At 72.1% G+C, this 115343-nt stretch carries 100 protein-coding genes, 1 tRNA gene, 3 pseudogenes and 1 riboswitch (2 of these 105 cut by a window edge); of the genes and pseudogenes, 57 read left to right on the forward strand and 47 right to left on the reverse strand.

Annotation, left to right across the window (positions count from 1 at the left end; all coding sequences use genetic code 11):
* A protein-coding gene (locus tag V6U90_RS01035) for a DUF1800 family protein (RefSeq protein WP_334430590.1) crosses the window boundary here: on the reverse strand, positions 1 to 449 show its beginning. It extends 1717 nt beyond the left edge of the window; 449 of the gene's 2166 nt are visible here — the first part of the coding sequence; the start codon lies at positions 447 to 449; its stop codon lies beyond the left edge, outside the window.
* A gap of 465 nt (positions 450 to 914) precedes the next feature.
* Here V6U90_RS01035 and V6U90_RS01040 point away from each other — a divergent pair, with 465 nt between their 5' ends.
* Complete coding sequence (locus V6U90_RS01040; RefSeq protein WP_334430592.1) at positions 915 to 1172, forward strand: DUF3040 domain-containing protein; 258 nt, start codon at positions 915 to 917, stop codon at positions 1170 to 1172.
* 61 nt (positions 1173 to 1233) lie between these two features.
* On the opposite strand, the gene V6U90_RS01045 is transcribed toward V6U90_RS01040, so the two are convergent.
* Together V6U90_RS01045 and V6U90_RS01050 are read right to left on the reverse strand one after the other, a co-directional pair.
* Entirely contained in the window at positions 1234 to 2169 is a 936-nt protein-coding gene (locus V6U90_RS01045; RefSeq protein ID WP_334430593.1) for an SWIM zinc finger family protein, read from the reverse strand.
* A complete protein-coding gene (locus V6U90_RS01050) occupies positions 2166 to 5393 on the reverse strand; it encodes a DEAD/DEAH box helicase (protein ID WP_334430595.1) in 3228 nt (1075 codons plus the stop codon). Before V6U90_RS01050 ends, V6U90_RS01045 begins: the two co-directional genes overlap by 4 nt.
* A gap of 163 nt (positions 5394 to 5556) precedes the next feature.
* On the opposite strand from V6U90_RS01050, the gene V6U90_RS01055 reads away from it, so the two are divergent.
* Positions 5557 to 5763 (forward strand): hypothetical protein, encoded by a 207-nt coding sequence (locus V6U90_RS01055; RefSeq protein WP_334430597.1) that lies wholly within the window; start codon positions 5557 to 5559, stop codon positions 5761 to 5763.
* Between the two features lie 77 nt (positions 5764 to 5840).
* On the opposite strand, the gene V6U90_RS01060 is transcribed toward V6U90_RS01055, so the two are convergent.
* Positions 5841 to 6992, reverse strand: a complete 1152-nt coding sequence (locus V6U90_RS01060) for a polysaccharide pyruvyl transferase family protein (RefSeq protein WP_334430599.1) — start codon at positions 6990 to 6992, stop codon at positions 5841 to 5843.
* 88 nt (positions 6993 to 7080) lie between these two features.
* Here V6U90_RS01060 and V6U90_RS01065 point away from each other — a divergent pair, with 88 nt between their 5' ends.
* Complete coding sequence (locus V6U90_RS01065; protein ID WP_334430601.1) at positions 7081 to 7605, forward strand: hypothetical protein; 525 nt, start codon at positions 7081 to 7083, stop codon at positions 7603 to 7605.
* A 103-nt stretch (positions 7606 to 7708) separates the two neighbouring features.
* On the opposite strand, the gene V6U90_RS01070 is transcribed toward V6U90_RS01065, so the two are convergent.
* The 3 genes from V6U90_RS01070 to V6U90_RS01080 all read right to left on the reverse strand — a co-directional run bounded on the left by V6U90_RS01070 (position 7709) and on the right by V6U90_RS01080 (position 10081).
* A complete protein-coding gene (locus V6U90_RS01070) occupies positions 7709 to 8224 on the reverse strand; it encodes a 2'-5' RNA ligase family protein (protein ID WP_334430602.1) in 516 nt (171 codons plus the stop codon).
* 85 nt (positions 8225 to 8309) lie between these two features.
* Positions 8310 to 8909, reverse strand: a complete 600-nt coding sequence (locus V6U90_RS01075) for an ATP-binding protein (protein ID WP_334430603.1) — start codon at positions 8907 to 8909, stop codon at positions 8310 to 8312.
* A 71-nt stretch (positions 8910 to 8980) separates the two neighbouring features.
* The gene (locus V6U90_RS01080; protein ID WP_334430604.1) at positions 8981 to 10081 is read right to left on the reverse strand and encodes a calcium:proton antiporter; all 1101 of its coding nucleotides are present in this window, start codon (positions 10079 to 10081) and stop codon (positions 8981 to 8983) included.
* Between the two features lie 1703 nt (positions 10082 to 11784).
* On the opposite strand from V6U90_RS01080, the gene V6U90_RS01085 reads away from it, so the two are divergent.
* Complete coding sequence (locus V6U90_RS01085) at positions 11785 to 12351, forward strand: HD domain-containing protein (protein ID WP_334430605.1); 567 nt, start codon at positions 11785 to 11787, stop codon at positions 12349 to 12351.
* Here V6U90_RS01085 and V6U90_RS01090 read toward each other — a convergent pair.
* Together V6U90_RS01090 and V6U90_RS01095 are read right to left on the reverse strand one after the other, a co-directional pair.
* The gene (locus tag V6U90_RS01090; protein WP_334430606.1) at positions 12339 to 12809 is read right to left on the reverse strand and encodes an NUDIX domain-containing protein; all 471 of its coding nucleotides are present in this window, start codon (positions 12807 to 12809) and stop codon (positions 12339 to 12341) included. The two genes, V6U90_RS01085 and V6U90_RS01090, sit on opposite strands and share 13 nt — an antisense overlap.
* Before the next feature lie 4 nt (positions 12810 to 12813).
* Positions 12814 to 13569, reverse strand: a complete 756-nt coding sequence (locus tag V6U90_RS01095; RefSeq protein WP_334430608.1) for an XRE family transcriptional regulator — start codon at positions 13567 to 13569, stop codon at positions 12814 to 12816.
* A 172-nt stretch (positions 13570 to 13741) separates the two neighbouring features.
* Here V6U90_RS01095 and V6U90_RS01100 point away from each other — a divergent pair, with 172 nt between their 5' ends.
* The 14 genes from V6U90_RS01100 to V6U90_RS01165 all read left to right on the forward strand — a co-directional run bounded on the left by V6U90_RS01100 (position 13742) and on the right by V6U90_RS01165 (position 22345).
* A complete protein-coding gene (locus V6U90_RS01100; protein WP_334430610.1) occupies positions 13742 to 14062 on the forward strand; it encodes a hypothetical protein in 321 nt (106 codons plus the stop codon).
* Positions 14063 to 14360: 298 nt separating this feature from the next.
* The gene (locus tag V6U90_RS01105) at positions 14361 to 15233 is read left to right on the forward strand and encodes a hypothetical protein (RefSeq protein WP_334430863.1); all 873 of its coding nucleotides are present in this window, start codon (positions 14361 to 14363) and stop codon (positions 15231 to 15233) included.
* A gap of 80 nt (positions 15234 to 15313) precedes the next feature.
* Positions 15314 to 16183, forward strand: coding sequence for an FtsK/SpoIIIE domain-containing protein (locus V6U90_RS01110; RefSeq protein WP_334430612.1), 870 nt, complete (start codon positions 15314 to 15316; stop codon positions 16181 to 16183).
* Positions 16180 to 16374 carry a hypothetical protein gene (locus tag V6U90_RS01115; RefSeq protein ID WP_334430613.1) on the forward strand — a complete coding sequence of 65 codons (195 nt, stop codon included), beginning with the start codon at positions 16180 to 16182 and terminating at the stop codon, positions 16372 to 16374. Before V6U90_RS01110 ends, V6U90_RS01115 begins: the two co-directional genes overlap by 4 nt.
* Positions 16375 to 16461: 87 nt before the next feature.
* Positions 16462 to 16887: a DUF6197 family protein gene (locus V6U90_RS01120; protein WP_334430614.1), complete on the forward strand. Its 426-nt coding sequence runs from the start codon at positions 16462 to 16464 to the stop codon at positions 16885 to 16887.
* On the forward strand, positions 16884 to 17075 hold the full coding sequence (locus tag V6U90_RS01125) for a hypothetical protein (protein ID WP_334430615.1): 192 nt from the start codon (positions 16884 to 16886) through the stop codon (positions 17073 to 17075). Before V6U90_RS01120 ends, V6U90_RS01125 begins: the two co-directional genes overlap by 4 nt.
* A complete protein-coding gene (locus tag V6U90_RS01130; protein ID WP_334430616.1) occupies positions 17072 to 17380 on the forward strand; it encodes a hypothetical protein in 309 nt (102 codons plus the stop codon). Before V6U90_RS01125 ends, V6U90_RS01130 begins: the two co-directional genes overlap by 4 nt.
* Positions 17377 to 17766 (forward strand): RRQRL motif-containing zinc-binding protein, encoded by a 390-nt coding sequence (locus V6U90_RS01135; RefSeq protein WP_334430617.1) that lies wholly within the window; start codon positions 17377 to 17379, stop codon positions 17764 to 17766. Before V6U90_RS01130 ends, V6U90_RS01135 begins: the two co-directional genes overlap by 4 nt.
* Entirely contained in the window at positions 17763 to 17945 is a 183-nt protein-coding gene (locus tag V6U90_RS01140) for a hypothetical protein (protein WP_334430619.1), read from the forward strand. Before V6U90_RS01135 ends, V6U90_RS01140 begins: the two co-directional genes overlap by 4 nt.
* Entirely contained in the window at positions 17942 to 18790 is an 849-nt protein-coding gene (locus V6U90_RS01145) for a hypothetical protein (RefSeq protein ID WP_334430621.1), read from the forward strand. Before V6U90_RS01140 ends, V6U90_RS01145 begins: the two co-directional genes overlap by 4 nt.
* Complete coding sequence (locus V6U90_RS01150; protein WP_334430623.1) at positions 18787 to 19056, forward strand: hypothetical protein; 270 nt, start codon at positions 18787 to 18789, stop codon at positions 19054 to 19056. Before V6U90_RS01145 ends, V6U90_RS01150 begins: the two co-directional genes overlap by 4 nt.
* Positions 19056 to 20864, forward strand: a complete 1809-nt coding sequence (locus tag V6U90_RS01155) for a replication initiator (protein ID WP_334430625.1) — start codon at positions 19056 to 19058, stop codon at positions 20862 to 20864. The genes V6U90_RS01150 and V6U90_RS01155 overlap by 1 nt, the downstream gene beginning before the upstream one ends.
* Before the next feature lie 39 nt (positions 20865 to 20903).
* Positions 20904 to 21101, forward strand: a complete 198-nt coding sequence (locus V6U90_RS01160) for a helix-turn-helix domain-containing protein (RefSeq protein ID WP_334430627.1) — start codon at positions 20904 to 20906, stop codon at positions 21099 to 21101.
* A complete protein-coding gene (locus tag V6U90_RS01165; protein ID WP_334430629.1) occupies positions 21101 to 22345 on the forward strand; it encodes a tyrosine-type recombinase/integrase in 1245 nt (414 codons plus the stop codon). Before V6U90_RS01160 ends, V6U90_RS01165 begins: the two co-directional genes overlap by 1 nt.
* Before the next feature lie 74 nt (positions 22346 to 22419).
* Here V6U90_RS01165 and V6U90_RS01170 read toward each other — a convergent pair.
* The 5 genes from V6U90_RS01170 to V6U90_RS01190 form a co-directional block, all read right to left on the reverse strand.
* Positions 22420 to 22494 (reverse strand) — tRNA-Val (locus tag V6U90_RS01170).
* An 81-nt stretch (positions 22495 to 22575) separates the two neighbouring features.
* Positions 22576 to 23043, reverse strand: coding sequence for a peroxiredoxin (locus tag V6U90_RS01175; protein ID WP_334430631.1), 468 nt, complete (start codon positions 23041 to 23043; stop codon positions 22576 to 22578).
* 94 nt (positions 23044 to 23137) lie between these two features.
* Positions 23138 to 23575, reverse strand: coding sequence for a DUF3052 domain-containing protein (locus tag V6U90_RS01180; protein ID WP_208814425.1), 438 nt, complete (start codon positions 23573 to 23575; stop codon positions 23138 to 23140).
* Positions 23576 to 23689: 114 nt separating this feature from the next.
* The gene (locus V6U90_RS01185) at positions 23690 to 25939 is read right to left on the reverse strand and encodes a transketolase C-terminal domain-containing protein (protein WP_442933503.1); all 2250 of its coding nucleotides are present in this window, start codon (positions 25937 to 25939) and stop codon (positions 23690 to 23692) included.
* Between the two features lie 515 nt (positions 25940 to 26454).
* Complete coding sequence (locus tag V6U90_RS01190; RefSeq protein ID WP_334430864.1) at positions 26455 to 26859, reverse strand: MarR family winged helix-turn-helix transcriptional regulator; 405 nt, start codon at positions 26857 to 26859, stop codon at positions 26455 to 26457.
* Between the two features lie 469 nt (positions 26860 to 27328).
* Here V6U90_RS01190 and V6U90_RS01195 point away from each other — a divergent pair.
* Positions 27329 to 28300 (forward strand): annotated as a pseudogene (locus V6U90_RS01195) (alkaline phosphatase D family protein).
* Between the two features lie 149 nt (positions 28301 to 28449).
* Here the strand turns inward: V6U90_RS01195 and V6U90_RS01200 are convergent.
* From V6U90_RS01200 to V6U90_RS01210, 3 genes are all read right to left on the reverse strand, one after another.
* Entirely contained in the window at positions 28450 to 30036 is a 1587-nt protein-coding gene (locus V6U90_RS01200; protein WP_442933504.1) for a mucoidy inhibitor MuiA family protein, read from the reverse strand.
* Between the two features lie 112 nt (positions 30037 to 30148).
* Positions 30149 to 30547 carry a secondary thiamine-phosphate synthase enzyme YjbQ gene (locus V6U90_RS01205; RefSeq protein WP_334430637.1) on the reverse strand — a complete coding sequence of 133 codons (399 nt, stop codon included), beginning with the start codon at positions 30545 to 30547 and terminating at the stop codon, positions 30149 to 30151.
* A 56-nt stretch (positions 30548 to 30603) separates the two neighbouring features.
* Positions 30604 to 31131, reverse strand: coding sequence for a YgaP family membrane protein (locus tag V6U90_RS01210; protein ID WP_334430639.1), 528 nt, complete (start codon positions 31129 to 31131; stop codon positions 30604 to 30606).
* Between the two features lie 187 nt (positions 31132 to 31318).
* Between V6U90_RS01210 and aceE the strand changes: the two genes are divergently transcribed.
* A complete protein-coding gene (aceE, locus tag V6U90_RS01215) occupies positions 31319 to 34063 on the forward strand; it encodes a pyruvate dehydrogenase (acetyl-transferring), homodimeric type (RefSeq protein ID WP_334430641.1) in 2745 nt (914 codons plus the stop codon).
* Positions 34064 to 34201: 138 nt separating this feature from the next.
* Here the strand turns inward: aceE and V6U90_RS01220 are convergent, their stop codons facing one another.
* Positions 34202 to 34648 (reverse strand): SRPBCC family protein, encoded by a 447-nt coding sequence (locus V6U90_RS01220; RefSeq protein WP_334430643.1) that lies wholly within the window; start codon positions 34646 to 34648, stop codon positions 34202 to 34204.
* Between the two features lie 190 nt (positions 34649 to 34838).
* Here V6U90_RS01220 and V6U90_RS01225 point away from each other — a divergent pair, with 190 nt between their 5' ends.
* From V6U90_RS01225 to gltX, 3 genes are all read left to right on the forward strand, one after another.
* Positions 34839 to 36173: a GH1 family beta-glucosidase gene (locus V6U90_RS01225; RefSeq protein WP_334430645.1), complete on the forward strand. Its 1335-nt coding sequence runs from the start codon at positions 34839 to 34841 to the stop codon at positions 36171 to 36173.
* On the forward strand, positions 36170 to 37489 hold the full coding sequence (locus tag V6U90_RS01230; protein WP_334430647.1) for an MFS transporter: 1320 nt from the start codon (positions 36170 to 36172) through the stop codon (positions 37487 to 37489). The genes V6U90_RS01225 and V6U90_RS01230 overlap by 4 nt, the downstream gene beginning before the upstream one ends.
* Positions 37490 to 37597: 108 nt before the next feature.
* Positions 37598 to 39007 carry a glutamate--tRNA ligase gene (gltX, locus tag V6U90_RS01235; protein WP_334430649.1) on the forward strand — a complete coding sequence of 470 codons (1410 nt, stop codon included), beginning with the start codon at positions 37598 to 37600 and terminating at the stop codon, positions 39005 to 39007.
* 70 nt (positions 39008 to 39077) lie between these two features.
* On the opposite strand, the gene V6U90_RS01240 is transcribed toward gltX, so the two are convergent.
* Positions 39078 to 39710, reverse strand: a complete 633-nt coding sequence (locus V6U90_RS01240) for a copper resistance CopC family protein (RefSeq protein WP_334430651.1) — start codon at positions 39708 to 39710, stop codon at positions 39078 to 39080.
* Between the two features lie 227 nt (positions 39711 to 39937).
* Here V6U90_RS01240 and V6U90_RS01245 point away from each other — a divergent pair, with 227 nt between their 5' ends.
* On the forward strand, positions 39938 to 40585 hold the full coding sequence (locus V6U90_RS01245; protein WP_334430652.1) for a hypothetical protein: 648 nt from the start codon (positions 39938 to 39940) through the stop codon (positions 40583 to 40585).
* A gap of 118 nt (positions 40586 to 40703) precedes the next feature.
* Here the strand turns inward: V6U90_RS01245 and V6U90_RS01250 are convergent, their stop codons facing one another.
* Positions 40704 to 41099: a hypothetical protein gene (locus V6U90_RS01250; protein ID WP_334430653.1), complete on the reverse strand. Its 396-nt coding sequence runs from the start codon at positions 41097 to 41099 to the stop codon at positions 40704 to 40706.
* Positions 41100 to 41305: 206 nt separating this feature from the next.
* Positions 41306 to 41845 (reverse strand): hypothetical protein, encoded by a 540-nt coding sequence (locus V6U90_RS01255; protein WP_334430654.1) that lies wholly within the window; start codon positions 41843 to 41845, stop codon positions 41306 to 41308.
* 835 nt (positions 41846 to 42680) lie between these two features.
* Here V6U90_RS01255 and V6U90_RS01260 point away from each other — a divergent pair.
* The 3 genes and pseudogenes from V6U90_RS01260 to V6U90_RS01265 all read left to right on the forward strand — a co-directional run.
* A pseudogene (locus tag V6U90_RS01260) lies at positions 42681 to 42854 on the forward strand (histidine kinase dimerization/phosphoacceptor domain-containing protein); the annotation flags it as partial.
* A 130-nt stretch (positions 42855 to 42984) separates the two neighbouring features.
* The gene (locus tag V6U90_RS33885) at positions 42985 to 43359 is read left to right on the forward strand and encodes a sensor histidine kinase (protein ID WP_442933505.1); all 375 of its coding nucleotides are present in this window, start codon (positions 42985 to 42987) and stop codon (positions 43357 to 43359) included.
* Positions 43356 to 44003 (forward strand): annotated as a pseudogene (locus V6U90_RS01265) (response regulator); the annotation flags it as partial. The gene V6U90_RS33885 and the pseudogene V6U90_RS01265, both read left to right, overlap by 4 nt.
* A 107-nt stretch (positions 44004 to 44110) precedes the next feature.
* Here V6U90_RS01265 and V6U90_RS01270 read toward each other — a convergent pair.
* The gene (locus V6U90_RS01270) at positions 44111 to 44746 is read right to left on the reverse strand and encodes a phosphatase PAP2 family protein (protein WP_334430655.1); all 636 of its coding nucleotides are present in this window, start codon (positions 44744 to 44746) and stop codon (positions 44111 to 44113) included.
* A gap of 2 nt (positions 44747 to 44748) precedes the next feature.
* Here V6U90_RS01270 and V6U90_RS01275 point away from each other — a divergent pair, with 2 nt between their 5' ends.
* From V6U90_RS01275 to V6U90_RS01305, 7 genes are all read left to right on the forward strand, one after another.
* Positions 44749 to 46080: a PucR family transcriptional regulator gene (locus V6U90_RS01275; protein ID WP_442933496.1), complete on the forward strand. Its 1332-nt coding sequence runs from the start codon at positions 44749 to 44751 to the stop codon at positions 46078 to 46080.
* 135 nt (positions 46081 to 46215) lie between these two features.
* Positions 46216 to 47388, forward strand: a complete 1173-nt coding sequence (locus tag V6U90_RS01280; protein WP_334430657.1) for an acyltransferase domain-containing protein — start codon at positions 46216 to 46218, stop codon at positions 47386 to 47388.
* Positions 47385 to 48332, forward strand: a complete 948-nt coding sequence (locus V6U90_RS01285; RefSeq protein ID WP_334430658.1) for a beta-ketoacyl-ACP synthase III — start codon at positions 47385 to 47387, stop codon at positions 48330 to 48332. Before V6U90_RS01280 ends, V6U90_RS01285 begins: the two co-directional genes overlap by 4 nt.
* A gap of 80 nt (positions 48333 to 48412) precedes the next feature.
* Positions 48413 to 48652 (forward strand): acyl carrier protein, encoded by a 240-nt coding sequence (locus tag V6U90_RS01290; protein WP_208812821.1) that lies wholly within the window; start codon positions 48413 to 48415, stop codon positions 48650 to 48652.
* Positions 48653 to 48654: 2 nt separating this feature from the next.
* The gene (gene fabF / locus V6U90_RS01295) at positions 48655 to 49881 is read left to right on the forward strand and encodes a beta-ketoacyl-ACP synthase II (protein ID WP_334430659.1); all 1227 of its coding nucleotides are present in this window, start codon (positions 48655 to 48657) and stop codon (positions 49879 to 49881) included.
* 407 nt (positions 49882 to 50288) lie between these two features.
* Positions 50289 to 50513 carry a winged helix-turn-helix domain-containing protein gene (locus tag V6U90_RS01300; protein WP_334430660.1) on the forward strand — a complete coding sequence of 75 codons (225 nt, stop codon included), beginning with the start codon at positions 50289 to 50291 and terminating at the stop codon, positions 50511 to 50513.
* A gap of 97 nt (positions 50514 to 50610) precedes the next feature.
* Positions 50611 to 51327 carry a class I SAM-dependent methyltransferase gene (locus V6U90_RS01305; protein ID WP_334430661.1) on the forward strand — a complete coding sequence of 239 codons (717 nt, stop codon included), beginning with the start codon at positions 50611 to 50613 and terminating at the stop codon, positions 51325 to 51327.
* A gap of 87 nt (positions 51328 to 51414) precedes the next feature.
* Here the strand turns inward: V6U90_RS01305 and V6U90_RS01310 are convergent, their stop codons facing one another.
* The 8 genes from V6U90_RS01310 to V6U90_RS01345 form a co-directional block, all read right to left on the reverse strand.
* Positions 51415 to 52332 carry an ROK family protein gene (locus V6U90_RS01310; protein ID WP_334430662.1) on the reverse strand — a complete coding sequence of 306 codons (918 nt, stop codon included), beginning with the start codon at positions 52330 to 52332 and terminating at the stop codon, positions 51415 to 51417.
* A gap of 17 nt (positions 52333 to 52349) precedes the next feature.
* Positions 52350 to 53810 carry an argininosuccinate lyase gene (locus tag V6U90_RS01315; RefSeq protein ID WP_334430663.1) on the reverse strand — a complete coding sequence of 487 codons (1461 nt, stop codon included), beginning with the start codon at positions 53808 to 53810 and terminating at the stop codon, positions 52350 to 52352.
* A complete protein-coding gene (locus tag V6U90_RS01320; RefSeq protein WP_334430664.1) occupies positions 53807 to 54772 on the reverse strand; it encodes an amidohydrolase family protein in 966 nt (321 codons plus the stop codon). The genes V6U90_RS01315 and V6U90_RS01320 overlap by 4 nt, the downstream gene beginning before the upstream one ends.
* Entirely contained in the window at positions 54769 to 55713 is a 945-nt protein-coding gene (locus V6U90_RS01325) for a creatininase family protein (RefSeq protein WP_334430665.1), read from the reverse strand. Before V6U90_RS01325 ends, V6U90_RS01320 begins: the two co-directional genes overlap by 4 nt.
* Positions 55701 to 57488, reverse strand: a complete 1788-nt coding sequence (locus V6U90_RS01330) for an ABC transporter permease (protein WP_334430666.1) — start codon at positions 57486 to 57488, stop codon at positions 55701 to 55703. Before V6U90_RS01330 ends, V6U90_RS01325 begins: the two co-directional genes overlap by 13 nt.
* Positions 57485 to 58558: an ABC transporter ATP-binding protein gene (locus V6U90_RS01335; protein WP_334430667.1), complete on the reverse strand. Its 1074-nt coding sequence runs from the start codon at positions 58556 to 58558 to the stop codon at positions 57485 to 57487. Before V6U90_RS01335 ends, V6U90_RS01330 begins: the two co-directional genes overlap by 4 nt.
* A gap of 180 nt (positions 58559 to 58738) precedes the next feature.
* The gene (locus tag V6U90_RS01340) at positions 58739 to 59791 is read right to left on the reverse strand and encodes an extracellular solute-binding protein (RefSeq protein WP_334430668.1); all 1053 of its coding nucleotides are present in this window, start codon (positions 59789 to 59791) and stop codon (positions 58739 to 58741) included.
* 46 nt (positions 59792 to 59837) lie between these two features.
* On the reverse strand, positions 59838 to 61001 hold the full coding sequence (locus V6U90_RS01345; RefSeq protein WP_334430669.1) for an ROK family protein: 1164 nt from the start codon (positions 60999 to 61001) through the stop codon (positions 59838 to 59840).
* A 596-nt stretch (positions 61002 to 61597) separates the two neighbouring features.
* Here V6U90_RS01345 and V6U90_RS01350 point away from each other — a divergent pair.
* Entirely contained in the window at positions 61598 to 64285 is a 2688-nt protein-coding gene (locus V6U90_RS01350) for a sugar-binding protein (RefSeq protein ID WP_334430670.1), read from the forward strand.
* 126 nt (positions 64286 to 64411) lie between these two features.
* On the opposite strand, the gene V6U90_RS01355 is transcribed toward V6U90_RS01350, so the two are convergent.
* The 4 genes from V6U90_RS01355 to V6U90_RS01370 all read right to left on the reverse strand — a co-directional run bounded on the left by V6U90_RS01355 (position 64412) and on the right by V6U90_RS01370 (position 70241).
* Entirely contained in the window at positions 64412 to 66730 is a 2319-nt protein-coding gene (locus V6U90_RS01355; protein WP_334430671.1) for a hypothetical protein, read from the reverse strand.
* Complete coding sequence (locus V6U90_RS01360; RefSeq protein ID WP_334430672.1) at positions 66727 to 67779, reverse strand: glycosyltransferase family 2 protein; 1053 nt, start codon at positions 67777 to 67779, stop codon at positions 66727 to 66729. Before V6U90_RS01360 ends, V6U90_RS01355 begins: the two co-directional genes overlap by 4 nt.
* Before the next feature lie 167 nt (positions 67780 to 67946).
* On the reverse strand, positions 67947 to 69677 hold the full coding sequence (locus tag V6U90_RS01365) for a glycoside hydrolase family 3 protein (protein ID WP_334430673.1): 1731 nt from the start codon (positions 69675 to 69677) through the stop codon (positions 67947 to 67949).
* A gap of 72 nt (positions 69678 to 69749) precedes the next feature.
* On the reverse strand, positions 69750 to 70241 hold the full coding sequence (locus V6U90_RS01370; RefSeq protein WP_208816491.1) for a DUF3145 domain-containing protein: 492 nt from the start codon (positions 70239 to 70241) through the stop codon (positions 69750 to 69752).
* 378 nt (positions 70242 to 70619) lie between these two features.
* Here V6U90_RS01370 and V6U90_RS01375 point away from each other — a divergent pair, with 378 nt between their 5' ends.
* Positions 70620 to 70949 carry a hypothetical protein gene (locus V6U90_RS01375; protein WP_334430674.1) on the forward strand — a complete coding sequence of 110 codons (330 nt, stop codon included), beginning with the start codon at positions 70620 to 70622 and terminating at the stop codon, positions 70947 to 70949.
* A 234-nt stretch (positions 70950 to 71183) separates the two neighbouring features.
* Here V6U90_RS01375 and V6U90_RS01380 read toward each other — a convergent pair whose 3' ends face one another.
* Entirely contained in the window at positions 71184 to 71816 is a 633-nt protein-coding gene (locus tag V6U90_RS01380; RefSeq protein WP_334430675.1) for a carbonic anhydrase, read from the reverse strand.
* 148 nt (positions 71817 to 71964) lie between these two features.
* Here V6U90_RS01380 and V6U90_RS01385 point away from each other — a divergent pair, with 148 nt between their 5' ends.
* The 4 genes from V6U90_RS01385 (at position 71965) to V6U90_RS01400 (ending at position 77671) form a co-directional block, all read left to right on the forward strand.
* Positions 71965 to 72915 carry an alpha/beta fold hydrolase gene (locus V6U90_RS01385; protein WP_334430676.1) on the forward strand — a complete coding sequence of 317 codons (951 nt, stop codon included), beginning with the start codon at positions 71965 to 71967 and terminating at the stop codon, positions 72913 to 72915.
* Positions 72916 to 73063: 148 nt separating this feature from the next.
* Positions 73064 to 75205 carry a HelD family protein gene (locus V6U90_RS01390; RefSeq protein WP_334430677.1) on the forward strand — a complete coding sequence of 714 codons (2142 nt, stop codon included), beginning with the start codon at positions 73064 to 73066 and terminating at the stop codon, positions 75203 to 75205.
* Between the two features lie 87 nt (positions 75206 to 75292).
* The gene (locus tag V6U90_RS01395; RefSeq protein WP_334430678.1) at positions 75293 to 76207 is read left to right on the forward strand and encodes a cation diffusion facilitator family transporter; all 915 of its coding nucleotides are present in this window, start codon (positions 75293 to 75295) and stop codon (positions 76205 to 76207) included.
* A gap of 266 nt (positions 76208 to 76473) precedes the next feature.
* Positions 76474 to 76602, forward strand: a riboswitch (cyclic di-AMP (ydaO/yuaA leader).
* Positions 76603 to 76606: 4 nt separating this feature from the next.
* The gene (locus tag V6U90_RS01400) at positions 76607 to 77671 is read left to right on the forward strand and encodes a coiled-coil domain-containing protein (protein ID WP_334430679.1); all 1065 of its coding nucleotides are present in this window, start codon (positions 76607 to 76609) and stop codon (positions 77669 to 77671) included.
* Between the two features lie 91 nt (positions 77672 to 77762).
* Here V6U90_RS01400 and V6U90_RS01405 read toward each other — a convergent pair whose 3' ends face one another.
* Together V6U90_RS01405 and V6U90_RS01410 are read right to left on the reverse strand one after the other, a co-directional pair.
* The gene (locus V6U90_RS01405; RefSeq protein WP_334430680.1) at positions 77763 to 78209 is read right to left on the reverse strand and encodes an SRPBCC family protein; all 447 of its coding nucleotides are present in this window, start codon (positions 78207 to 78209) and stop codon (positions 77763 to 77765) included.
* Positions 78210 to 78402: 193 nt separating this feature from the next.
* Entirely contained in the window at positions 78403 to 78768 is a 366-nt protein-coding gene (locus tag V6U90_RS01410; RefSeq protein WP_334430681.1) for an STAS domain-containing protein, read from the reverse strand.
* Positions 78769 to 79205: 437 nt separating this feature from the next.
* Between V6U90_RS01410 and V6U90_RS01415 the strand changes: the two genes are divergently transcribed.
* Together V6U90_RS01415 and V6U90_RS01420 are read left to right on the forward strand one after the other, a co-directional pair.
* Complete coding sequence (locus V6U90_RS01415; protein WP_334430682.1) at positions 79206 to 79352, forward strand: hypothetical protein; 147 nt, start codon at positions 79206 to 79208, stop codon at positions 79350 to 79352.
* Positions 79353 to 79502: 150 nt separating this feature from the next.
* Positions 79503 to 79940, forward strand: coding sequence for a hypothetical protein (locus V6U90_RS01420; protein ID WP_334430683.1), 438 nt, complete (start codon positions 79503 to 79505; stop codon positions 79938 to 79940).
* Positions 79941 to 80108: 168 nt separating this feature from the next.
* On the opposite strand, the gene V6U90_RS01425 is transcribed toward V6U90_RS01420, so the two are convergent.
* Entirely contained in the window at positions 80109 to 82841 is a 2733-nt protein-coding gene (locus V6U90_RS01425) for a cellulose binding domain-containing protein (protein WP_334430684.1), read from the reverse strand.
* Positions 82842 to 83205: 364 nt separating this feature from the next.
* On the opposite strand from V6U90_RS01425, the gene V6U90_RS01430 reads away from it, so the two are divergent.
* Together V6U90_RS01430 and V6U90_RS01435 are read left to right on the forward strand one after the other, a co-directional pair.
* Complete coding sequence (locus tag V6U90_RS01430) at positions 83206 to 83883, forward strand: BON domain-containing protein (RefSeq protein WP_334430685.1); 678 nt, start codon at positions 83206 to 83208, stop codon at positions 83881 to 83883.
* Positions 83884 to 83890: 7 nt separating this feature from the next.
* Positions 83891 to 84442 carry a DsbA family protein gene (locus tag V6U90_RS01435; RefSeq protein WP_334430686.1) on the forward strand — a complete coding sequence of 184 codons (552 nt, stop codon included), beginning with the start codon at positions 83891 to 83893 and terminating at the stop codon, positions 84440 to 84442.
* Between the two features lie 113 nt (positions 84443 to 84555).
* Here the strand turns inward: V6U90_RS01435 and V6U90_RS01440 are convergent, their stop codons facing one another.
* Positions 84556 to 87312, reverse strand: a complete 2757-nt coding sequence (locus tag V6U90_RS01440; RefSeq protein ID WP_334430687.1) for a LuxR C-terminal-related transcriptional regulator — start codon at positions 87310 to 87312, stop codon at positions 84556 to 84558.
* Between the two features lie 199 nt (positions 87313 to 87511).
* Here V6U90_RS01440 and V6U90_RS01445 point away from each other — a divergent pair, with 199 nt between their 5' ends.
* The 11 genes from V6U90_RS01445 to V6U90_RS01495 all read left to right on the forward strand — a co-directional run bounded on the left by V6U90_RS01445 (position 87512) and on the right by V6U90_RS01495 (position 100129).
* The gene (locus V6U90_RS01445; RefSeq protein ID WP_442933506.1) at positions 87512 to 87994 is read left to right on the forward strand and encodes a hypothetical protein; all 483 of its coding nucleotides are present in this window, start codon (positions 87512 to 87514) and stop codon (positions 87992 to 87994) included.
* Entirely contained in the window at positions 87991 to 89172 is a 1182-nt protein-coding gene (locus V6U90_RS01450; RefSeq protein WP_334430689.1) for a zinc-dependent alcohol dehydrogenase, read from the forward strand. Before V6U90_RS01445 ends, V6U90_RS01450 begins: the two co-directional genes overlap by 4 nt.
* 28 nt (positions 89173 to 89200) lie before the next feature.
* Positions 89201 to 90373 (forward strand): saccharopine dehydrogenase family protein, encoded by a 1173-nt coding sequence (locus V6U90_RS01455; RefSeq protein ID WP_334430690.1) that lies wholly within the window; start codon positions 89201 to 89203, stop codon positions 90371 to 90373.
* A gap of 79 nt (positions 90374 to 90452) precedes the next feature.
* The gene (locus V6U90_RS01460; RefSeq protein ID WP_334430691.1) at positions 90453 to 91238 is read left to right on the forward strand and encodes a hypothetical protein; all 786 of its coding nucleotides are present in this window, start codon (positions 90453 to 90455) and stop codon (positions 91236 to 91238) included.
* Between the two features lie 87 nt (positions 91239 to 91325).
* Complete coding sequence (locus V6U90_RS01465; RefSeq protein WP_334430865.1) at positions 91326 to 92411, forward strand: DNA polymerase III subunit beta family protein; 1086 nt, start codon at positions 91326 to 91328, stop codon at positions 92409 to 92411.
* Positions 92412 to 92592: 181 nt separating this feature from the next.
* A complete protein-coding gene (serS, locus tag V6U90_RS01470) occupies positions 92593 to 93885 on the forward strand; it encodes a serine--tRNA ligase (protein ID WP_334430692.1) in 1293 nt (430 codons plus the stop codon).
* 362 nt (positions 93886 to 94247) lie between these two features.
* The gene (locus tag V6U90_RS01475; RefSeq protein WP_334430693.1) at positions 94248 to 95696 is read left to right on the forward strand and encodes an alpha-amylase; all 1449 of its coding nucleotides are present in this window, start codon (positions 94248 to 94250) and stop codon (positions 95694 to 95696) included.
* Between the two features lie 187 nt (positions 95697 to 95883).
* The gene (locus tag V6U90_RS01480; RefSeq protein ID WP_334430694.1) at positions 95884 to 96594 is read left to right on the forward strand and encodes a tryptophan 2,3-dioxygenase family protein; all 711 of its coding nucleotides are present in this window, start codon (positions 95884 to 95886) and stop codon (positions 96592 to 96594) included.
* 78 nt (positions 96595 to 96672) lie between these two features.
* Positions 96673 to 97974 (forward strand): tryptophan 2,3-dioxygenase family protein, encoded by a 1302-nt coding sequence (locus V6U90_RS01485; protein ID WP_334430695.1) that lies wholly within the window; start codon positions 96673 to 96675, stop codon positions 97972 to 97974.
* Positions 97971 to 99101: an aminotransferase class V-fold PLP-dependent enzyme gene (locus V6U90_RS01490; RefSeq protein ID WP_334430696.1), complete on the forward strand. Its 1131-nt coding sequence runs from the start codon at positions 97971 to 97973 to the stop codon at positions 99099 to 99101. Before V6U90_RS01485 ends, V6U90_RS01490 begins: the two co-directional genes overlap by 4 nt.
* Positions 99098 to 100129: a methyltransferase gene (locus tag V6U90_RS01495; RefSeq protein ID WP_334430697.1), complete on the forward strand. Its 1032-nt coding sequence runs from the start codon at positions 99098 to 99100 to the stop codon at positions 100127 to 100129. Before V6U90_RS01490 ends, V6U90_RS01495 begins: the two co-directional genes overlap by 4 nt.
* A 127-nt stretch (positions 100130 to 100256) precedes the next feature.
* Here V6U90_RS01495 and V6U90_RS01500 read toward each other — a convergent pair whose 3' ends face one another.
* On the reverse strand, positions 100257 to 102284 hold the full coding sequence (locus V6U90_RS01500) for a prolyl oligopeptidase family serine peptidase (RefSeq protein WP_334430698.1): 2028 nt from the start codon (positions 102282 to 102284) through the stop codon (positions 100257 to 100259).
* 171 nt (positions 102285 to 102455) lie between these two features.
* On the opposite strand from V6U90_RS01500, the gene V6U90_RS01505 reads away from it, so the two are divergent.
* Positions 102456 to 103424, forward strand: a complete 969-nt coding sequence (locus tag V6U90_RS01505; protein WP_334430699.1) for a peptidoglycan-binding protein — start codon at positions 102456 to 102458, stop codon at positions 103422 to 103424.
* A gap of 45 nt (positions 103425 to 103469) precedes the next feature.
* On the opposite strand, the gene V6U90_RS01510 is transcribed toward V6U90_RS01505, so the two are convergent.
* On the reverse strand, positions 103470 to 104210 hold the full coding sequence (locus V6U90_RS01510; protein WP_334430700.1) for an SDR family NAD(P)-dependent oxidoreductase: 741 nt from the start codon (positions 104208 to 104210) through the stop codon (positions 103470 to 103472).
* Positions 104211 to 104304: 94 nt separating this feature from the next.
* Positions 104305 to 106515, reverse strand: coding sequence for a transglycosylase domain-containing protein (locus V6U90_RS01515; RefSeq protein WP_334430701.1), 2211 nt, complete (start codon positions 106513 to 106515; stop codon positions 104305 to 104307).
* Positions 106516 to 106657: 142 nt separating this feature from the next.
* On the opposite strand from V6U90_RS01515, the gene V6U90_RS01520 reads away from it, so the two are divergent.
* Positions 106658 to 107791 carry a site-2 protease family protein gene (locus V6U90_RS01520; RefSeq protein WP_334430702.1) on the forward strand — a complete coding sequence of 378 codons (1134 nt, stop codon included), beginning with the start codon at positions 106658 to 106660 and terminating at the stop codon, positions 107789 to 107791.
* A gap of 55 nt (positions 107792 to 107846) precedes the next feature.
* Here V6U90_RS01520 and V6U90_RS01525 read toward each other — a convergent pair whose 3' ends face one another.
* From V6U90_RS01525 to V6U90_RS01545, 5 genes are all read right to left on the reverse strand, one after another.
* The gene (locus tag V6U90_RS01525) at positions 107847 to 108653 is read right to left on the reverse strand and encodes a DUF2306 domain-containing protein (RefSeq protein WP_334430703.1); all 807 of its coding nucleotides are present in this window, start codon (positions 108651 to 108653) and stop codon (positions 107847 to 107849) included.
* Positions 108654 to 108665: 12 nt separating this feature from the next.
* Positions 108666 to 112277: an AfsR/SARP family transcriptional regulator gene (locus V6U90_RS01530; RefSeq protein ID WP_334430704.1), complete on the reverse strand. Its 3612-nt coding sequence runs from the start codon at positions 112275 to 112277 to the stop codon at positions 108666 to 108668.
* A gap of 156 nt (positions 112278 to 112433) precedes the next feature.
* Positions 112434 to 113807, reverse strand: coding sequence for a DUF2786 domain-containing protein (locus tag V6U90_RS01535; protein WP_334430705.1), 1374 nt, complete (start codon positions 113805 to 113807; stop codon positions 112434 to 112436).
* 137 nt (positions 113808 to 113944) lie between these two features.
* Positions 113945 to 114481 carry an SRPBCC family protein gene (locus tag V6U90_RS01540; protein ID WP_334430706.1) on the reverse strand — a complete coding sequence of 179 codons (537 nt, stop codon included), beginning with the start codon at positions 114479 to 114481 and terminating at the stop codon, positions 113945 to 113947.
* Between the two features lie 137 nt (positions 114482 to 114618).
* Positions 114619 to 115343 carry the 3' portion of an LLM class F420-dependent oxidoreductase gene (locus tag V6U90_RS01545; RefSeq protein WP_334430707.1) on the reverse strand. It continues 208 nt past the right edge of the window, so the window shows 725 of its 933 coding nt (coding positions 209–933); its start codon lies off the right edge, out of view — the gene reads right to left on this strand; it ends in the stop codon at positions 114619 to 114621.

The raw sequence follows: 115343 nt of genomic DNA on the forward strand, positions 1-115343 counted from the left end.
ACGGCGGCGGTACCGCCGAGCGCGGCCAGGGCCCGGCGCCGGCCGGTACGCCGCCGGTCGTCGTCGGGGTCGTCCAGGTCGGGCAGTCCGGCCGCCGGCGCGTGGCCGGAGCCCCGGGTGGGGGGCAGTCCGGCCGGACCGACCCACTGTGGACCGCGACGGGTCGGGGTGGGACCGGTGGGCTGTGGCGCCCGGTGGTCGACCGGCGGCCGGCGGGCATGGTCGGCGGACTCCGGCGCCCAGTGGTCGGCCGGTGGTCGGTGGTCGGCGGGAGCGTACCCACCCGGGTGCGGGTGGTGGGCGTACGGCTGCTCGTGGCCGGACCGGGCGGGCGCCCCGGGCTCCGTTGGGCGGTGCAGGTCGCGGTATCCGTCCGAGGTGGGGTGCTGCGGTCCGGTCCAGCGGTCGTCAGGTGACCGGCGTGGCGGTGGCACATTCTGGTCGGCCATGTACCAATCCCGTTTTCTGCTGGCGCGCCGGCACGGCCGCAGATTCACGGCGCAGAGGTACGGCGACGGGGGGCGTGAAGGGTGCGGGGGTTACGTGCGCTACGGCAAGGTAACCAACCCCTCCAGGGCCTTCAAGACGGCCGAAATCGCATCAGGCGCCACACTTAAGGCAGCCCTCAGACGGATTGGAATTCCGCCCCTTACCGGTCGATCGGCGGCACCGACCGCGAGCAGGTCGGATACCGGTCGGAGCGGATCCGGTGTGACATTTTCCGGCCGCTCGACGCTGCCCGGACGGCGGAGCAGCAAAGCAAAACTTAAGGATCCGCTAAGCCACCACTGCGGCAGCACGCGCGGTGCCCGGGATCGTCCGGGCAGGGGAAGTAGCAGTGCCCGGCAGCGCGTGATTCACCGCCGCAGCGGGTATGCCGCCGAACCGCTGAACCGCGAGGGGGAGGCAGCGCCATGCTGAGCAAAGAGGATCAGCGCAGGTTCGAACAGATCACCCGCCAGTTGCGGGAGAGCGATCCGCAGTTCTTCGCCCGCCTCGATCGGCGGGCCCGGGCCCGCCGGGGCAGGCTTCTCATCCTGTTGACCATCGTGTTGTGGGCCGCGTTGCCTGCGACGACGGTGCTGGCCGGTCGGGTGGCCGGCGTCGGCTGTGGCCTGTTGCTGCTGGTGAACGCCGGGCTGATGTGGCGGTTCCGGCGCCGCTGGTGCTGAGACCGGCCGGCGACCGCACCACCGGCGGGTCACGGCCGGCCCGGACCGGCGTGGCCACACGTCACGGCCCGTCGGGGGCTTCCCCGTCGGCACCGAATTCCCGGTACGCCCGGCGCAGCTGCTGCGCCAGGCCCGGCCCACCGATGGCACTACCCGGCGGGCCGAGCTGGCGCAGCAGCAGCTCCGGTTCCGTGGCCAGAGTCGGCGGCCGACGGTCCGGCAGCGGTACCGGCGACAGCCAGTACCGGTCCACCGTCCCGGCGAGGGCCAGCTCGGACAGTCCGGTCAGCGCCGCCGCCGCGCCGACGGCCGGTGCCCGCTCCGGCCCGGACTCCCGGGCGACCGTGGTGCCGGGCCGGTCCGGTGGGACCGTCCGGGTGGGACCGGTACGCCCGGCGGGCGGGCCGGCCCGTCGGGCCCGCAGCCCGTGCAGCAGCTCGTCCCGACCCCGCCCGCGCCAGTGCAGCAACTGGAACGGGTCGGCGTCGAACGCCTCCGCGAGCAGGTAGAAGGTGGCGGCCAGGTGCTTGCAGGGCACCGCGAAGTCGGGACAGTCGCACCGCTGGTCCAGCTCGCCGACCCCGCCGGGGAACAGCGGCGCACCGAGGCCGGCGAAGACCTGCTCCAACTCGGCCGGCAGGTCACCGGCGAGCAACCGGGCACTGAACAACGCCTGGGCGGCCAGGGTGGCCTCGACCTGGTCCCAGAGCCGTCCGGGGAACGCGGCGAGTCCGATCCGGACCCGGTAGGGCCGGGCCCGGGAACCCTGCACGGTGGCGGTCACCGCGCCGGGGGCCACGGTCAGGTCGAGTACCTGACCGGCGCGGGCGTACGCGCGGCCCCGGGTGAGCCGGGTACCGAGGGCGAAGGACTCCAGCACGTCGAGGAAGCGCCGCGCCCACCAGGACTCGCCGATCGCGCCCCGGGTGCTGCGGGCCCGTAGGCCCCCGTCGACCCGTCTGGGCCGGCCGTACTCGGCGAACCGTCCGGTGCTCATCCGACCACCGTTCCGGGGCGCAGGCTCAGCACCTCGCGCAACTCACTGGTGGAGAGTTCGGTCAGCCACTGCTCACCGGTACCGACCACCTTGGCGGCCAGGCCGCGCTTCGTGCCGATCAGCTCGGCGATCCGCTCCTCGACGGTGCCGGCACAGACGAACTTGCGTACCTGCACCCGTCGCCGCTGGCCGATCCGGAACGCCCGGTCGGTGGCCTGGTCCTCGACCGCCGGGTTCCACCACCGGTCCACGTGCACCACATGGTTGGCGGCGGTCAGGGTGAGTCCGGTACCGCCGGCCTTCAACGAGAGGACGAACAGGGGCGGCCCACCGTCGGTCTGGAACCGGGCCACCAGTGCGTCCCGTTCGGCCTTGCCCACCCCGCCGTGCAGGTACAGCACCTCCCGGCCGGTACGCGCCGACAGGTGGCCGCGCAGCATCTGCCCGAACTCGGCGTACTGGGTGAACAGCAGCGCCTTCTCCCCGGCGGCGAGCACCTCGTCGAGGATCTCCTCCAGTCGGATCAGCTTGCCGGAGCGACCGGGCAGGGCCGAGCCGTCGCGGAGCAGTTGGGCGGGGTGGTTGCAGACCTGCTTGAGCTTGGTCATGGTGGCGAGCACCAGCCCCCGCCGCTCGATGCCGTCACTGGACTCGATCCGGGCCAGCATGTCGTCGACGACCGCCTGGTAGAGCGCGGCCTGTTCGGTGGTGAGGTTGCAGAGCACCTCCATCTCCAGTTTCTCCGGCAGGTCGGTGATGATCGAGTCGTCGGTCTTCAGCCGGCGGAGCACGAACGGGCCGGTGAGGCGACGGAGCCGCTCGGCGGCCTCGTCGTCACCGTGCCGTTCGATGGGCTCGGCGTACCGCTTCCGGAAACCCGTCGCGCCGCCGAGCAGCCCCGGGTTGGTGAACTCCATGATGGACCACAGGTCGGCGAGCCGGTTCTCCACCGGGGTCCCGGTCACCGCGACCCGGTGCCGGGCGGGGATTGCGCGCACCGCCTCGGCCTGCCGGGTCGCCGCGTTCCTGATCGCCTGCGCCTCGTCGATCACGATTCGGTGCCAGCCGATCCCGGCCAGCTCGACGGCGTCCCGGGCCGCCACCGCGTAGGTCGTCAGCACCAGATCCACGGCGCGGGCCGCCTCGGCGAACCGGTCGCCGCGCGCCCGCTCCGTGCCGTGGTGCACGTGCACCCGCAGGTTCGGGGTGAACCGGGCGGCCTCCCGCTGCCAGTTGCCGACCAGCGACACCGGGCAGACCAGCAGGGTGGGGCCGGTGTCCGGCGGATCGGCGGCGAACAGGGCGAGCAGTTGGACGGTCTTGCCCAGCCCCATGTCGTCGGCGAGTACGCCGCCGAGACCGAGGGAGGCCAGGAAGGCCAGCCAGGCGTACCCCCGGCGCTGGTAGGGCCGGAGCGTGCCGGTGAACCCGGGCGGTTCGTCGAGCGCGGTGAGCCGCTGCTCCGCCCGGCCGGCGAGCAGGTCGCCGAGGGCACCGTCGGCGGTCACCTCCAGCACCGGCGGCGCCTGTGGGTCGTCCTGAACGGACCGGGCCAGTTGCAGCAGTTCCGCGACGGTCGACCGGCCCCCGGAGCGGAGCAGCCGCAGACCGGCGCGCAGCCGCCGGGGATCCAGTTCCACCCACTGGCCCCGCAGCCGGACCAGCGGGGTTTTCAGCTCCGCGAGGGCGGCCAACTCCTCCGCGGTCAGCGGGTGGTCGCCGAGCGCCAACTCCCACCGGTAGTCGACCAGCGTCGCCTCACCGAGCCGGCTGGCCGCCGCCACCGTGCCCGGCGCGGTCCGGCTGCGGGCCTGCAACCGCGCGCCCAGCCGGGCGGCGGGCCGCCCCCACCAGCCCGGTAGCAGGACGCCGAAACCGGCCGCGTGCAGCAGTGGTGCCCCCTCGCGCAGGAACCGGTGGGCGCCCTCGGTGTCCAGTTCCAGCGCCTCCGGCGTGGCGGTACGCAGTGCCGTGTCGAGTTCCGGCCAGAGCCGGCTGGCCCGGCCGAGTTCGGTCAGCAGGGTCTCCTGCGGCGCGGCGAGCCGCCCGGCCAGTCCGGACGGCAGTTCCGCCTCCCCCCAGATGTCGCCGGCGGCGGCCATCAGGCCCGGCTCGTCGGCAGCCTGGAGCCCGAAGGTCACCTGCCAGGAGTCCGCACCGGCCGACGTCCCGCCGGTTCCCTGGTCGAACAGGTCCGGTTCGCCGGACGGTTCAATGAGCCGGAAACAGCCCCGGACCGCGCTCCCGGCGGCGTCCCGCTGCCAGTCGGCCAGTTCGGCGGCGAGGGTGGCCAGCCCGGCGGCCGGTGCGGTGAAGGTGCGCTGCCGGCCGGTGAGTGCTCCCAGCCAGCCGGTGACCGCAGCACCGGCCCGGGTGACGCCGGCCCGGGTGGCACCCGCCCGGCGCTCCGGCTCGGTGAGGCGTACCCCGTCGAGGGCGGTCCGGACGGCGGCGTCGGTGAGCTGGTCCAGGAGGCCGGCGAGCAGCGCCCCGGCCGGTAGTTCCGGTGCGGCGGCGCGGACCGCCGGGGGCAGGGCCATCGCGAGTGCCCGGGTCCACTCGGCGTCGGCACCGGTGAGCAGTGGCCGCCACACCGCCCGGGCCTGCGCCCGTCCGGCATCCGACCGCCCGCCACCGACGGATCCGGTGCCGGATGCCCGGCTGCCCGGCTGCCCGGTGTCCGACAGCTCGACGCCGGGCAGCACCCGGCCCCGGTACACCAGGTCGACGGCCAGGCCGGCGGTCGCGGCCAGATGCCGCAGGCCGGCGCCGGCCGGAAGCGCGGAACCGGACACACCACACAGCAACGCCAGCGCATCGTCGACGTCGTACTCCAGGGTGGCGACCCGCCAGGCGGCGAGGGTGACCGGACCGCGCTGCGGGTCAGGGTCGGCGGTGCGCACCAGTTCCGGGGAGTCCACCGGCGCGCCGCCCCGGGTGGGCAGGGTGAGAGCGAGCGAGCCGGACACCGCCTTACCCGCGACGTCCCGGGCGTCACCGGCACCGCCGGTCGGCCCGACAGTCCCTGCCGGGCCGGTCAACTGCTCGGCGGGACCGTCCGTGAGCGCAGCGAGCAGCTCGGCATGACCGGCGGCGAACGGGTGGGGACGGTCCCGGGGCGGCCGGCCGGGGCGGCGCGGCGGTCGGGCCGGTAACCCCGGGTCCTCGGCCCAGAGCGCAAGGCGGGCACCACCCGGAAGCCACACCCCATGAAAGATCAGCACACCCGCTCCCCTGGACGACGTCGCTGCCCAGGATAGGACGTAAGGAAGGGCCCCCTCTTAGCGCATTCGGTAGAGGAAGGGCCCCTTGTTAACAGGTCACGGCGGTACGCATGGAGCCACGTGATCCGCTGCGAGCCGGCCCGCCACGGGGCAGGATGGCAGCATGGGATCCACCGTAGAGATCAGCCTGGTGGGCGGAAGCGCTGACGGCGAGATCGTCACCGTCGAACTGGACAGCAACGACCGGCCCCCGCTCACCCACCACCACCTCGGCCCGACAGGTCTCGCCGGGGCGGAGATCTACGAGTTGGAGTCGGTGGCCGGGCAGGGTTCATCCTGGATCTACCGGTGGCGCGGATCGGCGGTCTGACCGCCCGCGACGCGGCAGCGTGCCGGGCCGACGCCACGAGCCAGGCCCGTGCAAGGGTCAGTTGCCGCCGTCTGCGGTCAGACCAGCACGCCGACCGAGGTACGCATCCGCAGACCGTGCAGCAGCGGCCGCATCACCCCCGCCGTGCCCTGGGCCTGCTCACAGACCTTCCGCACCCGCGGTAGAACCAGCTCCGCGCGCCCGTCCCGCTCGTCCCACAGCCGGTCGACCTCCGCGAGCAACGGACCCTCCACCTCCCGGGCCACCCCCTTGAGCGCGGGTACGCCGAGCCGCTGGGCGAGGTCGAAGACCTTTCCGGCGTACGGCAACGGCAGGAACGGGATGGCGGAGAGCGCCGCGAAGATCAGGAAGTGCAGCCGCATGCCCACCGCGATGTCGAAGTGCGGCATCAGCCCGTACACCTGCTGGGGCGAGTAGTCGCCGTGCAGGATCCGACCCCGCTCGGCGGCGGTCATGTGCGACAGCACCCCGTGTGAGTGCCGGATGTCGTCACGTTCCATCGGTACGAACAGCACGTACGCGTCGAGCCGGTGCACCAGGAAGTCACCGACCTGGGCGAGCAACCGGTGGTACCCGTCGACGTCCAGTCGCTCGGCGGCCCGCCCTGGCTCGCGTACGCTCATCCCGACCAGGCGGCGGCCGGCCGGTACCCCCTCCTCACGGAGCAGGGCCGCGTCGAACGGCACCGGTTCCAGCAGGAAGGCCGGATCGCCGGTGACCGTGATCGGGGCACGGACCCCGGCCTCTTCGAGCACCTGCCGGGACTCCTCGTCCCGGACCGTCACCTGGGCCGCCTCGGCCAGGGTCTCCCGGACCATCGCGCAGTCGAGCGCCTCGTTGAGCGGGCCGACGCCGACCGCCCAGGTCACCACTGGCAGCCCCCGCTCCTGGGCCGCCAGCACCACCCGCAGGTAGCGCCGGGCCTCCCGGTCGTAGAGGATCCCACCGCCGCCGAGGATCAGCAGGTCCAACCGGTCGAGTACGGTCCCGGAGTCGGCCCGGCTGACGCCCTCCCAGGGCACCGCCTCCACGGACGGATGGGTCCGGCGGGTATGTTCCGGGTACCGGGAGAACACCACGATCCGGGCATCCGGCCGGATCTGCCGGAGATCGGCCAGCAGACCGGTCAGGATCGCCTCGTCACCCAGGTTTCGCCCGCCGTACGAGCCGAGCACCCCGATCCTCGGGCCGCCGCCGCCATCCGTCATCGTCGCTCCTCCCCAGGTGCGCCCGACCGTGGCTACCCGCTCTCCGGCGGCCCATGCCTGCCGGTGTCGACCATCGGAAGGAGGGATCGTGAAGCCTGACCTGCCCGTCTGGCTGCTCGACGTGGACGGGGTGGTCAACGCGGCCCGCCCGGGTTGGGACGGGCCGCCCCGTAGCGGTGTGGCCTGGTCGGATACTGACCGCTACGAGTACCGCTTGCGGTGGGCGCCCGCCCTGGTCGAGCGGATCCGGGCCCTGCACCGCAGTGGCCTGCTGGAGGTCCGCTGGTGCAGCACCTGGTGTCCAGACGCGACGGCGTTGGAACGGCTGTGGCAGTTGCCGCCGCTGGACCGGGCGCTCACCGCCAGCCCGGTGCCGCCCGGCGCCCACTCATGGCCGTTGAAACTGGCGGCGGCACATCAGGTGCTGGCCACCGGTCGGCGACTGGTCTGGACCGATGACGACGCGATTCCGACCGCCGAGCCTGTCCTGGACGCGGCGGTCAACGCCGGCCGCGCCCTGTTGATCCGGCCGTCTCCGCGGCGGGGTCTGCAACCGGAGGACCTGGCCGCAGTCGAGACGTTCGCGCGCGGTGGGCCGGTGGCTCAGCCCTGACGAACACCGGTCGTCGATTCGTTCCCGATCTCCGGGCAACGGCCGGCATGGTCCGCCGTACCTACCATCGGCACCGCCGGCAGCAGCGGGCCCGGCGGCCCGGTCAGGGCAGCGGGTTGGCGATCCCCCGGGCGTGGTCGGTGATGGCGGCACCGACCACGGTCGCCTCGATCGGTAGGAACTCCAGACACCGGCGTACCGCCGTGGCCATCAGCGGGTTCGGTACCCGCATGGACAGCGTGCAGTGCGGTACCCAGTGGCCGGGCTGGTAGTGCGCGACGAGGTCGACCCCGGCGCGGGCCAGCCGGGCGTGCACCTCGGCGTGGTGGGCCAGCAGCTCGGCGGTCGGGGTGGGGCCGAGCCAGAGCACCCGACCGACGAACTGGCCGGCGTGCTGGAACGACAGTCGCAGCGGCGCGGCCACCACCAGCCCGGTGAGCGCGTCGGCGACCTGCTCCGGATCGAACCGGGGCGCGACGGCCAGCGACACGTGCGGCCGGTGCCGCTGGTCCAGCAACGAGCGCATGCTCTGCACCCCCTCGGACTCCAGCGCGTCCCAGAGCACCCGGATCCGTCGGGTGGCGACGGTGTCGAGATACAGCTCCAGTGCCGCTACCACATGATCATCTTAACCGGTGGTCACGCACCGTCCCGGGCGCCGCGAGCGCCGTGAGTCGCGTCTCGAACGGGTCGGCCTGCACGCCTCAGTCCCCCTCGTCCACCCGGACCGTCCCGTCGGGCCGGAACCCCGCTGCCCGGCGATCATCCACCATCAACCGGTCCGCCGGCGCCGGGCGATCATCCGTCGCCGGGCAATCATCCGTCGCCGGTTGACCCTCCGCCGCCGGGCGATCATCCGTTGGCATCGGCTCGACGGTGAACCCGCCCCGGCCGTCGATCCGGACCTCGTACAACCGGTCGAACCCGTCCACGTGCCGGGGACGGCGCAGCCGCCCGAGGGTGGCGAAGATGCCGACCTCGGGTACCCGGGCCCGCCCCTGGCGCGCCGCGTTGCGGGCGAGGGCCGCCGGCACGTCGGGCGGGAACCAGTACCCGACGGTCGCCGCACCGTGCTGCCGGGCGGCCCCGATCAGCGGTTGCCACTCCTCCGGGGACGGGTTGGTGTTGTCCACCGCGACCGACCGTCCCCCGGCCAGGGCCTCCTCGACCAGGCGCATCTGCCGACGCTGCCGGTGCCGGGCCTTCGGGAAGGCGTCCTTGCTGACCACCACGTGGGTGGCGGCCAGGTTCCGGCGGCAGAAGGTCGACTTGCCCGACCCCTGCAACCCGATCAGGACCGCCACCTCCGGGCGGTCACCGGGGCAGGTCACGGGCTGACGGCCAGGAGTCGTCACGGACTGGTGGCCGGGACGCGTCACGGACTGGCGGCGAGGAAGAGGAAGGCGGCGAGCAGGGACAGGTGCACGCCACCCTGGAGCAGGGTCGCCCGGCCGGGTACGACGGTGAGGACCCCGGTGACCACGGTGAGCGCCAGCAGCACCATCTGGGTACCGCCCAGGCCCAGCAGCAGCGGCCCGTCGAGCCACACCGACGCGAGCGCGATGGCCGGAATGGTCAGTCCGATGCTCGCCATCGCGGAGCCCAACGCGAGGTTCAGACTGATCTGCACCCGGTCGCGCCGGGCGGCCCGGGCGGCGGCAAGAGTCTCGGGCAGCAGCACCAGCAGCGCGATGACCACCCCCACGACGCTCTGCGGCAGGTTCGCCGCAGCAACCGCGGACTCAATGGCCGGGGAGACCGACTTGGCGTGCCCGACGACAGCGATCAGGGCGATGACCAGCAGGACCAGGCTCGCCACGGCGGCCCGCCCGGACGGCGGGTCGGCGTGCTGCGCCGTGTCGAGCACCCGACCTTCGCTGTTGACCGGGAGGAAGTAGTCCCGGTGCCGCCCGGTCTGCACCATGACGAAGAGACCGTAGAGCCCGAGGGAGGCCACGGCGGCGAAGGCGAGTTGGGCCGGGGAGAACTCCGGACCGGGCCGGCTGGTGGTGAACGTCGGCACCACCAGGCTGAGCGTGGCGAGGGTGGTCACCGTGGCCAGGGCACCGCCGGTGCCCTCCGGGTTGAACGTCGCCACCCGCCGACGCAGGGCACCGAGCAGCAGGGACAGGCCGAGAATCCCGTTACAGGTGATCATGACGGCGGCGAAGACGGTGTCCCGGGCGAGCGCCTGGGTCTTGTCCCCGCCGCTGATCATGAGGGTCACGATCAGCGCCACCTCGATCACCGTGACCGCCACCGCGAGCACCAGTGAGCCGAACGGCTCCCCCACCCGGTGGGCCACCACCTCGGCGTGGTGCACCGCCGCCAGCACCGCGCCGGCCAGGAACACGGCCACCAGCAGCACCAGGATCGCGGGTAACTCACGCCCCCAGGTCAGGACCAGGACCAGAACCGCGAGCAGGGGTACGACGACGGTCCAGTCGGTAAGGCGGGAGCGAATGGTGGCGACCATGCGATCAACATTGCCAGATCCACCGGCCGGGTACCGGACAACCGACGATCATGATCGATGGAATGGGGCGGCCTGACTGGCCCCGGCCGGCACGATGTCGGTCGGGAACACGGCGGCGACCCTGCCCATCGCCGAACAGTTCGCCGGACTGCTCCGGACAAGGAACTGAGACGACACAGGGCGCCGGTGCTCCGGCGCCCTGTGTGGTGGTGCTGGTGGTACGTGGTGGGCGCGGCAGGTTTCGAACCTGCGACCCCTCGCTTGTAAGTTCTGAGCGCTCCGTCCGGGCGCGTCCGCGTACGTCTCTGACGTCGGGCGCTGATCCGTAGCCTTCCGTACCCGACCCTCCGCGTCTGGCCCGGTTGCTGTCACTGTTGCTGTCGACAGCAACCGGGCTTACGGCGTGCGCCCTAGGCAATCAGCCTGGGATTCGCGCCGATCTACACGAGTAGCCGCGCTCCCGACGGCGGTGCACCAAGAGCGGCGGGAAACGGTAGTCAAATGCCAGTGCTGACCACCCCTTCAGGCCCGGATCAGCACGTCGGCTTCCTGGTTCGCCTACTACGGCTGGCCCGCTCGGGCCTGATGGCTGAAGACCGAGCGGACCAGCCCTTTGCCTAGCTCTTGAACGCCTGAAGGAACGTGGCAGCGGCGGTCAGTAGGCCACCTGCCGTACCGACCAGCAGGGAGACCTCCTGGACGGTAAGCCGAATTTTCCGTCGGCCTGGCCCGCCAGCTTTCCGCTTGTCAGATCTCCGATGCATCATGTAGAGGTACCTCCTCTAGCGAGTGGGGTTAGGTGAGCGGCACCCATGGCTTGGACCCCGGGGGTGCCGCTTGCTGTTTCAAGATCCGATCCTTACCAGCCGCTTTTTCTGTTTTCCCTGTTCAGTGACTCCTTCAGCCGCAACCCGGATTGACAAAGTAGTAGAATCACGATAGGATGGGGTTGGGAACCGCGACAAGCCTATACTCCAACGCGCGCATTCTCAAGTTGGCGGGGCTATCGTCCGCCCGTTCGGTCCCTTGTGTCCCCACCAGCAGCCCAAACGCCTCGGACTCAACACCTCCCGCAGCGGCGACCGGCGGATCTGCCATCCCGTTCGCCGTCGGCCCGCCCTCCGGGGAGCGGGCCGCAGTCCGGCCCGCCACGTCAAGACGGCCTTGACGGCTCGTACGGACGCTGGCGGGTCGGGCGGTGGTCTGCTCGGCTCGCCCGGGTCGACGGCGGGCGGGATGGCTCCCCATCTCAACCACCCACGGACCGCGAGCCGCCGACGGTGCCCCGGCCATCCTGGAGCCGGAGCGCCCCCGCCGGAGGCGCGGTAACCGCAACCCCGCGACCACCGCCAGCTTGCCGACGCGGCCGGCGTGCGCTTCCCTGCGCCGCACGGGCTCGTGGCCGCGCGGCCCGGCCGGCTGCCGGCCCACCGTCACCCGGTCAACGCTGCTGTCGTGCTGCGGCGGCCCACCGGGCTCCCCGCTCTCCGCGCCAGCCGCCGGGCGTGTTGCGTGGCCGGAGTCGGAGCGCCAGCGGAGCGACGGGCGCGCGCCCTGGCGGCGGCGCGTGCGGCCCGTCAAGGGCCGCCTTGAAGACGTACAGAAAGTTTGAACCACATCGCCGGCAGCCGGCCGGCCAGCCGATCCGGTCGCCCACCTGACACGGGATGGTGCGGACCGTGTGCGCTCCGTACAGTGACGATATGGCCGCCCTCGTCGATATCGCGCGGGAGATCGCGCGACAGAAGCTAGAGACCTTGTTGCCTCGTCGGTGGAGTCACGTCCAGGCGGTCGCGGCCAAAGCGCGGAACGTCAGCGAGGCTGTCTCTGCCGAGGATCGGGATGTTCTCGTGGCGTCCGCGTGGCTGCATGACATCGGCTACAGTCCGGGCCTCGTCGACACGGGCTTCCACTCCCTTGATGGCGGTCGGTGGCTGAGGCGAGAGCAGTTCGACGAGCGGATTGCCGCCCTAGTGGCGCATCACTCCTGCGCCTGGTTGGAAGCGGAGGAGCGCGGGATCGGTGACGTCCTGGCGGCAGAGTTCCCCCGGGAAGAGTCGGCGGTCGCTGACGCGCTCTGCTTCTCGGACATGACAACAGGGCCGGACGGTCAAGACTTCGCAGTGCTGGAACGCCTGGCCGAGATTCGGTCACGGTACGGGCCGGATCACCTGGTGACCCGGTTCATCATCCGGGCAGAGCCGGAGATGGTCGCGGCTGTGCAACGGACTGAGGGCCGTCTCCCTGGGCGAGTACGTCAACCGATGTAGGGATCGCTGCGCTCTTCGTAGCCGTGGTTGATGCGGAGCAGGGTCGACGGATGGACGTCGACGTTCCCCAGTTCGTCGCGGGCCACCCACCGGACGGCAGTCGACTCGTCGCTCGGCGTCGGCTCGCCGCTGACCGGTACGGCACGGAAGCAGAGAGAGAACTGCTGGCGCACCTCGCCGTCGGAGTACTCGACGACATGGTTGGGGTCGGAGTAGACGCCGACCATTCCGACCACCTCCACGTCGATGCCGGTTTCCTCCCGCGTCTCTCTGACTGCCGTCTGCGCGACGGACTCCCCGATCTCCTGCCCACCGCCCGGTAGTGACCACAGTCCGTTGTCGGTGCGCTGGATGAGCAACACCCGTCCCTGCGCGTCCCGCACGAAGACGGAAACGGCTACGACGATGCTGTTGGCCTGCGGTGCGTCCGGGTCGTGGTAGTGCTCGATCCTCGCCATGGGTCTAGGCTGCCACCTCGTCACCGCAGAGCAGGTGCGAGGCTGCCCGGACGCGGTCGAGAGTGCCGGTGTAGGTGTCAAAGAGGTCGCCGCCGGACAGCTTCCGCAGATGCATCACGGGTGCGTGTGGCGCGGGGAGCCCGAGAACGTGCATGTTGACAAGCATCTCGTCGTCGAAGCGGTAGATCGAGTTGTACAGCGTCGTCTCGTGGTAGCGGACCTCGACGCGGGATCCCTGAAGGCGGTCGTAGTACTGCTTGACCTGCCGGATCTTGGCCGCCATTACACCTGGCATACCTTCTTCGATGCTGCGGCGCTCGATCGCTGGATTGTCGGGATCACCGAGGAAAACGGTCACGTTGACCCCGGCATCGGCCTTTGCGCGAAGCGTGTCGATCAGCTTCGGATCCTGCTCGACAAGGAAAAGCCCTGCGTAAGCGAGAATGTCGATGTTGCGTTCGGAACGGCTGATAAGCCTACGCCATAGGTCGTACGGCACGGATGACCGGCGGGAGTAGAGCTGCACCACTTCGCTCTGTCCGATCCGTGATGCCGTCTCCGGAGTAACCGCGTTCGGCCACAGGTACGACTCACTTTCACCGACCAGAACACCGATGGCGTGCCGGTGACGCTGGTACGGTGTCCGGTCCTGCGTGATCCACCGTTCCACGGTCTTGGGGTCGACCCCGATCTTCTCGGCAAGCACTGCCGGTGTCATGCCATTGCGGAGCATGGCGTCACGCAGCCGATGGTTCGGCATCCAAACCTCCTCGGGGACGACTAGGACGCATCCAAGATAGCTAAGACGTCCCTAGATGTCCACCCTGCCAGTCGGCTTGTCCCTCGATTTCGGGCAGTCTTATCGGCACAGGCCACGAGCGAGAGTCCACAGGGGACAAGCTCTAGAAAGGCCAAGACACAGGAGGTTTGTTGTGAAGCTGTACGTGGACACCCAGGGCAAGCAGGTGACGGTGTCGAGGGACCCGGAGCCGAAGAACGACCAGAACGGCAATCAGCGGTCGGAGAAGGGAACCGGCCGGCTCATGTGGTCCACCCAGGTCTTCGTTCTCGACGAGACCGGCGGTGAGGTCCTCACCATCACCACGGCGGGTGAGAAGCCGAGCGTGACGGTGGGACAGATCATCGCTGTCGAGCAGTTGGAGGCCATCCCGTGGGCGACCAACGGGCGTAACGGCGTGGCGTTTCGTGCGATCTCGCTGAAGCCGAAGGCTGGTACGTCGGCGGCTAAGTAGTTCCTCGTCCATCGAGCTGTGTCTGCCACCGGTGTCCGTGGCAACCGCGAAGCGGCCTGATGGTCCGCTGATCTGATCCACCGTTATGCGGTCCGGGAATGGCTCCGACTCCTACATTCCCGGGCTGGTCGTCACCTGTGGTGATGACATCCCCGCATGAGTGGCGCGGGGTCGGTCCGACTCCTACATCTGCCGACCCCGTGCCCTCCAACCCATCCAACCCAACTCGTACTTGGGAGGACGTGTCGTGTCCAAGTCTACCCGTACCCGCCCGTTCGGGCGGAAGTCGAACGCGACGGTGACGGTCATCGAGGCCAAGGTTCACCGTTCCTCTGCCCGTAACGCCCGGTTGGCGTTCATCGTGGCCGCCATCGTGGTCGGCCTGTTGTCGGCGGTGGTTGCCGCCTCGTATGTGCACCCGATCGTTGCCCTGTTCTTCGGGTTCGCCGTCGGTGTCCCGACCGGCGCTGTGGTGTGGGCCCTGGTGCGGGTCTGGCCGGTCATCCGGGTCCTGTGGTGGTGGCTGCCGGAAATCCTGCTCGCTGTCGGCCTGCTGGCCGGCTGGGTGCAACTGGCTGCCCACACCTCGTCGGTGGTCACCCTCGTGGTGGTCGCTGTCGTCGTCGGCGTCCCCGCCGGCGTCCCGGTGCTGCGCCGCCTGGTCGTGGCGTGGGCCTGGTGCCTGATCGTGCGTCACCGGCTGCGGGTGTGCTTCGCGCAGTTCATCGTCGCCAACCAGTCCGGTTCCCTGCCGCTGATCCTGTGGGCCCGTCCTACCCCCGTGGGTGAGCGGGTCTGGATCTACCTGCGTCCGGGCCTGTCTCTGGCGAACCTGGAAGGCCGCCTCGACAAGATCGCGGTCGCCTGCCACGCCTCCACCGCCCTGGTGGAGCGTGCCTCGGAGGGCAATGCCGCGTTCCTGCGGTTCGACATCAAGCGGCGGGAAGTCCTGACCGCCACGGTCGGCTCACCCCTGGTCGACGTGATCGACCCGAACAGCCCGACCAGCATCCGGCCGGCGTCGTCGGTGCCGACCGCTCTGGACCTGCCGGATGTGCAGGCTCCCACGATCACTGTGCCGGTGCAGAAGCCGGCCACCACCGTCAACGGCGTCAAACCCGCCGCCGCTGGCACGTCGTCGCCTGGTGACGACGTCTCCGACTGGATCTGACCCCTCTCTCTGTTTCGCGGGGAGCCGTGCGGGCTTCTTCGTGTGGCTTCCCGCGCCCTACTGCCCAAGGAGGGCATCTGATGACCAGCACTGTTTCGGCCCCTGCCGCCGGGGTTCCGGTGGGGCCTGGCCTGTCGATGTTCGACCCGATCTTCCTCGGCATCGACGAGTTCAGCCAGCCCGTCTACATCACCCTCGCCTACCGCAACCTCCTCGCCGGAGGTGAACCCGGTGGCGGCAAGTCCGGTCTGTTGAACACCATCGCCGCGCACGCGGCACTGTCCGTCGACTCGCGGCTTGTCCTGCTCGACGGCAAGCTCGTCGAACTCGGCCAGTGGGAAGACGTCGCCGACGCCTTCATCGGCCCTGACATCACCGCCGCCCTGACCGTCCTTCGACGGCTTCAGCAGGTGATGAACAACCGGTACGCGTGGCTGCGTGCGCACGGCCTGCGTAAGGTCACCGCCGCCGACCGGCTCAGCGTGATCACCGTCCTCGTCGACGAGATCGCCTTCTACTCCGCCACCGTCGGCACCAAACAGGAACAGGAAGAGTTCGTCGCGCTGCTGCGGGACCTGGTCGCCCGTGGCCGGGCCGCCGGTATCCCCGTCGTGGCCGCCACCCAGCGGCCCAGCTTCGACATCATTCCGACCAGCCTGCGGGACCTGTTCGGCTACCGGGCCGCGTTCCGCTGCACCACCCCCAACTCATCGAACATTGTGCTCGGTCACGGATGGGCCGAGCAGGGCTACACCGCCACCGACATCGCCCCCACCAACCAGGGCGCCGCGTATCTGATCGCCGAGGGCGGTACGCCTCGCCGGATCAAGGTCGCCTACCTGTCTGACGCCCAGATCGCCGGCATTGCCGACTACGCGGCCTGGATCCGCCGCCCCGGCACCCGCACCCCGGCCGACAACTCCCCTACCGAGTGGGGGATGGCCGCGTGAACACCCACACCGCACCCGGTTCGCAGAGCCGGTTCACCGACCTGGTTGTCACCGGCAGCCGGGAGGACATCACCGCCCTACAGGACCTCGCCCGCCGCTGCGGGCGGCTGGTCTACATGTCCGCACCCGCACCGGTCAGCGCCGCTGACCCGCGTATCCGCCTGGTCATCCGACTCACCGCGACCGATTGAAAGCCGACAGCACCGGCCACAAGCCCTGCAAAAGCCGTCCGGTGCTGCCGACCCCGACCACAGCCCTACCGAAAGGACGTGGCTGCCATGAAGGCTACCCAAAACCCGCCCGCCGAGGTCCACGTGACCCCGGCGGACACCCTGCGTTTCGCCGCGCTCTACATCGAGCGCCACGGCTGGCACCAGGGCGACTACCACCCCACCACCGGGAACCCGTTCCCGCCGGCCTGCGCCGCCGCCGCCATCGGCATCGCTGTCGCCGGCCACCGCGTCACCCACGTCCGCGACCTCGACCCGGACACCTGCCGCGACTACCTGGCCGCGTTCAACGCCCTCGTCGACTACCTCGACGACATCAACCCGTCGATCGTGTGGGACGACCCCGGCATCAGCGAACACGTCTCCCCGTACTCGTGGAACGACGCGCCCGACCGCACCGCCGCACAGGTCACCGCCACGTTGCGGGCCGCTGCCGACACCTGGGACCACACGAACCCGGGCGGTGCCCGGTGAGCGTCTTCCTCGACTGGACCCGCACCGGCAGCGCCGGTGACCCCGCCCCCTGCGTCATCTGCGGCCACCCGGCCATCTGCCGCAGTCCCAAAGGCGTGCCCTGCCACAAGGTGTGCGCCGAACAGTGGATCGCACAGCACGGCTCCACCGACACCGATGGTGTCGACACCCTTCGGGGTGCGGCATGACCGCCCCGACCGTCAAGCCGTCCTTGACGCCCAACCGCCCCCGGCCGAAGCGTCGGGAGGTCGTCGAGAACGACCAGTTCGCCGCGTTCCACCGGCGCATCATCCGGGCCCACGGCCGCCGGGTCGCCTCCGGTGACGTGGAAGCCCTCCGCGACCTCGTCGGCCTCTCCGAGGTCATCGACCAGGCGCTCACCGACGCCGTCCAGGGTCTACGGGCCTTCGGCTACTCCTGGGCCGAAATCGGCGCCCGCCTCAACATCTCCCGCCAGGCGGCCCAACAGCGCTGGGGCGGTGACAAGCCATGACCGCACCCGACTTCACCACCGTCAACGGCCTTGCCGTCGAGTTCTACGACCCGCTCGGCACCCGCTACGGGTTCCCCACCTTCCCCTACCAGCAGGCACCCACCGGACTGGCCACCGTCCGGCAACTACGCGCCGCCGGCCTACGCCCCGGCGGACACGACCCCGTTGCCCAGATCCTCTGGCGCCACCGCCGCGAACAGCGCGTCGCCTACCTCTACCGGGTCGACCTCGCCAAACCCAAACGCACCGCCACCCCCGCCCAACGGGCCGCCATCACCAAGGCACTACGGGCCCGCCGGACCTGTCCCACCTGCGAGCAGGTCAGGCCCTACTACATCCCCCGCCGCTACGGCTGCTGCCTCGACTGCCACGGAGATATCCGATGACCACACCTTCCCGCCTCTGCCCGTGCGGTGACTCCTACTGCACCGACCACCAGCCACTGACCACCGTCGACCGCACCGACTGCTGCCAGTACTGCGGATTCACCGACTGCGACGTATGCGGCTGGCAGGCACCCACCACCACCGAGCCGACCACCACCGCTGGTGGTGACCCCCGATGACCCCCAAGCCGGCCACCGGCACCCGCGTTGAGGGTGTCGTCCTGGTCCTCATCCTGCTCACCGTCGCCGGCTTCGCCGGTGCCGCCTCCTTCACCCACGTCAAGGACTGGACCCTCGCCAACTCCCCCACCGGCACCGGCGAATGGTTCGGCTGGGCCAACGCCGTCATCTCCGAACTCGTCCCGATCGCCTGCCTACTGACCATCCGACGCCGCAAGCGCACCGGCGCACCCATCGGCTACCCGATCTTCCTGCTCCTCGCCGCCGCCGGCCTCTCCCTCGCCGCACAACTCGCCGTCGCCAAACCCGGCATCTCCGGCTGGCTCCTGTCCGCCGTACCCGCCCTGGCCTTCATGGCCCTGGTCAAACTCGTCCTCGCCCCCGCCACCCCAGCGGCATCAACCGACCACAAACCCACCACCGAACCGGCCATCGTCCCCGTCGACCAGGTCGACGACAACCACGACCAGGCCGTCGACGACCACACCCCGACCTCGGACCCGGTCGACATCAGCCCGGCCACCGTGCCGGCCACCGTCGACACCACCCCGGCCCCCGTCGACACCATGCCGGCCCCGGTGCCGGTCGTCGACGAACCCGACACCACCCCGGCCGACGTGCCGGTTGTCGACCTCGTCCCGGCCGTCGAGCCGGAACCGGCCCCCGCGTACCTGCTCCCCACCGCCCGGTTCGCCGTCGTCCAACACGAACAGGCCACCGGACAGCCCATCACCCCGACCGAACTGGCCACCCGACTGTCCATCACGCCCGGCATGGCCCGGCAGCTCCTGGACCGCCTCACCGCACCCGCCCTCAACGGCACCCCGGCCGGTGGTGCCCGATGACCATCTACCTCGTCGACATCGAGCACGTCACCCACACGTGCCCCGCCCAACCCGACCCGCACCCGTACGACACCCGCCGTACCGTCATCGACGTCACCCCCGGCGGGCCCTGCCGTACCCCGGTCACCATCCGGTGCGGCAACACCACGGTGCAGATCCCCTGCCACCGGCACGAACCGGCTGAGCGCCAGTGCGGCGCGTGCCGGACCATCGTCATCGAACGCACCATCACCAACCGGACCCTCGACACCGAGGTTGCCGGCTGATGGCCTCGACGCTGGACCTCACACCCCGTGCCGCCCTGGCCCGGGGTGTGGGCTCGAACGCCGACACCATCGCCCCCGCCCCCGGCTACACCGCCGCCGGACAAGCCTTCACCCGCGCCCAGCAACCCGACTACTTCGGCTGGCTCGACCACATCCGCGCCGCCGCCGGCTGCACCCGACCGATCCGCCTCGCCGGAACCCTCTACACCGTCGACACCGGCACCGGCCGGCTACTCGACCAGCGGCACACCGACACCATGCCCGACGCCACCATCTACAAGGCGTGCGGCAACCGACGCGCCACCGTCTGCCCCGCCTGCGCCACCGTCTACCAACGCGACGCCTACCAGCTCCTCCGCGCGGGCCTCGTCGGCGGCAAAGGCATCCCCGCAACCGTCACCCGACACCCGGCGGTGTTCGCCACCTTCACCGCCCCGTCCTTCGGCCCCGTCCACACCCGCGTCATCCGCCGCCACACCTGCACCGACCGGCGCCGCTGCGACTGCCGCCCCGAACCATGCCACCCCCGCCGCGCCGACCACCCCGACGCCGGAAACTGCCCCCACGGTCGCCCTGTAGCGTGCTGGGCCCGCCACGACCAGGCTGACGCCGTCCTCGGCCAACCGCTCTGTCTCGACTGCTACGACCACGGCCACCAGGTCGTCTGGAACCTCTACTCCGGCGAGCTGTGGCACCGCACCAAACAAGCCGCAGAACGCCATCTGACCAAGCTCGCCCGCCGCCGTGGTATCCCCCGCGTCCAGGTCACCAGCCCGTCCGGCAAGGCCCGGTTGGTTTCCCCGGTCCGGCTCTCGCACGGCAAGGCCGCCGAGTTCCAGGCACGCGGCGCGGTCCACTTCCACGCCCTCATCCGCCTCGACGGCGTCGACCCCGACGACCCCGCCGCCATCGTGCCCCCACCGGCCGGGTTCACGCCCGCCGACCTCGACGACGCCATCCGGTACGCCGCCGCACACGTCGACTTCACCACCCCGGCGCACCCCGACCAACCGGAAGGCTGGCACATCGTCTGGGGCACCCAGCTCGACATCCGACCCATCAGCCTCAATGGTGACGGTGAGGTCACCGACGACATGGCCGCCGGATACCTTGCCAAGTACGCCACCAAGAGCACCGAGGTAACCGGGCACCGGTCCACCCGCCTCGCCCCCGACAGCATCGGCGACTACGCCGACCCCGACGGCGACCACACCGCCCGCCTCATCGACGCCTGCTGGCGACTCGGCCGACCCACCGGCACCCCCGTCCCGCTCTCCCAGCGGCCCCGCGACCACCGACCCCGGCCCGGCTTCGTCGAGCGCTGGGAATGCCCCGACTGCGGCACCCACACCCGCTACGCCGCCTGCCCCGTCTGCGTCGCCGAACGTCAAGCCGCCCTTGACACCAAACCGACCCGCACGAGCAACCCCAACCCGTACGCCCGGCTACGCCGCTGGGCCCACATGCTCGGCTTCGGCGGCCACTTCCTCACCAAAGCCCGCCGCTACTCGGTGACCTTCCAACTCCTGCGCGACACCCGAGCGGCCTTCCGCCGCCACACCGACCACCACCACGACCAGGGCGACGCGCAACCCACCGGTATCCGCACCGCCGTCGACCACCACGACGAGGAAACCACCCTCATCGTCGGCACCCTCACCTTCGCCGGCGCCGGCTGGCACACCACCGGAGACGCCCTCCTCGCCAACACCGCCGCCGCCCTCGCCCGCGAACGACACACCGCCGGCCGCGAAGAACTCGCCCACGAACTCGGCACCCTGCCCGAGGCTGCGCCCGTCGCCGCCTGACCACTACGCCCGCCCACGTCTCACGAGGAAGGCCACCCGTTGGATACCACCCCTCCGATCGTTCCTCGCGTTCTGCGTGTCGAGGAAGCCGCCCGGGCGCTCGGCATCGGCCGGTCGCTCGTCTATGACCTGATCCGTTCCGGCCGGCTGCGCTCCTTCAAGGTCGGTAGCCGCCGACTCATCCCCGCCTCGGCCATCGACGAGGCGATCACCACCCTGACCGAGGAGGCCGCCTGATGCCCGCCAAGGAACGCAAGCCGCGTCAGCCCGTCGCGCGCAAGAACCCGAACGGAGAAGGCTCGATCTACCAGCGGGCCAGTGACGGCCGGTGGGTCGGGCAGGCATACGTACTCGCCACCGACGGCACCCGCAAACGCAAGTTCGTCTACGGGGCCACCTGGGAGGAGGCACACGGCAAGCTCGTCGAGCTGAAGGCGCGGTCACAGCGGGGCATCCCGATCCCCGATCGGACCTGGAAGATCGCGGACTACCTGCCGTACTGGTTGGCCGCGTACGTCACCGAACTCAAGCCGACCACGGCACGCGGCTACGAGAGCGCCGTACGGCTGCACCTGGTCCCCGCACTCGGTACCAAGCGTCTCGACACCTTGCAGGTCCAGCACGTCAAGGCGTTCCTGGACGAGTTCCGCCGAAAGTGTCTCTGCTGCACCGCCGGGCTCGACAAGACCCGGCGGCCCGACCGGCAGTGCTGCTCGGCTGGCCGGTGCTGCAAGAAGTACCCGAGCGCCCGTCAGATCCAGTTCGTGCACGCGGTGCTGCGCAACGCGCTCCAACACGCGATGCGGGAGGAGTTGGTGTCGCGCAACGTCGCCAAACTGGTCCGGGTCCCCTCGCCCCGCTACCGGGTCGGCAAGGGCCTCGCCGTCGAGCAGGTCCGCAAGCTCCTGGCCGCCGCCGAGGGCCACCGGCTGCACACCCTGTACGTCGTCGCCGCGACCATGGGCCTGCGCCGGGGCGAGCTGCTCGGGCTGCGCTGGTCGGACCTGGATCTCGACGAGGGCACCATGACGATCGCTCAGACCGTCCAGCGGGCCGGCGGGAAACTGCACCTGCAAGACACCAAGACCGAGGACTCGGAGAGCGTCCTACCGCTGCCGGACTGGACCTGGGTGGCGCTGCTCGACCACCAGGAGCGCCAGCGGCGGGAACGTGAACGGCTCGCCGAGGTCTGGCGAGATCACGGCCTGGTCTTCCCCTCCGAGGTGGGCACCCCGATGGAGCCGCGCAACCTGAACCGGCACTTCGCCGCCCTGCGGGAGACTGCCGACTGCCCCGATGTCCGACTGCACGACCTGCGGCACACCGTCGTGTCCCTGCTGATGGAGATGGGCGTACCGCCGCACGTGGTGCAGGCCATCGCCCGACACGCGGATGTGAAGATCACTCTCAAGATCTACGCTCACGCCAACCTCGACGTGATGCGTCAGGCGCTCGGCAAGCTCGACGGGCGGCTGTCGTGAGCCCCGTTGCTGTCACCGTAGCTGTCAGCGGCCGGAGTGCTGACCTTCGGAACCTCGATGGTGCTGGTGGTACGTGGTGGGCGCGGCAGGTTTCGAACCTGCGACCCCTCGCTTGTAAGGCGAGTGCTCTCCCACTGAGCTACGCGCCCCGGATCGCCCCGTGCGGCGGGCCGGTGGCTGGCAAGCTTACCCTGCCGGCTCCCGGACCGCCGCACGGGCGGTACGGCGGATCAGGCTGCGGCGGCGTCAGCCAGCGCCTTGCGCCAGCCCTGCTGGTCACGGGCCTCGCCCGGCATGTTCATCTCGGCGAACCGGACGATGCCGGCCCGGTCGATGACGAAGGTGCCCCGGTTCGCGATACCGGCGGTCTCGTTGAAGACCCCGTACGCCTGGGCGACCGCACCGTGCGGCCAGAAGTCGGCCAGCAGCGGGAACTGGTAGCCCTCCTTGTCGGCCCAGATCTTGTGGGTGTAGACCGAGTCGACGCTGACGGTGAGCACCTGGACATCGTCGTTGACGTACTCGTTGAGGTTGTCGCGCACCTCGCACAGCTCACCCTGGCAGATCCCGGTGAAGGCCAGCGGGTAGAAGACCAGCAGCACGTTGCGCTTACCCCGGAAATCCGAGAGCCGGACCTCCTGGTTGTTCTGGTCCTTGAGTACGAAGTCCGGCGCCTCGGCGCCAACCTCGATCGGCATGCAAGCTCCTTGGATAGTCGCAGTGGCACCTAGCGTGCCACGGGTGTCCAGCCCGACGGCCGGCACCCGTCCCCCTCTGTGGCGTGTGGAACGCCTACTTCTTGGCCTTCGCGCCACGCCGCAGGACGAGGCGGGCGCCGCTCCAGTCCCGGCCGGCGTTGACGGTGGACGTCTGCTGCAGGCCGGCCGTGGGTGCCGACTCGGAGATCTCGCTCGGCTCGACGTGGCCCTCGCGCCCCGCCTTCGGGGTCAGCAGCCACACCACCCCGTTGTCGGCCAGGGGCCCCAGGGCATCGACGAGAAGTTCGAAGAGGTCACCGTCCCCGTCGCGGTACCAGACCAGCACCGCGTCGACCACCTCGTCGGTGTCCTCGTCGACCAGCTCTCCACAGCGGTCGGTCAGGGCGTCCCGGAGATCCTGGTCGACGTCGTCGTCGTACCCCATCTCCATGACGACCATGCCCGGCTCGATCCCGAACCGGTCCGCCAGGCTGCGTACCCCGTCGGCGGCCTGACCAGCGGTCGCGCTCACTGTCGCGTGCCTCCTCATCTCATCCCTGCTCCCGGCATCCGTCCGACACCGTTAATGCAGAGTCCACACAAGTTGTGCCCCTGCGCGCAAGTGGCGCACCGAGTGGAACGGAATTTACCGCGCCAGCAGCGTACGGGCACCCTGGGTAATGGCATCCTCGGAGACCAGCACTTCGCGGGCAGCCGGACCTAAGGGAACAAAAGAGTCAACTCCGGCAACTCTACGGACAGAACCGACATATCCCCCGTCAACCAGGGCGGCGATCACGCCCTCCCCGACTCCACCGGAGCGTCGCGTCTCGTCCACCACCAGCACCCTTCCCGTTGCTGACGCCTCCCGGATCAGATCGGCCACCGGCAGGGGGGAGAGCCAGCGCAGATCCACCACCCGGGTGCCGACCTCCTCCTCAGCGAGGTGGTTCGCGGCCCGCAGGGACATGGGTACGCCGTTACCGAACGTGAGGATGGTGAGATCCTCGGCCGACCCGACGCCGTACACCCGGGCACGGCCGATCGGTACGTGCCCGGCGGACCAGTCACCCGGGCCGAGGTAGGCACCGAGCCACCCGCCGTCCCCGGGAAGATGGAGGTCCCGGGTGTGGTAAAGCGCGATCGGCTCCAGGAAGACGCAGACACTGCCGTCCACTGCCGCGCTGGCCAGGCAGGACCGCAGCATCGGTGCGGCGTCCTCGGCCCGGGACGGCACGGCCACGACCAGGCCGGGCACATCCCGGAGTACGGCCACCGAGTTGTCGTTGTGGAAGTGCCCGCCGAAGCCCTCCTGGTACGCCAGCCCGGCCACCCGGACCACCATCGGGTTGCGGAACGCGCCCTGGGAGAAGAACCGCATGGTGGCGGCCTCGCCCCGCAACTGGTCCTCGGCGTTGTGCAGGTAGGCCAGGTACTGGATCTCGGGTACCGGCAGCATCCCGGTCAGCCCGACGCCCAGGCCGAGGCCGAGGATCGACGTCTCGTCGAGCAGGGTGTCGAAGACCCGGGACGCGCCGAAGCGGTCCCGCAGTCCCTTGGTCACCCCGTACACCCCGCCCTTGACCGCCACGTCCTCCCCGAAGACCAGCATCCCGGGGTGGTCGAGCAGCCCGTCGGCGAGAGCGGCGTTGATGCTCTGCGCGAGAGTGAGCGGCCCGGCCTCCTCCGGCAACCGGCCCCGGAAGGCGCGGAGCCGGGCGGCGGCGGCCGGCCCGGCGGCCCGCGCGGCGGCGTCGGCGACCGCGTGCGACACCCGTACCGGCCGACGGGTGGCCAACGGGGCCACGATGTCCGCAGCAGTGGAGAGTTTCGGCTCGCCGATCACCTCCTCGGCGATCTTGCGGATCTGCCAGCCGATCTCGTCGTACCGGGCGAGCAGTTCCTCCGGCGTGAGCAGGCCGGCCTCGACCACCAGCCGCGCGCTGGCCAGTACGGGATCGCGGTCGAGGTCGGCGGCGATCTCGGCGCTGTCCCGGTACGCGGTCTCGGCGTCGGCTCCGGCGTGCCCCATCAGCCGGACCGTGCTCAGGTGCAGCACCGCCGGCCGCCGGTGCCGGCGTACCCATTCCGCTGCCTCCGCCGCGGTGTCGTACGCGTCGACCAGGTCGGTGCCGTCCGCGGCGAAGTACCGCAGACCGGGGCGGCTGCGCAGACTGGCGGCCACCCATTCGCGCGGGGAGCGCACGCTGATCCCCAGGCCGTTGTCCTCGCATACGAAGAGCACCGGTACGCGCAGTCCGGTGTGGTCGCACCAGCCCGCGGTGTTGAAGGCGGCCACCGCGCTGGCATGGTTGATCGAGGCGTCCCCGAAGGAACAGACCACGATGGCGTCGTCCGGCCAGGCCGGATCCACGGCGTCGGTTTCGAACCCGGCACCTTCGGGTTGGTGACCGTGGGCAGGAACCCCTGCCGCCAACGTCGGCGGCACAGCATCGATGCCGAAGGGGGACCGCACGGCGCCGGCAAATGGCGGGCCATCGTCGGTGCCGCCAGGTGGCGAGCCGCTGTCGGTTCCGCCAGGTGACAGGCCGGCGTCGGTTCCGCCGGCTGGTGACGGCACGGTACCGGCCGGATCCGTCCCGTCCTCCCGGTCACCACCGTCCGGCGGCTCGGGACCGTCGTACCCCTCCGGCTGGTGCGGAGGGCGCCCAGCGGCCAGGCGTCGCAGCCGCTCGACGGCGAACCCGGCCCCCACCGCGCGGGGCAGGTGCGACGCGATGGTGGACGTGGTCGGGATGACCGCGAGGTCGGGATTGCCGAAGACCTTGTACCGGCCACCCGCGATCGGTTCCTCGACCGAGGCCACCACGCCGCGCAGGACGTCCCGGGCGGCACCGAGCAGCGGGGGCTCGGTCTCCTCGGGCGGGGTGGTCAGCGCGGCGGCGACCGGCCCAGGCTGGTCGGGCCACCCGGTCGGACGGGTATCCGCCGGTTCGGCCCCGGCTCCCGCCGGTGCCGGATGGGTGTCCACCGGATTGGGCCGGGCCGCCTGGGCGGCGCGGGCACAGTAAAACGCGCCGGACCGGTAGTGCAGCAGGGCGGGGTCGGTCGGCCGGACGGCAGCCGCCACCGCCGCATTCCCCTCGTGCCCGGCGGAACTGATCGTGTAGTAGCCCTCACCGAAGCTGCGCAGCCACCGGGCCGCCAAATCGAGCTGCCGGCTGGTGAGCTGGGCGTCGAGGAGTTCCAGCGCCCGTTGGCCGGTGAGCGTGCTCCCCTCCCGGACCGGGTCGGTCGGGAGCCGCCGGTGGGTGGCGGCAGCCAGGCCGGCCACCGCCTCGCGGAACCGTTCGTCGAGATCTTGCGGGGTGGTCACGACGGACAGCATTACCGACAGGTGCCAGTCACGACCACTCAGACACGGCGCCGGGACGGTGCGCGTGTCAGGCGTCAGTCCTGGTCACAGCGCTCGGGACAGCCTCCGTCGGAAATTTTCCAGACCAGCTCGCGGAGGACGCCAAGCTCGGTGTCGGTCAGCGCGCCGAGCAGTCGCGAGTCCGACATCACCCGGTCGATTTCCGTCCGGACCCGCTGTCCCTCGTCGGTCACCACCAGCGTCTTGAGCCGGCGGTCGGTCGCGTCGACCTGCCGGCGCACCAGACCGGCCTGCTCCAGCTTGTCGACCAGCGCGGTGATGTTGGAGCGGTCGCAGCGGAGCTGGTCGGCGAGGTCCCGGGCAGGCATCGGGCGATCGGGGTCGAGCTGGTGCAGCGCCCGGGCGGTCGCCGGGGTCAGCCCGAGTCGGGCGATGTCCACGTCCTGCTGGTGGCGGAGCGCAGCGGCGACGTGCATCATCCGGCGCACAGCGTCACCGGCGACCGTACCCCGGTCGAAGTCGCGGCCCGGACCGGTCCGAGCGGCGGAGGCCGGGCTGCCGCTGGGCGTGGACAGGTACGCCATGGACCACATCTTACGTACAGCTAAACGATGGACCAGCTCCACCATCCGCTGAGATGTAAGGAAGGGCCCCTTGTTAACGCTTTCGGTATAGGAAGGGCCCCTTCTTAACACCTGGCAGCTAGACACCTGCCGCTCCCCCGCTCCCCCGCTCGCCACTCAGCAGCTTCGCGCCTTTTGGTACAGGTGGCCGGAACCCTGGCCGGTGCCGCCGCCACCGTGACCACCGGCGCCACGCCGGCCTTCGCCCGTCCACTGGCCACCGATCCGTTCACCCTCGGCGTCGCCTCGGGCGATCCCGACCACTCCGGTTTCGCTCTGGACCCGGCTGGCGCCCCGGCCGCTGGCCGAGGACGGCCTCGGCAGCATGCCGGACCGGGTCGTACCGGTGCACTGGAAACTCGCCACCGACGAGCGGTTCCGGCACGTGGTACGGCGGGGTACGGCGGTGGCCCGGTCCGAGACGGCGCACAGCGTGCACGTCGAGCTGGACGGCCTGCTGCCCGACCGGGAGTACCTCTACCGGTTCCGGGCCGAGCGGCACCTGTCCCCGGTCGGCCGGACCCGCACCGCGCCCGCGCCGTGGGCCCGGCCAACCTCGCTGGCGATGAGTTTCGCCTCCTGCTCGCAGTACGAGCACGGGTACTTCACCGCGTACCGGCGGCTGGCCGAGGACGAGCCGGAGCTGATCCTGCACCTGGGCGACTACCACTACGAGTACGCGAAGGACACGTGCAACATCCCGGGTGGCAACCCGCGTGACCACGAGGGTCCGAAGACCCGGACGCTGGCGAACTACCGGCAGCGGCACGCGTAGTACAAGACCGACCCGGACCTCCAGGCGGCACACGCGGTGGCACCGTGGGCGGTCATCTTCGACGACCACGAGGTGGAGAACAACTGGGCGGACGAGGTACCGGAGGCGCCCGACCCGGATTTCCCGGCCCGACGGGCGGCGGCGTTCCAGGCGTACTACGAGAACATGGCGTTGCGCCGCAGCTCCCTCCCCCACGGCATCGACATGCAGCTGTACCGCCGGCTACGCTGGGCGGAGCAGGGGCCTGGCTGCTGGACGGCTTCCGCCGCTCCGATGCTGGTGCTCACCGGCGACGTGCACGCGCACTGGGCGTCGGACCTGGGGTACGTCCGGACGACCGTCACCGAGGCGCAGCTCACCGCCGATTTCATGGTGCTGCCGTACGTCACCTCGCCGGGTACGCCCGCGTACGCCCGGGCGTCGTTCGTGATCGAGGACCGGCTGCTGGGGCTGCACCAGACCTACGACCGGCCGGTCGACCCTGCGGTCGGGGCCCGGTCCGTCGCTCCCGACCAGGGGTAGCCGGACCAGGGACAGCCGGACCAGGGGTAGCCGGACCAGGGACAGCTGACCGTGGAGCAGGAGACCGTCCGGCCCTTACCCGGGCACACCTGTTAAGAAGGGCCCCTTCCTCTACCGAATCCGTTAAGAAGGGGCCCTTCCTTACAAGCTCACTCTCGCCAGCCGGCCAGCTCGACCCCCTTGGCGAGTTCGACCCGGAAGCCCATGGTGATCTCGCCGCTCTCCCCCGGCCCGAGCCGCAGCCGCCAGGTCAGTTCGCCCAACTCGGTACGCTCGGCCGGCGGCGGAACGACGGTGGGTTCACGGACGACCACCCCGTCGTCGCGGGACACCGGCAGTTGGTCGCGTACCTCGACGGTCGCTGGTCGGGGTGTGTGGTTGGCCACGCTGATCGTGTACTCCACCTCACGCCGCCGGGTCGAGCCGAGCGCCGCTTTGGTGTCGGAGCGCCGGCTCAGCTTCCGTTCCACCCGCAGCCGGTCGTCCACCCCGAGTGCCAGCTCGGTCTCCTCGCCCGGCGCCCAGGTCTTCAGCCGGGTGGCCGCGACGAAGTCGGCGCCGTGGAACACCGCCGCCGGGCCGGGGAGCAGCGTGTGCACCGACGTGTTGCGGACCGTCGCGCGCAGGTGCGCCTCGGTCGCGCGTACCGGCACGGTCACGTGGTCCAGCCGGGCCGGCAGTTCCAGTACGGCGATGGTGGCCCGGTGCGCGCTGCCGTCGGCCGGTACCGCGACCGGGCGGGCCGGCCGGTAGGTGGCTGCCGTGATCCCCTGCTCGACCTCGGCGACGCTCTCCCGCATCCTGGGGCGCGGAGCGGCCGACCGGGCCGCCCCGCCGGCGGCGGCCGGCGCCGCGCTGGGCGCCGGCTTTGGCGGTGGCGGCATCCCGGCGGTCATCGCCGGCATGGCCGCCCAGGGCTGCGCCGGCCGGACCCGGTCGAGATACCAGGGCGACAGTTCGGGTACGCCGGTCGCCGCCGCCGGGCGGGCGGTCGAGAGCTGGAGCAGACACTCCGGCCAGTCCTCGCCGGTGTCCTGGCTGACCAGTCCGAACCAGGTGACGGTCATGGTGTCGTCGACCAGCCGCAGGTCGTAGGAGGGCTGCCAGCGGGCCCCGTCCACCAGGTAGGTCAGCTCCAGGTCCAGCTCGGCGTCGTCAGCGTCCACCGAGACGGTCACTTCGGCGGCCAGCCGGTCCGGTTCCCGCTTGCCGTTCGCGGCGTCGAGTCGCCGCTCGACGACGGCCAGTTCCTCGGTCAGCTCGGTACGCTGCCGGGCCAGCCCGCGCCGCCGGGTGCGGGAGTCGGCGGCCTGGCCGGCCACCGAGTCGGTGAAGGTGGCCACGTCGGTCGGGGTCGCGTCACCGGAGGCGAGTGCCCGGGCGTACGTGCCACCGGCCCGTTCGGCCAGCCGGTCGAGGAACTGTCCCCGCTGTACCTCGATCTCGTACGCGTCGTCGACCTCGGCCAGTTCGTCGGCCAGTTCGCGGCGCCGTTTCTCCAACTCGCTGACCTGCCCGTCGGTGCTACGGGCCTGCCGCCAGGTGGTCACGTCCACGCCGAGCACGGTGGCCGCGCCCCGGCCGCTGACCCGGAGCGAGTCCCGCCGTAGGCCCAGCGGGAGCGGTGCGATACGTACCCGGTGCTCACCGGCGGCCAACCGGGTGCTGCCCCGGCGGGTGACCCGGGCCCGGTCCGGATAGACGGTGACCCCGACGATGGGTGCTTCGATCTTCACTGCGTTCACGGCGGCGAGGGTAGTCGGGTCCCGCTCGTCCCCGGATGCGCTGCGGTGGGTGTGTTAACCGGGGGCCCTTCCTCTACCGGAAACGTTAAGCGGGGGCCCTTCCTTACCGGAAGGAGAAGCGGACCTGGCGGGTCGGGTTGTCGCCGTTCGGGTCTACCAGGCAGATCGACTGCCAGGTACCGAGGGCCAGCCGACCGTCGATCACCGGCACGGTGGCGTACGGCGGCAGGAAGGCGGGCAGCACGTGGTCGCGACCGTGTCCCGGCGAGCCGTGCCGGTGCCGCCACCGGTCGTCGGTGGGCAGCAGGTCGTCGATGGCGCTGAGCAGGTCGTCGTCCGAGCCGGAACCGGTCTCGATGATCGCCAGACCGGCGGTGGCGTGCGGCACGAAGACGTGCAGCAGCCCGTCGCCCTGTCCGGTGACGAACCGTTCGGCCTCCCGGGTGATGTCCCGGACGGTGGGGCGGGAACCGGTCCGGATGGTGATGACCTCACTACGCATGGGGTCAGTGTGCCGCAGCCCGGCGGCCCGGCCGGTGACCGCCGGGCGGGCCGGGTTCACCAGCCGCCGCCACCGCCGCCACTGTCCCCGCCGCCGGAGGATCCGCCGCCACTGTCCGACGACCAGCCACCGGAGGACCCGCCACCGCTGTCCGACGACCAGCCACCGGAGGATCCACCCGAGCCGCTGTCCGTCCCGCCGCTGTCCGATCCGCCGCCACCGGAGCGGGTGCTGTCATCGCCGGACCAGCCCTGGTCACCCGGGTAGTCGGCCCCCGCCGTGCCGGTCGGTCCCGTGTTGGTCGGGCCGGTGTAGACGGGGTGCCGGCGCTGCTGCGGTGGCCGGCCACGGTGGCCACCGGCCGGTGCGCGGGGGCCGGACGGGCGGGTCACCCGGACCACGCCGCGGGCGTAGCGCAGCTCGCGGGGCAACCGGACCAGCCCGGTGACCAGCAGTGCGCAGCCCACGAGCCCGACCACGACCGCCCACTCGGCGGTCAACCAGGTGGTCGCGGCCACGATCGCGGCCACGCCGACCAGCATCTTGACCAGAGTCTCCAGCAGGGGAGCCCATCGCCGTCGCATGGCCCGAGGGTAGGTGAGTTGGGCAATCGTCAGCGGCCGGTGACACGACGGGCGCGACGGCGGAAAGTTACCGACGGGTACGTGTGTCGAGCGTCGCGTCTGAGGGAGCTAAACGTGACGTGGCCCGGCCTGAGGAGGCAGGATGGCGCAAGAGACCTATCCCACACACACAACCGAGGGAACGCCTGTGGCTACGGAACGCAAGCGCCCGGTGATAACCGCCGGCCTGCCGAGCCAGCTTCCGGACACCGACCCTGAAGAGACGAGCGAATGGGTCGAGTCGCTCGACGGTGTCATCGACGAGCGCGGCACCAAACGTGCCCGTTACGTCATGCTGCGCCTGCTGGAGCGGGCCCGCGAGCGCCAGGTCGGGGTGCCGTCGCTGACGACCACCGACTACATCAACACCATCCCGCCGGAGCGCGAACCGTGGTTCCCCGGTGACGAGCACATCGAACGGCGGATCCGGGCGTACATCCGGTGGAACGCGGCGATGGTGGTGCACCGGGCACAGCGTCCGGAGATCGGCGTCGGCGGGCACATCTCCACCTTCGCCAGCTCGGCGTCGCTCTACGAGGTCGGTTTCAACCACTTCTTCCGGGGCAAGAACCACCCGGGCGGTGGGGACCACATCTACTACCAGGGGCATGCCTCGCCCGGCATGTACGCGCGGGCGTTCCTGGAGGACCGGCTCAGCGAGAACCAGCTCGACGGGTTCCGCCAGGAGCTGTCCCACCCGGGCGGCGGCCTGCCGTCGTACCCGCACCCGCGACTGATGCCGGACTTCTGGGAGTTCCCCACCGTCTCCATGGGGCTGGGCGGCCTGAACGCCATCTACCAGGCCCGGTTCAACCGATACCTGCACCACCGGGGCATCAAGGACACCTCGGACCAGCGCGTCTGGGCGTTCCTCGGCGACGGCGAGATGGACGAGCCGGAGACCCTCGGCGCGATCGGTGTGGCCGCCCGCGAGGAGCTGGACAACCTCACCTTCGTGATCAACTGCAACCTCCAGCGGCTGGACGGTCCGGTCCGGGGCAACGGCAAGGTGATGCAGGAGCTGGAGGCGTTCTTCCGGGGCGCCGGCTGGAACGTCATCAAGGTGGTCTGGGGCCGGGAGTGGGACCCGCTGCTGGCTGCCGACACCGATGGCGCGCTGGTCAACCTGATGAACACCACGCCCGACGGTGACTACCAGACCTACAAGGCGGAGTCCGGGGCGTACGTGCGGGAGCACTTCTTCGGCCGGGACCAGCGCACCCGCAAGATGGTCGAGCACCTCAGCGACGACGAGATCTGGAACCTCAAGCGGGGCGGGCACGACTACCGCAAGCTCTACGCCGCGTACAAGGCGGCCACCGAGCACACCGGTCAGCCGACGGTCATCCTGGCCAAGACGATCAAGGGTTGGACGCTCGGCTCGCACTTCGAGGGCCGCAACGCCACGCACCAGATGAAGAAGCTGACGCTGGAGGACCTGAAGACCTTCCGCGACCGGCTCTACCTGGACATCCCGGACTCGGCGCTGGAGGCCAACCCCTACCTGCCGCCGTACTTCCACCCGGGCAAGGACTCGGACGAGATCCAGTACCTGCGGGAGCGGCGTGAGCAGCTCGGCGGGTTCCTGCCGTCCCGGCGGACCAGCGACTCGGCGCTGAAGATCCCGGGCAGCGAGCGTTTCGCCGACGTCAAGCGGGGCTCGGGCAAGCAGAAGGTCGCCACCACCATGGCCTTCGTCCGCCTGCTCAAGGACCTGATGAAGGACAAGGAGTTCGGCAAGCGCTGGGTGCCGATCGTCCCGGACGAGGCCCGTACGTTCGGCATGGACTCGCTCTTCCCCACGGCGAAGATCTACTCCCCGCACGGGCAGCGGTACACCTCGGTCGACCGGGAGCTGTTCCTGTCGTACAAGGAGTCGACCGTCGGGCAGATCCTGCACGAGGGCATCAACGAGGCCGGCTCGGTCGCCTCGTTCACCGCGGCCGGGTCGGCGTACGCCACGCACGGCGAGCCGATGATCCCGCTGTACATCTTCTACTCGATGTTCGGGTTCCAGCGCACCGGTGACGGGTTCTGGGCGGCGGCCGACCAGATGACCCGGGGCTTCGTGCTCGGTGCCACCGCCGGGCGGACCACGCTCAACGGTGAGGGTCTCCAGCACGAGGACGGGCACTCGCTGCTGCTCGCGGCGACCAACCCGGCCGTGGTGGCCTACGACCCGGCGTTCGCCTTCGAGATCGCGCACATCGTCGAGGACGGCCTGCACCGGATGTATGGCGCGGAGCAGGAGAACGTCTTCTACTACCTGACCATCTACAACGAGCCGATCCTCCAGCCGGCCGAGCCGGCCGACGTGGACGTCGAGGGTATCCGCCGGGGCATCTACCGGTACTCGCCCGCGCCGAAGCTGGCCGGCGACGCGCCGAGGTCGAACATCCTCGCCTCGGGTACCGGCATGCAGTGGGCACTCAAGGCGCAGCAGCTCCTCGCCCAGGACTGGGGGGTGGCCGCCGATGTCTGGTCGGTGACCTCGTGGACGGAGCTGCGCCGGGACGCGGTGCGGTGCGAGGAGCACAACCTGCTCCACCCGGGCGGCGAGCTGAAGGTGCCGTACATCCAGCAGAAGCTGGCCGAGGCCGACGGCCCGAAGGTCGCGGTCAGTGACTGGATGCGGGCGGTACCGGACCTGATCTCCCGGTGGGTACCGGGCGACTACACCTCGCTGGGCACGGACGGTTTCGGCCTGTCGGACACCCGGCACGCGCTGCGCCGGCACTTCCACGTCGACGCGGAGTCGGTGGCCGTGGCCACGCTGCGCCAGCTCGCGCTGCGTGGGGTGATCCCGGCCGAGGTACCGGCCGAGGCGGCGAAGAAGTACGCGATCGACGACGTGAACGCGGCGCCGGTCGGCGAGACCGGCGGCGACTCGTAACGCCGACCGGTCGGTCGCCGAGGGCCCGGGACGGTGTCACCACCGTTCCCGGGCCCTCGGCCTGTTTCTCCCCCCGGTCCCCTGGTCCCCTCCGGGTCCCTGTGCCGCCCCCGGGCGTGGGGCGGCTGGCCGGACCGGTCAACCGACCGCAGCGAGGTCGGTCAGCCGGGCCAGCGACTCCTCCAGGTCCGCGCCGACCCGCCGCATGCCCAGGCGCAGCAGCGCCGCCTTGACCGGGCCGGCCGGCCAGCGTACGACGATCAGCCGGACGATCGAGCCGCCCTGCTCCTCGTCGGTGGTGAGCTGGACGTAGATCTCGGTACGTGCCTCGGCGCGGGCGCCCGCCCCCTTGGCCCGTTCCCGCCAGCCGATCAGCGTCGGCTCCTGGTACGCGATGACCTCGGCCTCGCAGGCCGAGCCGCGACCGGCCTGGACGAGCTGGCGGCGACCGAAACCCTCGCCGGAGAGCACCTCGGCCTGCCGGACCCCGGCCAGCCAGGCAGGTAGCTGCTCGGCCCGCTGCACGACGTTCCACACCACTTCGATCGGCGCCATCACGTGCGCGCTGCGTTCCACCAGGATCATAGCTTTCCGCCTCCATTGAGGACATCTCACCGGTATCACGCACTCTAGGCACAAATTTGGACAAAGGGGTGAAGGCTTCCCTGTGACACGCCGAGCGAATAGAGTCGAACAACTTTCGCGTTGGCGATCCAACTGATGGTGGGCCGGCTGGCCGACACCGACGCCAGCGTCGACGCCGACCGGAGGGCCGATGACCACGAACCCGCCGCCCCGCTTCCCCGCCGGCTTCCGCTGGGGGGTGTCCACCTCGGCGTACCAGATCGAGGGCGCCGCCGACGTCGACGGCCGGGCAGCGTCGATCTGGGACACCTTCAGCCACACCCCGGGCCGGATCGCCGACGGCAGCACCGGTGACGTCGCCTGCGACCACTACCACCGGTACGCCCGGGACGTCGACCTGATGGCCGACCTCAGGGTCTCGGCGTACCGCTTCTCCATCGCCTGGCCCCGGGTGCAACCGGACGGCACCGGCCCGGTCAACCCGGCCGGGCTGGACTTCTACGACCGGCTGGTGGACGCCCTGCTGGCCCGGGGCATCGACCCGGTCGCCACGCTCTTCCACTGGGACCTGCCGCAGGCCCTCGCCGACTCCGGTGGCTGGTTCGCCCGGGACACCGCGCACCGGTTCGCGGCGTACGCCGACCTGGTCGCGACCCGGCTCGGCGACCGGGTCCGGCTCTGGATCACCCTGAACGAGCCCTTCGTGCACATGACCTTCGGGTACGGCATGGGTATGCACGCCCCCGGCGAGATGCACCTCTTCGGCGCCTTCCCCACCGCCCACCACCAGCTCCTCGGTCACGGGTTGGCGGTCCAGGCGCTGCGGGCCCGTACCGCCAGCCCGGTGGCGATCGCGAACAACTACTCCCCGGTCTGGCTGTGCGGAGACACCGACGCGGACCGGGCCGCCGGGACGGCGTACGACGCCCTGCACAACCGGCTCTTCACCGATCCGGTACTCGGCCACGGCTACCCGGACGCGCCGGGGGTGGACCCGTCGGTGATCCACGACGGCGACCTGGACGTGATCGCCAGCCCGATCGACGTGCTCGGAGTGAACTACTACAACCCGACCGGCATCCGGGCCGCCGACGCCGACGCACCCCTGCCGTTCGAGCTGGTACCGCTCGACGGCTACCCGACGACCGCGTTCGACTGGCCGGTCGCCCCGGACGGGCTGCACGATCTGCTCACCGGACTGCACACCCGGTACGGCGCGGCCCTGCCGCCGATCGAGATCACCGAGAGCGGCTGCGCGTACGACGACGTACCCGCCGATGCCGACGGCCGGGTCCACGACCCGCAGCGGATCGCCTACCTGGACGGGCACCTGCGGGCCGTCCAGCGGGCCATGACGGACGGCGTCGACGTACGGGGCTACTTCGTCTGGTCGCTGCTGGACAACTGGGAGTGGGCGGAGGGCTTCACCAAGCGCTTCGGCCTGGTGCACGTCGACTTCGACACGCAGCAGCGCACGCCGAAGTCGTCGTACGCCTGGTTCCGTGACCTGATCCGCGACAGATGACCGCCACCGAGCCGACCCCGGTGACAGCCGGACCAGCGCTGCCCACCCCGGTGGCAGCCGGACCAGCGCTGCCGGCGGCGCTGGCCGAGCCGATCGTGCCGGTCCGGCGGAGCTGGACCGCGTTGATCTTCGCGGCCAATCTCGGCGTCTGGATGGCGTTCTTCACCCCCATCCAGATCCTCCTCCCCCAGCAGGTCGGACTGATCGCACCGGCCGACAAGGAGGAGATGCTCGCCATCGTCACCGGCCTCGGCGCACTCGCCGCGGTGATCGCCAATCCCCTCGCCGGGGCGTTCTCCGACCGGACCAGCCTGCGGCTGGCCGGCCGGGCCTTCGGCCGGCGGCACGTCTGGACCATGGGCGGGGCGGTGCTCGGCGCCCTCGCCCTGGTGCTGCTGGCCCGCCAGCAGACCATCGCCGGGGTGGCGGTCGGCTGGGTCGCCGCGCAGGTCTGCTTCAACACGATGCTGGCCAGCCTGACCGCCGCCGTACCGGACCGGGTACCGGTGGCCCAGCGCGGCGCGGTGTCCGGCTGGGTGGGCATCCCGCAGGCACTCGGGTTGGTCGTCGGCGCGGTCCTGGTGACCGCCCTGGTCACCGGCACCGCCGCCGGCTACCTCGTGATCGCGGCGGCCGTGCTGCTGCTCGCCCTGCCGTTCACGCTGCTCACCCCGGACGATCCGCTGCCCGCCCGGCACCGGCCGGCGGGCCGGCTGTCCACCCTGGTCACCTCGATGTGGGTCAGTCCCCGGCGGCACCCCGACTTCGCCTGGGCCTGGATCACCCGGTTCCTGGTGCAGATGGGCAACGCCCTCGGCACCCTCTACCTGCTGTACTTCCTGACCGACGAGGTGCGCCACGCCGACCCCGAGGGCGGGCTGCTGGTGCTGATCATGGTCTACACCGCCGGAATGATGGCGACCGCCGTGGTGGCCGGCCGGCTCTCCGACCGCTCCGGCCGGCGCCGGATCTTCGTGATCGTCTCCGGCCTGGTGATGGCGGTGGCGGCGGTACTGCTCGCGGTCGCCCCGCTCTGGCCGGTCGCCCTGGTCGCCGCCGGCCTGCTCGGCGCCGGGTACGGCGTCTACCTCTCGGTGGACGCCGCGCTCATCACCGAGGTGCTCCCCCGGGCTACCGACCGGGGCAAGGATCTCGGCGTTATCAACATCGCCAACTCGGCGCCCCAGGTGCTCGGGCCCGCTCTGTCCGCACCGATCGTGGTCCACCTGGGCGGGTACCCGGCGCTCTACGCGGCCACCGCCGTGGTCACCCTGCTCGGCAGCCTCCTGGTGGTGAAGATCCGCTCCGTGCGGTAAGGAAGGGCCCCCTATTAACGGATTCGGTAGAGGAAGGGCCCCTTATTAACACCTCCGACCGGGCACGGACCGCCCACCGCCCCGGCCCACCGACCGTAGGCTGGGGCAGTGACGGTACGTGTGCGCTTCGCCCCTTCCCCGACCGGAATGTTCCACGTCGGCGGCGCCCGCTCGGCGCTGCAGAACTGGATCTACGCGAAGCAACACGGCGGGGTGTTCGTCCTGCGCATCGAGGACACCGACGCGGCCCGCAACCGGCCGGAATGGACCGAGGGGATCCTCTCCGCGCTGGACTGGATCGGCATCGAACGCGGCAGCTACGAGGGGCCGTACTTCCAGTCGGTCAACGCCGGGGAGCACCGGGCGGCGGCACAGCGCCTGCACGGTGCCGGCCGGGCGTACTACTGCGACTGCACCCGGGAGGCCGTCCAGGCGCGTACCGGCTCGACGTACTCCGGCTATGACGGCTTCTGCCGGGACCGGAACCTACCCGCCGGGGAGGGCCGGGCGCTGCGCTTCCGTACCCCGGACGAGGGCGAGACGGTCGTGGTGGACCTGATCCGGGGCGCGCCGACCTTCGAGAACAGGCTGATCGAGGACTTCGTGATCGCCCGGGGTGACGGCTCACCGGTCTTCCTGCTCGCCAACGTGGTCGACGACCAGGTCATGGGGATCACCCACGTCATCCGGGCCGAGGAGCACCTGCCCAACACCCCGAAGCAGCAGTTGCTCTGGGAGGCGCTCGGCGTCCGCCCGCCGGTCTGGGCGCACGTACCCGTGGTGGTGAACGAGAAACGGCAGAAGCTCTCCAAGCGGCGGGACAAGGTGGCCCTGGAGGCGTACCGGGACGATGGCTACCTGCCCTCGGCGATGCGCAACTATCTGATGCTGCTCGGCTGGGCCCCCTCCGGGAACCGCGAGATCGTGCCCTGGTCGGTCATCGAGTCGGAGTTCCGGCTGGCGGAGGTCAACCCCTCGCCGGCCTTCTTCGACGAGAAGAAGCTGCGTGCCTTCAACGGCGAGTACCTCCGGGCCCTGCCGGTCGCGGAGTTCGTCGAAGCCTGCCGGCCCTGGCTGACCGGGACGGCGACCATCCCGCCGCCGCCGTGGCAGCCGGCGGAGTTCGACGCCGAGGCGTTCGCCGCGGTGGCTCCGCTGGCGCAGACCCGGATCGCGGTACTCAGCGAGATCGTGCCGAACGTCGACTTCCTCTTCCTGGCGTTCCCGCTGATCGACGAGGCAGCCTGGGCGAAGACCATGAAGGAGGGGACTGGCGACCTGCTGGACGCCACCGTCGCCGCCTTCGACGGGCTCGCCGACTGGAACGCGGAGAACCTGAAGTCGGCCCTGGAGGCGGTCGGTGCCGAGCGGGGACTGAAGCTCGGCAAGGCCCAGGCGCCGGCCCGGGTCGCGGTCACCGGCCGGACCGTCGGCCTGCCGCTGTTCGAGTCGCTGGCGGTGCTCGGCCGGGAGTCGACCCTGGCCCGGCTGCGGGCCGCCCGGGTCCGGCTGCCCTGACAGGTCGCCCGGCCAGCCCTGTTAATAAGGGGCCCTTCCTCTACCGAATGCGTTAAGCGGGGGCCCTTCCTTACACCTGTCGGCGGCGGGTGAGCGCGATTGTCCCGGCCAGCGCGGCGAGCAGCAGCGCGGCGCCGAGGGCCCACGGCCACCAGGGCGCGCCGCCGTCGCCATCGGTGCTGGCGGCGGGTGATCCGGGTACGGCCGGAGTGGTCGACGGGGCCGGGGCCGGCGGACCGGACGGGGTGGCCGTTGGCTGTCCCGCCGTCGGCCCGCCCGGGACGGCGGACGGCGCGGCGGACGGGGGTGCCGCCGGGGTGCCCCGGGTGAGAGTGAACCGCACCTCCCCCTTGATCGGGTGGCCGTCCGCCGAGGCCACCTGGTACGCCACGATGTAGAGCCCGGCGGCGCCGGGCCGGAACGGCACCGTCACCTTCGACCCGCTGATGGTGGGCGCACCGCCGGCCGCCGGTACGTTGTCCGGACCGGTGACTGTGATCTTCGTCGTACCCGGATCGAGCCGGGCGAGAAAACTGAGCCGGATCCGGGCGGGCGGGTCGGCCAACCGGGCGCCGTTGGCCGGATCGCTGCCGGTCAGCGAGTTGTGTGCGGCCGCCGGAGCAGCCGGGATGAGCAGTACACCGGCCATCAGAACGGCCACCGCCCACCAGCCCGGTACGAAACGGGCGACCCTGCCCCCCATGCTCACCTCCGCGAAGATACGATTCGTCCGCCGATCACCGGACGTCGTTAGTCGACCCGGGATCGCAGATAGTTCCAAAATTCTGCCCGGAGAGATGCAACCGGGCGACGTTCTGCGGAGTCTTTGAGGTAGGCCACCAGCCCGGAACACGCGGGCCGGCGGTTCTTCCCAGCCAACCAGCGCGACTGCGGCAGAGCCATCCAATCAACGGGGCGAGGAGGTTGGCGATGGTCCGGAAGGTGGGTCGCCGACTCGTTGTGATCGTCGGGCTGCTGCTGGGTGCGCTGCTGCCCGTCGGCGCTGCCGCGCAGGCCGCGCCGAAGGTGCCCGCCGGGGTGTCGATCGCCGGTGACGGTCTGGCCGAGCCGCTGCGACTGCGCGCCGAGACCGATCCGGACCGGGTGGCCGCCGTGATCGAGCAGGTGAACTGGCTGGGCCGGGCCACCCCGAGCCGGGCGCTCCCGGCGGAGGATCTCGGTCCGAAGTACACGGTCGTGGTCTTCGCCGCTGACGTGGCCAAGGAGACCTACGACCTCTTCCCGCTGGCCAAGGGCGGCCCCCGGGCCTACCGTCCGGCCAAGCAGCCGGACCTGCGCCGGGTCTCCGCCGGCTGGTTCCTCGGCCGGCTCAACATGGCCGAGGCGCTGCGGGCGGTGGGCGTACCCCTGGCGGAGAAGGCCGGCACGGTCACCGGTGGGATCGGCGGTGGCGAGCGGGTCGCCACGACGGAGGACGAGGCGCTGGACCCGGGCCAGGATCTGGACCAGCTCTTCGGCGACCTTCAGCGGCTGCTGCTGCTCAACGCGGGCGTCATCGTGGTCATCACGGCTGGGCTGGCCGGGATCGCCCTGCTGGTCCGCCGCCGCACCCGCTGACCGCCGCTCAGCGGCGTCACCGGCCGCTCACCTGACGTGGCTCGTCGACTGGGTCCGGACGGTGGTGATGATCGGGATCGTCTGGCCGTAGCGGGCACGGCGCCGCCGTACGCCCCGCTCAGCACCAGCGGTGTGGTGGGCGCTCCCGGCGGACCCGCCGCGAGCCGGGGCGTACCCGGCCGTGCCGGTGGGCACCGGCCCAGCCGCTCAGCTCGGAACGGCAGCCCCCCTGCGGTTGACGGCCCGGCTCCGGCTCTTCGGTCCGCTGCCGGGGTACGGTCGGCTCCTCCTCGACCCGCGCCGGCAGCGGTTCTCCCGGCCCGTGCGGGCGCACCCGCTCCGGCGGCAGTTCCCCGGTCACGGTGGGCCGTACCGGTACGCAGCGCCCGGCGATGTCGTGGGTGCCGCCGGCACAACCCCGGCGCGGGGACCGGGCGGTCGGGTGCTGCTCGTGATGACCCAGCCGGCAGGGCTCCCCCTGGGCGCAGCCGTGCTCGGCCTCCCCGTGCGCCATCCCGGTCTCCTCACACAAGTCGCCGTGCCGGCGGGGCGGTCGCCTGCCGGCGTACGCGCCGACGGGCTGTTCCGCCCCTGACGCGTGTACCCGGAGACGCGGACGCGGGTGTACCCACCGCCGTGTCCGGGCCCTGTCACCGTACTGGCCCCCACCGACGGCTCTGACGGCGCGTACCGGTCCTACCGATCGGTGGACGGTCGATGTCAGCTCCGGTGGCGACGCGGGAAGATCGTCTCCCAGAGCGGGAAGATCACCAGCCAGATCACGATGGCTGTGGTGAGCCGGAGGATCCACGCCTGGAGTTCCGCCGACCGGTCGGGATCGTCCACCAGCAGGATGCCGGCACCGAGCAGGGCGCAGGCCACCGCCCAGCCGAGGACCCCCTTGCCCCACTCCCGCCACTCGTGCCGGGTCCGCGCCCAACCCGACCGGGGCGGCCGTACCGGTGGTGGGCCACCGGCGAACCGGTGGGCGAATCGTTGATCGGCCCACCTGATCATGGAGTGCCCGAAGGCCACCGAGAAGCCGAGGTAGGCGGCGGCCAGGCCGTGCGCGAAGGTGGCGGTCGCGCCGCGGCGCAGGTCGGCGACGGTCGCCACGAAGAGCACCAGGTCGACCAGGGGCACACCGACCAGCAGCGCGGCACCGAGCCGGGGCCGGCGCAGCAGGTAGCGCACCGCCAACCCGGCACCGAGCAGCACCCAGAATCCGATCTCGCAGGCCGCGATGAGCGCCAGCAGCATGGTCGTACCCCTCCCCGTCCGTCACCTCAGCTTCCCGTCCGCCCGGCGGCGTGACGTCGACGTGGATGCCGAGATCCGGGTACACCGAACGATGGACCCGTCGCCCAGGGTCCTTCCTTCGGCGGATCCGGTCGCCGGTCCACTTCCCCTCAGGTCGGAGTCCGGGCCGGATGTCGTGTGGTGGGATCTGGCCATGGGGATGAGCCGGGCGGCGGTCGGCGCGGTCGGCCGCGTCGATCTGCTGCTGGCCGCCGGCTCGCTCGCCGGTGGTCTGGTCCTCTACGGCATCGGGACGCAGCCGCAGATCACCCCGCACCCGGACGTGCCGCCGCGACTGTTCCTGCTGCCCCTGGCCGCCGCCTGTGTGGCGGTGGGGCTGCGCCGGGCGGCTCCCCGGTCGAGTCTGGCCCTGGGTAGTACGGCGCTGCTGGGCGACGTCCTGCTGGGCGGGTCGCTCGGCACCGTCCTGGTCTACACCCAGGTGCTCTACGACGCCTGCGTGTACGGGCCGCCGCGGCTGTGGCGCTGGCTGTTGCGGGTGGCCGTCGGGCTGAGCGTGCTGGGCGCACTCGCCGGGGTGGTCGTGTTCGGGCAATGGCGGGGGACCGCGGTCGGCGTACTGGTGGTGCTGGTGGGGGTGTTGCCGGTGCTCACCGGGATCAGTGTCCGGCAGTACCGGGACCAGGCCGCCGCCGAACGGGCGCGGGCGACCGCCGAACGGCAACGGGCCGCTGTCGAACGGGACCGCGCCGCCGTCGAACGGGACCGGGCCGAGCAGACCGCCCGGCTGGCCGAACTGGACCGCCGGCAGGCGGTCGGGGCCGAGCGCGCCCGGATGGCCCGCGAACTGCACGACGTGGTCGCGAACCATCTGAGCGCCGTGGCGATCCACGCCACCGCCGTGCTCTCCGTACCAGGACTGGACCGTGGCCAGGTCCAGCAGGCGCTGCGGGTGATCCGGGAGAACAGTGTGCAGGGGTTGGCCGAGATGCGACAGATGATCGGGTTGCTGCGCGAGCCGGCGGCGGACATCGGGGCGGTCGGGGAGCTGGACGATCCGACCGCTGGGGCCACCCGGTTGGCTGGCCGAGGTGGACCGGTTGGTCGACCGGATGCGCACCGCCGGGTTGGCCGTACGGATGGAGATCCTCGGGACGGCCGGGCCGCTGCCGGTCAACGTGGATCTGGCCGCGTACCGGATCGTGCAGGAGTCCCTCACCAACGCGCTCAAGCACGGGTGCGGCGAGGCGACGTTGACGGTCGACCAGCGGCCGGACCGGGTGGTCGTGCTGGTGGAGAACCGGGTACGACAGGCGGTCGCCCCGTTCCCCGCCGACCTGACCGGTCGCGGCGCGGGTCTGAGCGGTGGCGGCGCGGGTCTGATCGGAATGCGGGAACGGGCGGTGCTGCTGGGTGGCCGGTTCGAGGCCGGCCGGGACGGCGGTCGGTGGCGGGTACGCGCCGAACTGCCCACCGTGCCGCCCGGCACCTCCGGATCGGGAGGTGGGTCGTGACCGGGCCGGTACGGGTGCTGGTGGCCGACGATCAGGAGGCGGTCCGGGCCGGCCTGGTACTGATCCTGGCCGCCGCGCCGGGCGTCGAGGTGGTGGCCGAGGCCGGCGACGGTGAGGAGGCGGTACGGCGGTGCCGGGAACTGCGCCCCGACGTGGCCCTGCTCGACGTGCGGATGCCCCGGATGGACGGGATCACCGCGACCCGGGAGATCGTCGCCGACGGGTCGGCCGATGTGCTCGTGCTGACCACCTTCGACCTCGACGAGTACGTCTTCGGCGCGCTCCGGGCCGGGGCCGCCGGTTTCCTGCTCAAGGACACCGACGCGGACGGGCTGGTGTCGGCGGTACGGACGGTGGCCCGTGGCGAGGGGATCATCGCACCGGCGGTGACCCGCCGGCTGATCACCGCCTTCGCCGACATTGCGCCGACGACCCCGACCGCCACCCGGGCGGCGGTTGCGGGCCTGACCCCTCGGGAGCGGGACGTGCTGGCCTGTCTCGGTCTGGGTCTGTCCAACCAGCAGATCGCCGACCGTCTGGCGATGGCGGAGAGCACCACCAAGACGCACGTCAGCCGGCTCCTGGGAAAACTCGGCCTGCGCAGCCGGGTGCAGGCGGCGATCCTGGCCCGGGAGCTACGGCTCACCCCCGCCGACGGTTCCGTCGATCATGATCTCACCGGCCCCGCCGCCCGCGTTGATCATGAAGTTATTGGCATTTTCGATCGTCCTGACGGGCAATAACTTCATGATCAACGTAACGGAGCGGGGGGACGTCGGCGGGTCACCGCGTGGGCGGCCAGCGGGACCACGGTGAGGGCCAGCAGCCAGCCGCCCAACACGTCGGTCGGCCAGTGCGCCAGCAGCATGAACCGGGTCGCCGCGACGAACCCCGCGACGCCGACCGCAACCGCCACGGTGACCGCCCGGCCGGCCGGACCCAACCGGGGCCAGAGCAGGAGTACGGCCACCAGCGCCGCCGCCGCGGCGTTGCTGGTGTGCCCGCTCGGGAAGCCGTTGCTGTCCACCACCACGAACCCGTCCACCGGGCGGGGGCGGTGCAGCAGCCAGTGGGCCAGCCCCCAGAGCAGCGGGACCACGGCGGTCACCACGGCGCAGAACAGCGCCGGGCGCCGGTGCCGGCGGACCAGCAGACCCAGGGTGACCACCACCCCGGTCAGCAGGTACGCCCAGGTGGCGGCGATGTCGGTGGCGACCCGGAGCACGGCGATCAACCCGGACCGGTCGGCGCCGTACGACCGCAGTGCCTCGCTGGTCGTCGCGTCGACACGCTCCAGCGGTGGCCAGCCGGTGGCGACGAGCAGCAGCAGCACCACGAAGGCGGCGCCGGCGACGAGCGGTACGACGAGCGGCAGGCGGGCGACCATCGGTGCATGATGGCACGTCCGGTCCGTTACCGCCCCTGATCCGACCCGACGGTGGGCGGCGCCTGCTACGGCCCGGCTGGTGGCCACGGCACACCCGGCGCGGCCCGTGCCGCCGCGCGTGGCAGGCTGGTGTGGTGACCGGGGGTGACGGCGGCGAGTTGGCGGCCACGCTGCAGCGGATCGAGCGGGCGGCGGGGGCGCTGGCGACCGCGAGCGTGGCCCGGATGGACGAGGCCCTGCCCTGGTTCCGGGGACTGCCGGCCGACCAGCGGTCCTGGGTCATGCTGGTCGCCCAGGCCGGCGTCCGGTCGCTGGTGCAGTGGCTGCACGACGGCGGTGGGGTCACGGACAGCCCGCAGGAGGTGTCCGACGAGGTCTTCGCCACCGCGCCCCGGGCCCTGGCCCGCTCGATCAGCCTCCAGCACACGGTGGCGCTGATCAAGGTGACCATCGACGTGGTCGAGGAACAGGTCCCCCATCTCGCCGCACCCGGTGAGGAGCGGCTGCTGCGCGAGGTGGTGCTCCGCTTCTCCCGGGAGATCGCTTTCGCTGCCGCCCGGGTGTACGCCCGGGCCGCCGAGACCCGGGGGGCGTGGGACGCCCGGTTGCAGGCGCTGCTGGTGGATGCACTGCTGCGCGGTGACTCCCCGGACGTGCTGGCCAGCCGGGCGGCGGCGCTCGGCTGGGCGGACGCCCCGCCGGTGGCGGTCGCGGTGGGCCGGTCGCCGGGCGGTGACGTGGCCGCCGTGCTGCACACGGTGCACCGGCTGGCCCGACGGCACCGGCTGGAGATCATCGGTGGGGTGCACGGGGACCGGCTGGTGGTGGTCTTCGGCGGTGCGCCCGACCCGCTGGCCACGGCGGGGCGGCTGCTGCCGGCGTTCGGTACCGGCCCGGTGGTGGTGGGGCCGGCGGTACCGACCCTGGACGAGGCGACCGACTCGGCGCGGGCCGCGCTGGCCGGCTTCCGGGCCGCCCCGGCCTGGCCGGACGCGCCACGCCCGGTGCCGGCGGCGGACCTGCTGCCGGAACGCGCGCTGGCCGGTGACTCCGAGGCGCGCCGCCGGTTGCGGCAGGACGTCTACGCCAACCTGGTCCGGGCCGGCGGGGAGTTGTTGGAGACGCTGGACGCGTTCTTCACCGCCGGGGGTGTGCTGGAGAGCGCGGCCCGGGCTCTCTTCGTCCATCCCAACACGGTGCGTTACCGGCTGCGCCGGATCGCGGACGTCACCGGTTTCTCTCCGCTGGCCCCGAGGGATGCCTTCGCCCTCCGGATCGCGTTGACCATCGGCCGACTCGACCCGGCGGTCCCGCTGGCGCCGAGCAACACGTGAGGCACAAAGACCGGGTTTTCCCTGATTAGGGCGTTAGGGTACCGGAGTTTTTGGAGGAACCCTACAAAGGTTCTAGTACGGATTGGTGACTCACCACTACCATGTGACCCGTCGGTATCCCTCAGAGTCTTAGAGGTGCTCGCCGTACTCTCGCCCGGTCAGGGTTCCCAGAAACCCGGCTTCCTGACCCCGTGGCTCGACCTGCCCGGGGCAGAGGCCCGACTCCGCTGGTGGTCGGCGCTGGCCGGGGTGGACCTGGTGCACCTCGGTACCGCGGCCGACGCGGAGGAGATCAAGGACACCGCGCGCACCCAGCCACTGCTGGTGGCTGCCGCGCTGCTGGCCGCAGAGCACCTCCCGATGTACGACGTGGCGGTCACCGCCGGACACAGCGTCGGCGAACTGGGCGCCGCCGCCCTGGCCGGCGTACTGCCCGCCGAGGCGGCGATCACCCTCGCCGGGGTCCGTGGCCGGGAGATGGCGGCGGCCTGCGCCGCCGAGCCCACCGGCATGGCGGCCGTGCTCGGCGGTGACGCCGACGAGGTGCTCGCCGCGCTGGCGGCACACGGACTCAGCGCCGCCAACCGCAACGGCGCCGGCCAGATGGTCGCCGCCGGTCCGGTGGACGCGCTGGACAAGCTGGCCGCCGAGCCGCCGGCCAAGGCCCGGGTGATCCGGCTCAAGGTGGCCGGCGCGTTCCACACCCCCTACATGGCCCCGGCCGAGCAGGCCCTGGCCGCGGTGGCCGCCGGTATCACCCCGGCCGACCCGACCCGCATCCTGCTCTCCAACCTCGACGGATCGGCCGTGAACCACGGCCGGGAGGTGGTACAGCGGCTGGTCCGCCAGGTCACCGCGCCGGTGCGCTGGGACCTGTGCATGCGTACCCTCGCCGACCTGGGGGTGACCGCGGTGATCGAGCTGCCGCCGGCCGGTACCCTCGCCGGCCTGGTCAAGCGGGAACTCAAGGGCGACGGTATGCCGGAGATCGTTACCCTGAACACGCCGGACGACCTGCCGGCAGCCCGGGACCTGATCGCCCGGCACGGCGGGGCGCCGAGCCACGAACCGACCATCTCGTTCCGGGTCGTGGTGGCCCCGTCGGCCGGTACCTTCACGCCGGCGGCCGAGCTGGCCGAGGGCGGGGACGTCCGGTCCGGCCAGGTCATCGGCCAGGTGACGACCCGGCAGGGAGCGGTCGAGGTGACCGCGCACGACAGCGGGGTGCTCACCGAGTGGCTCGCCCACCACGACGACCCGGTTGCCCCGGGCCAGCCACTCGCCCGTATCGGAGGACAGCACGTATGAGCCTGGGAAGTCGGATCGTCGCCCTGGGGCACTACCAGCCCTCCCGGGTGGTGACCAACGACGAGATCGCCCAGCTGGTGGAAACCAATGACGAGTGGATCCGGGACCGGGTCGGCATCGTCAGCCGGCGGATCGCCGATTCGGAGACGGTGGCCGACATGGCCACGGTCGCGGCCGGGAAGGCACTGGCCAACTCCGGGCTGACCCCCACCGACATCGACATGGTCGTGGTCGCCACCTGCACCTCGGTGGACCGCAGCCCCAACGTGGCCTGCCGGGTGGCCGCCAAGCTGGGCATCCCCGCGCCCGCCGCGTTCGACCTGAACACCGCCTGCTCCGGCTTCGCCTACGCGCTGGGCACCGTCGACCACGCGATCCGGGCCGGCGCGGCCCGGCACGCGATCGTCATCGGCGCCGAGAAGCTCTCCGAGTTCACCGACTGGACCGACCGCTCGACCTGCATCATCTTCGCCGACGGTGCGGGCGCCGCGGTGGTCAGCGCCACCGCCGAGGGCGAGCCCACCGGCATCGGCCCGGTGGTCTGGGGCTCGGCCCCGGAGAAGGGCGACGCGGTACGCATCGAGGGCTGGCGGCCGTACATCGCGCAGGAGGGCCAGTCGGTCTTCCGCTGGGCGACCACCGAACTGGCCCCGCTGGCCCTGCAGGCCTGCGAGCGGGCCGGGGTGACCCCCGCGGAGCTGGCCGCGTTCGTGCCGCACCAGGCCAACGCCCGGATCATCGACGGCATCGCCAAGCGGCTCGGCATCCCCCAGGCGATCATCGCCAAGGACATCGTCGAGTCCGGCAACACCTCGGCTGCCAGCGTGCCGCTGGCCCTGTCCAAGCTGGTCGAGCGGCGGGAGGTGCCCTCGGGCGCACCGGTGCTGCTCTTCGGCTTCGGCGGCGGCCTGACCTACGCCGGTCAGGTCGTCCGCTGCCCCTGATCCCCGGTCACGAGCACCGCGACCGGTCCGGGCGGCCCTGCCGCCCAGAGCAACCAACCATTGGAGAGGAACCAACCAGAATGACCCGTGAGGAGATCACCACCGGCCTCGCCGAGATCCTCGAGGAGGTTGCCGGGGTGAACCCGGAGGACGTGGCTGAGGGGAAGTCCTTCACTGACGACCTTGACGTCGACTCGCTCTCCATGGTGGAGGTCGTGGTGGCAGCCGAGGAGAAGTTCGGCGTCAAGATCCCCGACAACGAGGTGCAGAACCTCAAGACCGTCGGTGACGCCGTCTCCTACATCCTGGCGCAGTCCTGATCATGAGTCGTACCGACGTCGTCGTCACCGGGCTCGGCGCGACGACCCCGCTCGGCGGGGACGTCGCGTCGACCTGGGACGCCATGCTGGCCGGCCGCTCCGGGGTGAGTGCGCTCACCCAGGAGTGGGCCGGCCAACTCCCCGTCCGGATCGCCGCCCAGCTGGCCGTGGAGCCGGCGGAACTGCTCGACCGGGTCAAGCTGCGCCGGCTGGACCGCTCGGAGGCGATCGCGCTGATCGCCGCCCACCAGGCGTGGGCCGACGCGGGGCTGACCGACGCGGGGCTCGACCCGGAGCGCCTCGCGGTCAGCGTCGGTTCCGGTATCGGTGGCGCAACGACCCTGCTCAACCAGGACGACATCCTGGAGGCCTCCGGGCCGCGCCGGGTCTCCCCGCACACCGTGCCGATGCTGATGCCCAACGGACCCGCCGCCTGGGTGGGTCTGGAACTCGGTGCCCAGGCCGGGGTCCACTCGATGGCCAGTGCCTGCGCCACCGGCGCCGAGGCGGTCGCCCTCGGGCTGGACATGATCCGGGCCGGCCGGGCCGACGTGGTGGTCGCCGGCGGCACGGAGGCGGTCATCCACCCGCTGCCGATCGCCGGGTTCGCCTCCATGCGGGCCATGTCGACCCGCAACGACGAGCCGGAACTGGCCTCCCGTCCGTGGGACAAGGCCCGGGACGGGTTCGTCCTCGGTGAGGGCGCCGGCATCCTGGTGCTGGAGCGGGCCGACCACGCCGCCGCCCGGGGGGCCCGGGTCTACGCCCGGCTCGCCGGGGCTGGTCTCACCTCCGACGGGTACGACATCGTGCAGCCACACCCGGAGGGGAAGGGTGCGATCCGGGCGATCAGCCGGGCCATCGCCGACGCCGGGGTGGACCGCCGGGACATCGTCCACGTCAACGCGCACGCCACGTCGACCCCGGTGGGCGACCTGGCGGAGATCATCGCGCTGCGGGCCGCGCTCGGCGACCACCCGGTGCTGACCGCGACCAAGTCAATGTCCGGGCACCTGCTCGGCGCGGCCGGCGCACTGGAGTCGATCGCCACGATCCTGGCCATCCGGGACGGTGTCGTACCACCCACGATCAACCTGGACGACCCGGACGACGGCCTCGACCTGGAGGTAGCCGCCCACAAGGCACGCCACATGGAGATTCCCGCCGCGCTGAACAACTCGTTCGGCTTCGGCGGTCACAACGTGGCTCTCGTCTTCACGCGGCCCTGAGCTGTAAGGAAGGGCCCCTTCTTATCGTTTTCGGTATAGGAAGGGGCCCTTCTTAACACCCGACGCCGAGAAATCGGGCTTTGGTCAACACGGTGTGCAGAATGTCGGGACACCCCGGTCGGTCCGGATGACCCGGGGAATCGAGTCGCCCTCGCGGTTCCACTTCGCCTGGACACGACACCCTGGGTATTGAGCGTCACGGACATGAGGGGGTCGTCGGGACGACGGGATCACCCGCCGCCCCGACGGAGCTAGCCACCGGTTTGCCGAACCAACGGGTTAGCCAGAGGCAACCTACGTCACATACTGACGTTGGCAAAGCGACACGCGGCGCACCCTCCTACATCACTTGCTGACGAAGGTTTACCCGTGATCAGATGGCAGGGCCGAACCAAGGGAATCACGCCATGTCCTCTGCACCTGCCGAGTACCGACGGATCGCCGACGATCTGACCACGAAGATCAAGAACGGCGAACTCACGTCAGGGACCAAGCTGCCCAGCACCACCGCACTCGCCGAGAAGTACGGCGTCAGCGTCGCCACGGCGTACCGGGCCGTCTCTCTTCTGCACGATCGTGAGCTGGTCGTCGGGCAACCGGGACGTGGCGTGTACGTGGCAGGTACGCAGTAACGCCCGACGCCGAGGCGGTCGGCGGCGGCCGTGGCCGATCGGTGTGCGGCAGCCGGGAGCCACTAGGGTGGGACCGCCGAACCTGCGAGGAGTACGCGTGGAAGCCACCGAGATCCGCAAGCTCGCCGCCTTGGAGGACACCCACTGGTGGTACCGGGAGCGCCGGGCCCTCCTGGCCCGGGCGCTGCGCCGGCTCGCCGCCAGCGGACAGCAGCCGGGCCGGGCCCTGGACATCGGCGCGGCCGGCGGCGGCAACACCCGGGTGCTGCGCGACCACGGTTGGCGGCCGGTGGCTCTGGAGTACAGCCCGGAGGGCGCGCAGGTGGCCCGGGAACGCGGGCTGAACGTGATCCGGGCGGACGCCCGCAACCTGCCCCTGCCGTCGGACAGTCTCGACCTGGTGGTGGCCTTCGACATCCTCGAACACTTCGACGAAGATCACCTGGCCACCGCCGAGATGTGCCGGACGCTCCGGCCGGGCGGTACGGCGCTGATCGCGGTGCCGTGCGACATGCGGCTCTGGTCGGCGCACGACGTGGCGGTCGGGCACGTCCGCCGGTACGACCGCGAGTCGCTGCGGGCGGTGGTGGAGAAGGCCGGCCTGGTGGTCGACGAGCTGTGGAGCTGGAACGTGGTGCTCCGCCCGGTCGCCGCCTGGCGGCGGCGGAAATCGACCGGAAGTGACCTGGACGACCTGCCCGCCGTGGTGAACCTCGGGCTGCGGGCGATCATCACCGCCGAGCGGTACCTGCCGGTGAAGTCCCTGCCCGGGGTGTCACTGATGCTGCGCGCCCACCGCCCGACCCACCCGTGAGCTGATCCGGGGTTGCGCGGCACCGGGGTCCCGCTCCGGTGCCGCGCAACCCCGGCCGGCCCGCCGGGGCAGGTCCCCCCGATCGGGTCAGGATCCGGCCGGTACGGCCTCCCGGGCCAGGGTGACCGCGCCGAGCAGGGCGGCGTCGTCGGCGAAGCTGGAGAGCACCAGCTCCGGCGGGTGCGGCAGTACCGTGGCGAGGCGTTCGGCGAGCAGCCCCCGGATCAGGTCACTGCCGGCCACCCCACCGACCAGGACCACCCGCCGGGGATCGAGCAGCAGGCAGCAGGTCGCCAGGTGCCGGGCCAGCTCGTCGACCCGGGCGAGCAGCGCGTCCCGCGCCGGGCCGGGGGTCGCCGCGTGGGCGCCGAGTCCGGCCGCCCCACCCGGGATGTCCAGTGACCCGGCGAGCTGGTCCAACGCCCGGCCGGAGAAGACCGACTCCAGCATGGTGCCGGGGAAACCGCCGGTCGGGGCGTACCCGATCTCACCGGCCGCGCCGTGCCGCCCGGCGATCACCCGGCCGCCGACGGTGACCGCCGCCGCGACCCCGGTGCCGAGCCCGACGACCAGGCCGGGGTCGGCGTCGCGCAACGCGCCGAGGCGCAGCTCGGCGAGGGCGGCGGCGTTCAGGTCGTTGGCGACCGGCACCACTGCCACGCCGAGCCGGTCCCGGACCGCGTCGGCCAGCCGCAACCGGTCCCATCCGGGTACGTTCGGCGCCAGGTCGATGCCGTCCGGGCGGATCACGCCCGGCGAGGCCACCCCGGCCGCCAGGACCGGCCCGCCCACCTGCCCGACCAGCTTGGCGGCCAGCTCCAGGGCGCGGTCCAGGGCCTGCACGGCCCCCTTCTCGGCGTACGTCGGGACCCGCTCGCGGGCCAGCAGCCGGCCCTGGAGGTCGGCCACCCCGACGGCCATCTTGGTGCCACCGAAGTCGATGCCGAGCAGCCGACCGTCCGTCGGTGACCCGCCCCGCTGACCGGGGTCGAACCGCACCTCCACCGGGCTGCCGAACCCTCTCACCGGCCGGCCCGCTCGGCGGCGACCGCGTCGAGCGCGGCGTCGGCGGCGGCCAGCCGTCGGCGTACCCCGGCCAACCGGTCCGCGACCGCGTCGAAGGTGCCGCGCAGCACGCCCACCTGGGCCCGGACCGCGGCGGCGCCGGGGCCGTCGACCTGGGCCCGGTCGAGCACCAGTTCCGGCCGGACCGCGGCGGCGATCAGATCACCGATCGCGGCCTCGGTGAGCGGGTCGGTGCCGACCTCGGCGGCGGCCGACCGTACCCCGTCGGCGGTCCAGGTGTCCGGCGCGCCGGCCCGGACCAGGCGGCCGACCACCGAGTGGGCGGCCCGGAACGGTACCCCGTGCCGGGTGAGCGCGTCGGCGGCGGCCGTGGTGGTCGCGCCGGAGGCGACGATCTCGGCGGCGGACGGCGGTTCCAGCGGCTCCAGTTCGGCCAGGAAACCACCGAGCAGGGCGAAGAACCGGTCGGTCCGGTCGCAGCTGTCCCAGAGCCGGACCTGCACGTCGGTGGTGGCGTTGTTGGAGTCCTCCCACCAGGCCGCGCCGACGTTGTTGAGCACCGAGGCGGCGTCGGCGGCGGTGGCACCCGCCATCGAGACCAGGTGTTCCAGCACCACCGGGTTGCGCTTCTGCGGCATGATGCTGCTGCCCTGGGTGAAGTCACCGGGGGTGACCACCCACCGCCAGGTGAGCCAGTCCATCAGGGTGCGGGCCAGCCGGGCGCCGGTGGCCAGCGACTGGGCGTTGAGGGTACCCACCCGGACCAGGTGGTCGGCCCCGGCGACCGCCTCGTACGAGTTGGTCACCAGCCCGCCGAAGCCGAGCAGCTCGGCGACCCGGGCCGGGTCGATGGCCAGATCCGTGCCGGCGAACGCGCACGAGCCGAGCGGTGAGACGTTGAGCTGGTCGAGCAGGTCGGCGTAGGCGACCGCCTCACCGGCCAGCGCCTCGGCGTAGCCGGCCAGGGCGTGGCCGATGGTGGTCGGCTGGGCGGGGCGGCGGTGGGTGTAGCCGGTGATCACCACGTCGGCGTACCGGTCGGCCTTCTCCAGTGCGGTCGCCCCGGCGGCCAGTACCCGGTCGAGCACCCCGATGAGCTGCCCGCGCAGCACCATCCGGAACACCCCGGCGTCCAGGTCGTTGCGGCTGCGGGCGAGTTGCACGTCGAGTTGGCTGGTGGGTACGCCGCAGGCTGCCGCCAGCCGCTTCTCCACCAGGTAGTAGACGTCCTCGAAGCTGCCGTCGTACGCCGGGGCGGACGCACCATCGGTCCACAGCTCGTGCAGCCCGCGCAACAGCCGGGCCCCCCGGTCGGCGGGGATCAGCCCCTGCTCGGTGAGCATCACCACATGCGCCTGGCTGGCCCGCACCATCGGTGCGAACAGGTAGCCGACGTGGTGGTCGTACGTCGGACGCAGGTGGTGCTGCTGGTAGGTGGTCAGCTCGGGTGTGCTCATGGCAGGTTGCTTCCTTCCAGGCCGAGCAGCCGTTCGGCGTTGCCGGCGAAGATCGCCCGCAGATGGTCATCGGGCATGCCCAGCTCGCGACAGATGCGGAGCTGGTCGTCGAGGTAACGGGTGACGTAGCCGCGCGGGAACCAGGAGGAGTCGCTACCGAAGACGATCCGGTGCGGCCCGATGGTCTCGTAGCAGCGGCGGAACAGGTCGTCGAGCGTGAGCCGGTACGGCATCCAGCGCACCCACTGGTTGGAGCCGGAGGTGTCGACGTGAATGTTCGGGCAGCCCCAGGCGGCGAAGAACAGTTCCTTGACGTGCTGAACCCCGAAGTGCGGCACCACCACGGCCAGTTCCGGGAACCGGCGGGCCATCCGGGCGAGCTGGTCCGGGTGGTCGTACCGGCCGGCAGGCAGCCCACCGGCGCTGCCGTAGTGCCCGATGTGGATGAGCACCGGTACCCGCAGCCGCTGGGCGGTGGCCCACACGTCGTCCAGGGCCGGGTCGTCGAGTCCGCCGCGCAGCAGCGGGGCGAAGAGCTTCAGCCCGCGCAGTCCCCGCTCGATCACGGCCCGCTCCAGCTCGGCGGCGGCGCCCGGGGCGAACGGGTCGTGGTGGGCCAGGCCGAGCATCAGGTCGGGGTGCCGGTCCACCACGTCGGCGAGGGCGTCGTTGCCGCCGCCGGTGACGAAGACCGCCCGCCGGATCCGGTGGGTACGCAGCTCGTCCGCCCACCGGTCGGCCTCGGCGAACCGGTCCGCCATCGGTGGCTCCGGGTCGCCGAAGCCCCAGGCCCGGCGCCACTGCTCGGCGTAGGGGGCGGAGCCGGTGGCGCGGACCGCCCGTTCGTGTTCGCCACCGGGGTGCATGCCGGCGGCGTGCTCGCACGCCTTGACGGTCCCGTCGGCACCGATCTGGAAGTGCAGGTGGAAGTCGACGATGTCCAGTCCCCGGTCGACGGTCACGCCGCCTCCCCCGGGCCACCGTCCGGGAGCGGGTCGGCCGACGCGAGGTCGTCCGGGAGCGGGTCGGCCGACGCAAGGTCGTCCGGCAGCGGGTCGGGCGACGCGAGGTCGTCCGGCAGCGGGTCGGCGGTGGGTTCGGCGGGCGGTGGCGCGGCCAGCCAGGCGTCGACGATCTCCCGCAGCCGGGTACCGGCCAGCTCGCGGACCCGCCGACCGGCTGGCTCGTCGGCCAGCGAGATGTGCCCGGACCAGCCCTGCCATGGGTCGGGTCGGGACTCGACCAGCACGTACGGGTGCGCGACCGGCAGCTTCGGCTTCGGCGGCAGGTCGGTCACCGCGTCGAGGCGTACCGCGCCGGGGTCGAAGCCGAGCACGCCGGAGGTCTCGTACGCCCCGCCGTGCCCTCGCGCCGGCAGGTCGCCGTAGATCCCGGTGGTCTCCGTCGGGGTGACCAACTGGAACCAGTTGGCCAGCAGCAGGCTGGTCCGGTGCTGCCCGGAGACCCACTCCATGGCGGCCCGGACGGTCGACATGTTGGCGTCGTGCCCGTTGACGATCAGCAACCGGGGGAAGCCGGCGGCGACGATTCCGGCGATCACGTCGGCCAGGTAGCCGACCGCGATCTCCGGGCGGATCGCCACCGTGCCGGGCCAGGGCCGGGTCTGCCCGGGGCAGGCCGCGTACGGCACCGCCGGGAAGAGCACGCCCTTCGGCCCGTCGGCGGTACCGCTCTCGGCGGCGAAGCCCTCGGCCAGGATCAGATCGGTGCCGAGCGGCAGGTGCGGGCCGTGCCACTCGACGGCTCCGACCGGCAGCACGGCGAAGTCCGCCGCGCGGGCCACCGCCGCCAGCTCACCGCCGGGGATCCGGGTGGCCGGGGCGAGCCCGCCCCCGGCCGGCCAGTGCGTGGCCGCCACCTGTTCGGTGCTCAGTTCGTCCATGCCGCAGCCTCCCGGGAGGAGCGCCGGCCGGTCTCCAGCCGACCGGAGACCACCATCACCACGAAGATCAGGACGACCTGGAGCATGCCGTACGCGGCGGCGGTGCCGACCTCGAACGAGTACATCCGGTTGTTGATCTCCACGGAGATGGGCGCGGTGCTGGCGGTGTAGATCAGCACCGAGGCGACGAATTCCCCCACCCCGTGTACGAAGGCCAGCAGCGCACCGGCGAGCACGCCGGGGAGCATCAGCCGCAGGGTGACCGTGCCGAACGCCCGCCACCAGGAGGCACCGAGGTTACGTGCGGCCTCCTCCAGCGACGGGTCGATCTGGGCCAGGGTCGCCGAGCTGGACCGGAAGACCAGGGGCAGGAACCGGACGAAGTAGGCCAGCGGCATGATCCAGAAGGTGCCGATCAGCACCTGACCGAAGCTGAACGCGTTACCGGTGCTGAACGCCGAGATCAGGTTGATCGCCACGACCGTGCCGGGCAGCGCCCAGGCCAGCATGACCGCCACGTCGAGCAGGCCACGTCCGACGAAGGTCAGCCGGCGCACGGCGTACGCGATCAGCACGCCGACCGCCACGCAGCCGACGGTGGCGATCAGGCTCATCTGCAACGAGTTGAGGATCGGGGTGAACGCCCTCGGCTCGGTGAAGATGGTCCGGAAGTTGTCGGTGGTGTACTGGCTGGGGATCACCTCGGTGGTCCACGAGCCGTCGGCGGAGAAGGCGACCAGCGCGATGGTGGCCACCGGGGCGAGCAGCACGGCCGTGGCAAGTACCGAGCCGCCCAGGGCGAACCAGCGACCGAACGGGTTGGTGATCTCCCGGCGGTGCGCGGCGACGCCCTTGGACTGGGAGCGGTAGCTGCGCCGCCCCTCGTACCAGCGCATGCCGAGCAGGAACAGCACCGAGACCACACCGAGCACCGAGGCGTACGTGGAGGCCATCGGCAGGTCGCCGTTGGTGCGGTTGATGTAGATCTGCATGGTCATCGTCTGGTCCACACCGAACAGCAGCGGGGCGGTGTACGACGCCAGCGAGGTCATGAAGACCAGCAGCGAGGCGGAGACCAGGGCCGGGGTGAGCATCGGCAGCAGCACCGTGCGCCAGACCCGGACCCGGCCGGCGCCGAGGTTGTAGGCGGCCTCCTCCACCGACGGGTCCATCCCGGCCAGTGCGGCGGACGCGGAGAGGTAGAAGAACGGGTACATGGTGAAGGTGTGCACCACCAGCACCCCGGCGATGCCGCTGAACGGCAGGACCGGCTCGGCCGTACCGAACAACTGCTGGAGGCCGCGCGGCAGGATGCCGGTCTCGCTGTAGAGCAGTTGGAAGGAGATCGCCCCGATCAGCGGCGGCAGGGCCGCCGGGACCAGGATGATCGCCTCGATCAGCCGGCGACCGGGGAACGAGAAGCGCTTGAGCAGGAACGCCATCGCCACGCCGACGATCCCGCAGAGCAGCACGCTGGCGGCCGAGATGATCAGCGAGGTCATCAGCGATGCCCGCGCCACCCCGTCAGCGGAGAAGAAGCTTGCGTAGTTCTCCGCCCCGTCGGCGCCGACGCTCTCGAAGAAGGTGGCGAGCATCGGCTGCACCACGTAGCCCCAGAGGATCAGCACAAGGGGCAGCACCAGCAGGTACGGGAACCAGGCGGAGGTGGAACCCCCGCGCAGCCGGTCGGTGAACCGGGGGCGGCCGGGGTCACCGGCCGGGCCGGGGTCGGCGGTGACCGGGAGAAGGTTGGCGGCGGTCGGGGCGACGGTCACGGCCGCACCACCCACATCCGGTGGGCCGGCAGGCGCAGCCCGATCTGGTCGCCGACCGTGAGCCCGTCCGGTACGTCCACGGCGGCGACCATGACCTCCTCCCCCGCGAGGTCGACGGTGAGGTGGGTGGCCATGCCGGTGAACTCCAGTTCGGTCACCCGGGCCGACAGCGCACCGGGTTCGGTGGCCACGCCGAGCCCGATGTGCTCGGGCCGGATCGAGACCAGCGCGGCGCCGCCGACGGCCAGCCCGTGGTCGGCCGGGGCCGCGACGGTGGTCTGGCCGCCACCGGGCAGCGTCACGGTGACCGTGTCGGCGGTCGCGCCGACCACCGGCAGGGTGAGCACGTTGCTGCGGCCGATGAACCGGGCGACGAAGGTGTTCGCCGGCCGGTGGTAGATCTCCTGCGGGGTGCCGATCTGCTGGACCCGGCCGGATTCCATCACCGCGATCCGGTCGGACATCGCCATCGCCTCGGCCTGGTCGTGCGTGACGTAGATGGAGGTGATGCCGGCCTCCCGCTGGATCCGGCGGATCTCCACCCGGGTCTCCTCGCGCAGCTTGGCGTCGAGGTTGGACAGCGGCTCGTCGAGCAGCAGGGTACGCGGCCGGATGACCAGGGCCCGGGCCAGCGCCACGCGCTGCTGCTGGCCGCCGGAGAGTTCGTCGATCCGCCGGTTGCCGTACCCGTCGAGGTGCACCTGCTCCAGGGCCTCGGCGACCCGGCGCCGGCTCTCGTCCCGGCGTACCTTGCGGATCTTCAGTCCGTACGCGACGTTCTGCGCGACGCTCATGTGCGGGAAGAGGGCGTAGTTCTGGAACACCATGCCGGTGTCCCGCTTGTTCGGCGGCCGGCGGGTGACGTCCTCGGAGCCGAAACGGATCCGGCCGGACGTGGGGAAGTAGAACCCCGCCACCATCCGCAGGGTGGTGGTCTTGCCACAGCCGCTCGGGCCCAGCAGGGTGAAGAACTCCCCGGCGCCGATGGTGATGTCGACGTCGTCGACCGCTGCGGTGTCGCCGGTACGCGCGAAGCGCTTGCTCACCGACTCCAACGTGACATCGATCATGATGCCCTCTCCTCTATCCGTGCCGGGCCTGGACGGTTGCGGGTCGGAGGGTGGCCGGCAGCCGGCCTCCGACCCGGTGCGCCGGTGCCGGACCGGAGGGTCGGCGAACCGGGCGCCGGTGCCGGACCGCACGGGTCCGGCACCGGTGGGCCGACCGGCCGGAGCCGGTCGGCCACCGCGTCAGCCCTTGTTCTTGATCTGGGAGTTCCAGTGGTTGATCCACTCGGTCTCGTTCTTGGCGATGACGTCCCAGTTGACGTCCATCGGCTTCAGGCCGAGGTCGGCCAGCCACTGCGGTTCGTTGGCGATCTTCACGGCCGGGATCTGGAAGTAGTCCTTGGCCAGGGTGGCGCGGAGCTGGTCGTCGAAGAGGAACTCGATGAACTTCTGCGCGCCGGCGGTGTTGCCGCCCTTGACCGCGGCGAGGCCGTCGACCAGGACCGGGGCGCCGGAGGCCGGCATCACGTAGCCGAACGGCATGTTCGACTGGTTGGCCTGGAGCAGGATGTCCTGGAGGTTCCAGGCGCTGAGCACGCCCTGCTGACGCGACATCTTCAGGTAGAGGTCGGTCGGGTTGGCCGCGTAGGTGCCGGTGTTGGCGTCGAGCTTGCGCAGCCAGTCGTAGCCGGGCTGCGGGTTGCTGCCGTCCGGGGACTGGCGCTGGATCATCGAGGCGTAGATCGACCGCATGGTGCCGGACGCGGCCACGTCCCGGATGATGATCTTGTCCTTCCACTTCGGGTCGAGCAGCTCGTCCCAGTCCTTCGGCGCCTGCTCCGGGGTGAGCGCCTTGTTGTTGTACATGATGACCTCGGGCAGCAGGATCTCGCCGAACCAGCGGCCCTGGGGGTCCCGGTACTTGGCGTCCATCTTGCTGGCGAAGGCCGGCTGCCAGCCGTGCAGCAGGTCCTCACCGGCCCCGGCGGAGAGCCCCTGCTGGGTGCCACCCCACCAGACGCTGGCCTGCGGGTTGGCCTTCTCGGCCCGGACCCGCTCCAGGATCTCCTGGGCGCCGAGGTTGAGCACCTCGACCTTCCCCTTGTACTCGGGGAACTTCCCGGTGAACTGCTCGACGACGTAGTCGGCGACCTTCTTGTCACGGGCGGTGTAGATCACCAGCTTCTCGGCGCTCGCGCCTGCGGCGTCGGTGCTGTCGTCGCTGGTACCGCCGCACGCGGTGCCGGCGGCGAGGACCGCGGCCAACGCTCCGACGAGAACAAGGCGACGTCTCATGGAAAACCTCCGGGGGGGGGAAAGGGAACCTGTGGTGGGTCGGGTGTTACGGGGTGGGTAGGAGGGCGGGCAGTCCGCTAACGGCGGCGGAGAGTGCGTAGCTGATGGCGCCGTGCAGTACGGCGCGGTCGCCGAGCACCGCCCGGCGTACGTCGGTGCTGGCCGGCGCCGCCTCGGCCACCAGGGCCTGGAGGCGGGCGATGGCCGGGTCGTCGAGCTGGGCGGCGGCCCCGCTGAGCAGTACCCGTCCCGGGTCGACCACGCAGACGCAGGAGACGATGAGCCGGGCCCAGGCCCGCAGCACCTCGTCGGTGTACGCGGCGACGGCGTCGTCGGTGCGGGCCAGCTCGACCAGCGCGCCGACCGGGTTGTCCGGCCGCCGGCCGGGGCGCAGCGCGACGAGCCGCTCGGCGATGGCGTTCTCCGACCAGCGGTCCTCGAACGGCCCCACCCCGTCGTGGCCGTGACCGGCCGGGTCCAGAGGCAGGAAGCCGACCTCCCCGGCCGCCCCGCCGGCACCCCGCCGGACCTGCCCGTCCAGGACCAGTCCGGCGCCGATGCCGTCGGCGACGTGCAGCAGCAGCAGGTCGGCCACGTCGCTGCCGGCTCCGGCGGCGTGCTCGCCGGCCGCCATCAGGTTGACGTCGTTGTCCACCACGACCGGGACACCCAGTCGACGTTGGACGGTCTCCCCTATCGGCCGCCCCTCGACCAGGCCGACCGAGGGGGCGAGCCGGACCGCGCCGCCGGAGGAGACCCCGGGCGCGGCGATCGCCACGCCGCGTAGCGCGGAGAGCCCGTCGCCGACCAGTTCGGGGATGAACCGGCAGACCGTCTCCACGATGTCCCCGGCGAGCCGGGCGGTACGGTGCGCGATCACCTCCCCGTCACTGTCGGCGATCTCGCAGCTGATCCGGGACGGTTCCAGGGCGACCGCCGCGACCAGTTCGGCGCGGGGGTTGAACTCCAGCATGGCCCGTGGCCGGCCGGCCCGGGAGGCACCTGGCCCCCGCTCGATGAGGTAGCCCTCGGCGATCAGGTCGCGTACCAGCGGGGTGAGCGTGGCCGGGCTGAGCCCGGTGAGCTCGGTCAGCTCGGCACGGGAGAGCACCCGGACCTGGCGGGCGGTCGAGATCACGGACTGCCGCTTGATCTCCTTGGCCCGCTCCCGGCTCACCGGGCTCGTTGGTGGCGTCACCACATCACTCACTCTTCCTTCCTACGGCGAAGAAACTAAAGGCGCAAGTCACAGATCGGCCACGACCGTCTCGGATCATGGCCCTGAACAGCCCAAATCAAGCTCCGGGGGACGGAACGGGCAATGGTCGACCGGATGGGCATGGCACAACCGGCCCGGGGAAATGCGGCGACTTCATTCCTTCCGCAAAAGAAGAAACTTAGGCGGGAACTCTTGACGACCTAGCCGGTGATCTTTAGCGTCAGCCGGCGAAGGCCTTCCAGTGTGTACGGGCCCCCCGTACCACTGCGCACCCCCCGTGCCCGGCGTCGATCCGCGACGCCCACCGCACGTCGGCACGGATACCCGTCGCCGACCACCACCTCCGGCGTCGGGAATCGACGCTGAACCAACCCGGCAGGCGTCGGGACCCGACGCTGCACCAACCCGACCCGGCGTCGAGTCCGGCGTGCGCCACCATCCGGTGCCGCACGCCGGTGCCGACCCCCATCCCGCGACGGCACCGGTCCGCGACGCCGCCGCCAACCCTCACCACCGGCGTGCCCACGACCCGGTGGCAGTGCTCCCTGCCACCGCGCCCCGGCACGTCCGCCGCCAGGAGGATCCGCATGCGCCTGAGAAGATTCCTGTTACCCACCGCGCTCGGCCTGAGCCTGATCGCCACACCGACCTCCCCCGCCGTGGCCGCCCCGGAGAAATCCGGCGCGGTCGACCTGGACGTGCTCTTCGTCAGCGCCCACCCGGACGACGAGGCGGGCAGCCTCGCCACCCTCGGACAGTGGAAGGAGAAGCACGGCACCCGATCCGGGGTCATCACGATCACCCGGGGCGAGGGCGGCGGTAACGCCATCGGCCTGGAGGAGGGGCCGCCGCTGGGCATCATCCGGGAACGCGAGGAACGCACCGCGATCGGCATGGCCGGCGTGGAGAACCTGTACAACCTGGACCGGGTGGACTTCTGGTACACCGCGTCCGCGCCGCTGAGCGAGCAGATCTGGGGACACGACGAGACCCTGGCCCAGATCGTCCGGGTGATCCGGCAGACCCGGCCCGAGATCATCATGACGATGAACCCGTCACCGACCCCGGGCAACCACGGCAACCACCAGCAGGCCGCCCGGTTCGCCGCCGAGGCGTACGCCGCCGCCGGTGACCCGACCGCCTTCCCCGAGCAGTTGACGTCCGAAGGGCTGAGCCCGTTCCGGCCGGCGAAGCTGCTGAAGACCGGCGGTACCGGCACCTCGTCGGCCGGCCCGGCCTGCGCCACCAGCTTCACCCCCACCGTCGGAACCGACCAGGTCTTCGGCATCTGGGAGGGCACCCCGAGCGCCTCGGGGCAGACCTGGGGCCAGATCGAGACGGTCGCCGCCCGCGAGTACAAGTCGCAGGGCTGGGGCACCCGGGCCGACGCGCCCACCGACCCGACCCGGATCCGGTGCGACTTCTACACCCTGATCGACAGCCGGGTGCCGTACGACGCCACGGACGCCTCGCCGGAGGCGATCCTGCGCGGCTCGGTGCTCCCCGCCGTCACGGGCGGCCTGCCGCAGGGCACCGAGTTCCACCTGACCACCGACCGGTTCGACGCCGCCCCCGGTGACACCCTCACCGTCACGGCGCACGTCCGGACCACCGGCACGCAGCTCAGCCAGCCCCGGGTGGAACTGCGGGCCCCGGAGGGCTGGCAGGTCAGCGGGGACGGTTCGCTCGGCGCCACGGTCGGCGGCCGGGAACGGACCGCCACCTTCACCGTCACCGTGCCCGCCGACGCCACGGCCAACCAGCAGCGGCTGCTCTCCGCCACGCTGACCACCGCCGGTCAGGGCCAGGGTCGCACCGACGAGGCGGTCCGGGTCGTCGCCGGGGTACGCGGCACCCTGGAACCGCTGCCCGAGGTGGGCATGTTCCGCGAGTGGGCGGCCGGATCCGGCAACTCCGCGCTCGACACGCTGATCAAGCCGGTACTCACCCTCGGCTCCGGGCAGAGCCGGCAGGTCCGGGTCGACCTGCGAAACTTCTCCGGCACCACCCAGCAGGGTGAGGTCACCCTCGGCCTGCCGGCCGGGTTCACCGCCGAGCCGGCCACCGCCCGCTACACCGAACTGGCGGCCGGGGCGAACGGATCGGTGACCTTCACCGTCACCAACACCGACGCCAGTCTGCCCACCGCCAACGCCGGCGGGGTCAACGGCGACTACCCGGTCACCATCACCACCACCAGCACGCTGGACAGCACGGTGGAGACCGGCGCGCTGGAGATCGTGCCGACCACCGTTGTCCCGCACGCCGGGCACGACCACGCAGTGGACGGCGCCGAGCACTCCGGCGAGTACCCGGGCCCGGCGCTGAACCTCTCTCGGATCTGGGAGGGCGAGGCGACCACCCCGCAGGACGCCTCGGCCACCGGCAAGATCGCCTGGACCGAGGACGCGCTGAAGGTGATCGTGCACGTCACCGACGACACCCTCGGCCGGAAGGTTGTGCCGCAGGACTGCAAGCGCCAACGGCGTACCGACAGCGTCGAGATCATCGTCGACCCGAAGGGGAACTCGAACGACACCTCGACCGCCTTCAAGGCCGGCATCTTCCCGGTCACCGACGACCCGGCCAACGGTGACCCGCCGTGCTGGCAGCGGGACGCCGACAACCGGCAGGGCCCGGGGGCGCAGACCGCGCCGGGGATGACCGTGGTGAGCAAGGTCAGCTCGCCGTACACCGGCTACACCATCGAGACCAGCATCCCGTTCGCGGTGCTGCCGGACGCGGTGGACCCGGCCCGGATGGGGCTGAACATCCTGATCTACGACTCGGACACCCAGGATCTCAGCTCGCAGTCCCGGCTCGGCTGGTCGACCTTCACCGGCGTCCGCGCCGACCCGTACCGGTACGGCCTGGCCACCCTGCCCGGCTACACCCCGGCGGCCCGCCAGCCGAGTACTCCGGTCTTCCCGGACACCGCCGCCCGCAGCGTGCACAGCCCGCAGACCATCGCCCAGTCGGTGGTCGACGGGGTCGCACCGGCCGCCGTACCCCGGCTGCCGGACCGGGCACTGACCCTGAGCAAGGTCCGGGCCGTGCCCGGCGGCGTCCAGGTGACGGTAAGCGCCGACCGCGCCGGCACCGCCTACCTGTACGCCTGGGACGGCGACACCGACCACGGTTCGCTGACCGTCGACCTGCGGGCCGGCAAGCCGCAGACCGTGCTGGTACCGACCGACGGCACCGATGTCGCCTCGGTACTCGCCGCGTTCGAATCCGACGGTCGGGCGCTGGCCCGGCAGGCGTCGGTGAACTGACCCGGTAACGGCAACAGGGCGGGGTCCGGTCTCCGGGCCCCGCCCTTCGGCGTCGGTCGGCTTCCCGGCCCCGCCCTTCGGCGTCGGTCGGCTTACCGGCCCCGCCCCTGTCGCACCGGTCGGCCCTCAGCGCAGCCGGTAGACCGAAATCCGGCCGTTGGCGAAGACCGGCTCGGCCAACTGGCCCAGCTCCGTGGCCACCGGGCCGACCTCGTGGTCCGCGACCAACCAGCGCACCCCGTGCCGGTCCCGCAGGTCCGCGAGCCCGGCCGCGGTCGGCGCGGTGAACGCCGCGTCGTTGGCCCGCAGCAGCTCCTGGTCCCAGAACGGCGCGTACGCCCCGCCGGGGCGGCTCACCATCCGGGGCGCGAAGGACCAGCCCTCCAGCAGGACCGCCCGCTCGGCGTAGGCGCTGAGCCAGAACGAGCGGGCGTCGCACCACCCGTTGACCACCGCCCGGCAGTGCGCGTTGGTGGCGATCACGTCGTCGGGCGCGCTGTGGTCGCGGACCCAGCGGGCCGCCCCGACCCGGCTGGCCGGCATCGGCACCACCGCGTACGCCCCGCCGTTGGGGTACTTCCGGGCGGCGGCGGCGTCCACCACCAGTCCCGGCGCACCGGCGACCAGGATGCCGGTGAGCAGCACGACGCCACCGGCGCCGACCAGCCGGGGCCGGTGGCCGGTGACCGCCACCCAGAGCAGCGCCCCGACGCCGGCCACCGCGCACAACGCTCCGGTCCAGCGCAGCAGCGGCAGCAGCGGGGCGTACGACGGACCGGGCTGCACCGTCGCCGGATTGGCAAGCTGGATGCCGGTGAGCAGCCCGGCGAACCCGACCGCCGCGACGGCGAGCACGGTCACCGCCCGGCGGCTCAGCCGGGCCCGCTCGACCAGTTCCAGGTAACCCCAGGCGGACAGCAGCACCCCGAAGGCGAACCCGGCCCGGACGAAGTACTGGTTACTGCTGCCCGGATGCCCGACCAGGAGGTAGATCGCCGGGCCGGCCAGGGTGCCACCGAGCAGGAAGAGCTGTACCGGCTCCAGCCGGCCCCGGCGCAGCCACAGCAGTACCGGGATCCCGGCCAGCCGTAGCTGCATGTTGAGCAGGAACGCACCGAAGACCGCGACCCAGAGCAGCCCGGTCGGGCCGGCGGTACCGACGTAGGTGCGCAGCCCGGAGAACGGGGCGACGGTCACCCCGTGGCTCTCGAAGGCGAACAGCACCGCCGTGGCGAAGACCTGGGCGGCGAGAGTCAGCCCGACGGCCACCAGCACCGGCCGGACCAACCGGCGACGTACCACCAGCAGCACGGCGGCGGTGAACGCCAGGGCGGCCAGGGTCACCGGCACGGAGCTGGCCTTCGCCCCCGTCGAGGCGGCCAGCAGGAGCACGGCCAGCACCCAGGCGCCCGGCCCGATCCGGGGCACCGTCGACGTCACGCGCCGGCCCGGCGGTGCGGTGGACACCACGCTCACGTCGGGCGGTGCGGTACCGGCGGCCAGCCGGTCGGCGAGCACCACGATCAGCGCGATCAGCAGCACCCAGCTGTACGTCATCGACGGGCTGCCCCAGACGATGAAGGTGGCCTGGGTGCCGAAGAGCTGGCGTACCCCGTTCTCGTAGCCGAACTCACCGATCGTGAACATCAGCACGGCGGCGACCGCCCCGGCGTACGGCCGGCCGGTGACCCGCCAACCGGCCACCGCGATCAGCACGGCGGCCAGCGCGCAGAGTGCCGGTACCGCCAACCGGAAGAAGACCACCGGCAGGTCGGCACCACTGAACAGACTCGCCGCCGCCATGTGCGCGAAGCCGAACCAGTGGTAGTGCAGGGGCTCCCCGGCCACCTGGGGCACATCCAGCGGGACCTGGTGGGTGGCCGCCCCGGCGATGGAGAGCTGGAAGGCCAGGTCGATGTACTGCGCCTGACCCTCGCCGGCGGGAAGCACCGGGTTGGGTCGGAAGAACGACTCGGCGAGGTAGAGGGTGAAGCCGGCGACGACCATCGCGACCGTCCACGCCCAGCCGGTCGGTACCGGGGTGTGCCCGCGTACCCACCAGTGCCGGCGCAGGGCCGGCACGGCAGCGAACGGTACCGCCACGGCGAGCGGCCAGAGCCAGAGCCAGCGCGGTACCCCGAGTGCGGTGAACCCGGCCCAGGCGACCAGTTCCAGTACCAGCCCGACGGCGGCGCCCATGGCCAGGTCCTCGACCAGGGTGTGTGGTCGGCGGCGCAACGCCCGGTAGACCAGCGTGCCGGGGAGCAGCACGCCAACCACCACGTACCCGGTGTAGCGGAGCAGGTCGGCCAGCGGGGTGCCGGTGGCGAGCAGGGTCCCGGCGACGAAGAGGTAGGCCGCCAGAGCCGGCGCGAACCGGCGGGCGGCCGGGGCGGGGCGTACCGCGGGGCGGGCCGCTCCGGCCCGGTCGTGCAGGGCGGTCACCGGAGCGTGTCGGCCAGCAGGGCCGGGCCGTCGACGCCGCTGTCCCGGTCGGGCCGCCTGTCGGCGGTGTCGCTGGCCGAGGGCTCCTCGGCGGTGTCGGTGGCCGAGGGCTCCTCGGCGGTGTCGGTGGCGACGAAGTAGGCGGGGCGGCCCTGCACGGCCGTGTAGATCCGGCCCACGTACTCGCCGACCAGCCCGAGGCAGAGCAGTTGCACCGCGCCGAGGAAGAGGACCGCGACGTAGAGCGACGGCCAGCCGGTAACGGTGGCCCCGGCGAACCAGGCGATGACCGCCACCACCACCAGCAGGCCGCAGATGACCACCCCGGCCAGCCCGAGCCAGGTGGCGATCCGCAGCGGGGCGGCGGAGAAGCTGGTGACGCTGTCGGCGGCGAGCCCGACCATCCGGGAGAACGGGTACTTGGTCCGGCCGGCGGCCCGCTCCTCACGCAGGTAGCTGACCTCGCCGCTGGGGAAACCGAGCCAGGGCACCACCAGTCGCAGTACCGGGTTCCGCTCGGGCAGGCCCCGCAGCGCCTCGACGGCGACCCGGCTGAGCAGTCGGAAGTCACCGGCCTGGGCCGGCACCTGCTTACCCACCAGGCGGCGCATCAGCCGGTAGTAGAGCCCGGCCGTCCAGCGCTTGAAGCCGGTGTCGGAGCTGCGGTCGGCACGTACCCCGTAGACGATGTCCAGCCCGTCGGTGCGGGCCCGGTCCAGCATCTCGCCGATCACCTCGGGCGGGTCCTGAAGGTCGGCGTCGATGCTGACCACGTACCGGCCCCGGGCCCGGAGCAGGCCGGCGAGCAGGGCGGCCTGGTGACCGCTGTTGCGGCGCAGCCGGAGCACCCGCAACTGCGGCCACTGCGCGCGGAGCCGGGACAGGCCGGCGGCGGTACCGTCGGTGCTGCCGTCGTCGACGGCCACCACCTCGTACGCCTCGTCGAGGCCGTCGAGCACGCCGCGCAGTCGCCGGACGAGCAGCGGCAGCACACTCTCCTCGTTGAACATCGGCACCACGACCGAGAGTGTCGGCTCCGGCGGCGTCACGGCTGGACCCCCGTTTGGTCAGCTTGCGTCGGACAGCCGAACGCTACCAGGGCCGTTGGTGAGCGGCGTCACGCCAGCACGGGGCCACCCGGCCCCGGCCGGTGACCGCTGGCCGGTCCGGTGCGGTGCGGCCACCACCGTCAACGGGCGCACGGCGGCCACCACCGTCAACGGGCGCACGAACTGGCCGGCAGCCCCGCGACCGGAACCGGGGACCGGCCCGTCGGCCGGGCCTTGCCGGCGAGTACCGCGGCCAGCCCGGTCATCGACGCGGGGCTGGACGAGTAGGTGGCCAGCAGCACCTTCGACTTCGCCTGGGCGAGCAGGTAGGGGGTGTCCATGGCGACGGTGACCACGGCGTCGGCGCGCAGGTCGCCCGTACCGTCCCCGTAGCCGACCAGGTGCACCACCGTGCCACCGTTGGCCACCACCTTCACCCCGGCCGCCGTCAGTGCGTCGGTGAGCAGGGCCCGGGTCCGGTCGCGCCCCCCGGAGGAGGTGACCGTGACCGGTCCGCGTACCGCCGCCGCCGCGCAGGAGCCGCGCAGGACGGTCACCGCTGCGGTGGCCAGCCGGTTGGCGGCGTCCCGGTGGGCGGCGCTGTTCAGGCCGGCGCCGTCCGACGCGGGGCCGCCGGCGAGCCGGAACTTCAGGGTCAGCACGCGGGTCACCGCCTCCACCATCCGGGTACGCGGCACCGTGCCGTCCCGCAGCGCGGCGAGCAGACCGTCGTACGCCTGGGTGACGTTCGGCGGCATGAGGATCAGGTCGTTGCCGGCGTTGAGTGCCCGTACCGCCGCTTCCCCGGGCGAGTAGCGCTGGGCGGGGGCCATGTTCATCCCGTCGGTGACCACCACGCCGGTGAAGCCGAGTTGGCCCCGGAGGACGTCGGTGAGCAGCTTCCGGGAGAAGGTGGCCGGGACCCCGGGGTCGATGGCCCGGGCGTCGAGATGGGCAGACATCACCAGGCCGGCACCGGCGGCGATGCCGTCCCGGAACGGCGGCCAGGCGCTGGCCGCGAGGGTCTTCTGGTCCTGGGTGAGGGTCGGCAGCTCGGCGTGCGAGTCCGAGGCGGTGTGCCCGTGGCCGGGGAAGTGCTTGAGGGTGGCGGCCACCCCGACGGACTGGAGGCCGCGGACCGCACCGGCGACCTGCCTGCCGACCGCCTTCGGGTCGCTGCCGAAGGACCGGGAGCCGATCACCGTGCTCCGGGCGACGAGGACGTCGGCGACCGGGGCGAAGTCGAGGTTCACCCCGAGGGCGGCGAGTTCCTCGCCGGCCGCCCGCCAGGCCGCCTCGGTGAGCGCCGGATCACCGGCCGCCCCGGCGGCGAGCGCGTTCGGCAGCAGGGTCACCCCCTTGGTGATCCGGGTGACCACCCCGTACTCCTGGTCGATCCCCACCAGGAACGGTGCGGTACCGGCCGGCAGCTTCCCGGCGGCGACCCGCAGTCCACCGGTCAGGTCCCGGACCTGTTCCGGGCTGTCCACGTTGGTGGTGGCCTGGTTCTTGTTGGTCGGGTCGTCGGCGGAGAAGCCGACCAGGATCACCCCGCCGAGCCGGTACTTCGTCACCATCTCGGCGGGCGTGTCCACTCCGGCGAGCTTCCGGTTGCCGGCGGCGGAGCCCGCCGACACCGTCGTGGCCGAGCTGCCATAGGCGTACGGCATCAGCACCTGGCCGACCAGGTCCTCGTCGGCGAGCGTGCCGACCAGGGCGGCGGCCCGGGCGGCCGGATCGGCGCCGGGGTCCGGGGTCGGGGCGACCACCGGTGCGGACGCGGACGGGCCGGTCGAGGGGGGCGCGGCGGCCGGCCGGGGCGGCTCGGAGCAGCCGGCGACGGCCAGGGCGGTCAGTACGGCGAGCGCGGAGAGGGTACGCCGTGGGAAGGTCGACACGGGCCCATCCCATCAGCCCCGTCCTTACCGGGGCAACTCGACCGGGCCCGGGTCGACCGTCCGGGGTACCTGTCAACCCACCCGGGTCAGCAGGGTCACCGGTGCGCCGTCCCCGGCGTGCCGGTACGGCTCCAGTTCCGCGTCCCAGGCCGTGCCGAGTGCCTTGTCCAGGGCGTGCGCCAGCGCCTCCGGGGCCCGCGCGGCGGCCATGATGGCCCGGAGCCGATCCTCGCCGAGCTGGATGTCACCGGCCGCACCGACCGAGGCCCGGAACAGGCCGCGACCCGGTACGTGCATGAACCGCTCCCCGTCCACGCCGGGACTCGGCTCCTCGGTGACCTCGAAACGGATCATAGGCCACTGCCGGAGGGCAGCAGCCAGCTCGGCCCCCGTCCCCGGACGGCCGGTCCACCCGCACTCGGCCCGGCGGGCGCCGGGATCGACGGGCTGGGCCGTCCACTTCAGGTTGACCGGCGCGACAAGGACGCGCGCGATCGCCCACTCGACGTGTGGGCACACGGCGAGTGGGGTCGAGTGGACGTATACGACGCCACGCGTTGGCACGGTGACCTCCCGGAGAGCGAGGTGCGTCTTCCCCTACGACCTCGCGCCAGCCGAGTGGTGCGTGAAACACATGATGACTGGTGTGACGGATGGTGCGCCAGCAAACCGGAAAATTCGGTGGACAGGACCGCCTGGAATAGCCGTACCGCCATCGCCGTTCCACCACACGTCGGCCGTGGGCGCCCGGGGGCACCCGGTCGTGTAAAGTTCAGTTGGCGACTTCTGTCGCCGACATCTTCGGGCTCACCCCCGAGTTGGATCAGATCCGAACTTGGACCAGACCCGAAGTTGGACCAGACCCGATCAGCACCGTGGGGACGGTCCGCAGAGCCCCCGGACACCTTCCGTCCTCCCGTACGTCTTGCAAGGAGTACCTCCGTGGCGAGCAACACCTCTAAGACCGCGCGCGCGTCCGTTCGGGCCGGCCAGGCCGGCCAGGGTGGCGCCCTGAGCGTGCTCGGCGAGTTCAAGTACCTGATCCCGCTCAACAACGGCAAGCACGCCTACGTGCGGAACCTGACCAACGGCAAGACCGCGCACCTGCGCACCGACTCGGACGCCTTCGTCGAGGAGATCCGGGTCCTGGCCGCCGCCGGCCACGCCGCCAAGATCCGGGCCGAGATCAACGGCCTTGCCGCCTCGTTCCCGGGCCAGGGCTGGGACGCCACCGAGAAGCGGCTGGTCGAGGCCGGCGTCTTCGAGGGCTGAGCACCTGACGCGAGCGGTCCCGCTGAGGGGCCGCAACAGCACGACAACGAAGCCGCCCACCGGTTCACCCGGTGGGCGGCTTCGTTGTCGGTGCCTCCAGTGGGGCGTGGTTGTTGTTGCCTCCAGTGGGCGGCGTCCTCGCGTTCCCTCCGGGGGGCGGCGTCCTCGCGTTCCCTCCGGTGGTGTTAAGCGGGGGCCCTTCCTATACCGAAAGCGTTAACCGGGGGCCCTTCCTCACAGCAGGGTGACCTCGCCGCTGCCCAGGTCGTAGATCGCGCCGACCACGTCCACCTCGCCGGAGGCCACCGGCCCGGCGAGCTTCTCCTCGGCGCGCAGCGCGGCCACCGACCGTGCGGTGTGCCGCCGGGTGGCCAGCGGCACCACCTGCGGGTCGTGCACCCCGACCTCGGCCACCGCCGGAGCGATCTGGTTGACCAGGTAGGCGAGCGAGCCGCCGGGCCGCTGGCCGTTGCGCAGGGCCTCGACCGTCGATGTCACCGCGCCGCAGCGCTCGTGCCCGAGCACCACGACGAGCGGTACGTGCAGTGGGCCCACCGCGAACTCCACCGACCCGATCACGGCCCGGTCCAGCACGTGCGCGCCGGACCGCACCACGCAGATCGAGCCGAAGGTCTGATCGAAGATCGCCTCCAGCGGTACCCGGGAGTCGATGCAGCCGATCACCACCGCGTGCGGCCGTTGATCCCCGGACGCGGTGGCCGCGGCGGCGGTCACATCATGGCCGTGGATGGGCTGACGGCTGACGAAACGCCGGTTTCCGGCGAGCAACTCGGCCAGCGCGGCGGCCGGCCGGTGGACGGTTCCACCCGGGGGCACGACGGCCCCGGTCGGCGACAGGGAAGACATCCCATAAGCATGGAGACCTACCCGCCGGTCGGGAAGTCGCCTGCGAATCTTCTCACCGCCCCGGTTCACCTGATGAGATGTCGGGTAGTCGATGGTTACCGCCGGGTTTCTGAGATGTGATGAAGTCCGGCCCGCACGGGAGGTGGCGATGCCGGAACAGTGTGAGGTGCGGCTTCCCGACGGCGTACGGCTGCACGTCGAGGTGACCGGTCCGGACGACGCCGAGGTCACCGTCGTGCTGCTGCACGGCTGGACCCTGGACGGGCGGGCCTGGCACCGGCAGGTCGAACCGGTCCGGGCCGCGCTGGGCGAGGCGGCCCGGGTCGTCACCTACGACGCCCGGGGGCACGGTCGGTCCAGTTGCATGTCCCTGCGCACGGCCACCCTGGAACAGCTCGGCGACGATCTGGCGGCCGTGCTGGCCGAGGTCGCCCCGACCGGTCCGGTGGTGCTGGTCGGGCACTCGCTGGGCGGCATGACGATCATGGAGTACGCGCACCGGCATCCGGCGGACTTCGCCGCCCGGGTCGCCGGCCTGGTCTTCGTGGCCACCACTGCCGAGGGGCACACCCACACCGCGTACGGCCTGTCGCCCCGGATCACCCGGCTGATCCGGCTGGCCGAGACGGCTGGCGCGGGGGTACTGGCCCGCTGCGGCTCCTGGCGCCCGCCCCGTGCCCTGCTGCGGGCGCTGCGGCCGAGTCTGCGCTGGTTGCTCTTCGGTGACCGGTGTGATCCGGTGGACATCCGGTTGGCCACCTCGGCGGTGGCCCGCGCCTCGCTCCGCTCGATCGGCGGGTTCCGGGCGTCGATCGGGGTCCAGCACCGGTTGGAGACCCTGGCCCGCCTCGGTGACGTCCCGGCTGCCGCGCTGGTCGGCGACCGGGACCGGCTCACCCCGCCCCGCTGCGCCGAGTCGATCGCGGATGCGCTGCCGACCACCGAACTCACCGTCTGCCCGGGTGCCGGGCACATGCTGATGATGGAACGCCCCGACGAGGTCAACGCCGCGCTGCTCGGCGTGGTACGCCGGGCGCTGGCCGCCAACATGCCCGCCGATCATGGACTTGTGGTGGGTGACAGAAGCCACGAAGGGTAGCCAGTCGGGCACCATAACTCCATGATCGGCGAAGACCCCGACAGCGGTCGGGGCGGTGCCCCGTACCCTCTTCAGGTCACCCTGACCTGCGGCCCGGCGCCGCCCGGCGGCCCCGCCCCGCCGCCGACATCCGGTAGGAGCTTGCGCGTTGACCGATCAGACCACGCTGCAACAGGAGATCGCCGCTGAGCAGCGTCACCTGGACCGGGTGTACGCCCGGCTGGCGGAGTTGCGCCAGTCGGCCGCGCGCGCCGAGCGTGACGGTTACCGGCTGGCCCGGGTGGGCAACTTCGGGGCGCTGGTCGAGCGGGACGCGATGGTCTTCCATGCCGCCCGGCGCCGGCAGGCGCTGGACGCCGAGCACGAGGGGCTGGTCTTCGGGCGGCTGGACCTGCGGGACTCCTCGGTGCTGCACGTCGGCCGGCTGGGGGTACGCGGGGCCGACTCGGAGACGCTGGTGGTGGACTGGCGGGCCCCGGCCGCTGCGGCGTTCTACCGGGCGACCGCGCAGCAGCCCCTCGGGGTGGTCCGCCGCCGGATGATCCAGTCCGCCGGTGAGCGGGTGACCCGAATCGAGGACGACCTGCTCGACCCGGCAGCGGCCCCGCCGGGCATGCGGGTGGTCGGTGACGGCGCACTGCTGGCCACCCTGGCCCGAGCGACCGGACGCGGCATGCGGGACATCGTGGCCACCATCCAGCGGGAACAGGACGAGGCGATCCGCTCCTCCGGGTCGGGGGTGACCATCGTTTCCGGCGGCCCGGGGACCGGCAAGACCGCGGTCGCCCTGCACCGGGCGGCGTACCTGCTCTATTCCGACCGCAGCCGGTTCGCCGGGGGTGGCGTGCTGGTGGTGGGCCCGTCGGCGGTCTTCGTCGAGTACATCGCTTCGGTGCTGCCGTCGCTCGGCGAGAACGCGGCCACCCTGCACTCACTCGGCTCGCTCTTCCCCGGGTTCCCCGCGACCCGGACCGACCCGACGGCGGTCGCGGCGGTCAAGGGCTCGCTGCGGATGCGCCGGGTGCTGGAACGGGCGGCCCGGGACGCCGTGCCGGACTCCCCCGCCGAGCTGCGACTGCTCTACCGGGGTGAGCTGCTCCGGTTGTCCCGGGCCGAGCTGGACACCATCCGGACCCGGGCACTGCCACCGGGTGCCCGGCGAAACGAGGTCCGCCGGGCCGGGTTCGACGGGATCTTCGCCGCGCTCTACACGCAGGCCCGGCGGCTGCGCATCGGCGGCCTGCCGGACCAGCGCAGCTTCGAGGACGAGTTGGCCGACCGGACGGACTTCCGGGAGTTCCTCAAGGCGTGGTGGCCCCGACTGCACCCGTGGCACGTGCTGCGCTGGTTGGCCGACCCGCGGCGGCTGCGGTCGTACGCGGGCGGCATCCTCTCCACCGTTGAGATCCGGGCGCTGGGCGAGGCGTACCGGACGCTGGACGCCGGGGGGCCGACGATCGCCGACGTCGCGCTGCTGGACGAGTTGGACGCGCTGCTGGGCAAGCCCGTGCGGCCGGCCCGGCGGCGGCGGGACCCGTTCCAGCTGGCCGGCGGGGTCCGGGAGTTGAGCACGCATGCCGAGCGGCAGCGGGCCGCCCGGGAGGCCGCGCGGGAGCGGCCGGAGGACTACCGGGAGTACGCCCACGTGGTGGTCGACGAGGCCCAGGACGTCTCGCCGATGCAGTGGCGGATGTTGGGCCGTCGGGGCCGGCTGGCGTCCTGGACGGTGGTGGGTGATCCGGCGCAGACCGCGTGGACCGGTGACCCGGCCGAGTTGATCCGGGCCCGGGACAAGGCGCTGGGCCGGCGCAAGCGGCACGAGTTCACCCTCTCCACCAACTACCGCAACCCGGCGGAGATCTTCGCGGTGGCCGCCGAGACGATCCGCGAGGTGCACCCGGAGCTGGTGCTGCCCCGGGCGGTCCGGGCCACCGGGGTCGCCCCGGTGCGACGTACCGTGCCGGCCGCCGAGTTGGCCGCCGCGACCGTCGAGGCGACGGCCGTGCTGCTCGCCGAGGTGGAGGGGACGGTCGGGGTGATCACGCCGGTGCCCCGCCGGGACGAGGTGGCCTCCTGGCTGACCGGGCTGGCCGACCCCCGGTTGCAGGTGGTGACCAGCCTCCAGGCCAAGGGCATGGAGTACGACGGCGTGGTGCTGGTGGCGCCGGGTGAGATCCGGGCGGATTCGGAGTCGGGGGTACGCACCCTCTATGTGGCGCTGTCCCGGGCCACCCAGCGGCTCACCACCCTCGACCCGGAGGCTGCCATGCCCTCGACCCGAAGTGAGTGACAAAGTATTCACCGTCAGTTGGTTGAACACATAGCAATATGAGCATAGGTTGGAGCGGCGGCAGGGCATCGGCGGGAGGGTGGGTACGTGGGCGGCGGTCATCATCACCACGGGCAGGCGCGTAACGCCCCCCACCAGCACCGGGGTCGGCTGTGGGCGGCGTTCGCCCTGCTCAGCGGCCTGATGCTGGTGGAGGCGGTGACCGCTCTGGCCACCGGCTCGCTGGCGCTGCTCTCCGACGCGGGGCACATGTTCACCGACGTGCTCGGCATCGGGATGGCGCTCGCCGCGATCACCGCCGCCCGGCGCGCCGCCGACGACCCGCAGCGGACCTTCGGCCTCTACCGGCTGGAGGTACTGGCCGCGCTGGCCAACGCGGTGCTCCTCTCCGGCGTGGCGGTCTACGTGCTGATCGAGGCGGTGCAGCGCTTCGGCACGCCGTCGGAGGTGCCCGCCGGCCCGGTGCTGTTCGTCGCGCTGCTCGGCCTGCTCGCCAACATCGGCGCGTTCGCGCTGCTCCGGCCGGGCGCCGAGGAGAACATCAACCTGCGCGGCGCGTACCTGGAGGTGGTCGGCGACCTGCTCGGCTCGGTCGGCGTCATCGTCGCCGCCGTGCTGATCGCGGTCGCCGACTGGTGGTGGGCCGACCCGCTGGTCGCGGTGGCCATCGCGGTCTTCATCCTGCCCCGCACCTGGCGGCTCGGCCGGGCCGCCGTCCGGATCCTGGTGCAGGCGGCACCGGAGCACCTCCAGGTCCCGGCGGTCCGGGACCGGCTCTGCGCGGTACCCGGGGTGTCCGACGTGCACGACCTGCACGTCTGGACGCTGACCTCGGGCATGGAGGTAGCCTCGGCGCACCTGACCATCGACCCGGGCGCCGAGGTGGGCACGGTACTCACCGCGGCCCGGACCGCCCTGCACGACGAGTTCCACATCGAGCACGCCACCCTCCAGATCGAGCCCGGCGCCGCCACCGGGGCCTGCGGTCGGATGGAGTGGTGAGGCCGCGATCCGCAGCGTGGGGACCGACGGACCGACGGTCGACAGCCGGGATGAATCGGGCGTCGATCGGACACCCGGCACCGGAGGCGCACCGGGGTCAATCTCCCGGGTTTAGCGGCACCTTAAATCTTTCAGGGGTATTGTCCGGAACATGCCGGACAAGTGGGTAGGAAGAGCCCGTAGCGCCCATTCAGGCGCTGCGGCGTACCCACCGACCCCGGTAGGCTCACCACCGGCCCCCGCCGGGCGGCGCCCTCCGGCGCCTGCGGTGGCCGCCGCCTAATCGCCTCGTGCGAGCCGGGGAACCACGTACCTGGGGTGTATCCGCGTCAGCGGTAGGGATCTTCCGTCCCGAACCCGTCAGCTAACCCGGTCGGCGGCTGACGGAAGGACATCTGTATGCCGATATCCGCACGACGTACCACCGCCCGGATGGCAGCCCTGCTCGCCGCGACCCTCGCCCTCGGGGTCGTGACGGCGCCGGTCCCCGGCGCACAGGCCGCCGTTCCGGTCGGTACCGCCCTCGCGGCACCGGCCCCGGGCACCGACGACGAAGGGGGCACGCCGGCCCTCCGGGCCCAGCTCGAAGCAGCCAGCAAGGGCTTCCTCGACGCCAAGGCCGCCCTCGACAAGTCGAGCAAACGCCAGCAGGAACTGACCGGCCAGCTCAAGGTCATCGAGGCGGACTTGACCGTCCGCAACGCCAAGGTCGGCGAGATGGCCGGCGTGGCGTACCGGACCGGCCGGCTCGGCACCATCTCTGCGCTGCTCGGCAGCGGGTCACCGGACAGTTTCCTGGACCGGGCCGCCGCCCTCGACGCGGTCGCCGCGCACGAGGACCGGCAACTGCGCGACCTGATGGAGACCCGTGACCTGCAGACCCGGGCCAAGACCGCCCTGGACAGGGAGGTCACCGAGCAGCGCAAGCAGGTCGCGATCATGGCCAAGCGCAAGCAGCAGGCCGAGCGGGCACTGCTGGTGGCCGGCCGCTCCAGCAGCAGCGGATCCAGTGGTCCCGCCTCCACCACCTCGGCCTCGGCCAAGCCGGCACCGCGCAATCCGGACGGCTCCTGGCCGAGCGAGTCGTGCAGCGTCAACGACCCGACCACGTCGGGGTGCATCACCCCACGCACCCTGCACGCCCTCAACCAGGCCAAGGCGGCCGGGTTCACCCGGTACGTGTCCTGCTTCCGCAACGGCAGTTCGGGGGAACACCCGAAGGGGCGGGCCTGCGACTTCGCCGCGCAGAAGAGCGGCTTCGGCGGGGCGGCCACCGGTGGCGACCGGACGTACGGGAACAACCTCGCCGCGTACTTCGTGAAGAACGCCAGCCGGCTCGGCGTGCTCTACGTGATCTGGTACAAGCAGATCTGGCTGCCCAGCAGCGGTTGGAAGTCGTACAGCGGGGCGGGTGGCGATCCGTCCAGCGACCACACCAACCACGTGCACCTCTCCGTCTACTGACGACGCGCCCGGTGGCCGGTCGGAGCTACTCCAGCCGGCCACCGGCGTACCCGGGGGTAGGGCCCCACCCGGCAGTGAGCCGGTGGCGGCCTCAGGCGCCGTCGAGTGCCGCGCCAAGGCGGGCGGCGAGGCACAGGTGCGCCGCCCGGGCCTGGCGCAGCGCGTACCCGAGGAGCGGGGCGGGCGCGGCAATGCTGATCTCCACGTCGATGCGCACCTGGTCCGGCGCCTCGGTCCGGATCCGGGCGTGGTTCCGGACCCGGGTGCCGCTCCACTGCCGGGCCACCACCACGACCTCCTCGGTGCTCGCGGTCAGCACGTCGGCCTGGTACGAGATGGGCAGCCGGAGCGGGCCGAGGGCCACCCGGTCCGTGATCATGTAGCTCGCCCGGGCCCCCGGGCGGGTCGGTCGGGGGGTGACCCGGACGATCAGCGGGTGCAGCTCGACCTGACGGGTCAGGTCGGCCAGCAGTGCCGAGGCGGTCGCCGGGGTGCAGCGCGCCTGGACCGTGTAGGTGAAGGTGTCCTGTCCGCGCACCGTGCCTCCTGACTGCCGGGCCGCCGGGCCGCGCACCGGTACGGGCGACCGCCGCAGGGTGCCGGGACGACGGCTGGTGCCGGGACGGCGGCGGACAGCGACGCGCTCCGGTGCCGGCCGCGACGGCAGCCGGGCAGGATGAGCATGACAGGCAGCCGGGGGTGGCGCCAGGGGGCCGGTAGGACCCGGGGGCTCAGACTCCGGTGGTCTTCGCCTCGGCGGCGTTGGCGCCAGCGAAGTAGGGCTCCGGGGCGCCGAAGAGACCGAGCAGCCCGGTGACCCAGAGTTGCCGGTGCACGAACCGGCTGGGCTCGGTCACCACGAGCTTGACGCCACTGACCCCGGCGGTCTGGAAACCGGCGACCATGGCGCTGATACCGACCGAGTCGATGAAGGTGACGAGGCGCATGTTCAACTCGATCCGCGCCGGTCGGCCCTTCGCCAGCACCTCGGCGACAGCTTCCTTGACCTCGTACGCGGTGTCGACATCGATTTCGCCACGCGGCGAGATCTGAACGACCCCACCGGGCAGGACAGTCTTCACGATCGACAGGCTCACGCGAGCACCTCCACTCGCCCGCAACCGGGCGCCTCATCAGTACGCGGGCCGCGACCGAGAGTATTCCTCCCCCGCCCTCGGTCGCCACCCCCCGGGATGAGCAATTCGCCGAATCGGGCCTCACGAAGTGCCACAAGACGGACATTAAGCATGATAAGCCCCAAAAATTTCGGCCAGCCGGGGGTTCTGAGACCATTCCGGACAGCACTCGTCCGGCCGCACCAGAGTAGCCGCCGAACCCCAGCCGCACCCGCAGGCCGGGCCGGCGATGTCCGGACGCCCCCGCCCGCCGGGCACCGGTCAGCCGTGTGGTGGAGGGCACCCCGGCGGTCCGGCCACCTGATCGGACCGGGTGGACTCGCCCCGACGTCAGCGCCCGGCCGGTACGGCGACTAGCATCGACGGCAAGGGATACCCACTCACCCGGGAGGCTGTTCATGCTGCGGAGACTGCTGGGGTTGGCGGGCGTGGGTGCGTTGCTCGCGCTCGTGCTGGCCTGTGGGTTCGGTGGTGGCGGGGATGACGACGACGACAACGATGACGACGACTTCGCCCGTGGTGTGGCGGTCGTCGTGGTCAACTGAGGACCTGACCCGCTCGCGGCCGACTCCCCTGGGTGATCGCGGGTTTGCGGCAGAACCCGCGCGGGCACCTCGGAGGACGTAACCACATCCGCGCCGAACAGCCCCCTGTCCGAAGTGGCCGCTGCTGTCGGCATCCGAGGAGGTACCGCCATGTTCGGGAGCAACCTGCTGGACCGCCGGACCAAGACCGAGCGCATCACCGACCAGGCCTGGCAGCAGCTGGCCTCGGCGGTGCACTCCGCCGGGGACAGCCTTCGCGACACCGCGCGGTCGACCGGACGGGGCACCTCCCACCTGGCCGACGAGGCCGGCGACCGGGTCGGTGCCGCCGCCGACGAGGCATGGCGCCGGGCCAGCCGGGCGTTCGACGCCCTCGCCGGGCGGCGGCCGGCGCTGCCCTGGGCGTGGATCATCGGCGCCGGGGTGCTGGGCGCCGCGATCGGCTGGGCCGCCGGCTCGGCCGCGCGAGCGGCGGCCAGCCGTGACCCGGAACTACGCCGGGTCGACGACATCGAGTTCGTGGACGTCGACCGGCCGGACGCCCCGGTTTCGCTGGACGTCGACCACGCCGGTCCGTCGGAGCGGTGACGGCGGGCCACCGGTCCGAATGACCGGACGGGCCATCCCGCAGGCCGGCCACCGTGGCGGCCGGCTGGCCGGCGCCCCGGCCGGTCAGCAGACGGCGCACCGACGGTACCCGTCCTGATCAGGCACGGGGGACCCGGCGACCGTGGCCGGCCACCGGGTCCCGCACGGTCATCTCGTCGTGCAGGTCAGGATCGCCGGGACGGCGTTCGTCCCGGTCCAGTTGGCGAGGAACCCGAAGGTGGTGGTGGCGTTCGGGGCGAGCGGCCCGTTCCAGCCGGCGTCGCGTACCGTCACCGTCGCTCCGGTCTGGGTGTAGGTCCCGCTCCAGAGTTGGGCGATCTGCTGGCCGTTGGCGAACGCCCAGGTCACCGACCAGCCCGCGATCGACGAGCCGTGGCTGTTACGCACGGTCACCTCGCCCTGGAAGCCGCCGGCCCAGGAGTTGGTGACCTGGTACGTCGCCGTGCACCCGCCGGCCGGCCGTGGCGTGGTCGGGCCCGGTGACGGGGTGGTCGGGCCCGGGGTCGGTTCGGTCGGGATCGGTGACGGCGTGGTCGGGCCCGGGGTCGGTACGGTCGGGGTGGGCGTGGGCCCGCCTAGCCGGTCGGCGACCAGGATGCCCCGGCCGTTGGTGCCCAGGTAGACCCGGCCGTAGACCCGGGGGTCACCGGTCAGCGCGTCGCCCGCGTTGCCGTACTGGTGCTGGCCGTCGTTGATCCGCATCCAGGACCCACCGGCGTTGTCCGACCGGTGGACGCCGTGCGTGCCGTCGACGGTGCCGAACAGGTACAGCGCCGGGTACGTCTGCCCGGGGGCGGCCTTGCCGAAGCCGATGTTGCCGGACGTGGTCACGTTGCCGAGCTTGGTGAAGGTGGCCCCGGAGTCGGTAAAGTGCCAGAGTCCACCGGTTCCGGCCAGCCACAGCTCCCCCTGCCGGCCCGGCATCGCCTTGAACCGGACGTTGCCGGTGGTGGGCAGGCCGGTGGCGGCCGAGGCGGTGAAGCTGGCCCCGCCATTGGTGCTGACGTAGAGCTTGCCGCCGCTGAAGCCGTAGAACGTGTTCGGGTTCACCCGGTCGGACTCGATGGTGGCGTTCGCCGGGATGCCGGTCGACGCGGTCCACGAGTTGCCGAAGCCGACCGAGTGGACGACCTGCTGGCCGGAGTCGCCCGGCGCCCAGACGAACCGGCTGCCGTCGGCTGCGGCGGCGACCGTACCGCCGCTGTTGATGCCGGACGGCTCGCTGCCCTGGAACCAGTTCGCGCCCCCGTCGGTGGAGAAGGCGACGTGGCTGTCGTTCGGCCGGTCCGCGTCGGTGAAGTTGCCCGCCCGGACCATCACCGACGGGTTCGACTCGGCGTAGTCCAGGCTGGTGGTGCTGGTGAAGGTCGGCTGGGTGAACATCATCGCCGGTACGGCGGCCAGGCTGGTGTGCCGGAAGCCGCCGATGTCGCCGAGCCCGCTGATCAGCGGCGCGCCGGACGGCGGGCTGATCAGGTCGAGGACGGCGGTCTCCTCCAGGCCGTTGACCATCGGCTTGATGGTGAACTGCTCGGCGGTGCCCCATTTGGTCAGCTCGGTGGTGCCGTAGATGGTCGCGCCGGTGCCGTACATCATCCGGTTCGAGTCGTGCGGGTCGATCTCCACCGACTCGTTCATCCAACCCAGTTTCGGGGAGACCTCCGGCGGGTTCGGGTTGCTGGTGCCGAAGGTCAGCCACGGCGCCGAGGAGATGTCCATCGTGTAGCGGAAGCTGCGGTTGGGGTAGCTGGTCCAGTCCCAGATCCGGGTCCAGGTGGCGCCCCCGTCGGTGCTGCGGAAGAACTGCGCGTCCGGCCACGAGGAGATCTGGGTGGCCACCATCAGCGTGTTCGGGTTCTGCCGGTCGATGGTCAGCCCGCTGTAGCCGAAGTACGCGTCGGTGCTGCTGGACGGGATCGGCGAGATCTGGGTCCAGGCACCGGTGGCCCGGTTGAACTTCCAGACGTCCCCCTTGGCGCCGTCGTACGGGCCGCCGGTGTCGCTGGTGGCGATGTAGAGGAAGCCGCCGACCGGGTCCACCACGCCCTTGTGCGCGAGGTAGCCGGTGGGCTGACCGGCGATCCGCTCCCAGGTGGTGCCACCGTTGGTGGTCCGGTAGACCGGGTTCTCCTTGTCCGCCACCCCGACGGAGATGGTCTGCGTGGCGGTGCCGGCCGTACCGGTGCTCTTGTCGAAGCTCACCCAGGTCAGACCCTGGTTCTGGCTCTGGTACCCGCTGGAGTCGTTGGGGTCGGCGACGTAGTTGCCGGCGTTCGGGAAGTTCGCCACCCTGGCCCAGGTGGCCCCGTGGTCGGTGCTGCGCCACAGGCCGTTGCCGCCCTCGGCGCCGTAGTAGACGATGCTGTTCTTGTTGGGGTCGACGGCCAGCCGCTCGCCCATGCCCCGGCCGGGCATGTTGCCACCGTTCTTGAACGGCAGCTCGGTGACCTGCCAGGTGGCGCCCTTGTCCGCGGAGCGGATGATGGCCCCGTTGTTCGGGTCCCAGCTGTTGGTGTACATGCCGGCCGCCGCGTAGACCCGGTTGGTCTGCACCGGGTCGGTGGCGACGCTCACCACGCCGTTGTAACCCCACCTGTCCGAACCGACCCAGTCCAGCAACGGCGTCCAGGACTGGTTGGCCTGTTCCCAGCGGTACAGCCCACCGATGTCGGTACGGGCGTAGATCAGGTTCTTCTCGGTGGGGTTGAAGACGATGCCCGGCACGAAGCCGCCACCGTCGATCCGGACGTTCTTCCAGGAGTACGACTCGGGTGCGGCGGCTGCCGCGTGCGTGGTCGGGCTGAGGGTCAGCTGGGCCGCCACGACCGTCGCCGCGGCGGCGAGCACGGTCGCGAGGGTGCCAGCGAGACTTCTCCGCATCAGCGGTTCCTCTCGGGTACGGGTGACGTCAGGCGGACGGCGTCAGCCGCGTCACCTGACGAGCGCACGGTGACTGCCGGAGCTGCCCTGGCTCCCGGGGAAGCTGCCCTGACTCCCCCACCCGGCGCGCTGGCTCCCGCACCCGGAACCAGACATTCACACACCCCGGAGAAGGGTGTCAATAGACCGCCCCGCCGGATTAGGATGGACCGCAAACTATATTGCCGGTGGTCCGAGACGGCCCGTCGACGGCGGTGGCGCGCCCGCCGGGGCCTTGACCTTTCACCCCCGGCGGGTGAGGTCCGGTCACCCGGACCGTGGTGAGCCTGGCAGCGACGGAACCTAGTCGCGGGAGGGACCCACCATGGCCACGGCAACGATCACCCGCACCGACCAGGACATCCAGTCCGACGTGCTCGACGAACTGAACTGGGAGCCACGGGTACAGCCGAACGAGATCGGTGTGACGGTCTCCGAGGGCGTGGTGACCCTCACCGGCTGGGTGGACAGCTACGCCAAGAAGTGGGCCGCCGAGCGGGCCGCGCACCGGGTGGACCGGGTCCGGGCGGTAGCCAACGACATCCAGGTCCGGCTGGCCACCTCGGCACAGCGAACCGACGCGGAGATCGCCACCGCCGCCACCCGGGCCCTGGAGTGGGACGCGTTCGTACCCCTCGACGGGCTCGACGTCACCGTCTCCGGTGGTTGGGTGACGCTGCGGGGCGAGGTCGAATGGGAGTACCAGCGCCGGGCGGCGGAACGCTCGGTACGCCGGCTCACCGGGGTACGCGGGCTGAGCAACGGGATCGTGGTCCGCCCCACGGGCCGGCCGACCCGGAGCGACCTGACCGACCGGATCACCCGTGCCCTGGTCCGCAGCGTGGAGACCGACGCGGAGCGGATCTCGGTGGAGGTACGGGGCGACACGGTTATCCTCGACGGGCTGGTGCGGTCCTGGCTGGAACGGGACGAGGCGGAACGGGTCGCCTGGTCGGCACCCGGTGTCGCCGAGGTGCACAACCACATCACCGTCCGGCTGTGAGGCCGCGATGACCACACCGTTGCAGATCACGGTCAGCCGGCTGCGGGTACCGGTCGACGCCTCCGACCATGTCCGGGGCGCCGCCGACGCGGCCGTGACCGTGGTCGAGTACGCCGACTTCCAGTGCCCGCACAGTGGCGCGGTGTACCGGAACCTGCGGGAACTGCTGCGCCAGCGGGCCGACCTGGCCCGGCTGGTGTACCGGCACTTCCCGCTCGCCGAGGTGCACCCGTACGCCGACGCCGCCGCGGAGGTGGCCGAGGCGGCAGCGGTCCGGGGCCGGTTCTGGGAGCTGCACGACTGGCTCTTCGAGCACCAGGACCAGCTCGACCCGGTACACCTGTCACTCGCCGCGCAGCAGGTCGGGCTCCAAGTCGAGGAGGTCGATCCGGAGGTCGAGCGGCACGAGCACGCCGACCGGGTACGCCGGGACATCGTCAGTGGCATCCGCAGCGGAGTGGACGCGGTGCCGGTGTTCTTCGTCAACGGGGTGCGCTACGACGGCCCGTACGGGTTGCCGGACCTGCTGGCCGCGGTGGACGGGGCGGCCAACGCCTGATCGGGTACCGGCCGACGGCTGATCGGGTACCGCATGTCCGCCGATGTCCACCTGTGCACAGCTGTTAGGAAGGGGCCCTTTACCTACCGAAAGCGTTAAGCGGGGGCCCTTCCTTACAGCAAATGGAGTTCGCGGGCCCGGCGGACCGCGTCCCGGCGCCGGGTGGCGTCCAGTTTCCGGTAGATGTTGCGCACGTGCGTCTTGACGGTGTTCACCGAGACCGACAGCTCGCTGGCGATCTCCACGTTGGACAGGACGCTCTGCAGGTAGCGCAGGATGGTCAGCTCCCGCTCGGTCAGCGGTTCACCGAGCGGCGCCGGGCCACCGGCGGTGCCACCGCCGAGCCGGACGGGTCCGGCGGCGGCTGCACCGGTACCGGTGGCCTGCGGCCGGTCACCGTGGTCCAGCAGTTCGGTCAGCGTCGGCCAGTGGGCGGTGCCGGTGTCGAGGTGGGCGACGAGCAGGTCCCGCACCGGGGGTACGCCGCGCACCAGGAAGCGCCGCAGCCCGTCCGGCTCGGCCAGGTCCAGCGCCCGTTCCAGGAGGCGGGCGGCCCGTCGGGGGTCCCCGGACTGCTGCGCGAGCAACGCGTCGAGCAGGCCGGCTTCGGCGCGTACCGCCACCGGTAACCGGCCGGCCGTGGGCCCGTCCCAGTCGGGGAGCACCCGCCCCGCCGCATCGGGGTTACCGGCACAGAGTTCCACCCGGGCCAGCACCACCGCCACCAGGGTCGACCCGGCCGCCCGGGAGGCGAGCAGTTCCCGGGCCCGGTCCAGGTCACCCTGGCCGGCCCGCAGTTCCGCCTCGGCGGCCAGCAACCAGTTCCCCGGGCCGTCCGCCGGGTCGCCGAGCCGGTCCCGGGCGGCGGCGAGCACCTGGTAGGCCCGGACCGGATCACCCCGGTCGGCCAGCAGTTGGCTGTGGCACCGGGCCGCGCACACGGTGAAGACAGCCCGGTCGGGTCCGGACCCGTCGGTCGTCGACCGCTCGGCCAGAGCGAGCTGGGTCTCGGCCTCCACCGGCCGGTCCCGGTGCGTGGCGACCAGGGCGAGGGCCAGGTACGCGTACCCGCAGTCCGGCCCGGCCGGTCGACCCTGGCACGGTGGCCCGGTGAGCACACCTGCCGCGAGGGTCTCGGCGGCCCGCAACTCGCCCCGGAGGGCGGCGATCAGGGCGAGCCGGCTCGCCGCGACCACCGCGACCCGGGGCAGCCCGGCCGGTCCGGCCTCGACCAGCCCGGCGGCGAGCGCGTCGGTGGCGGCTGCGAGCTGACCGGCGCCCAGTTCGGTCAACCCGAGCGCGGTCCGTGCTACGGCCCGTACCGCCGGTCCCGGTGGCGCCGCCACGTCCGGCGGGGCCAGTTGGAGCAGCCGGTCGGCGGCACCGCGGGCCCGCTGCGGATCGGCACCGGCCTGGGCGCGGATCAGCGCCAACCCGGCCGCCGCGCAGCGCAGCCGGGTTCGGTCCGGCTCCGGCAGTGCCCCGGCCGCCTCGTCGGCGACGCACAGGTACCCGTCGACCGTCGGCTCCCCGGCCAGCCCCAACCGGTCGACGGCGTAGGCCAGCGCGACCGCCGGGTGGTCCCGGATCTGTTCCTCCGGCGGTGCGGCCACCGGCGGCCGGTCCGGCTCGTCCCGGTCGTACGGCAGCAGCGCGGGCCAGTGGTCGAGCAGCAGCCGGGCGGCGTCCGCCCAGCGGGCGGCGGCGAGGGTGTACCGCAGGGCGTCCCGGGGCTGGTTCACTCCGGCGTACCAGTCGGCGGCCCGCCGGTGCAGGTCCCGTACCCGGTCGTCCGGGCGGTTCGCCAGTGCGGCGCGGAGCACGTCGGCGAGGAGCCGGTGGCAGCGGTACGCCGGTGGCCGGTCACCGGCGGCGGTCAGGAAGCCGATCCGCTGTTCCAGTTCGGCGAGGAGCTGGTCCGCGCCGTCCCGACCGGTGAGCGCGGTGACCAGGTCACCGGTGACCGGCTCGGTGACGGCCACGCAGTCCAGTACGCCGCGCAGGCCGTCGGGAAGCCCGGCCAGCACCTCCGCAGTCAGGTAGTCCGTGACCTCCGGGTGCTCGCCGGAGAACCGCGCGACGAAGCTGGCCGGGTCGGGGTGGCCTCGCAGGGCGAGTGCGGCCAGCCGCAGTCCAACCGGCCAGCCCTCGGTCCGTTCCCGCAGCACGGCCACGGCCGCCGGGGGTACCACCGCCCCGTGCGCGGAGAGCAGGTCCGCCACCTCGTCGTCGGTGAAGGCGAGGTCGGCGGCGCGGATCTCGGTCAGCTCCCCGCTGACCCGGAACCGGTGCAGGGCCAGTGGCGGGTCGGTGCGGGCCCCGACGACCAGCCGCAGCCGGTCGTCGGCGTGCCGCAGCAGGAACTCCACGGCCGTCAGCGCGGCCGGGTCGGCGGCCAGGTGCAGGTCGTCGCAGATCAGGACGACCGGTTCCGCCCGGCCGGCCAGGGCGGCGGCGAGCCGCTCGACGGTGTCCTGGTCGGGCGGGCCGGTGGCGGGTGCCAGGGCACCGGGTACGCCGGAGCCGGGTGCCGGGGCGCCGGCCGGCTCACCGGGAACAGCCGTGGCGAGTGCGGCGTACAGGTAGGGCCAGAGCCGTCCGACCCCGTCGGCCGGCCCGACCGACAGCCAGGTCGCGCTCCGCTGCGCCGGCCCGCCCCGGAACCAGGAGGCGAGCAGGGTGGTCTTGCCCCAGCCGGCGGGCGCGCGGACCAGGGTGACCGGGCCGGCCACCGCGCTGTCGAGCCGGGCGAGCAGCCGGGGCCGGACGAGCACCGGTTCGGGTAGCGGGGCGGCGGCGAGCTTCGCGGCCAGCAGCGGTACCGGCCCCGGTGCTCCGGCGCCGTCCGGACAGCTCAGGTTCTCCGGCATCCGGCCTCCCCATCCGCGCCGGCCCGCCACCGTGCCACGGGACGGGCGCACACCCTCGCACGCCGCACCGCGCATACCCGGTGGATGCCGGTTCACCCCTTGCGGGCGAGCCGGGTTCACCCCCCGCCGGCCCACCATCGGGGCACGGAAGGCGGCTGCGGGGGGTGGTGGTCAGGTGAGCTGGGTGAGGCGCGGCGCGATGGCGCTGGCGGTGTCCGCAGGCGGGGTGGCACTCGGCCGGGCCCTGGGTCGACGGGACCGGGACGGCTGGCCGACGACGCCGGACCCGGCCGGCGGAGACCCGGCCACCCGCTGGGAGGTGGTCACGGTCAACCGCTCCCGCACCGACCTGCTGCCCGCGGGTGAGTTACCGGAGCCGCTGGCCCGCCTCAGGCACGCGGTGCAGGTACGGCTGCGACCGGCACCGGGCGGGAAGGGTACCGAACTGGCCGCCCGGCCCCGGGGCAGCGACATCGGGCTGCCGGGGCTGGCCGCGCACCTGACCGGGGACGACCCCCGCCTGGTGGTACGCGCCGCGCTGCGCGCGACGAAGCAGCTCGCCGAGACCGGACAGGTTCTCGATCCCGGACGTACCCCGCCGACCTGGCACCCGTCGGGTGCACCGGGCCGGACCGGGGGCGGGTCCGCTGCGGCGGGTGACGACGACCGGAGGTGGCGGTGAGGGCGGTCTGCTGGGCCGGGGTGGACCGGGTGGCGGTGGAGGACGTACCGGATCCCGGGCTGCACGACGGCCAGGACATGATCGTCCGGGTACGGCAGAGCGTCACCTGCGGCTCGGACCTGCACCTGCTCGCCGGGCACGTCCCGTTCATGCAGGCCGGTGACGTACTCGGGCACGAGTTCCTCGGCGAGGTGGTCGAGGTCGGTCCGGAGGTACGCCGGCACCGGGTCGGTGATCGGGTGGTGGTCTGTTCGGTGATCTCCTGCGGTCGCTGCTGGTACTGCCGGCAGGGGCTGTACTCCTGCTGTGACAACGGCACCGCCGACGCGGAACTGACCGAGCGGGCCTGGGGTTCGGCCCCGGCCGGCTGCTACGGCTACTCGCACGCGATGGGCGGCTTCCCGGGCAGCCACGCCGAGTACGCCCGGGTGCCCTTCGCCGACCAGGGGGCGTTCACCGTGCCGGAGGGGGTGAGCGACGACCGGGCGCTCTTCGCCTCGGACGCAGCGCCCAGCGGCTGGATGGGTGCGGAGCTGGGCGACGTCCGGCCGGGTGACGTGGTGGCGGTCTGGGGGGCCGGTGCGGTCGGCCAGCTCGCGGCCCGGTCGGCGATGCTGCTCGGCGCCGAACGGGTGATCGTGATCGACCGGCACGAGTACCGGCTGGCGCTGGCCGAACAGCACCTGGGTGTGGAGACGGTGAACATCGAGCACACCGACGTGCAGGGGGAGCTGCGGGAGGCGACCGGGGGCCGGGGGCCGGACGTCTGCATCGAGGCGGTCGGCGCGCAGGCCCAGCACTCCGGCCCGCAGTTCCTCTACGACCAGCTCAAGCAGCAGCTACGGATCTCCACGGAACGGCCGATGGCGGTCCGGGAGGCGATCCACGCCTGCCGGAAGGGGGGCAGCGTGTTCATCCTCGGGCTGTTCGTCGGTTTCGTGGACCGGTTCCCGCTGGGGGCGATGATGAACAAGGGGCTGACGGTCCGCGCCGCCCAGCAGCACGGGCAGCGGTACATCCCGATGCTGCTGGAGCGGATGGCCCGGGACGAGATCCGTACCGAGTACCTGGCGACCCACCGGCTGCCGTTGGCGGAGGCGTCGCAGGGGTACCGGATGTTCCGGGAGCGGACCGACGACTGCGTCCGGGTGGTACTCGACCCGCACGCGCCGGGCTGAACCCGGGCTGGGGTGGGAGACTCGTCAGATGGCCGGAGCGCGTTCGTACGACGTCGTCCTGTTCGGCGCGACCGGGTTCACCGGCGCGTTGACCGCGGAGTACCTGGCCCGGCACGCCCCGGGGTCGCTGCGCTGGGCGCTGGCCGGGCGTAACGCGGACAAGCTGGCCGCCCTGCGGGACCGGCTCACCGCGATCAATCCGGCCTGCGCGGAACTGCCGTTGCTGCACGCGGACACGACCGACGCCGACTCGGTGCGCCGGGTCGCGGAGAGCGCCCGGGTGGTGGCGACCACGGTGGGTCCGTTCATCTCCTACGGCGAGCCACTGGTCGCGGCCTGTGCCCGGGCTGGTACGGACTATCTCGACATCACCGGTGAGCCGGAGTTCGTCGACCTGATGTACCTGCGGCACCATGCCACGGCGGCGGCCAGCGGCGCCCGGCTGGTGCACGCCTGCGGGTTCGACTCGATTCCGCACGACCTGGGAGTCTGGTACACGGTCCGGCACCTGCCGGCTGACGGGCCGATCAGCGTGGACGGGTTCGTCCGGGCCGGGGGGCGGTTCTCCGCCGGGACGTACCACTCGGCGTTGACCGCGCTGGCCCGGGCCCGGCAGACGGCAGCGGCGGCCAGGTCCCGGCGGGTCGCCGAACCCCGACCGGCGGACCGCCGGGTCCGGGCGGTGCCCGGCCGGTTGTCCCGCCGCAGCGACCTGGGCCGCTGGGTGGTCCCGCTGCCCACCATCGATCCGCAGATCGTGCGCCGCTCGGCCGCCGCGCTTCCGGGGTACGGCCCGGACTTCTGCTACCGGCACTTCCTGGCGGTCAAGCGGTTGCCGACGGTACTCGCCGGCGCGGCCGGGCTGGCCGGGTTGACCGCTCTGGTCCGGATCCCGCCAACCCGCCGGTGGTTGTTCGGCCGGCTCTCCTTTGGGCAGGGGCCGTCGGCCGAGCAGCGGGCGGCGTCCTGGTTCCGGGTGCGTTTCGTCGGCACCGCCGCCGGGCGCCGGGTGGTGACCGAGGTGTCCGGCGGGGATCCGGGGTACGACGAGACGGCCAAGATGCTGGCCGAGTCGGCCATGTGCCTGGCCCTGGACGATCTGCCGGCCACGTCGGGGCAGGTCACCCCGGCGGTGGCGATGGGCGGGACGCTGGTGGACCGGCTGACCCGGGCCGGGATCACCTTCCGCGTGCTGGACTGAGCGTCAACCGGACACCATGGACGTAAAGTAGTTGATCGACTACTCTGGGCATCCCCGTCGGGTGAAAGGTGTCGCACCGATGAGGTTGTCCGGCTTCGCTCAGCCCGGTTCCGACCCCGGGCCACCGCCCGCCGGGACCACCCGTCTGCGTCTGCTCGTCACCACCCGGGCCGTGCTGGCCCGACCGGGTCCGGCCGGCGAGGCCGGCTATGTCACCGGGCTCTCTGTCCTGCCCGGCGTCCCGCCCTGGTGGTGGCTGGTGCTGTCCGGCCTGGACGCTTTCCGGCCGGAGTGCGGCTTCGACCCGTACGACCTGGTCACCGTCGACGTGACCAGGGCCGGGGCGGGACCGACCAGGGCCGGGGCGGAGTCGACCGAGGCCCGGTGGCCGGTGCCGGGCACGGTTCGGCGGGAACACCACCTGAAGCAGTGGGCACTGCGCCGGGCCTGGCTGGACGGGCACGTCGAGGAGTCGATGTGCCGCCTCGACCGGCCCGACCGCCAGCCCGCACCCGCGCTGGTCCGGGTCCGGGATGTGGCGGAACTGCTGATCACGCCCGCCTCCGGCGGTATCCCCGGGCCGACCGGTGGCCACCCCCGGCCCCGGTTCCGGGGCGCGTACCGGTGGCGGTGCGCCGGACGGACCTGTCCCGGCCACCGGCACGACATCGTCGACTGGGAGTTCACCGCCCTGCAACGGCGGGTGGTCGGCCTACCCGACGACCGGCTACGGGCGGCCCTGGTCAACACGTTCCACGGCCGGCTCTGCGCGCCCGACCGGGAGGTGGCCTTCTACGTCGGTCCGGCGGGCCCCGGCCGCCCTGGGTACGCGGTGACCGGGGTGTACTGGCCGCCGAAACCCTGACCCGGACGGGCCGTGCGGGATCAGTCGGGCCTCCGGCTTGACCCTCTACCTGGTCGAGGCCACAGGATCGTCGGCGTGGAGAACGATCTGCACAGCATCGGTGAGATGGCCCGGGCCAGTGGGCTGAGCGTGAGCGCGCTGCGCTTCTACGACCGGGCCGGGGTGCTGGTGCCCGCCGTGGTGGACCCGGTCACCGGCTACCGGTGGTACGCCGACCACCAGGTGCCGGCCGCCCGGCTGGTGGCCGGGCTGCGCCGGGTGGGGATGCCGCTGGCCGAGATCGGCGCGGCGGTACGCCACCGGTCCGAGCCGGCTGCCGTCCGTCGGCTGCTCACCGGTCACCTGCGCCGGTTGGAGGACGGGCTCGCCGACGCCCGCCGGGAGTTCGCCCGACTCCACGCCCTGATCGATTCACTCGACCCCGAGGAGCAGCGCATGTCCGTCACCCGTCTCACCCTGTCCCGGACCGACCTGGCCGGGGCGCTGGACGCGGTCCGCTTCGCGGTCGGCACCGACCCCGACCTGCCGGTCCTGGCCGGGGTGCTGATCGAGGTGGAACCGGCCGGGGTCCGGCTCGTCGCCACCGACCGGTACCGGATGGCGGTGGCCGGGGCCGCCGCCACGGTCGACGGGCCGACCGCCCGGGTACTCGCCCCGGTCGACTTCGCCGACCGGCTCCGTGACCTGCTGACCGACGTCACGGCGTGGGAGGTGTCGCTGGCCGTGGCACCCGGGGCGATTTCGGCGACCGTGGCCGGCCGGTCCGTCGACGCGACGCCCCTGCCGTACGACTTCCCCGACCACCAGCGGCTGCTGCGGCGACCGGGCACGGGGGCACCCACCCGGGTGACGGTCGACGTACCCGCCCTGCGCGCCTCACTGACCGACGGCAGCGCACCGACCCTGGTGCGCGAGGAGGACGGGGTACGGGCCGAGGTGACCGTGCTCGGCGTGACCCCCACCGGCCGGTTGCGGGTCGTCGGCGCCGACGACCCGGCGGACGGCGACATCGTCCGGGTCGGGGTGAACGCCGGTTACCTGGTCGACGCGCTGGACGCGGCCGGGCGGGGGCAACTGGTGCTGGAGCTGGACAGCCCGATCACCCCGCTGGCGGTACGGCTGCCCGACGACGAGCGCACCTTCTCCGTCCTGATGCCGATCCGGCTGAGCTGACCGGGGGTCGTCCGACCGGTCGGCCGCCGGGCTCCGTCCGGCGGTCCGGCCGGCGGTTCGGCCCCGCGCCCGCCCGGAGTCGGACCGGCGGTTCGGCCCCGCGCCGCCCGGCCGAGACTGCGGCGACGGTAGCATCTGCTGGTCCCAGCTTGAGTCCGCAACGGAGGGCGTACGGAGCAGCATGCTCGACATGGAGTTGATCCGGAAGGACCGCGACGCGGTGGCGTCCGCGCTCGCCAAGCGGCTCGACCCGGGCGAGGTGACCCGGGCTCTCGACGAGATCGAGGAGCTCGACCGGCAGCGGCGGAGCCTGATCGGCGAGATCGACGCCGAGCGGCAGCGGCGCAAGGCCGAGGCCCGGGCGTACGCGGCGGCCAAGCGCGCCGGGACGGCCCCGGAGCAGGGCCCCGACCCGGAGGCGGAGCGTAAGCAGCTCGCGGAGCTGGAGGCCCAGCTCGGTGAGGTGCAGGAACGCCTGCGCACGGTGATGAGCGAGCTGCCCAACCTGCCGAGCGACGACGTCGTGCCGGGTGGCAAGGAGAACAACCGGGTCGTCAAGGTGTTCGGCGAGCCGCCGGCGATCGAGCAGGTACGCGACCACGTCGAGCTGGCCAGGTCGTTGCGCCTGGTCGACTTCGACCGTGGGGTGAAGCTCGGCGGCTCAGGCTTCTGGATGTACACCGGGCTCGGTGCCCGGCTGGAGTGGGCGCTGGTCAACTGGTTCATCGACCAGCACGTCGCGGCGGGTTACGAGTTCCTGCTGCCGCCGCACCTGCTGCTGGACTCCGCCGGATTCGCCGCCGGGCAGTTCCCAAAGTTCTACGACGACGTCTACCACCTCGACCGGGACAGCGCGCCGCGCGGGCAGTTCCTGCTGCCGACGTCGGAGACCGCGATCCTCGGGGCGTACCAGGACGAGATCCTGGACACCGCGTCGCTGCCGTTGCGGGCGTTCGCCTACACCCCCTGCTACCGCCGGGAGAGCGCCGGTTCGCACTCCGACGAGCGGGGCACGGTGCGGGGCCACCAGTTCAACAAGGTGGAGATCTTCCAGTTCGTCCTGCCCGAGCAGGCGGAGGCGGCGCTGGAGGAGATGCTGGTGCACGCGGAGCGGCTGGTCGAGGGGTTGGGGCTGCACTACCGGCGGAGCCTGCTCGCGGCCGGTGACGCCAGCGCCTCGATGCGCAAGACGCTGGACATCGAGGTGTGGATGCCGAGCACCGGCAAGTACAAGGAGGTCTCCTCGGTCTCCTGGGCCGGTGACTACCAGGCCCGCCGGGCCAGCATCCGGTACCGGGAGCCGGGCGGGAAGCAGACCCGGTTCGTGCACACGCTCAACGGTTCGGCGCTGGCGACCAGCCGGCTCTTCCCGGCCATCCTGGAGCAGTGCCAGCAGCCGGACGGTTCGGTGCTGGTACCCGAGGTGCTCCGCGACCGGGTGGGTACCGACCGGCTGGTCCCCGCGAAGAAGTAGCACCTGGACCGACCATCCGCGCCGGGCGGCTGAACGCCACGGCGGGTGGAGATCGACCTGTACCACCCGGACGGCGGTGGGCTCCTCCGAGCCCGCCGCCGTCCGTCCTTTCCGGCGCCCGTGCTTTCCGGCGCCCATGCTGTCCGGCACCTGTCCTGTCCGGCGCCTGTCCTGTCCGGCGTCCGTGGTGGCCGGCGTCCGACCAGGTCAGCGCCGGCAGGCAGTGAGACGCATCCATGCATTGACACTCACTGAAATGCCCTTGTAACCTTTGCGCAAAATTTCAGTTACCTTGCAGTAGGTAGCCGGAGCGTTCCCCCACCGTGTCCATCACCACCGTCCCCCAACTGTCAGGAGTTTCGATGCGTAGACGTCGACTGCTGTCCGCGGCCTTCGCCGCAGGCCTGGCTGCCGCGCTGCTTGCTCCCATCAGTGTGGCCACTCCCCCGGCCACGGCGGCTCCCAGCGGGAGCAAGAAGGTGATCGCGAACCTGTTCGAGTGGAACTGGCCCTCGGTCGCAACCGAATGCAAGAACTTCCTTGGCCCGCAGGGCTACGGGTACGTGCAGGTGTCGCCACCGCAGGAGCACGTCCAGGGCAACCAGTGGTGGCTGGCCTACCAGCCGGTCAGCTACCGGATCGAGTCGCGCAAGGGCACCCGGGCGCAGTTCCAGGCCATGGTGAACGACTGCCACACGGCGGGCGTCAAGGTCATCGTGGACGCCGTCATCAACCACATGTCCGGTCAGGACAACGGCGGTACCGGATGGGCCGGCTCGACCTACGGCCACTACAACTACCCGGGCACCTACGGCTCGCAGGACTTCCACTACTGCGGTCGCAACGCCGGCCACGAGATCACCAACTACAGCGACCGCTGGGAGGTGCAGAACTGCGAGCTGGTCAACCTCGCCGACCTGAAGACCGAGTCGGACTACGTCCGTACCCGGATCGCCGGCTACCTGAACGACCTGCTCTCCCTCGGCGTCGACGGCTTCCGGCTGGACGCGAGCAAGCACATGCCGGCCGCCGACATCGCCGCGATCAAGAGCAAGCTGTCCCGGTCGGCGTACATCGTCCAGGAGGTCATCTACGGCGCGGGCGAGCCGATCGGGCCCGGCGAGTACACCGGCAACGGTGACGTGCACGAGTTCCGTTACGGCAAGGACCTGGCCCGGGTGTTCCGCTCGGAGCGGCTCGCCTACCTGAAGAACTTCGGTGAGGGCTGGGGTCACCTGCCGAGCAGCGTGGCCGCCACCTTCGTGGACAACCACGACACCCAGCGCGACGTGGGCGGGGTGCTGACCTACCGCGACCACGGCAGCTACGCCCTGGCGAACGCCTTCATGCTGGCCTACCCGTACGGCTCGCCCACCGTGATGTCCAGCTACACCTTCTCCAACCGGGACCAGGGCCCGCCCTCGGACGGCTCCAACAAGACCCTCAACACCACCTGCTTCTCCGGCTGGGAGTGTGAGCACCGCTGGCAGGTGATCGCGAACATGGTGGGCTTCCGCAACGCCACCGAGGGCGCCGGGCTGTCCAACTGGTACGACAACGGCTACCAGCACATCGCGTTCAGCCGTACCGGCAGGGGCTTCATCACGATCAACGACGAGGACTTCGCGATCACCGGTCGCTCGTACTACACCGGACTGCCGGCCGGCCGGTACTGCGATGTCATCCACGGCAACTTCAGCTCCGGCACCTGCTCCGGCCCGGTGATCACCGTGGACTCCGGCGGCTGGTTCCGCGCGGACATCCCCGCGCACGACGCGGTGGCCATCCACGCGGGGGCGCGACTGAGCTAGTCAAACCCGTTAATAAGGGCCCCTTCTTATGCTAAAAGCGATAAGAAGGGGCCCTTCCTTACGCAGCGGGCAAGATCGGGGGGCGGCCAATAGATTGTCGATGGTTTATGGATAATGAGCGGCGCAACTATTCATGGGCCCGTAGCGGGGTCGGATCGCACCGACACCGGCGGAAAGGGAATACTTCGTGAAGCGAGACTACTCACCCGTGCTGCCCGGCGAAGGTGACACGGACTACGCCCGCTACATGCGTACCGACACGTTGCTCGACCTGCAACGACGTCCGGACGAGATGATCCACCGCGACGAACTGCTCTTCCAGGTGGTGCACCAGTCCACCGAGTTGTGGCTCAAACTTGCGGTGGCCGAGTTGACCGAGGCGACGGTACGTATCGACGACGGCCAACTGGGGCAGGCGGAACTGCTGCTCAACCGGGCGGCCCTGGGGATCCGGCTGGTCACCGAGCAGTTGGAGATGTTCCGTTACCTGACCCCGGCCGACTTCCAGGCGCTGCAACCCGCCCTCGGCAACGGATCGGGAGCCGAGTCACCGGGCTGGAAGCAGGCCCAGGCGGCGAGCCGCAAGCTCGGCCAAGCGTTCACGCGGCTCCTCGCCGAGCGCGGCATCGACCTGCTGAAGCTCTACTGCGCCGACCCAGCCGACCCGGTGTACCGGCTGGCCGAGGCAATGGTGGAGTGGGACGAGCGGATCTCCCTGTGGCGGGTACGCCACTACAAGATCGCCATTCGGATCGGCAGTCACGGCCCACTCGGTACCCCCGGATCTCCGGCCACCATGCTCGCCAAGCTGATCGACCACCGGTTCTTCCCGGAACTCTGGGAGGTGCGCACCAACCTCCCCAAGAGCGGTGACCCTTCTCACTCCGGCATGTCCTGACACCGCCACCGGGCTCCGAAAGGGCCAGAAGTTCACCGTCCGTGTCTATCAAAATTTAAGATTGCTGAGGTACGGTTCGTGCGCGAGCTGACGAACTGGCTGTCCGGTGGAGCCGATCCCGGCAGTTTTCCGTACTCCGCGGTGGTGGCGGAATTCCGCCGGACCGGCAAGCACTTCGTCGACAAGGAACTCCTCGCCCTGCTCGACCAGATTCGGGACGTCCACGCGGCACCGCCGGCCGGGCCGGTCACCGGCAGCGAGCATCCCCAGACCCAGCTCTTACGGGACTTTCTCGATGTCGCGTTGGACAAGTGGGACGGCCGGTACGACTACCGCAGCTACCTGGCGTTGAACCTGTTCCGGATGCCGGGGGCGGAACACGTGGACGACGTTCCGACCGTCGGGGCCACCACCGATCCAACCGCCGCCCGCCGCGACCGGGACCGGCTGTTCCTCGCGCTGGTCGCCGACGCCCTTGCCTTCGAGTCGGCCGCCGAGGCCGGCACCACCGACCTGCTCCCCGAGCAACGACCGGAGCCGGCCCTGGTCGCCAAGCGGTACCGGCTCGGGATCCGGGCGGCAGCGCCGGCACTGGCCCGACTGGGCCTGTCCGACCTGGCCGGTGACCGGGAGTCGGCGGCAGCGGCGGGCGCACTACACGCGGCAACCGTCGACGACCGACGGGCGCAACTCCTGGAGCTGACCATGCTCCCGGTCTACCTGGTGCACGACGAGTACCTGTTCATCCGGGTACTCCAGGCGTACGAGTGCACGTTCGCGCTGCTCGCCGGGGAACTGCGGGCGACCATCACCGCACTCGACGAGCGGCTCGTCGAGCCGGCCGTCGAGCGGCTCGGGTACGCCCGGGACCAGCTCAACCTCGCCGCTCCCCTGTTCTCGCTGCTGGCCACGATGCAACCCGAATCGTTCCGGACGTTCCGGGTCTACACCGAGGGGGCCAGTGCCATCCAGTCCCGTTCCTACAAGCTGATGGAGTCGCTGTGCCGCCCGCCGGAGGAGCCCCGGCTGGACTCCGCCGCCTACCGGTCGGTGCCCGAGCTGCGCGACCGGCTGCTGGTCGGCCAGCCGTCGGTGGAGCAGGCGTACCGCACAGCGGTCCGGGACGGCGGGCTGACCGGGCCGGAGCGGCGCCTGCTGGACCAGCGGATGGCCGAGTTCGCAGCGGCCGTCCTCCAGTGGCGCCAGACGCACTACCGGCTGGCGGTCCGGATGCTCGGCACCCGGCCCGGCACCGGGTACACCGAGGGCACGCCCTACCTCGCCGAGGTCCGGTCCATCCCGGTCTTCACCACCCGATCGTCACACCGAACGGAGGCCGTACCCGTGAGTGAACCCATTGTCGTTCCGGACCCGGCGTGAACGACCAGCTACGCGCCCAGTTCCCGGTGCTGCGCACCGGCGTCTACCTGAACAGCAACTCCACCGGCGCGGTGCCGCAGGGCGCGCAGGACGTGCTGACCCGCTACTGGGAAACCCTGTGCACCTGGCGGGACGACGTCTGGATGGGCTGGCACGACGGCCTGGACAGGTACGTCGCCAGCCTCGCCGCGTTCATCGGCGCCCCGCCCGGCAGTGTCGTCACCGACGCCAACCTGAGCACCCTGTTGACCCGGATCGCCTCCTGTTTCGACTACCGGGCTCCCCGCAACCGGGTGGTGACGACCCACCTGGAGTTCCCGACCGTCCCGTTCATCTGGAACGCCTTCCGCCGGTACGGCGCCCGGGTCGACGTGGTCGGCGCCGGCGGCCCCCGGTTCGACGAGGACGCCCTGGCGGAGCGGATCGACGAGCGCACGCTGCTGGTGTGCGTACCGCACGCCAGCTTCTCCTCCGGCGCCACCATCGACCTGCCCCGGCTGGTGAAGCGGGCCCACGACGTGGGGGCCCTGGTGGTCGTCGACGCCTACCAGAGCATCGGGGTCGTACCGTTCGACGTCACCGCGCTCGACGTCGACTTCGTCCTCGGTGGCGCGCACAAGTGGATGTGCGGCATCGGGACGGCCTTCCTGTACGCCCGTCCCGACCTGCTACCCCGGCTGGAACCGGCGGCGACCGGCTGGCAGGCCGGCGACCGGGCCCTGACCTTCCAGCCCTCCACCGGGTGGGCCGACGGCGCCCAGCGGTTCGCCGGCGGCACGCCGTTCCCGCTCACCGCGCTCGTCTCCCAGGTCGGCCTGGACCTGCTGGCCGGCATCGGCATCAGCACGATCCGGGCGCACTCCCTGGCCTGCACGGAACGGATCCTGGCCCGGGCCGACGCCGCCGGTATCCGGGTGGTCAGCCAGGTCGAACCGGAGCGCCGGGGCGGTGTCGTGGGGCTGGACGTGCCGGACGGCGAGGCGGTCAAGCGCCGACTGGCCGCCCGGAACATGATCTGCAGCTGGCGGGGCTACCTGCGGATCGGCCCCCATGTCTACAACACCCTGGATGAGATCGACGAGTTCATGGACGCACTGGAGGAAGAGTTGCAGGGGTTTCGCGGATGAGCATTGCACTGTCCCCACGGGCACTGATGAGCCTGCTGGTGAACGGGTCCAAGGCGATGGACGTGCTGGAGACCGCCCTCGAACTGGGGCTGCTCGACGCACTGGAACCGGGCCCGGCCAACCTCGGTGACCTCGCCACCCGGTTCGGGGTGCGCCCGCTGCGGCTGTACAAGTTCCTGGACTGCCTGGAGAGTCTGGGGTTCCTGGTCCGCGACGAGCCGGGCGACGACATCACCACGGCAAACTACCGGGCCGTCCCGGGACTGAAGGCCGCCGTGGTGGCGGTCGTCGGCCCAAATGCGCAGGAACGCGACCGGGACCGGTACCCCTGGCGGCTGCTGCACGGCCGGCTGGCGGAGAGCCTGCGGGGCGAACTGAGCCTGACCGACGACGACTTCGCCTGGCCGCCCAAGACGGACGAGCAGACCGCAGCCTTCGAGCGGAGCATGGCCGTCGGACTCGGCCCGGTCGTCGAGACCTTCCACCGGCACGCCCACCAGCTCTGGCCGGGGCGGCGCCGGTTCCTCGACATCGGCGGCGGCGACGGCACGCTGGCCGTCCAGGTCCTCGCCGACACCCCGGACCTGACGGTCGACGTCTACAACCTGCCGGCGGTGGAGCCCCTGGTCGACGAGACCCGCAACCGCTCCGGCAACCGGGAGCGGCTCGGCTTCGTCGGCGGCGACTTCCTCGCCGAGCCGCTGCCCACCGGCTACGACGTGCTCTCCTTCGTCCGGGTGCTGCACGACTGGCCGACCGACGTCGCCCGGCGGCTGGTGGAGAAGGCGTACCAGGCCCTGCCGCCGGGCGGGATGCTGCTGATCTGCGAGGAGTTCCGCACCCCGGACCGGCTCGCGATGCAGTTCTTCTGGTCCTATTTCCTGATCGGTGTGGACACCTGCGTCAGTCGGCTGCGGGACGTGGAGTTCTACACCGGGCTGCTGGCGGAGACCGGTTTCGAGAAGGTCGAGGTGCTCCCCGGTACGTGGGAACTGGTCATCGGGCACAAACCGGAGACGGCGGACTGACCGGATGCGGGACGGCGGTCCGGGACACCGACCGCCGTCCCGCGGGGCGGGGCGTCAGTCGCAGCCCACGCCGCCCCGGTACCCGGCCCGGAACGGTGCGTGACCGGACCGGACCGGGACCGACCGGTTACGCCTGTTCCGTCAGGTGCCGCCAGAGGAAGTGCATGGTCAGCGCGGAGATGAAGGCCCGCTGCGCGTTGTCGGCGGCGGCGCCGTGCCCGCCCTCGACGTTCTCGTAGTAGGCGACGTCGTAACCGTGCCCACGGAGCCGGGCCACCATCTTCCGGGCGTGTCCGGGGTGCACCCGGTCGTCCCTGGTCGAGGTGACGAAGAGGGCCGGTGGGTAGGGCTGCCCGGCGCGTACCTGGTGGTAGGGCGAGAACTCGCGCAGGTAGGCCCAGTCCGCCGGGTCGTCCGGGTCGCCGTACTCGGCCGTCCAGGACGCCCCGGCGAGCAGCAGATGGTACCGGCGCATGTCGAGCAGGGGGACGGTGGCGACGACGGCACCGAAGAGCGCCGGGTAGCGGGTCAGCATGACCCCCATCAGCAGGCCGCCGTTGCTGCCGCCCCGGATGCCCAACCGGGCCGGGGTGGTGATGCCCCGCTCCACCAGGTCGGCGGCGACCGCCGCGAAGTCCTCGTAGGCGCGCGGACGGCGCTCCCGCATCGCCGCGTGGTGCCAGTCCGGACCGTACTCGCCGCCGCCCCGGATGTTGGCCACCACGTAGGTACCGCCCCGGGCGAGCCAGCCGCGCCCGATCACCGGGTCGTACCCGGGCACCATCGGCACCTCGAACCCGCCGTACGCGTTGAGCAGGGTCGGCGCGTCGGTGGCGGCGGGGTCACCGACGACGAAGTACGGCACCCGGGTGCCGTCGTCGGAGGTGGCGAAGAACTGCCGGACCGTCAGCCCGTCCGGGGCGAAGAAGGCCGGCTCGGCCTTGAGCTGCTGCGCCGGCCCGTCGATCTCGCCCAGGCTCAGCGTGGTGGGTCGGGTGTAGCCGGTGGCCGAGATGAGGTACCCGTTGCTGAGATCCGGTTCGGTGTCCACGACCGCCACGTGGTCGAAGTCGTCCCCGCCGGCCAGCGCGCGGCGCTGCCAGCCCTCCCCGGTCGGGGTGTGCACCTCCAGCCGGCTCCGGACATCCCGCAGCAGGACCAGGATCAGATGGTCACGGGTCCACCCGTGGTAGCTCAGCGCGGTGTGCCCGTCCGGCGTGAAGAGCACCGTCAGGTCGCGCCGCCCGGCCAGGAAGTCGTCGAACCGGGTAACCAGCAGGGCACCGGCCGGATGGTCGACCCCGTCGACCGTCCACGCCGAACGCAGGCGGATCAGCAGCCACTCGCGGTGCACGTCCCAGCTCGCGTCCTCGGGTACCGCGATGCGGACGAGGCCGCCCTCCGGGGTACGCAGGTAGCTCTCGTTGCGGAAGAAGTCCAGTTGCCGGCCGACGAAGTCCCGGGGGTAACCGGGGGTGGGATCGTGGGTCGCGTAGACGCTGACGTCGTCCGGGTGGCCCTCGTGGATGGTCTCGGCCTCGGCCAGCGGCGTACCCCGCCGCCAGCGGCGGGCCACCCGGGGGTAGCCGGACGTGGTCAGCGAGCCCGGACCGAAGTCGGTGCCGACGTAGATGTGATCCTCGTCGATCCAGTTGACCGTGGTCTTCGCCTCCGGCAGGTAAAAGCCGTCAGGGACGAAGGCACGCTGCTCGACGTCGAACTCGCGGACCACCGTGGCGTCGGCCCCGCCCCGGGAGAGGCTGACCAGGCAGCGCCGGTATCCGGGGCGGAGCATGGTGACCCCGCTGAAGACCCAGTTCTCCCCCTCGGCGGCGGCCAGGGCGTCGACGTCGAGCAGCACCTCCCAGTCCGGCTCCGGCTTTCGGTAACTCTCCAACGTGGTACGTCGCCAGAGCCCCCGGGGATGTGCGGCGTCCCGCCAGAAGTTGTAGAGATGCTCGCCGCGCCAGGTGGGGTAGGGGAGGCGGTTGTCGGCGTCGAGCACCCGCCGGATGTCGTCGCGCAGCCGGCGGAACGTGTCGTCGCCGGCGTACCCGGCGACCGTCTCGGCGTTGCGCTCCGCCACCCAGCCCGTCGCCTCGGCGGTGTCAAGGTCCTCAAGCCAGCGGAATCCGTCGTCGGTCAGGTCGGTCACCCGCCCCACTATCCCGGATCGTTCGCCAATCGTCCGTCCCGTCCTGCCCCGCACGGACAGAAGAGCCCCGGTCCGCCGCATTGCCGGAGCGCATATCGATGATCTACGATGTATCTTCCTGGCGGCCGATCGACCACCCGTCCGCCGTGTGATCGAGTGGGGAGAGCGCCGATGGACGACGACGCCCGGTCCGGCCACGCACCCGGCATGCAGACCCGACGCCGCACCCTGCTCGCCGCGCTCGGCGCCGGCCTGGGCGCGGGTGCGCTGGGCCTGCCGAACCCGGCGTTGGCGGCCGTCGGCAGTTGGAGCAACCCGACGCTCGGCACACTGACCTCGGGCTACAAGACCCCCAGCCGACCGGGCCACACCGGCTGGGACATCGCGAACAGCCAGGGCACGCCGGTCTACGCGGCGGCCGCCGGGACGGTCCGGGACATCAAGACCAACTCGTACCCGGGCGACACCACGAGCGGCCCGCTGCCCGGCCGCACCGGCAACAGCGTGCACCTCAACCACGGGGACAACTACTTCTCCTACTACGGCCACCTGTACCGGGTGCTGGTCAGCGTCGGACAGACGATCAGCGCCGGACAACTGGTCGGCCTGATGGGCACCACCGGCAACTCGACCGGCCCGCATCTGCACTTCGAGATCCACCTGCCCCGGCTGACCACGTTGGACCCCAAGGTGTTCCTGGCCAACCGCGGGATCGCCCTGGGCTCGACCGCCCCGCTCGGCAGCACCGGTTACCCGGGCGTCAGCCAGGGCGCCTCGGGTTGGGTTCCCCGGGTGATCCAGTACCTGGTACGGGCGCGCGGTATCTCGGTGGTCGTGGACGGCGTCTACGGCCCGGCCACCACGTCAGCGGTCAAATCGTTCCAGAGCAGTCGTGGCCTGTACGCCGACGGGTACGTCGGGCCGATCACCTGGACGGCACTCATCCTGCCGTTGCGGGAGGGCAACTCCGGCGACCTGGTACGCGGCCTCCAGACCGCGCTCAACGCCCGTGGCGCGAGCATCCCCGTGGACGGCGGATTCGGTTCGGTCACCGCCAACGCGGTACGCAGCTTCCAGAGCCGCAACGGCCTCGTCGTCGATGGTCTCGTCGGGCCGGTCACCTGGAGCGTGCTCATCTGACGCCGGCCGCCGTCGACCCTCAGGCGGTGATGCCGCCGTCGACCCTCAGGCGGTGATGCCGCCGTCGACGGCGATGGCCGCACCGGTGATGTAACGGCCACCCGGACCGGCCAGGTGACTGACCGTGGCGGCCACATCGACCGGCGTGCCGTAGTGCCCGAGGGCGATGAACGACCGCTGGCGGTCCGAGGTGGCGCCGTCCGCCGGGTTCATGTCGGTGTCCGTGGCACCGGGATGGATCACGTTCACGGTGATCCCCCGGGGGCCGAGTTCCCGGGCCAGGGCCCGGGTCAGGCCGTTCAGCGCGCTCTTGGTCATGGCGTAGACGCTGGCCGTACCGAAGGCGACCCGCCCGGTGAAGCTGCTGCCGATACTGATGATCCGGCCGCCCTGGCCCAGGTGCCGTACCGCCGCCTGGGTCACCAGGAACGCCCCGCGTACGTGCACCGCGATCGCCCGGTCCAGTTCCGCGGTGGTGACCTCCTCCACCGGCCCGTGCGAGAAGACACCGGCGTTGTTGACCAGGATGTCCAGCCGACCGAACTCGGCGACCACCCGGTCCACGGCCCGGGCCACCGCCTCCCCGTCGGCGTTGTCGGCCCGCACCGCCAGTCCGCGCCGCCCCCGCGACTCGATCCCGGCGACGACGTCCTTCGCCGGGCCCTCCGCGCTGACGAAGGTGATCGCCACATCCGCCCCGTCCCCGGCCAACCGGTCGGCGATCGCCGCGCCGATACCCCGGCTACCGCCGGTGACCAGGGCGACCTTGCCGGTAAGTTCTGCCACTTCTCCCCATCCCCAGCGTCGGTCGGTCCACGGCAGATCAGGACACTAACGCGTCGGTGGCGGAACCCGGGTACCGGCCACCCGGGTCACCTGGCTACCCGGTCGTACCGGCCATCCCGCTGCGCCAGCCGCCGCCGAACGGCTGCCGGTTCTCCGGCTGCCCGGCCCGGCGGTCCACCGGCGGGTCGCTCGGCGGTCCGGACGGGCCGTCGGCGCCGAAGGCCAGGGCGGCGCTCGGCGGGGTGAACTGGCGTACCGGCTGGCCCTTCAGCGTGTCGGCCATGATCTGGGCAACCGCGGCGATCACCTGCGACTGCACCGGGCCACCGACCGAGTCGGTCGGGTCGTCCGGGTTGGCGGCGATGCTGGCGATGGCGAGCTGCGGGGTGAAGGCCACGAACGTCTCGGTGGCGTTCTCCTCCGAGCTGCCGGTCTTGCCGGCGATCGGCCGGCCGTCCATGATCCGGGCGACACCGGTGGCGGTACCGCCGTCGCAGCGCCCGAAGGTGGACTGCTGGCCGACCGGGCAGCGGGCCGCGTCGGTCGCCGCGCGGGCCACGTCCGCGTCGAGCACCCGCCGGCAGGACGGCTGCACCGGTACGGCGGTCCCGTCCGGCGCGGTCACCGACTCCACCGGCAGCGGTACGCAGTACACCCCCTCGGCGGCGACCGTGGCGTACGCGTTGGCCAGTTCCAGCGGGGTGGTGGCGGCCACGCCCAGGGTGAACGCCCCCCAGTTGGCAGCGTCACCGTCGGCGAACGCGGCGTCCGCGTCGGCCCGGAAGCTGATCCCGAGCCGCTGGGCCAGCTCCACCACCTTCGCCGGGCCGACCCGCTCGGACAACCAGACGAAGTAGGTGTTCACCGACCGGCCGAAGCCGTCCCACATGGTCCGGTAGCCGTCCATCCGCTCCGGGTTGGCGTTCGCCGGGCACCAGGTACCGGCGCAGTTGTCCGGCCCGTCGTCCGGGTACCGGGTGGACAGCCGGCTCGGCGCGTCGAACCCGGTGTCCAGCGGCAGGCCCGCCTCCAGCGCGGCCAGCATGGTGAACAGCTTGAAGGTCGACCCCGCCTGGTAGCCGTCGATCGCACCGCCACCGGCCACCAGCTGGTTCACCGTGTTCGGGTGGTTGACCTGGTCGGCGGGGTTGTCGGCGAGGCTGTAGTGCCGGTTGACGGCCATCGCCCGGACCCGGCCGGTGCCCGGCTCCACCGCCGCCAACGGCAGGGCGTGCGGGTTGTCGTACCCGTAGACGTCGGCGACGTTGCGCACGGCGGACGCCTGGGCGACCGGGTCGAGCGAGGTGACCACGGTGTAGCCGCCCCGGCGCAACGCCTGCTCCCGCTCCTCGACGGTCGACCCGAACGCCGGCTGCTCCAACCACCAGCGGCGCAGGTAGTCGCAGAAGAAGCCCCAGTCGTCGTGCGCGGACGGGACCGCTACGCACCCGTTGGGCTGTTCGGTGGGTTTCAACTCGACCGGTTCGGTCCGCGCCTGACCGGCCTGCTGCTGACCGATCACGCCGGTACCGACCATCGCGTCCAGCACGTACGACCGGCGGGCCACCGCCGCGTCGAGGTCCCCGCCGATCGGGCTGTACGCCTCCGGCGACTGCACCAGACCGGCCAGCAGCGCCGCCTCACCGAGGGTGAGCTGGGCGGGGGCCTTGTCGAAGTAGCGTTCGCTGGCGGCGGTGATGCCGTACGCCCCGGCACCGAAGTAGGCGATGTTCAGGTAGCGGTTGAGGATCTCGTCCTTGCCGAGCTGCTTCTCCAGCGCGACGGCGTACCGGATCTCCTGGAGCTTGCGCCCGACGGTCTCGGCGGTGGCCTGCTCCCGCTCCTCCTGGGTCAGGGTCGGGTCGGACTTGAGCACGTTGCGGACGTACTGCATGGTCAGCGTGGACGCGCCCTGGCGGACCTCACCGCCGACCACGTTCGCCACGGCAGCCCGGGCCAGGCCCAACAGGTCGACCCCGTTGTGCCGGTAGAACCGGGTGTCCTCGGCGGCCACGATCGCCTCCCGCATCACCGGGGCGATCTCCTCGATCCCGACATCCGTGCGGTTGACGTCGTAGAACGTGGTGATCAGCGTCCTGCCGTCCCGGGCGTACAGGTACGACCGCTGGGCGGTGGCGGGGGTGCGCAGCACCTCGGGCAGGTCGGCGTACTGTCCGGCGGCCGACCGGACCACCAGCCCGAAGGCGAGGTTGGCCGGCAGCACGGCGACGGCCACGACGAGCCCGGCGAGCAGACCACAGAGCAGCAGGGGGAAGAGCCGGTTCAGGGGCGGGCGCAGGCGCATCGGTCCAGCGTTACCGCAGGTCAGCCGGCTTGACCACTTTCGCGACGAATTGTCAGCGACTTCACCGGCGGCGTAGCCGGACGGCGACGGTTGGTCCCCGCCAGCCGGGGTATCCGCCGGACATGCGGACGGATCAGCGGACATGAGGGCCAGTTTCCGGCTCGGCCGGATCGCCGGAGTACCGGTCGGCGTGAACTGGAGCGTCCTGGTGATCTTCGCCCTGATCGCCTGGGGGCTGTCCGCCCGGCAGTTCCCCGAGGCGTACCCGGGCGAACCCGGCTGGGCGTACCTGCTGGCCGGGCTGAGTGCGGCGGTGGTCTTCTTCGCCGGCCTGCTCGCCCACGAGGTCTCCCACGCGGTCGTGGCGAAACGCAACGGACTGGGGGTCTCCGGGATCACCCTCTGGCTCTTCGGCGGGGTGGCGGAACTGCGCGGCGACGCCCCCAACCCGGGCGCGGAACTACGCATCGCCGGGGTGGGGCCGCTGGTCAGCCTGCTGATCGGGATCTTCTTCGGGGCGATCGCCACCGCGCTGGCCGTCGTCGGGCAGGATGGCCTGCTGGTCGGCGCGTTCGCCTGGCTGGGCGGCATCAACCTGCTCCTCGCCGTGTTCAACGTACTGCCCGCCGCACCGCTCGACGGCGGCCGGCTGCTGCGGGCCGCCGTGTGGAAGTGGACCGGCGACCGGAACCGGGCCGCCGTGGTGGCGGCCCGGGCCGGCTGGGGGCTCGGCGCCCTGCTGATCGCGTTCGGGCTCTGGCAGTTCCTGGCCGGCGCGGCGGTCGGCGGGCTCTGGCTGGCGCTGATCGGCTGGTTCCTGATCGGCGCCGCCGCCATGGAGGAACGGCAGGCCCGGACGGGCGCGGCACTGCGCGGGGTGCGGGTCGCCGACGTGATGACCCCGCAACCGCAGACCGTCTCGGCCGGGGTCAGCGTGGCCGACTTCGTTGACCACTACCTCTTCGCGTACCGGCACTCGGCGCTGCCGCTGACCGAGGACGACCGGCCGGTCGGCCTGGTCACCCTGGACCGGGTACGCGGTATCCCGGCCAACCGTCGGGCCGGCACCACCCTCGGCGAGGTCTCCTGCCGCGCCGACGAACTGGTCCTCGCCCGCCCGGAGGAACCGTTGACCGACCTGCTGCCCCGGCTCAGCGAGTGCGCGGACGGGCGGGCCCTGGTGGTGACCGACGGCCGACTGGTCGGCATCGTCTCCCCCAGCGACATCAGCCGGGCCGTGCAGCGCAGCACCCTCCGCGACCGCCTGAAGACGTAAGGAAGGGCCCCCGCTTAACGTTTTCGGTAGAGGAAGGGCCCCTTATTAACACCTCTCAGCGGCGGGACGTCGACGTCCGGTCCAGCCACCACTGGGCGATCAGCAGCGGCAGCACCCAGCCGAGCCAGGTGGTGATCCCGGCGACGGTCTGGACCAGCCGGTCCTCGTCCCCGCCGAACGTGGTGTCCAGTTGCGGCCACAGCCCGATGGTCCAGACGGCGCCCCAGACCCGGTTCGTGATGATCGACGTGGTCAGCGCGAAGCTGCGGACCATCCAGCGCCGGTGGTCGGCGTACCGACGTTGCCGGGCGGCCCGGTACCCGGCCACCGTGCAGAGCAGCCAGAGGCTGGCCATCAGGACGTTGCTGACCCGGGCCACCGGACCGAACGGGCTCACCGCGCCGAGCGGCAGACCGACCGCGACCGCCGGCAGTACCCCGGCGAAGACGTAGACCCGGCCGATCCGGCGGTGCGCGACCGGGTACCGGCGCCGGAACCGGGGCCACACCTGGAGACAGCAGGTCAGCAGGGCCACCGCACCGAAGATGACGTGCACCACCAGCATCGGGTGGTACCAGCTCAGATCCGGCGGGTTGGGGATCCGGGACCGGGCCGGATCGAGGGAAAGATAGGGCGGCAGCGAGAACGCGACGAACACGACCGCGACCACCGCCAGCGGCCCGATCCAGGGACGGCGCCACCATCGGGTACGCCGCTCCGGTCCGGAGCCGGCCGGACGCCCGGGGGACTCCGCCGCCGGATGGTCGTCGACCGACCCGCCGCCGGGATGGCCGGGGTCGCCGCCGGGATGACCGGGGTCGCCGGTCCTGCTGATCGTCGTGGCGGCGCTCGGGTCGGCCATGTCGGCTCCTCGTCAGGCGGTGGTCCGTGTTTCCTCGACACCACCGTCGGCCCGCCCGCTGACCGGCCCCGCACCAACCGCTGACCGCCCGCTGACCGGCTCGTCCGCCCCACCGGACACCAGCGACCCACCCGACCCGTCCGGCCCAGAAGGCACGGCGACCGACCCGTCCGGCCCAGAAGGCACGTCGGTCCGTGGCGACCCACCGGGCCCAGCGCATGCTGCGGGTACGCCCGGCGCAGCAGCCCCGACCAGGGCGGCCAGCGCGACCAGCCCGGCCGTCGGTCCCGCCGCCACACCCCGGCCGAACTCCCCGGCGTACCCGGTCGACCCGAGCCGGGCGCGAGTCTCGGCGACCACCCGGGCGAGGTCCGGGTCACCGGGTACGCCGGGTCCGCGCAGCGCCTCCGCGACGCCGAGCAGCCAGGCCGCCCGTACCCCGTCCCCGCCCCGCAGGATGGCACCGGCCAGCCCTTCGGCGGCATCGGCCACGTCGAGCACGTTCCGCAGGCCGAGGGCGATCCGTACCGCCTCCCCGTGTCGGGTCCGGGCCTGCCCGACGTCCCCCTCGGCCTCGGCGATCCGGCCCAGTTCCCCCAGCGCCCGGACCCGGATGCCGGAATCCAGCCACCCGTCGGCGCACGCGGTCAGGGCGTGTTCCTGATGGGACCGGGCCGAGGGCAGATCACCGGCGAACCGGTCCACCGCACCGAGCCCGGAGCGGGCCTGCGCCAGGGTGAGCGGCAGGCCGACCCGGGCCGCGAGTCCGGCGGCCGCCGCGTACTCGGCCCGCGCCCCTGGGAGGTCACCGGCGCGCCGCAGCCGGTCGCCCCGCCGGCAGCGCAGTTCCGCCACCTCCTCCCCGGCACCGAGCTGCCCGACCAGGTCCAGCGCCTCGTCGGTCAGCGCGAGACACTCCGCCCGGTCGCCCCGGCGGTCGGCGAGCGCCGCCAGGGCGTCCAGCGCCTGGGCGGTCCCCCACCGGTCGCCCACCGACCGGAAACCGGCCAGCGCCGGACGAAGTTCGGCCTCCGCCGCCGCCAGGTCCCCCTGGAACAGCCGGAGGAATCCGGCACCGAACCGGTGCAGCGCCCGGGGCCAGGGCTCCGGCCCGATCAACCAGGCCCGGTCCGCAGCGCCGGAGCCGGGTGGACCGCCGAGTTGCGCCCAGAACACCAGGAGGTACGCCTGCCGGGGCGGCCCCGGCAGGCTGGCGACCAGTCGACCAGCCCGGTCCAGCAGGTCCGGTGTGACGCCGACCGCGTACGCGGCGTGGAACAGGCAGAGGACGTACTCCTCGGTCAGCCCGGGTGGTGGTTCGTCCCCCACGGCGCGGAGCAGGTCCACCGTGAGCGGTGCCACCTCGCTGCGCGACCCGCGCAGGTACCAGTAGCCGGAGAGGGCGCCGACGAGCCGCAGCGCCAGGTGGGTGTCGGCGCGTACCGCCCAGTACAGGGCGGCCTGGAGGTTACGGTGCTCGGCGGCGAGCCGGGCCAGCCAGGTCACCTGCTCGGCCCGGCGCAGCCACGGGTCCGCGACGCCGGCCAGCCCGAGCAGGTACCCGGCGTGTGCCCGCCGGTACCGTTCCGCCTCGCCCGCCTCGGCCAGCCGCTCGGCGCCGAACGCACGGATCGTCTCCAACATCCGGTACCGCCCGTCGACGACCTCGACCAGCGACCGGTCGACCAGCCCGGCCAGCAGGTCGGCGACATCAACCTGGCCGGTACCCGCATCCCCGGCGTCGGTCTGCGGTCCGGCTCCCGCCACCGGACCGTTATCCGGCTCCTGGGCGGTATCCGGCTCCGCGTCGTCGAACGGTGCGCAGACCTGCTCGATGGCGGCCAGGGTGGCGCCACCGGCGAAGACCGTCAGCCGGCGGGCCAGCCGGCGTTCCGCCCCGGTGAGCAGTTCCCAGCTCCACTCCACCACGGCCCGGAGGGTCCGGTGCCGGGGCAGGGCCGTCCGGTCCCCCCGGGACAGCAGACGGAACCGGTCGTCGAGCCGGGCGGCCACCTCGTCCAGCGGTAGCGCCCGCAGCCGTACCGCCGCCAACTCGATCGCCAACGGCAGGCCGTCGAGCGCAGTACAGACCCGGACCACTGTCGCCACATTGCCGGCGTCGACGATGAAGTCGGGACGTACGGCGGTGACCCGGTCGACGAAGAGCCGCACGGCGGCGGACCGGAGCGCGAGGTCCGGATCCGGTGCCGTCCCGGCGGTTGCCGGCGGCAGGTCCAGCGGCGGCAGCGGGTGGAGCAGCTCGCCGGTGATGCCGAGCGGTTCCCGGCTGGTGGCCAGGATCCGCAGTTCGGGGCAGGCACCGAGCAGAGCCGCGGCGAGCCGGGCCGCACCGGCTATCAGGTGCTCACAGTTGTCGAGGATGAGCAGTATGCGCCGGCCGGTGAGGGCGGTGACCAGGCGTCCAAGGGACCGGGCCGGGAGCCCGGAGTCCGGGATGGACGGTCCGGCGGCTGCGGTGAGACCCACCTCGCGCAACCCGAGCGCGGCGAGTACGGCCGGGGCGACCTGGTCGCCGTCGGTGAGCGGCGCGAGGTCGACGAAGCAGACCTCGTCCGGCCGACGGCCGCCCACCTCGACGCAGAGCCGGGTCTTGCCGACCCCACCGGGCCCGGTGACCGTGACCAGCCGGGCGGTGTCGAGCAGCCGGCCGAGCCGGGCCACCTCGTCGGCCCGGCCGATGAAGCTGCTCAACGGCGCCGGAAGGGCCAGCCGGACCGGCGGGGCCACCGGCTCCGGAACGGTCACCGGCTCCGGAACGGCAGCCGGCCGGACCGATGGGCTGCCCGGTGCCGGATCGGTTACCGGCCGCACCGGCACCGGTGCGGCCGGCCGGACCGGCGGGGTCACCGGATCGCCACGCAGCACGGCCAGGTGCACCGCGGTCAGGGCGGCGGAAGGTTCGGTGCCGAGTTCCTCGGCGAGTACCCGTCGCAGGTCGGCGAAGACGGCCAGCGCCTCGGCCTGCCGGCCGGCTCCGTACAGCGCCCGCATGAGCTGACCCCGGGGGCGTTCCCGCAGCGGTTGGGCGGCCACCACGGCACGCAGTTCGGCGATCAGGCCGTCCCGTTCGCCGAGGGCGAGCGCGGCTTCCGCCCGGTCCTCGACCGCCGTCAACCGGAGTTCCTCCAGCCGGGCGGCCGGCGCCGCCGCGAAGGGCGCGTCCGCGACATCGGCCAGCGCGGCACCCCGCCACCAACCGAGGGCGCCGGTGAGCAGGTCCACCGCCCGGGCCGGGTCACCGGCGGCCAACGCCACCCGGCCGTCCCGGGCCAGCCGGGCGAACCGGTACGCGTCGACGTCATCCGGGTCGACGGCGAGCCGGTAGCCGACCGGGCCGGACTCGATCAGCGTCCGGTGCTGTCCGGGCGGGCCGGCGGCGCGCAGCGCCCGACGCAGTCGGGAGACCTGTGACTGCAACGCGTTCGCCACGTTGCCCGGCGGACGGCTGCCGTACAGCCCTTCGATCAGCCGACCGGTGCCGACCTCGCGTCCCGCGTCGAGCAGCAGCAGGGCGAGCAGCGCGCGGAGCTGTGGACCACCCGGCGGCACCGGCCGGCCGTCCGCCGTCCGCACCTCGACCGACCCCAGGATGCCGAAGTACACCGGGTCATTCTCGCGCCCACCGCCCACCCTCCGTCGATCATGGACATGTGGTGGGCGGTGTACCCCGTTTCGCGGCTTCTGCGGGGCACCACAACTCCATGATCGACGGGGTCGACGGGGTCGACGGGGGTGACGGGGGTGACGGGGATGACGGGGTCAGGATCGGCGGTCGCGGATCCGGCCGGCCGTGGCCCGTCCGGCGGCACCTCCGGGGGTACCGAGCGCGGCCCGGTCGGCGGCAGCCGTACCGGAGATCCAGCCCTCGTCGTCGCGGATGGTGAGGCGCTGCCGGCGTACCCCGGGGAAGAGTGCGTCGACCCGGTCCCGGACCGCGTCGGAGCGGGCCGCGAGCACCGGCAGCAGCCGGTCGGCCCCCTCGTCGGCGACCGCCTGCCGGCTGGCCTGCTCGCTGGCGTGGCGCAGGCGTTCCCCGATCCGCAACGCGAACGCGTTCAGGAACGACTCGTCGTAGCTGCGGGTACGCCGTCCGCCCCCGGTCCGGCGGCGCTCCGCCCGGCCGCGCAGCATCGCGGTGGTCGCCTGCACCAGCAGCGACGTGTAGAGCAGCTCCACCGCCTCCAGGTCGGCGGGGTAGCCGAGCACGGTGGCGAACCCGAGATCGGCCTGCCAGACCGAACTGCACCGGTTCGCCTCGGCCACCTGCTGCACCAGCAGCGCCTTGGCCGCCTCGTACGGGCTGTCGGTACCGAGCCGCAGGCCGCCCGGCTGGTCGGCCTGTGGTCCGCCGGTCGCCAGCAGCGCGTCGTCGATGCTGTACCGCGCCATCAGCTCCTGGGCCTTGGCGGTCAGCGCCTCGGCCTCCTCCGGGAAACCGGTCGACTCGGCCTTCGCCAGCAGGGCGCGGACCCGGTCGAGCATCCGGGAACCACTCCCACCTGTCACCGGACCGGTGGCGGTGACCGGTGCGCCACCCGGCGGCGGCCGGAGCAGCGCCACCGGGGGCAGGCTCTCCAGCAGCGCCACGGCCTCGACGGCGTCCCGGAGTACGTCGATCCGGTCGGTACCCTCCCGGGCGGCGAAGCCGGTCAGGTACCCCTCGTCCCGGTCCCACCGGACCCGGGCGTCGAGCGCCCGGAGCTGGGCGTCCCACCAGTCGCCGACGGTGCCGGCGGGATGTCCGCGCCGCTCGGCGGCGAGCAGGTCCACCACCAGCCGGGCGGTACGCGGACCGGCCCGCCGGGCGGCGATCCGGGCCACGTCGACGGGCTGCCAGCCACGGGTCCAGAGCCTGCCGACGGCCCGTTCGAGGCGCCGGAACAGGGTGGCGTCGACGGCGACGAGCCCGGCCGGCCCGCCGGGGCCGACGATCAGCTGGTCGAGGTGCCGTTCGGCGGCCCGGGTGTCCGTGCCGCGCAGCGCGGTCACCGCCGCCGTGACCAGCGCGTCCGCCGCTGCGGCACTGCCCTCCGCCGCTGCGGCACGCCAATCCGACCCTGCGGCGCTGCCCTCTGCCCCTGCGGTACGCCGATTCGCCCCCGCGTCGCGTCCGTCCGCCTGCGAAGCGGTCATCGTGCGGCTCCCCCCGTTCCCGGGGCACCTCGCCGGCCGGGCGGGACGAACTGTACCCGCGCGACCGGCCGGCACCGGGCCGGTCCCGCGCCGGCGGGCGTCGGTTCCGGGTAGGTTGCGCAGTGTCCCGGCCACCGTCAGCCGGCGTCCGCCCCTGCGGGACGCGTGCGCCGCACCATCGTCTCGATCGTCCCGGTCATGTTGCGCCACAACTGCTTGCGGCGGATCTCGACGATGGCGGCGCTCTGCTCCGGGGCGCTCCGGATGATCTCCCGCAGGCGGCTCTCCCCGGGGCCGTGTTCGAAGCTGTGCCGGACCCGGGTCCGCCCCGGCTGGTCGGTGGGGAACAGGTCGTAGCGCCAGCGGGCGGCGGGCCGCTGCGGGTCGGCCGTGTCGTCGAGTACCACCCAGGCGTAGCTGTCGGGTCGGGTCGCCTCGGTGATCAGGCACGTCACGTCGTTGGCCATGCCGTTGGGGAACTCGTTGTGCGCCTCGAAACGGTCGCCGGCCCGGGGCGGCCACGTGGCGGGGGCGATCCAGCCGGCGTACCGGCACTCGGGGCTCCACTGGCCGATCCGGGTGACGTCGGTGATCAGATCCCAGAACTCCCCGGCTGACAGATCGACCTCGACCTCCACCTCGACCCGCGTCCCGGTGACACCGTCATCGGCCATGACCCACCCCCAGTTGTCGGCGACTGCTGCCGCCTGTCTACCACCGTCGCATATGGAGTGTCCGCCCCGGGGCCGGCCGGCAACCACCCGCACCGGGCGGAATGGGTGCGGCGGCCGGCCCCGGGACGGTGGGCCACTCAGCGCAGTTGCGGGGCGACCTCGGCGGCGACCAGTTCCAGGTGGTCCAGGTCGGCGAGGTCGAGAATCTGGAGGTAGATCCGCTCACTGCCGGTGGCGGCGTACCGGCCGATCTTGTCGACCACCTCGCCCGGGGTACCGGCCAGGCCGTTGGTCCGCAGTTCGTCCGGCTCGCGGCCGATGGCGGCGGCCCGCCGGGTGACCTCCGCGTCGTCCCGTCCGCAGCAGAGCACCAGGGCGTTGGACAGTCGCAGACCGGCCGGGTCGCGGCCGATGGCGGTACAGGCGGCCCGGACCCGGTCGAACTGGGTGACGCTGTCCTCGACGCTGACGAACGGCAGGTTGAACTCGTCGGCGTAGCGCGCGGTCAACCTGGGGGTACGCTTCGCGCCCATCCCGCCGAGCAGCACCGGCGGGCGGGGCGACTGGACCGGCTTGGGCAGTGCCGGCGACCCGGTCACCGTGTAGTGGGTGCCGGAGAAGTCGAAGGTCCGGCCGGGCGGGGTGGCCCAGAGGCCGGTGATGATGGCGAGCTGCTCCTCAAGACGGTCGAACCGCTCCCCCAGCGCGGGGAACGGGATGCCGTAGGCGGCATGCTCGGCGTCGTACCAACCGGTCCCGATGCCCAACTCGACCCGGCCGCCGCTCATCGCGTCGACCTGGGCAACGGTGATCGCCAGTGGACCGGGGAGCCGGAAGGTGGCTGCGGTCATCAGGGTGCCGA

Origin of the sequence: Micromonospora sp. CPCC 206060 (genome assembly GCF_036906895.1) — a bacterium.
GTDB lineage: Bacteria > Actinomycetota > Actinomycetes > Mycobacteriales > Micromonosporaceae > Micromonospora.

Excerpts from the sequence above, each read along its gene's own strand:
- V6U90_RS01040 (WP_334430592.1), top strand. The coding sequence starts at position 915 with ATGCTGAGCAAAGAGGATCAGCGCAGGTTCGAACAGATCACCCGCCAG.
- V6U90_RS01045 (WP_334430593.1), bottom strand. The coding sequence starts at position 2,169 with ATGAGCACCGGACGGTTCGCCGAGTACGGCCGGCCCAGACGGGTCGAC.
- V6U90_RS01055 (WP_334430597.1), top strand. The coding sequence starts at position 5,557 with ATGGGATCCACCGTAGAGATCAGCCTGGTGGGCGGAAGCGCTGACGGC.
- V6U90_RS01060 (WP_334430599.1), bottom strand. The coding sequence starts at position 6,992 with ATGACGGATGGCGGCGGCGGCCCGAGGATCGGGGTGCTCGGCTCGTAC.
- V6U90_RS01080 (WP_334430604.1), bottom strand. The coding sequence starts at position 10,081 with ATGGTCGCCACCATTCGCTCCCGCCTTACCGACTGGACCGTCGTCGTA.
- V6U90_RS01085 (WP_334430605.1), top strand. The coding sequence starts at position 11,785 with ATGGCCGCCCTCGTCGATATCGCGCGGGAGATCGCGCGACAGAAGCTA.
- V6U90_RS01090 (WP_334430606.1), bottom strand. The coding sequence starts at position 12,809 with ATGGCGAGGATCGAGCACTACCACGACCCGGACGCACCGCAGGCCAAC.
- V6U90_RS01095 (WP_334430608.1), bottom strand. The coding sequence starts at position 13,569 with ATGCCGAACCATCGGCTGCGTGACGCCATGCTCCGCAATGGCATGACA.
- V6U90_RS01110 (WP_334430612.1), top strand. The coding sequence starts at position 15,314 with ATGACCAGCACTGTTTCGGCCCCTGCCGCCGGGGTTCCGGTGGGGCCT.
- V6U90_RS01120 (WP_334430614.1), top strand. The coding sequence starts at position 16,462 with ATGAAGGCTACCCAAAACCCGCCCGCCGAGGTCCACGTGACCCCGGCG.
- V6U90_RS01130 (WP_334430616.1), top strand. The coding sequence starts at position 17,072 with ATGACCGCCCCGACCGTCAAGCCGTCCTTGACGCCCAACCGCCCCCGG.
- V6U90_RS01135 (WP_334430617.1), top strand. The coding sequence starts at position 17,377 with ATGACCGCACCCGACTTCACCACCGTCAACGGCCTTGCCGTCGAGTTC.
- V6U90_RS01140 (WP_334430619.1), top strand. The coding sequence starts at position 17,763 with ATGACCACACCTTCCCGCCTCTGCCCGTGCGGTGACTCCTACTGCACC.
- V6U90_RS01145 (WP_334430621.1), top strand. The coding sequence starts at position 17,942 with ATGACCCCCAAGCCGGCCACCGGCACCCGCGTTGAGGGTGTCGTCCTG.
- V6U90_RS01150 (WP_334430623.1), top strand. The coding sequence starts at position 18,787 with ATGACCATCTACCTCGTCGACATCGAGCACGTCACCCACACGTGCCCC.
- V6U90_RS01155 (WP_334430625.1), top strand. The coding sequence starts at position 19,056 with ATGGCCTCGACGCTGGACCTCACACCCCGTGCCGCCCTGGCCCGGGGT.
- V6U90_RS01165 (WP_334430629.1), top strand. The coding sequence starts at position 21,101 with ATGCCCGCCAAGGAACGCAAGCCGCGTCAGCCCGTCGCGCGCAAGAAC.
- V6U90_RS01175 (WP_334430631.1), bottom strand. The coding sequence starts at position 23,043 with ATGCCGATCGAGGTTGGCGCCGAGGCGCCGGACTTCGTACTCAAGGAC.
- V6U90_RS01190 (WP_334430864.1), bottom strand. The coding sequence starts at position 26,859 with ATGATGCACGTCGCCGCTGCGCTCCGCCACCAGCAGGACGTGGACATC.
- V6U90_RS01205 (WP_334430637.1), bottom strand. The coding sequence starts at position 30,547 with ATGCGTAGTGAGGTCATCACCATCCGGACCGGTTCCCGCCCCACCGTC.
- V6U90_RS01210 (WP_334430639.1), bottom strand. The coding sequence starts at position 31,131 with ATGCGACGGCGATGGGCTCCCCTGCTGGAGACTCTGGTCAAGATGCTG.
- V6U90_RS01220 (WP_334430643.1), bottom strand. The coding sequence starts at position 34,648 with ATGATCCTGGTGGAACGCAGCGCGCACGTGATGGCGCCGATCGAAGTG.
- V6U90_RS01225 (WP_334430645.1), top strand. The coding sequence starts at position 34,839 with ATGACCACGAACCCGCCGCCCCGCTTCCCCGCCGGCTTCCGCTGGGGG.
- V6U90_RS01230 (WP_334430647.1), top strand. The coding sequence starts at position 36,170 with ATGACCGCCACCGAGCCGACCCCGGTGACAGCCGGACCAGCGCTGCCC.
- V6U90_RS01240 (WP_334430651.1), bottom strand. The coding sequence starts at position 39,710 with ATGGGGGGCAGGGTCGCCCGTTTCGTACCGGGCTGGTGGGCGGTGGCC.
- V6U90_RS01245 (WP_334430652.1), top strand. The coding sequence starts at position 39,938 with ATGGTCCGGAAGGTGGGTCGCCGACTCGTTGTGATCGTCGGGCTGCTG.
- V6U90_RS01250 (WP_334430653.1), bottom strand. The coding sequence starts at position 41,099 with ATGGCGCACGGGGAGGCCGAGCACGGCTGCGCCCAGGGGGAGCCCTGC.
- V6U90_RS01255 (WP_334430654.1), bottom strand. The coding sequence starts at position 41,845 with ATGCTGCTGGCGCTCATCGCGGCCTGCGAGATCGGATTCTGGGTGCTG.
- V6U90_RS33885 (WP_442933505.1), top strand. The coding sequence starts at position 42,985 with ATGGAGATCCTCGGGACGGCCGGGCCGCTGCCGGTCAACGTGGATCTG.
- V6U90_RS01270 (WP_334430655.1), bottom strand. The coding sequence starts at position 44,746 with ATGGTCGCCCGCCTGCCGCTCGTCGTACCGCTCGTCGCCGGCGCCGCC.
- V6U90_RS01285 (WP_334430658.1), top strand. The coding sequence starts at position 47,385 with ATGAGCCTGGGAAGTCGGATCGTCGCCCTGGGGCACTACCAGCCCTCC.
- V6U90_RS01290 (WP_208812821.1), top strand. The coding sequence starts at position 48,413 with ATGACCCGTGAGGAGATCACCACCGGCCTCGCCGAGATCCTCGAGGAG.
- fabF (WP_334430659.1), top strand. The coding sequence starts at position 48,655 with ATGAGTCGTACCGACGTCGTCGTCACCGGGCTCGGCGCGACGACCCCG.
- V6U90_RS01300 (WP_334430660.1), top strand. The coding sequence starts at position 50,289 with ATGTCCTCTGCACCTGCCGAGTACCGACGGATCGCCGACGATCTGACC.
- V6U90_RS01315 (WP_334430663.1), bottom strand. The coding sequence starts at position 53,810 with ATGAGCACACCCGAGCTGACCACCTACCAGCAGCACCACCTGCGTCCG.
- V6U90_RS01325 (WP_334430665.1), bottom strand. The coding sequence starts at position 55,713 with ATGGACGAACTGAGCACCGAACAGGTGGCGGCCACGCACTGGCCGGCC.
- V6U90_RS01335 (WP_334430667.1), bottom strand. The coding sequence starts at position 58,558 with ATGATCGATGTCACGTTGGAGTCGGTGAGCAAGCGCTTCGCGCGTACC.
- V6U90_RS01340 (WP_334430668.1), bottom strand. The coding sequence starts at position 59,791 with ATGAGACGTCGCCTTGTTCTCGTCGGAGCGTTGGCCGCGGTCCTCGCC.
- V6U90_RS01350 (WP_334430670.1), top strand. The coding sequence starts at position 61,598 with ATGCGCCTGAGAAGATTCCTGTTACCCACCGCGCTCGGCCTGAGCCTG.
- V6U90_RS01380 (WP_334430675.1), bottom strand. The coding sequence starts at position 71,816 with ATGTCTTCCCTGTCGCCGACCGGGGCCGTCGTGCCCCCGGGTGGAACC.
- V6U90_RS01385 (WP_334430676.1), top strand. The coding sequence starts at position 71,965 with ATGCCGGAACAGTGTGAGGTGCGGCTTCCCGACGGCGTACGGCTGCAC.
- V6U90_RS01400 (WP_334430679.1), top strand. The coding sequence starts at position 76,607 with ATGCCGATATCCGCACGACGTACCACCGCCCGGATGGCAGCCCTGCTC.
- V6U90_RS01415 (WP_334430682.1), top strand. The coding sequence starts at position 79,206 with ATGCTGCGGAGACTGCTGGGGTTGGCGGGCGTGGGTGCGTTGCTCGCG.
- V6U90_RS01420 (WP_334430683.1), top strand. The coding sequence starts at position 79,503 with ATGTTCGGGAGCAACCTGCTGGACCGCCGGACCAAGACCGAGCGCATC.
- V6U90_RS01425 (WP_334430684.1), bottom strand. The coding sequence starts at position 82,841 with ATGCGGAGAAGTCTCGCTGGCACCCTCGCGACCGTGCTCGCCGCCGCG.
- V6U90_RS01430 (WP_334430685.1), top strand. The coding sequence starts at position 83,206 with ATGGCCACGGCAACGATCACCCGCACCGACCAGGACATCCAGTCCGAC.
- V6U90_RS01435 (WP_334430686.1), top strand. The coding sequence starts at position 83,891 with ATGACCACACCGTTGCAGATCACGGTCAGCCGGCTGCGGGTACCGGTC.
- V6U90_RS01440 (WP_334430687.1), bottom strand. The coding sequence starts at position 87,312 with ATGCCGGAGAACCTGAGCTGTCCGGACGGCGCCGGAGCACCGGGGCCG.
- V6U90_RS01445 (WP_442933506.1), top strand. The coding sequence starts at position 87,512 with ATGGCGCTGGCGGTGTCCGCAGGCGGGGTGGCACTCGGCCGGGCCCTG.
- V6U90_RS01455 (WP_334430690.1), top strand. The coding sequence starts at position 89,201 with ATGGCCGGAGCGCGTTCGTACGACGTCGTCCTGTTCGGCGCGACCGGG.
- V6U90_RS01460 (WP_334430691.1), top strand. The coding sequence starts at position 90,453 with ATGAGGTTGTCCGGCTTCGCTCAGCCCGGTTCCGACCCCGGGCCACCG.
- serS (WP_334430692.1), top strand. The coding sequence starts at position 92,593 with ATGCTCGACATGGAGTTGATCCGGAAGGACCGCGACGCGGTGGCGTCC.
- V6U90_RS01475 (WP_334430693.1), top strand. The coding sequence starts at position 94,248 with ATGCGTAGACGTCGACTGCTGTCCGCGGCCTTCGCCGCAGGCCTGGCT.
- V6U90_RS01495 (WP_334430697.1), top strand. The coding sequence starts at position 99,098 with ATGAGCATTGCACTGTCCCCACGGGCACTGATGAGCCTGCTGGTGAAC.
- V6U90_RS01505 (WP_334430699.1), top strand. The coding sequence starts at position 102,456 with ATGGACGACGACGCCCGGTCCGGCCACGCACCCGGCATGCAGACCCGA.
- V6U90_RS01515 (WP_334430701.1), bottom strand. The coding sequence starts at position 106,515 with ATGCGCCTGCGCCCGCCCCTGAACCGGCTCTTCCCCCTGCTGCTCTGT.
- V6U90_RS01520 (WP_334430702.1), top strand. The coding sequence starts at position 106,658 with ATGAGGGCCAGTTTCCGGCTCGGCCGGATCGCCGGAGTACCGGTCGGC.
- V6U90_RS01525 (WP_334430703.1), bottom strand. The coding sequence starts at position 108,653 with ATGGCCGACCCGAGCGCCGCCACGACGATCAGCAGGACCGGCGACCCC.
- V6U90_RS01535 (WP_334430705.1), bottom strand. The coding sequence starts at position 113,807 with ATGACCGCTTCGCAGGCGGACGGACGCGACGCGGGGGCGAATCGGCGT.
- V6U90_RS01540 (WP_334430706.1), bottom strand. The coding sequence starts at position 114,481 with ATGGCCGATGACGGTGTCACCGGGACGCGGGTCGAGGTGGAGGTCGAG.